Here is a 102776-nt window from a genome sequence, read left to right on the forward strand (position 1 = left end):
GGGCTGGCGCACCGCCACGCGAACGCGATGGCCCGCCTTGGCGAGCTGTCGCACGACCTGGCTGCCGACGAAGCCGGAGCCGCCGAACACCGTTACCAGACCTTGCATCGTCTACCCTCGTCGCCTGCGATGATCCGGGGGATAGACGACCGCGAGACGGTTCGCAACGAAATGCGCGATTTGTCGATTGACGCCGTCAAAAGCTTTCCCTAAACGTCCCGGCCTCGCGGCGATCCAACGATCGCTTCGCAGGCCCAGGTGGCGGAATTGGTAGACGCGCTGGCTTCAGGTGCCAGTGACTGAAAGGTCGTGGAGGTTCGAGTCCTCTCCTGGGCACCACCCCCTACCAACCTTCGAAAGAAGGTCGGGGTGGCGCCGCAAGCTGCTAGCGAATAGATATCCCTGACATCGTGATTAATAGTGTCGCGCGCGCCCGTTCGGGCGCCAGGCCCGGATGACGTCTTTCGTCCTGGCGTGACGCCGGAGAGTACTGAGACTTGGCCAATTTTGTTCATGTGGGCGACCTGCCCGACGACGCCTTCGCCGGCGCGACCATCGTCGCGATCGATTCGGAGACCATGGGCCTGCGCCTGGGCCGCGACCCGCTGTGCGTGGTGCAGCTGTCGTCGGGCGACGGCGACGCCCACCTGGTGCAGCTGGACCGCTCGACCTACGACGCGCCGAATCTCAAGCGCCTGCTCACCGATCCGACGGTGCTGAAGCTTTTCCACTTCGGCCGCTTCGATATCGCCATGTTCCTGCTGCACCTGGGCGTGATGACCGCGCCCGTCTACTGCACCAAGATCGCCTCGAAGATCGCCCGCACCTACACTGACCGCCACGGCCTCAAGGACGTGACCCGCGAGCTGCTGGCCGTGGAGCTGTCCAAGGCCCAGCAGAGCTCGGACTGGGGCGCGCCGACGCTGAGCCCCGAACAGGTGGCCTACGCCGCCTCCGACGTGCTGCACCTGCATGGCCTGCGCGAGCGCCTCAATGTCATGCTCGAGCGCGAGGGTCGCATGGCCCTGGCCCAGGCCTCGTTCGACTTCCTTCCCCACCGCGCCGCCCTCGACCTGGCCGGCTGGGAAGACGTCGACATCTTCGCGCATAGCTGAGGACGCCGATGGCGACAGCCGCGACCTTGCCGCAAGGACGGTCCATCGCCCGCGACCTGGGGCGGTGGCGCCGGCGCTCGCGCACGATCCGGCTGCTGCGCCTGGTGCTGCCGGCCGCCATCCTGGCGATCCTGGTGGCGGTCGCCGTCCAGGTCGGCTGGCGCTCGCTGCAGGTCGCGGCCCGGCCGCCGGCCGAGGCCAAGACCCAGATCCGCATGATCGCTCCGCGCTTCTACGGCCAGTCGGGCGACGGCCGCAGTTTCATGATCACCGCGCGTTCAGCTTTGAGGGACGACAACGATCTGATGAACGTTCGCCTGGATTCTCCGACCCTGACCCTGGGCTTCGACGAGCCCCAGCCCAGCCGGGTGACGGCCAAGTCGGGAATCTATCGCGAGGATACGATGAAGCTGGCCTTGTCCGGCGACGTCCGCATCGACGACGGGGGCGGCTATCGCTTCGCGTCGGAGCAGGCGGTGGTCGACACCAAGACCGGAAATATCAGCGGGGAAACACCGATGTTGGGCGAAGGTCCGACGGGACAGGTGCAATCCAACGCTTACACCGTATATGACAAGGGCGACCGTGTCGTGTTCAGGGGTGGGGTTCGCACCCGGCTCGAAACTAAGTAAGAAGACGCGAGCGGCCGGGCCGCGAGCGCCACAGATGAGGACTCTGACTTGATGCAGCGTTGGATGGCGGCGGCGGCGACCGCACTGATCCTGGCGAGCGGCGGCGCGGCCTTCGCTCAGGTCGCCAGCGACTCCAGCGCGCCCGTGGACATCTCCGCGGACGAGCAAGAGAACATCAACAGCCAGTGCCGCACGATCTTCCGCGGCAATGTCGAGATGCTGCAGGACAAGAGCCGCATGCGCGCGGCCGTGGTCAACGCCTACTCCAAGAAGAAGCCCGCCGCCTCCGGCGCGGCGGCCGGTTGCGGCGACGTCGATCACGTCGAGGCCGACGGCGACGTCTATTTCGTCAACCAGGACCAGACGGTCCGGGGCGACCACGCCGTCTACACCTACGCCAATGACATCATCGTCATCACCGGCAACGTCATCGTCATCCGCGGCCAGGATGTGGCCCGCGGCGACCGGATGACGGTCAACACCAAGACCAATGACGTGAAGCTCGAGTCCAACGCCAAGGGGCGGGGCAAGCAGCGCGTGCGGGCCGTGTTCTATCCGGAAGACTCCAAGACCCAACCCGCAGCGACCCCCAACCGCTAGGCCGTACGGATGAAGATGACGCCCCTCGGCGGTTCCGATCGCCCCGAAACCGACGGCCTGTTCGTCGACGCCGTCGGCAAGTCGTTCGGCGACCGTCCTGTGGTCAAGAGCGTCTCCCTGCGCCTGAAGCGCGGCGAGGTCGCCGGCCTGCTGGGCCCCAACGGCGCCGGCAAGACCACCTGCTTCTACATGATCACCGGTCTGATCGCCGCCGACTACGGCTCGATCTATCTGGACGGCGAGGACATCACCGCCCAGCCGATGTTCCAGCGGGCCCGCCTCGGCGTCGGCTACCTGCCGCAGGAAGCTTCGATCTTCCGGGGCATGACGGTCGAGCAGAACGTCATGGCCGTGGTCGAGATGCGCGAGAAGAACCAGCGCGCCGCCGCCGAGACGGTGACCGGCATCCTGGAAGAGCTGCGCATCACCCACATCCGCAAGTCGCCGGCCGTCGCCCTGTCGGGCGGTGAGCGCCGCCGCGTGGAAATCGCCCGGGCCCTGGCCAGCGAGCCGTCGTTCATGCTGCTGGACGAGCCCTTCGCCGGCATCGATCCGCTGGCCATCGCCGACATCCGCGACGTCATCGGCTATCTGAAGAAGCGTGGAATCGGCATCCTGATCACCGACCACAACGTGCGCGAGACGCTCGATATCATCGATCGCGCATCAATCATTCACGCTGGCGAAGTGCTGTTCGAAGGCTCGCCGAAGGAAATCATCGACGATCCGGAAGTTCGCCGCGTCTATCTGGGCGATTATTTCGCCGAGCGCGTCTGAATAAAAAGTCGTTCTGATGCAATGCCTTATCCCGCGCGGTGCGCCGACCGCGCGGGATTTTCGCGTTCTGGCGGCGGGGCGGAAGGTCGCACCGGCCCGGATATTGCAGGCGTTGGCGAGCCGTTAACCTAGTTGGCGCTTCAATGGCGATCGTAAGTTGTTCGATTTGCCGAGGAGGGCGCATTGGCGCTCAGCCATCGACTAGAGATCCGGCAAGGCCAGGGTCTGGTCATCACCCCGCAACTGCAGCAGGCGATCAAGCTGCTGCAGCTGTCCAACATCGAGCTCGACGCCTTCGTCGAGGCCGAGCTGGAACGCAATCCGCTGCTGCAGCGCGATGAGGGCGAGAGCGACTCCGCGCCCGAGGTCGAGCGCGAGCCGGTCGCCAGCGACCTGGGCGTGGACGTGGTGGCCGAGGGCTCGGCCAATTCCGAAATGGACGCGACGCCCGACGACGTCTCGCCCGGCGAGCGCGCCACCGGCGACGGCGCCGATGTCGACCATGGGGCCGAGCAGGCCGGCGGCCAGATCGACTGGTCGCGGGCGGGCGGCGGCGGCTCGTTCGATCATGACGGCGAATATGAAGGCGCCCTGACCGGCGTTCCGACCCTTTCCGAGTATCTGCAGCGCCAGCTGGTCCAGGCGGCCCTGCCGACGACCCAGCAACTGGTCGCCAACGTGCTGATCGACGCCGTCGACGAGGGCGGCTACCTGCGCCTGGACCTAGCCGACACCGCCGAGCGCCTGGGCTGCGGCCTGGAGCTGGTCGAGGGCGTCCTGACCATCCTGCAGGGCTTCGAGCCCGTCGGGATCTTCGCCCGCGATGTCCGCGAATGCCTGGCCCTGCAGCTGAAGGACCAGAACCGCTACGACCCGTGCATGGCGGCCCTGCTCGACAACCTCGAAATGCTGGCCCGTCGCGACATGAACGGCCTGCGCCGCGTCTGCGGGGTCGACGACGAGGACCTGCGCGAGATGGTCGCCGAGATCCGCGCCCTCAATCCGCGTCCCGGCGCCGGCTTCCACAGCGAACCGGCCGAGACCCTGGTGCCCGACGTCCATGTCCGCGAGGGTCTGGGCGGCATGTGGCACGTCGAGCTGAACACCGACACCCTGCCCCGGGTGCTGGTCGACCAGCGCTATCACGCCCGTGTTTCCAAGGGCGCGCGCACCGACCAGGAAAAGACCTTCGTCTCCGACTGCATGGCCACGGCCAACTGGCTGGTGAAGAGCCTGGACCAGCGCGCCAAGACCATCCTGAAGGTCTCCAGCGAGATCGTCCGCCAGCAGGACGGCTTCCTGGCCTTCGGCGTCGAGCACCTGCGCCCGCTGAACCTGAAGACCGTCGCCGACGCCATCGGCATGCACGAGAGCACGGTCAGCCGGGTGACCTCGAACAAGTACATCGCCACCCCGCGCGGGGTGTTCGAGCTGAAGTTCTTCTTCACCTCGGCTATCCAGTCGTCCGAGGGCGGAGAAGCCCACTCGGCCGCCAGCGTCCGTCACAAGATCAAGGGCCTGGTCGACGCCGAGAAGGTCGAGAAGGACGTCCATTCGGACGACGCCATCGTCGAGATCCTCAAGGCCGCCGGCGTCGACATCGCGCGACGCACCGTGGCCAAATATCGCGAAGCGATGCGAATTCCATCATCGGTTGAGCGCCGGCGCCTGATCAAGGAAGCCTGCTGACCAAATCGTGACGTGACGCGATCTTCATGACCGCAAGGCCCGCCCGGCGTTATAGGGTGTCGAGCAGGAGCGCGCATGACGACCGGAAGCCTAGCTGAAGTCATCGAGGGATTTGGCGAGGACGCGCGTCCCAGCCTGACGGTCGGCCAGATGCTGGAAGCCTTCGATAGCCGCGCCTTCGGGGCGATGCTGTTCGTGTTCGGCGCGCTCAACTGCCTGCCGCTGCCGCCGGGCTCCTCGACGATCCTCAGCCTGCCGATCCTGCTGCTGGCCCCGCAGATCGCCTTGGGGGCCGACGCGCCGTGGCTGCCGCGGCGGATGGTCGACCGCCCGCTCAAGCGCGACGACCTGCGCGGCCTGTTCCGCAAGCTGACCCCGGTGGTCAAGCGCATGGAGCTGATCACCAAGCCGCGCCTGTCGTGGGTGTTCACGCCGCTGGGCGAGCGGATGGTCGGGGTGGTCTGCACGCTGCTGGCCCTGGTGCTGGTCCTGCCCATCCCGCTGGGCAACCTGGCCCCCGGCGCGACCGTGGCGATCCTGTCCCTGGCCCTGCTGCAGCGGGACGGCCTGCTGGCCCTGCTGGGCTATGCGATGGCCGCCGTCAGCCTGGGCCTGCTGTTCGTCAGCGCCGGCATGGTGACGGCCGCCGTGCGCAAGGGCGTCGAGGTGATTTCCGGCTTTTTCTGATCGGGTTTCCGATCCCTGCGGCGCCGCTTGACACCGGCTCGGGACAGGCGCGTTGTTAGGGCATGCAAGTCCAAGTCTCCGGCAAGCATGTCGACGTTGGTGAGGCTCTGCGAGCGCGAGTCTCCGACGAAATCGCCCTGAGCATCGGTAAGTATTTCGACCGCGGCGGTGACGCCGATGTCGTGATCAGCAAGGAAGGCCACGCCTTCCGCGCCGATTGCTCGGTAAAGCTGGCTTCGGGTCAGCAACTCCTTAGCCATGGAGCGGGCGGCGACGCCCATGCGGCCTTCGACGCCGCCCTGGCCAAGATCGAGACGAGGATACGTCGCTACAAGCGACGACTTAAGAGCCACTCCATCGCGGCCACGGCCAAGCAAGCCGAGAACGCCGCGATGTACGTCCTGCGGGCTCCGGACGTCGATGATCACGAGGATGACGACTGGGGCGGCGACGACGCCCACCCGGCCGGCGCCCCCTCGGCCATGATCATCGCCGAGACCCAGGCCTCGCTGAAGATAATGACCGTTTCCATGGCTGTCATGGAACTGGACTTGACCGAGTCCCAGGCAATCGTGTTTAGGAACGCCGCCCACGACGGATTGTCAGTGGTTTATCGGCGACCAGACGGGAATATCGGCTGGATCGACCCTGAACGCACGAAGTCGCTGAACGGGAACGGATCGATCGCGAACTAAGGCATCCTGCCAGGCTGCCGAACGTTCTCGATGGGTCCTCCAACGACAGTGTTCGGCGGCCGGCAGCGAGTGAGCGGCATGACTATCGGCGATCTCTTGGACCCTGGAGCCGTGGCGCTCCGAGTCAGCGCCCCGGGCAAGCGCCAGGTGCTCGGCGTCATCGCCGATGTCGCCGCCCGAATCCTCAATGTCGACAGCGACGCCGTCCAGGACAGCCTGATGGAGCGCGAGGCGGCCGGTTCGACCGGCGTCGGCCAGGGCGTGGCCATTCCCCATGCCCGGATCGACGGCCTGGACCGCGTGCGGGCCATCTTCGTGCGGCTGGAGACGCCGGTGGCGTTCGACGCCGTCGACGACAAGCCCGTCGACCTGCTGGTGGCCCTGCTGGCCCCGCGGGACGCCAACGCCCAGCACTTGCGGGCCCTGGCCCGGGTGTCGCGGATGATGCGCCAGCCCGAACTGCGCGAACAGCTGCGCCAGGCCCGTTCGGCCGATGCGGTGCACATCCTGCTGGCCCACGAGCCAACCAGCTCGGCGGCCTGAAGGCGCGTTCGAAGTTTAATTAGAGAACTCGCCCCCACCTGGCCGTTGCGCGGCCGTCCGCCCCCATAGGGGGCGGATAGAACGCGCCATCTTCCCCCTATGGGGGAGGAGCGCGAAGCGCGGAGGGGGCGAGTCCTCCGCGCTCCTTCAACTCAGTGAACCGAGACCGGGGCCAGTTCGTGGGCCAGGGCGGCGGCGACGGCGGTGTCGCGGTCGATCATGACCGCCAGGCGCGCGCCGTCGGCGCGGCACACCGCATAGAGGGTCTGGTCGGGCTGCAGGTCGAAGTCCGTCACGCCGACGGGCGCGTCGGCCAGGATCTCGGCGGCCTTGATGGGCCGGACATAGACGAGGTCCGGGGCGCCGAGCGCCGCGAAGGCTTCCTTCGTAAAGACCGATGTTTGGGGGTTAGGCGTCATGATGACCACCTCCTTCGAAAAGGGAACGCGCCGTTGCCTGCCCGGTTCAGCGGGCTTTTCGCGGTGCGGAAATTTCACGAGCGTCGCCGGTTCAGGCGATCGAGCGGATCGGGATGCGCTTGACCAGTTTCTCGGGGCGCGGCCGGGCCAGATCGATGTGCAGCAGGCCGTGCTCCAGGGTGGCGGCGGTGACCTCGAGGCCCTCGGCGAGCACGAAGGTGCGCACGAAGCCCCGGGCGGCGATCCCACGGTGCAGGAAGGCCCTCTCGGCCTCCGTGCGGGCGTCGGCGTCGCGCTTGCCCGCCACGACCAGCTGGCCGGCCTCCACGGTCACCTGCAGCTGATCCGGCGAGAACCCGGCCACCGCCAGGGTGATGCGCACGCCGCCGTCCTCGTTCTGCTCGACATTGTACGGCGGATAGCTTTCGGACGCGGCCTTCGCCGCGCGCTCGATCAGGTCTCGGGTGTGTTCGAAGCCCAGCAGAAAGGGGCTGTCGAACAGGATCGTTCGGGTCATCGCGAAGTCCTTCGCTAAAGCGACTTCGTTCGCGCGGTCATGGCCCTGGATCGGCGCCGCAACCGCGCAACGTGATCCGTAGGTGGAGATTTGCCGCGGGCTGTTCAAGACGCCGACGGTTCAAGTTCATCGCCGGCCTGGCGTGGCGGAAAAGCGCGGGGCGTTTGTCAGGCCCCGGACATGGAAACGGCCGCTCCCTTTAGGGAAGCGGCCGTTTTGGTGGAGCTAAGCGGAGTCGAACCGCTGACCTCTTGAATGCCATTCAAGCGCTCTACCAGCTGAGCTATAGCCCCGAGGTCCTTGGAATTCCAAGAGAACCTTGGTGTTTCTCGTCGGCTCCGAACTGGCCGGCCCCGGCGAGGCGCGATACCTATGCCGGGAGGATTTTTGGATCAACCCTCCCGGCGCATTTTTTCGAAGTTTTTTTCGACGCGGCTTTCAGGCCTTAACGGTCGTCGTCGTCGGTGCCCGGGAGGCCCTCGATTTCGTCGTCCAGAACGTCCTCGTCCTCGTCTTCGAGGAAGGGCACGTCATCGGCTTCGTCCTCGGCGAGATCCTCGTCCTCGGCGAAGTCGACGCCCAGGTCGTCGCCGCCCGCGGGGGCCGGCGCGCCCGGATCGGCGTCCTCATCGTCGGTCTCGATGACGTCGGGTTCGACGACATCGATTTCCGGGGTTTCATCGACTTCGTCCTCGAAGCCGTCCTCGTCCTTCGGAGCGGGGGCGGGCTTCTCGTCGTCGGCGTCATAGTCCGGCGTGACGGCGCGAGCGCGGACGCGGCGCGATTTCAGCGCCTCTTCCGGATCGAACGTCTCGCCGCACTTGGGGCAGACAGCCGGACGACGACCAAGGTCGTAGAACTTCGATTGGCAGTTGGGGCAAATTTGCTTTGCGCCCAATTCGGGATTGGCCAAGGCAGGCGACCCTTTGATCCTGATGGGAAATGCGGCCGGTCACTTGCCATGACCAGGGGCCACTGTCAAAAGCAATCCCCTCGCGAAAACCACCATGACTAGGGAGCCGGTTTCGGCATGACGGCTGCTGGACTGAAGAGCGCACCGGGCGGAGCCCTTCGCGGGGTCATTCGCGCGCCGGGCGACAAGTCGATTTCGCACCGCTCGATGATCCTCGGCGCCCTGGCTTCGGGCACCACCACGGTCGAGGGTCTGCTGGAGGGCGACGACGTTCTGGCGACCGCCCGGGCCATGCAGGCCTTCGGCGCGCGGGTCGAGCAGGAGGGCGTCGGCCGCTGGCGGATCGAGGGCAACGGCGGCTTCGCCGAGCCCGTCGACGTCATCGACTGCGGCAACGCCGGCACCGGCGTGCGCCTGATCATGGGCGCGGCGGCGGGTTTTCCGATGTGCGCCACCTTCACCGGCGACAGCTCGCTGCGCGGCCGGCCGATGGGCCGGGTGCTGGATCCCCTGGCCCGCATGGGCGCCACCTGGCTGGGTCGCGACAGGGGCCGCCTGCCCCTGACCCTGAAGGGCGGGGCCCTGCGCGGCCTGAGCTACAAGCTGCCGATGGCCTCGGCCCAGGTGAAGTCGGCCGTGCTGCTGGCCGGCCTGCATGCCGAGGGCGGCGTCGAGGTGATCGAGCCGGAAGCCACTCGTGACCACACCGAGCGCATGCTGCGCGCCTTCGGGGCCGAGGTGATCGTCGAGGATCGTGACGGTGTCCGTCACATCCGCTTGCCCGAAGGCCAGAAGCTGACCGGGACCCACGTCTCGGTGCCGGGCGACCCGTCTTCGGCGGCCTTCCCGCTGGTGGCCGGCCTGCTGGTCCCGGGCTCGGAGGTGACGGTCGAGGGCGTGATGCTCAATGAACTGCGCACCGGGCTCTTCACCACGCTGCAGGAGATGGGCGCGGATCTGGTGATCTCGAACGTCCGCCTGTCCAGCGGCGAGGAGGTCGGCGACATCACCGCGCGATACTCCCAGCTCAAGGGCGTGGTCGTGCCGCCGGAACGCGCGCCGGCGATGATCGACGAATATCCGATCCTGGCCGTGGCGGCCGCTTTCGCCGAGGGCGAGACGGTGATGCGCGGCGTCGGCGAGATGCGCGTCAAGGAAAGCGACCGCATCAGCCTGACCGCCAACGGCCTGAAGGCCTGCGGCGTCCAGGTGGTCGAGGAGCCGGACGGCTTCATCGTCACCGGCACGGGCCAGGCGCCCAAGGGCGGCGGCACGGTCGTCACCCACGGCGATCACCGCATCGCCATGAGCCATCTGGTGCTGGGCATGGCGGCGCAAGCCGGCGTGGCCGTCGACGAGCCGGGCATGATCGCCACCAGCTTCCCCGGCTTCGCCGACCTGATGCGGGGTTTGGGCGCGGATCTGTCGGAAGCCTGAGGAGCCGAAACCCTCGTCCTTCGACAAGCTCAGGATGAGGGTTTCTACTGAACGCCTGATTTCGTCCTCACCCTGAGCCTGTCGAAGGGCGAGGACGCCGCACGGAGCCGCCCCATGGCCTTCATCATCGCCGTCGACGGTCCGGCCGCGTCGGGCAAGGGCACCGTCGCCAGCCGGCTGGCGGCGCTCTATGGCTATCCGATGCTGGACACCGGCCTGCTCTATCGCGCGGTCGGGGTTCGGCTGTTGGCCGCGTCGGGCGATCTCGACGATCCCATCGCCGCCGAGGCCGCGGCCAAGGGCCTGGACCTGGCCGAGCTGGAACGGGCCGAGGTCCGCACCCGCGTCGCCGGCGAGGCCGCCAGCCGGGTGGCGGTTCACCCCGGCGTCCGCGCGGCCCTGTTCGACCTGCAACGCCAGTTCACGCTGCGGGAGCCCGGCAGCGTCATCGACGGCCGCGACATCGGCACCGTCATCGCCCCCGAGGCTCCAGCCAAGCTCTATGTCACCGCCAGCCCCGAGGTGCGGGCGCAGCGGCGCTGGAAGCAGCTGACCGGGCAGGGCGAGGCCGTCGCCTTCGAGGACATCCTGGCCGACATCCACAAGCGCGACGCCCGCGACGGCGGCCGCGAAACCGCGCCCATGACGCAGGCCGCCGACGCCGTCTTGCTCGATACGTCGGAAATGACTATAGAGCAGGCCTTCGATGCGGCCCGCCGCATTGTCGAGACGGCGCGCGCCCGGTCGGGAAACCTCCCGGGCTAATCTAACGCCCGCCTCGCCGCCGCTTAGGAAGCGCCGGACCCGCATCAAAAATCACCCAACCCGGAATCCCCAGAACCGTCATCCGACGGCCTTCACCGATGGGGCGTCCCTCAACACGAGACTAAACATCAGCATGGCTGACGATATGAGCTTCAACCCGACGCGCGACGATTTCGAAGCGCTGCTGAACGATTCCATGGGCGGCCGCGACTTCGCGGAAGGCACCGTCGTCAAGGGCATCGTTGTCGGTATCGAAAAGGACTTCGCCATCATCGACGTCGGTCTGAAGACCGAAGGTCGCGTGCAGCTGAAGGAATTCGGCGTCGACGAAGCCGGCAAGGCGACCGTCAAGATCGGCGACACCGTCGAAGTGTTCCTGGAACGCCTCGAAAACGCCCTGGGCGAAGCGGTCATCAGCCGCGAAAAGGCCAAGCGCGAAGAAGCCTGGACCCGTCTGGAAGGCGTCTACGCCCAGAACGTCCCGGTGCTCGGCGCCATCGTCGGTCGCGTCAAGGGCGGCTTCACCGTCGACCTGGGCGGCGCCTCGGCGTTCCTGCCCGGCTCGCAGGTCGACATCCGCCCGGTGCGCGACGTCGGCCCGCTCATGGGCAAGGAACAGCCCTTCGCCATCCTCAAGATGGACCGTCCGCGCGGCAACATCGTCGTCTCGCGTCGCGCCATCCTGGAAGAAGCCCGCGCCGAGCAGCGCACCGAACTGGTGTCGCAGCTGCAAGAGGGTGAAATCCGCGAAGGCGTCGTCAAGAACATCACCGACTACGGTGCGTTCGTGGACCTGGGCGGCATCGACGGCCTGCTGCACGTCACCGACATGAGCTGGAAGCGCGTCAACCACCCGAGCCAAGTGCTCGCCGTGGGCGACACCGTGAAGGTCCAGATCGTCAAGATCAACCCGGACACCCAGCGCATCAGCCTCGGCATGAAGCAGCTGCAGTCGGATCCGTGGGATGGTGTCGAAGCCAAGTACCCGGTCGGCGCCAAGTTCACGGGCCGCATCACCAACATCACCGACTACGGCGCGTTCGTCGAGTTGGAAGCCGGCGTTGAAGGCCTGGTGCACGTCTCGGAAATGTCCTGGACCAAGAAGAACGTCCACCCCGGCAAGATCGTCTCGACCTCGCAGGAAGTCGACGTGGTCGTGCTGGACGTCGATCCGTCCAAGCGCCGCGTTTCGCTGGGCCTGAAGCAGGCTCTGGCCAACCCGTGGGATTCGTTCCTCGAAACCCACCCGGTCGGCTCGACCGTCGAAGGCGAAGTCAAGAACGCGACCGAATTCGGTCTGTTCATCGGCCTCGACAACGACATCGACGGCATGGTGCACCTGTCGGACATCGACTGGAGCGCGTCGGGCGAAGAAGCCATGGCTCGCTACAAGAAGGGCGACGTCGTCAAGGCGAAGGTCCTGGACGTCGACGTCGAAAAGGAACGCATCTCGCTGGGCATCAAGCAGCTGGGCGGCGATCCGATGTCGGGCGACACCTACCGCAAGGGCCAGACCGTCACCGTGACCGTCACGGAAGTGACCTCGGGCGGCATCGAAGTTCGCTTCGGTGAAGACGACGCGCTGATGACCTCGTTCATCCGCAAGTCGGACCTGTCGCGCGATCGTCAGGAACAGCGCCCCGAGCGCTTCGCCGTGGGTGACCGCGTCGACGCTCAGATCACCAACATCGACAAGGCGGCTCGCCGCGTTTCGATGTCGATCAAGTCGCTGGAAATGGCCGAAGAAAAGGAAGCCATCGAGCAGTTCGGCTCGTCGGACTCCGGCGCTTCGCTGGGCGACATCCTGGGCGCCGCCCTGCGCGAGCGGGCCACCCCGAAGGAATAGTCTTCCGCCCCTTCATCGGGACTGAAGTCAGCGGCGGCCGGAGCAATCCGGCCGCCGTTTTCTTTTTGGGTTGAACCCTGCGGCGACGCCCTTAGGTTGTGAGGCTTGAGTTCGGCGTTGGGGGTGCGTGGTGTTCAAGAGTCTGGCGGCGCTGGCCGCGATCCCGGTCATGGTGGTGGCCGTGGCGGCCTTTCCCCTCCAGGCCCGAGCCGACGAGAAACCGCGCTACGCGCCGCCCGCCAAGTGGGTGCAGGTGGCCGAGGTCCCGGCCGCGCCCGACGATCCCCAGCCGCCCGCTATCCAGGCCCTCCTAGACGACAACCAGTCGCTGCACGCGGCCGACGGCTCGGCCTATTACAACCGCCGCGTGGCCAAGGTGACCAAGACCGAGGGCCTGGCCAATTCCGGCTCGCGCACCCTGACCTGGGATCCGCTGCGCGAGAAGGTCACGATCCACGACCTGTCGATCCTCCGCGACGGCAAGCGCATCGACGTGCTGCAGGGCGGCAAGGACGTGCTGGTCCTGCGCCGCGAGAAGAACATGGAGCGGGCCATGCTGGACGGGCGCATGAGCGCCAGCATCCAGATCAAGGACCTGCAGGTCGGCGACATCGTCGACTGGTCCTACACGCAAGAGCGCCACGACCCGGTGGTGGGCGGTCGCACCAATGATTTCGAGCGCCTGGGCTGGACCGGCAAGATCGGCCGCTACCGCGCGCGCCTGCTGTGGGACGACGGCGTGCCGCTGGTCTGGAAGGCCTCCACCGGCTATCCCGAGCCGAAGATCGGCAAGAGCGGCAAGACCAACGAGCTGCTGGTCGACGTCTCGGGTCTGGCTGCGCCCAAGCCGCCCGTCGGCGCGCCGGCCCGCTTCCTGCGCCTGGGCGAGCTGCAGGCCACCACCTATCGCGGCTGGGAGGACGTCTCCGCCCGCATGGCGCCGCTGTACGCCAAGGCCGCGACCCTGGCGCCGGACTCGCCGATCCGCGCCGAGGCCGCCAGGATCGCCGCCGCCTCGACCGATCCCAAGGTTCGCGCCTTCGCCGCCCTTCAGCTGGTCGGGGACAAGACCCGCTACCTGTTCCTGGGCATGGGCGACGGCGGCTACAAGCCCGCCCCCGCCGACGAGACCTGGTCGCGGCGCTTCGGTGACTGCAAGGGCAAGACCGTGCTGCTGCTGGCCCTGCTGCGCGAGCTGGGGATCCAGGCCGAGCCGGTGCTGGTCACCACCGTCGGCGGCGACGGCATGGACCTGCGCGTGCCCGCAGCCGCCCAGTTCAACCACGTGCTGGTGCGCGCCAAGATCGCCGGCCAGGACTACTGGCTGGACGGCACCCGCAGCGGCGACAAGGGCGGGATCGACGACCTGCAGCCGCCGTCGTTCCGCTGGGGCCTGCCGGTCCGCGAGGCCGGCGCGACCCTGGAGCCGATCGTCCAGACGCCGCTGGCCGCCCCCGTCAACGCGCTGACCCTGCGCCTGGACGCCTCGGCCGGTCTCGACGCGCCCGCCCCGGCCACCCTGACCCTGATCGCCCGCAAGGAGCCCGCCCGGGCCCTGGCGCGGATGATCGAGAGCGCCCCCAAGGCCGACCTCGAGCGCAGCCTCAAGCAGAGCCTGTCCAGCTCGATGAGCTGGATCAATTTCGAGACCATCGACTGGAAGATCTCGCCCGACGGCGATGTCGAGATCACCTTCAAGGGCCAGGCCGACATGGACTGGCGGCTGAACGACGACCTGGGCGTGCGCGAGTTCCGCCTGCCGGGATCGGGGGATTTCAAGACCACCACCTTCCCCCGCCGCGAGCCCGGTCCCAACAGCGACGCGCCGTTCGTCGTCAATTTCCCGACCTTCACCCGCTCGGTCACCGAGGTCGTCCTGCCCGCCAAGGGCGCGGGTTACGCCGTGAAAGGACCGAATCTCGACACGGTCATCGCCGGATCGGAAGTTCACCATAAGAGCGGAATCGTCGACGGAGTTGCGCGTTTCGACCACAGCACGCGCAGTATGACGCGAGAAATTCCCTTTTCCGACGCGGAGGAGGCAAACAAGACCCTGAGACGGTTAGCCGGCGAGGCGCAGATTGTCCGCGCGCCCAAAGGGGCCTGAAATTGAATCGCAACCAGCCTCTTGAAGACTCAACCACCCTTGGGCAAAGGTCCGGTCGCGCCAGTTCCTCCCACGGCGCCGGGGATATCGATGATCAAGTCTGAACTCATCGCCAGGCTCGCGAATGAAAATCCGCACCTGACGCAGAAGGACGTCGAGCGCGTGGTCGGCGTGATCCTGGAGCGCATGATCGGCGCTCTGGAAGGCGGCGGCCGCGTCGAACTGCGGGGCTTCGGCGCCCTGTCGGTGCGATCGCGTCCCGCGCGCTCGGGCCGCAATCCGCGCACCGGCGAAACCGTCGACGTCCGCGCCAAGCACGTGCCGTTCTTCAAGAGCGGCAAGGAACTGCGGGCCCGTCTCAACGCCGACGAATAGGGTCTTCCGCCCCCGGTCTTGACCGCGGCGGGCGAACGCCGTCAGCCTCGCCGACGTCACAGTGTGCGGCGAGGAATGGCGTCATGAGCATCATCAAGGAATTTCGCGAGTTCATCTCGCGCGGCAACGTCGTCGACCTCGCCGTCGGGGTGATCATCGGCGCGGCCTTCAACGGCATCGTCAAGAGCCTGGTCGACCAGGTGATCATGCCGCCGATCGGTCTGCTGACCGGCGGCCTGGACTTCTCCAAGCTGGAATGGGTGCTCAAGGCCGAGGACCCCGCGACCGAGGCCGTCGAGAAGGTGGCCGTGCAGTACGGCGCCTTCATCAACACCCTGATCCAGTTCCTGATCGTCGCCGCCGTGGTGTTCCTGCTGGTCAAGCTGGTCAACACCATCCGCCGCGCCGACGCCGCCGACCCCACGCCGGAAGCCCCGCCCGCCCCGACCCCGGGCGAGGTGCTGCTGACGGAGATCCGGGATTTGCTGGCCAAGACGGCGGAACCGGTCGCGGCCCCGGCCAAACCCGCGCCCAAAGCGTCGGCCAAGCCGAAGACCTAGGGTCCGGCCCACGAAACCCCGCTCTCCATGAGAGAGGGATTCAGGTCAGCCTAGACCCAACGCCCCAATCGCCTCGCGCGCCGCCGCTTGCCCCGTCAGCCACGCGCCATGCACCGTCGAGAAGGCGTCGGCCGAGCAGGCTTCGCCGGCGAAGAACAGGCGCTCGCCGACCGGCGCCGCCAGCCGGGCCCGGTCGCCGGCGTGGCCGGGCAGGGCGTGGGAATAGGAGCCGAGGGCCCAGGGATCGGCCGCCCAGGCGCTGGTCGCCAGCACATGCACTTTCGAGCGGATTCCGGACCCGTAGATCGCCGCCAGCTCCTCGATGGCGAAGTCGGCCGCCGCGCCGGGGCCCTGGCCCTCCAGCGCCCGCGCATGGGCCCCGCCGAGGAAGACTTCGATCATCGGTCGATGGAACGGCCGCAGGTGATAGCTGCCCGTGGCGGTGCGCTGGGGCGCGCCATAGAGCATGGTCTCGGCCGGGAAGGCTTCGGGCTCGTCGACCCGCAGGAACACCTTGTCGGCCAGGCCCAGCGGCAGGCCCTGGGCGGCCTCGATCTTGTCGGGCAGTTCGGGCCAGAACCTCAGGGCGCCGGTCGCCAGGATCGCGGTGGGCACGCAGACAATCACCGCCCGCGCCGACAGCACGCCGCGCGGCGTCTCCAGTTCCAGGCGCGGCCCGTCGTGGCGGATCAGCGAGACCGGGCACTCGAGCGCCATCTGCACCCGAGGCGCCAGGGTCGCCAGGCCCGCGCCATAGCCCTGGGCGACCCGCCAGTTGACCTCGCTGTCGTCATAGGCGGCGTAGTCGTGGACCGAGACCTGGTCGAACTCCGCGCCGTTGTAGAACGCGCTGAAGGCGTTCAGCAGCGGGTTCCAGCGGTTGCCGGGCTCGAGGAACACCGAGGCCGGCGCGTCGTCCGGCTCGCGGGCCGCCTTGGCCAGCCGTTCTTCATAGGCCTCGAAGGCCCGGCCGAACTCGATCTGGTCGGCGGGCGGCAAGGTGGGACTGTCGGACAGGCGCTCCCACGGCGGCGGGGTGCGGTCGATGGTCAGGCCCGCCGCCTCCAGTCGCGCCACCAAAGGATTGCGGTCGGCGGAGTGCAGCCACTCGGCGCCCAGGTCCAGCGGACCGACGGGGGATTGGACAGTATGGGCTCGCCCGCCGATCCGGTCGCGCGCTTCCAGCAGGGCGCAAGAGAAGGGCGTCGCGGCGATCGCGTCGGCGGCGGCCAGGCCCGCCGCGCCGGCCCCGACGATGGCGATGTCGACTTCGGTCATGGGCCTTCAACCTCGCCAGGGCGCCGGGGTTCCGCGTCGTCCCGGGCGGAACGACGCGGCGGTTCGGCCTATTTGGCGCCGGTCAGCGTAGGGCTGTCGAGGTCCAGCTTGGCGGCCGGGATCACCGTGGCGTTGGGCACGGCCTTGGTCAGGTCGGCGCCCATCACCTTGGCGTCGCCGGCGACGATGACACTGGTCTGGGCCGGGTCCATCTTGGCCTTGGCGAAGGCCTGGACGTCGGCGGCGCTGACCGCCTCGACCTTGCTGGCGTAGACCTTGATCTCGTCCAGCGGCACGCCGTAGACGGCCAGGTTGCCCAGGATGTCGGCCAGGCCCTCGGAGGTGCCCAGGTCACGGCCGAAGCCGCCGACCAGCACCGATTTGCGGGCGGTCAGCTCGCTGGCCGAGGCCGGCTCGGCCGCCAGGCGGGTCAGTTCGGTGCGCAGCAGGCCCACGACCTCGCCGGCCGATTCGTTCTTGGTCTGCACACGGGTAGCGAAGCCGCCGAACTGGCCCTGCGGGGTCAGGCTGGAGCCGGCGCCGTACGACAGGCCGCGCTTGATGCGGATTTCCTGGTTCAGGCGCGAGGAGAAGCCCACGCCCAGTACGGTGTTGGCCACCAGGCCCGAATAGTAGCTGGGATCGGCGCGGGTGATGGCCGGCTTGGCCAGCACCACCGAGGCCTGGCCGGTGCCCGGCAGGTCGATGATCACGCTGCGCGGCGTGTAGCCGGTCGGGGCGGCCGGCTTGGCCGGGGGCGGCGTGGCGGGCTTCTTCCAGCCGCCGAAGGCCTGCTCGGCCAGGGCGAAGCCGGCCTCGGGCGTCAGGTTGCCGGTCAGCACCAGGATGGCGTTGTCGGGCCGCCAGGCGGCCGCGTGGGTCTTGACCAGGTCCTCGCGCTTGATCTTGGGCAGCGAACCGGGCGTGCCGCCCGCCACGTGGCCATAGGCCGAGCCGGCATAGAGGATGGTCGGGGTGGCGAAGCCGGTCAGGCCGCCGGGGCGCTGGAACGACACCGACAGACTGTCCAGGGTCTCGGCGCGAACGCGGTCCAGCTCGTCGGCCTTGAAGGTCGGGTTCTGGGCGACGTCGGCCATGATGGTCATGGCGGCCGGGGCCTTGTCGGCGATGACGCTGAGGGTCAGGGACGAGGCTTCCCAGCCGGAGGCGGCGGACAGGTTGGCGCCCAGGGCCTCGGTCTGGCGGGCGATGTCGACGGCGCTGCGGGCGCCGGCGCCTTCGGTCATCAGCTCGGCGGTCAGGCTGGACGTGCCGGCCAGGCCGGCGGGATCGGAGCTGGCCCCGCCCAGCACGGTGAGATCGGCGGTGATAAGCGGCAGGTCGCTGGACTTGGCCACGATGACGCGCAGGCCGTTGGCCAGGGTCTTTTCGGCCGGCGAGGGCAGGGCGGCCGGGACCGGCGCGGCGACGGCCGGCGGCTTCTGACGCTCGGCCTCGGGGGCCAGGGTGGTGACCACGCCGTCGAACTTCACCGAGGCGACCTTGGGGGCGACCGGGGTGACATCCTTCTCGCCCTTGGGGCGGGCGGTTTCGGGCAGGTAGCGGATCACCGTGCGGCGGTCATCGCGCAGATAGGTCTGGGCCACGCGCTGGACGTCGGCGGCGGTCACCGCCTGCAGGTCGGCCAGGTCGGTGTTGGCGCGGGCGGCGTCGCCCTCGGTCAGCAGGGCGTAGCCGATGGCGAAGGCGCGACCGTCGATCTCCTCGCGCTTGCGCACCGCGTCGGCCAGCAGGCCGGTCTTGGCCTCGGCCAGTTCGGCGGCCGAGGGCGGGGCGTCGCGCAGGCGGGCGACCTGGGCGCGCAGGGCCGTCTCGCCCTGCTCGGCCGTCTTGCCGCCGGCCATGATCGCACCGACGTAGAAGATGCCGGGCTGCAGATTGCCGTTGCCGGACGAGAACACGGACTGGGCGATCTTCTGCTCGTAGACCAGGCTGTCATAGAGCCGCGAGGACTTGCCGCCCGACAGGATGGCGTCCAGCACGGTCAGGGCCGCGGCGTCCTTGGCGGCGGCCGGCGGAGCCTGCCAGCTGATGGCGATGGCCGGCAGCGGCACGTTGGGACCGTAGGTGTTGACGGTCTTGGGGCCGGTGCGGGCCGGCTCGACCGTGGTCACCTTGGGCAGGGGCGTCGACGGCGTCTTCAAGGGCGCGAAATACTTGTCGATCATCGCCGACAGCTGCGCCTCGTCGAAATTGCCGGCCACGATCAGGGCGGCGTTGTCGGGGCGGTAGTAGGTGGCGTGGAAGGCCCGCACATCGTCGACCGTGGCCGCGTCCAGCTCCTCGATCGAGCCGATGCCCGGGCGCTTGTACGGGTGGTCGGTGAACGACTGCTGGGTGATGTAGAGCGAGAACAGGCGGCCGTACGGATTGGCCAGCACGCCCTGGCGCAGCTCCTCCTTCACGACATTGCGCTCGGACACGAAGGTCGGCTCGTCGATCACCAGGGTGCTGAGGCGGTCGGACTCGGCCCACAGCAGGCGCTCCAGGTGATTGGCCGGCACCACCTCGTAGTAGTTGGTGAAGTCGTCCCAGGTGGAGGCGTTGTTGAAGCCGCCGACGTCCTCGGTCAGGCGGTCGAGGTTCTCGCTGGGCATGTTGCGCGTCGACTTGAACATCAGGTGTTCGAAGAGGTGCGCGAAGCCCGAGCGGCCGTTGGGATCGTCCTTGGATCCGACGCCGTACCAGACCTGCACCGAGACGTTCGGGGTCGTCGTATCGCGGGCCGTGAACACCTTCATGCCGTTGGCCAGCACGCGCTCCTTGTAGACGATCGGCGGCACGCTGATGGCGGCTTCAGGAGCCGGCGCCGCGAAAGCCATCGGCGACAGGGCGGTGGTCGAAAGGGCCAGCGCCACGAGGGCGGCCTTGGCGGCGGGACGGATCATGCGGGGCGTCTCCAGGAACACGGGTCGTGGCGACCCTAGCACCGCCCTCGAACGGCGAAAGCTTACCGTCTTGTCATGAATTACGTGGATGACGGAACCCTGCCGCCGGCTCCGCGTTTCGAGGTTCGGCCGGGGACCGGGGATAGATTTGACCAGTAGCGTTTTAAGGGACCGCCTTCGCGCGGCCACGGCCGAAGACCATGCGGCGCTCGACAGCGCCGTAGGCGAGTGGCGTCTCGACGACGTCGCCGACTATCGCGCCTTCCTGCAAGCTTCGGCCGACGCCGTGGCGCCGCTGGAGTTGGCGCTGGAGGCGTCGGGCGTCCAGGCGTGGCTGCCCGACTGGTCGGCGCGCGCCCGCCGCCAGGCCCTGATCTCGGACCTGCAGGCCGTGGGCGGCGTCGCGCCGGGTCCCACGCCGCTGCCGATGATGCGCAAGGCCTTCGCCACCGGGCTGCTCTACGTGCTGGAAGGCTCGCGCCTGGGCGGCCAGGTGCTGTCGCGCCGCGTCGAGTCCGGCAAGCGCGACCTGCCCACCAGCTATCTGCGGCACGGCCAGGGCGACGGGCTGTGGCGCAGCTTCCTGTCGTGGATCGAGAGCGCCGACACCGTCGCCTTCAAGACAGACGAAGCCATCTCCGGCGCCCGATATGGGTTTCGGCGTTTCGCGGACGCCTTCGAATCCGCGCGCCGGTTGCGGAGCGTGGATGTCTGAGCTTGTCGCCCCCGAGACCTCACCCTCCGAGTCCTCCTTCCAAGTCGACCTGACGAACTGCGATCGCGAACCGATCCACGTCCTGGGTTCGGTGCAGCCGTTCGGCTTCCTGCTGGCGGTCAATTCCGATTGGGTCGTGGCCCACGCCTCGACCACCACCTTGCGGTTTCTGGGCCTGGGTCCTGACGACCTGGTCGGCAAGCCCCTGACCCAGGTCGCCAGCGGCCACGCCATCCACGCCCTGCGCGGCCGCCTGCAGGTGATGCGCGGCGACGACGCGGTCGAGCGGATGTTCGGTCAGCCCCTGGTCGAGGGCGGCGCGCCGTTCGACATCGCCATGCACTATTCCGGCCGCCTGCTGATCATCGAGGGCGAGCCCAGCGACAAGGACGTGCTGATCGAGGCCGCCTCGGCCGTGAAGTCGATGACCGCGCGCCTGGCCCAGCGGCCGGTGTTCGAGGACTTCTGCCACGAGGCCGCCCGCCAGGTGCGGGCCCTGACCGAGTTCGACCGGGTGATGGTCTACCGCTTCGCCCAGGACGGGGCCGGAGAGGTGATCGCCGAGTCTGTGCGGCCGGGCATCGGCTCGTTCCTGGGCCAGCGCTATCCGGCCTCGGACATCCCCGTGCAGGCCCGAGCCCTCTATGAGCGCAACTGGCTGCGGATCATCGCCGACGTCGACGCCGAGGTCTCGCCGATCCTGCCGCCGGTCAACGCGCGCAGCGAGCCCATCGACCTGTCGATGAGCATGCTGCGGGCCGTCTCGCCGATCCATATCGAGTATCTGCGCAACATGGGCGTGGCCGCCTCGCTGTCGATCTCGATCCTGCGCAACGGTAAGCTGTGGGGGCTGTTCGCCTGCCACCACTACCGGCCCCGCCAGGTCTCCTACGAGCGCCGCACGGCCGCCGAGCTGTTCGGCCAGCTGTTCTCGCTGATGCTGGAAAGCCGCGAACGCGACGCCGAGGCCCAGGTCCAGGTCCAGGCCCGCGCCCTGCACGACCGACTGATGACCGCCGTGGCCGCCGCCCTGCCGGGCGCCGACAGCCTCAGCCCTTTCCTCGACGAGTTGTGTCAGCTGGTGAAATGCGACGGCGTGGCCCTTTGGCTGGGCGGCCGCCTGACCCTGCGCGACGCCACGCCCGACGCGCGCCAGGTCCAGGCGCTGGTCTCGGCCCTGGGCGGCAAGACCACCCACGCGATCTTCGCCACCAGCGAGCTGTCGGCCGTCCTGCCCGAGGCCGCGACCTGGGGCGACAGCGTGGCCGGCATGCTGGCCATCCCCCTGTCGCGCACGCCCAAGGACTACCTGCTGTTCTTCCGCCTGGAGGAGGCCCAGACCGTGGTCTGGGGCGGCAAGCCGACCAAGCTGGCCCAGATCGGTCCGCTGGGCGACCGCCTGACCCCGCGCAAGAGTTTCGAGGCCTGGGTCGAGACGGTGCGCGGCCACAGCCGGCCGTGGACCGATGGCGAACAGGCCCTGGCCGAGAGCCTGCGGGTCACCCTGCTGGAAGTGGTGCTGCGCCTGACCGACCTGGCCGACGACGAACGCCGTCGGGCCGAGCAGCGCCAGGAACTGCTGATCGCCGAGCTCAACCACCGGGTCCGCAACATCCTGGGCCTGATCCGGGGGCTGATCAGCCAGAGCCGGTCGGGCGTCGCCACCGTCGAGGAATTCGCCGAGGTCATCGGCGGCCGCGTCCAGGCCCTGGCCCGGGCCCACGACCAGATCACCAAGCAGCAGTGGGGACCCGGCTCGCTGCGCGACCTGATCGTCGCCGAGGCCGAGGCCTATCTGTCGAACAAGGCCACCCGCGTGCAGCTGACCGGCCCGCCCGTGGCCGTCGCGCCCGACGCCTTCTCGATCCTGTCGCTGGTGATCCACGAGCTGATGACCAACTCGGCCAAGTACGGCGCCCTGTGCGACCAGCGCGGCCTCGTGACGGTGGAGTGGTCGGTCGGCGACGACGGCGCGCTGGTCATCGCCTGGCGCGAAAGCGACGGCCCTCCGGTCAAGACGCCGACCCGGCGCGGCTTCGGCTCGACGATCATCGAGCACTCCATCCCCCATGACCTGGGCGGCGAAGTCACTGTCGACTACCACCCCCAGGGCCTGCGGGCCCAGCTGACCATCCCGGCCCGCTATGTCGAGATGGCCGAGCCGGCCCGCGGCCTGAGCGACATCCAGCCGCGCGCCGCCGTCCCGGTGCGGGCGCCCGAGCGCATCCTGGTGCTCGAGGACAACATGATCATCGCCCTGGACCTGGAGGACATGCTGCTGCGCCTGGGCGTGCGCGAGGTGGTGGTGACCTCGGGCGTGCAGGCCGCGCTGGAAGCCTTGGCCGAGCATCAGCCGCCCTTCGCCATCCTCGACGTCAATCTCGGGGCCGACACCAGCTTCGCCGTCGCCGACGCCCTGATCGCGGCCGGCACGCCGTTCGCCTTCGGCACCGGTTTCGGCGACAGCGCGGCCTTCCCCGACCGCTTCCGGGGCGTGCCGGTGCTGCAGAAGCCCTACAACGCCGACAGCGTCGCGGCGTTGTTCTAGCCTGCGGCGACGGCCGTCTACTCCAGGATAAAGCGGGCCCGCTGGGCCGCGCTCGGAACCATGCAGACGTCCCTCTTGCCCATCAGCCGATAGCGATTGGCGGCGATCCAGTCATAGGCCGCGTCGGCGGGTCTCCGGGGCAGGCGGTCGATGAAGGCCAGCCAGCGCCAGGGCGGCCTCAGCCGGCGCAGCAGGGCGCCGATGGCGGCGGTCTTCTCCAGCGCCCGGCCGCCGTCCAGGAACAGGAAGCTGGCCGGATGGTCCGGATCGATCCCGTGCGCCTGGGCCAGCCGGCGGCCATAGGGCGACTGGATCGGCGTGAAGCGGATGACGCCCTCGCGATCCAGGGCCAGCACCAGGGCCACCGAGCCCGAGCAGATGTTGCAGACGCCGTCGAACAGCCACAGCCCGTCGGGCGGGTCGGACGCCTGGCTCATCCGGACGCCTCGCATTCGCGGCGCAGGGCCCGCAGCGCCTCGGGCACGTCGCGGCGCATCAGGCCGCTCAGTACCGGAACCGGCACGGCGAAGGGGGCGGCCGCCCACATCTCGTAGGTCACCCGCGTGCCGCCGGCCTTCAGCGGCTCCAGGGTCCAGGTCCCCTCGCAGGCGCGGATGTCGCCGCCGATGCAGGTGAAGCGGATCGTCCGATCGGTCTCGAAATCGACCCGCGAGGTCGAGCGCATGGTCGGCAGGAAGAAGCCCCATTTGACTAGGTGCTCGCGGACCTCCGAACGGCCGTCCGGCGCGCGCGAGATCACCTTGCAGCGCTTGACGCCCGGGGTCATGCGGGCGGCGCGGTCGCAATCGAGGATGGTGCGCCACACCACCTCGGGGGCGGCGGGGATGTCGATGGCCGCCTTGACCATGCCGCCCCGGCCTTGGGCGTCGGCGTGGGCCTCGATGGGAATGTCGCCGGCCCGCAGCCGCGCGGGCCAGTCGGCGTCGGCCAGGGCCGGTCCGGCCAGGCTCAGGAACGCAACGAGGATCAGCAGCCGGCGCATCATGCTGAAGCTAACGCGCCGGCCGCGAATCCGTCAGGCCCCCGCTCGATTTTTCACGAGATCGTCCACGACCGAAGGATCGGCGAGCGTCGAGGTGTCGCCCAGGCTCCCCAGTTCGTTCTCGGCGATCTTGCGAAGGATGCGGCGCATGATCTTGCCCGAGCGGGTCTTGGGCAGGCCGGGGGCCCACTGGATGACGTCCGGGGCGGCGAACGGGCCGATCTCGTGGCGAACCCACAGGATCAGCGCCTTGCGCAGCTCAACCGTGGGGGTCTCGCCGGCCTTGAGCGTGACATAGGCGTAGACGCCCTGGCCCTTGATGTCGTGGGGATAGCCGACCACGGCGGCCTCGGCGACGGTCTCGTGGGCGACCAGGGCGCTCTCGATCTCGGCGGTGCCCAGGCGGTGGCCCGAGACGTTGATCACGTCGTCGACCCGGCCGGTGATCCAGTAATAGCCGTCGGCGTCGCGCTTGCAGCCGTCGCCGGTGAAGTACTTGCCGGGATAGGTCGAGAAATAGGTGTCGAAGAAGCGCTGGTGGTCGCCATAGACCGTGCGCATCTGGCCCGGCCAGCTGTCGGTGATCACCAGGTTGCCCTCGGTCGCGCCGTCCAGAACCTTGCCTTCGGCGTCGACCAGCTGCGGCTTGACGCCGGGCAGGGGCTTGGAGGCCGAGCCGGGCTTTAGGTCGGTCGCGCCCGGCAGGGGCGTGATCAGCATGCCGCCGGTCTCGGTCTGCCACCAGGTGTCGACGATCGGCAGCTTCTCCTTGCCGACCACGCGGTGGTACCAGAGCCAGGCCTCGGGATTGATCGGTTCGCCGACGCTGCCCAGCACCCGCAGCGACGACAGGTCGTTCTTGGTGACGTGCTCGTCGCCCTCGCGCATCAGGGCCCGCAGCGCGGTGGGGGCGGTGTAGAAGATCTCGACCTTGTGCTTGTCGATCACCTCCCAGAACCGGCTGGGGGTGGGATAGTTGGGCACGCCCTCGAAGATCAGGCTGGTCCCGCCGTTCGAGAGCGGGCCGTAGACGACGTAGGAGTGGCCGGTGACCCAGCCCACGTCGGCGGTGCACCAGAACACTTCACCGGGCTTGTAGTCGAACACCGCCCAGAAGGTCCAAGACGCCCAGGCCAGATAGCCGCCGGTGGTGTGCAGGACGCCCTTGGGCTTCCCCGTCGAGCCGGAGGTGTAGAGGATGAACAGCGGATCCTCGGCGTTCATCGGCTCGGGCGGGCAGTCGGGCGAGGCGGCGTCGCGCACGTCGCCATAGACCACGTCGCGGCCCTCGACGACCGGGACGTCAGCGCCGGTCCAGCGGATCAGCAGCACCTTCTCGACCTCGGGGCACTGCAGCAGGGCCTCGTCGACATTGGCTTTCAGCGGCACGCGCTTGCCGCCGCGCCGGCCCTCGTCGGCGGTGATGACCAGGCGGCTTTCGCAATCCTGGATGCGGCCGGCGATGCTGTCGGGCGAGAAGCCGCCGAACACCACCGAGTGCACCGCCCCGATGCGGGCGCAGGCCAGCATGGCCACGGCGGCCAGCGGCACCATCGGCAGGTAGATGGTGATCCGGTCGCCCTTCCGGGCGCCCAGGTCCTTGAGCACATTGGCCATGCGACAGACTTCGTCGTGCAGCTGGCCGTAGGTCAGGGTGGAGGAGACGCCGGGATCGTCGCCCTCGAAAACAAGGGCGACGTCGTCCTTCTTGTGCGGCAGGTGACGGTCGATGCAGTTGGCCGACACGTTGAGAACGCCGTCCTCGTACCAGCGGATGCGGAAGTCGTCCTTGGCGTAGGAGACGTCCTTGATCTTCGTCGGAGCCTTGATCCAGTCGAGCCGGGCGGCGATGTCGCGCCAGTAGCCTTCCGGATCGGCTTCGACCCGCGCGACGGCGGCCTCGTAGGCGGCGGCGTCGATATGCGCTTCGCGCGCCAGGGCTTCTGGAACCGGGAAAACCTGTCCGTCGCTCACGCTGTCACTCCCTTGGTCTTGTTGCGGCGGGAGTATGCGAAGGCGACGCTTGGGCGCAAGGATACCATTGCGGTTTCTTGCGCGATCCGGTCGCGCTATGCCGAGTTACCTTTGTTCAGGAGTCCCTCGATGCTGCTCGCCCTCTCTACCTGGTCCGAGATCGAGACCTTCCTGAAGACGTCCAAGACCGTGGTGGTGCCGATCGGCTCCAACGAGCAGCACGGCCCCACGGGCCTTCTGGGCACCGACTGGCTGTGCCCGGAGATCATCTCGCACGAGGCCCAGAAGCTGTCCGACACCGTGCTGGTGGCCCCGACCTTCAACATCGGCATGGCCCAGCATCACCTGGCCTTTCCGGGCACCATCTTCCTACGGCCCTCGACCTTCATCGCCGCGATCGGCGACTGGGTGCGGTCGCTGGGCGCCCATGGCTTCGAGCGGATCTATTTCCTCAACGGCCACGGCGGCAATGTCGCCTCGATCGAGGCGGCGTTCTCGGAGATCTACGCCGACTACAGCTTCCGCGGCGCGCGGGCGCCGTTCGCTCTGAAGCTGAAGAACTGGTGGGACCTGGCCGGCGTCAACGCCCTGGCCAACCGCCAATTCCCCGTCGGCCACGGCAGCCACGCCACCCCGTCCGAGATCGCCGTGACCCAGTGGGCCTATCCCGAGACTATCAAGACCACGGCCTATGAGCCCAAGATCGCGCCCTCCGGCCCGATCCGCGAGGCGCTGGACTTCCGGGCCCGCTACCCCGACGGCCGGATGGGGTCGGACCCGGCGCTGGCGACGCCGGAAAAGGGCGGCGAGCTGGTGGCGATGGCCGCCAAGGCGCTGATCGAAGACCTGGCGGCGTTCTCGGCCGAGCGGGCGCCGACTTAAAAGCACAAAAGCTTGTCATCCCGGAAGCCTCGCAGAGGCTGTCCGGGACCCAGGGGCAACCGCACTGCGGCGGTCCTGGGTCCCGGCTCTCCGCTTGGCTGCGGGCGGGATGACAAGCTTTGTTTGAGTTGAAGGTTTGGCTCAGGCCGCCCGAAGGTGACCACCCGCCTGCCCGCCATCGATCCTCAGCTCGCTCATCCGCGCGGCCAGGCGCGTAGCTTCCTGCGCCAGGGCGTGGCTGGCGGCGGTGGTTTCCTCGACCATGGCGGCGTTCTGCTGAGTGACCTGGTCCATCTGGTTCATGGTCGTGTTGACCTCGGCTAGGCCGCGGGCCTGCTCGGCGGCCGAGGCGGCCATTTCGCCGACCAGCTGGTCGATCTGGTCGACCTCGCCGGCGATGGCGCGCAGCGCCTCGCCGGCCTTGCCGACATATTCTACGCCCTGGCCGACTTCGGCGGCGCTGGCGGCGATCAGGGTCTTGATCTCCTTGGCCGCGTCGGCCGAGCGCTGGGCGAGCGCCCGGACTTCCTGTGCGACGACGGCGAAGCCGCGACCGGCTTCACCGGCCCGGGCGGCCTCGACGCCGGCGTTCAGGGCCAGGAGATTGGTCTGGAAGGCGATCTCGTCGATGACGCCGATGATCTGGCCGATCTGCTGCGAGGACTGCTCGATGGCGCCCATCGCGCCCACGGCCTGGTCGACGATGGCGCCGCTGGCGCCGGCGGCGCTGCGGGCCCGCTCGACCACCTTGCGGGTGCGGCCCGCGCCCTCGGCGGTCTGGCGCACGGTGCTGGTGATCTCGTCCAGCGCCGCGGCGGCCTCTTCCAGGCTGGCGGCCTGGTGCTCGGTGCGGCGCGACAGGTCGTCGGCGGCCTCGGTGATCTCGGCCGTGCCGCCATGGATCATCGACACCCCTTCCAGCGAGGCGGCGATGACGCCCGACAGCTTGTCGACGGCGGCGTTGTAGTCGACGCGCAGACCTTCATAGCCGTCGGGGAAACGCTGGCCGATGCGGTGCGACAGGTCGCCTTCCGACAGGTGGCGCAGGGCCTCGCCCAGGTTGCCGACGACGGCCTTCTGAGCGGCTTCCTCGGCGTCGCGACGACGCTCGGCGGCTTTACGCTCGATCTCCAGGGCTTCGCGGACGTCGGAGGCTTCCAGTTCCTTCTGGCGGGCCTCGACGGCGTCGTGGAAGGCGTGCAGGGCGGTGGTCATCTCGCCGATCTCGTCCTTGCGGCCGTCCTTGGGCAGGACGACGTCGAGATCGCCGGCGGCCAGGCGGCGCAGGGCGTGGGTCACGGCGACCAGCGGCATGACCAGGCCGCGCTTGGCGGCGATCATCAGGCCCACGGCGAAGGCGGCGGCGGCCAGCAGCAGGGCGCCCATCACCGCCTGGCCCAGCAGGCTCATGGACTGGGCGGCGTGGGTGTCGCGGTTGGCGGCGGCCTCGATCTTCACCGAAGCGCCTTCCATCTTGTCTTCCAGGGCCGAGAACTGCGTCCCGAAGCCCTGCAGCTTGCCGCGCGCCGAGGCCGGATCGGTGTCGGCCAGGCCCACGATCTCTTCGGCCGAGGCGATATAGGTGGCCAGCGGGGCGCTCACCTCGCCGAGCGCGGCCTTGACCGCCGGGTCGCGGGCCAGGGCGTTGCTGGAGGCGATGTCTTCCTTGAAGGCCTTGGTGTGGTCGGCCAGATCGGCGCGCACGGCCTTCAGGTCGACGCCCAGGGCGGGGTCGCTGGACATGATGCCGCCCATGACGTCGGCGCGCAGGGCGTCGTGCATCATGTCGGCGTGCATGTGCAGCCGCAGGATCTTGGAGGAGGCCTCGGCCCGGGTCAGGGCCGAGTCCAGGCTGAGGGCGACCCACAGGCCGGTGCCGGCCGTGGCCGCGCACAACAGCGCCGCGCCGGCGCTCGCGCCCATGACTTTGCGGCTCAAAGACGCCATGTCGATCTCTCCCTCGGCCTATGGTTCGGCGGGAGCAGCATGGCGGGGACATGTCTAACGCGGCTTAACCATGCGAGCGGCAAAGTGTCGCGCGCCCGACGATGGCCGTCAGGCCGTCAGCACCGCGTCGCCCTCGAGGCGAACCGGCCATGGCGTCAGGCGCTCGCCCGAGCATGGACCGGCCACGCAGGCGCCGTCCTCGATCTTGAAGAGCGCCCCATGGCCGCCGCACAGGATCAGGTCGTTTTCGCGGGTCAGGAAGCGGCCGCTGGGTCCGGCCAGGGGCCAGCCGGCGTGCGGGCAGCTGTCGACATAGCCGAACAGCTGTCCGTCCTTGCGCACCACCACGCCCGCGAACACCGCGCTGTCGACGCGGAAGCGAAAGCCCATCGCGCCGGGCGAGGGGATCTCGTCCAGGGCGCACAGGCGCGCGCCCGGCGCGGGGCGGGCAGGATTGTCGGGGTCGGTGCGCATTCCGTTAAATCCTGTCATCCCGGCCAAGCGCGAAGCGCGTCGAGCCGGGACCGCCGGAAGCTCCGAGCCTGCCGTGGTCCCGGGTCTGCGCTGCGCTCCGCCCGGGATGACAGTTTGGTCGGATCACAGCGCGCCGATCGCCAGGCGCCAGGGGCGGACCTCGACGCTCTCGAACACGCCGGCGGCGGTGAAGGGGTCGTTGTCGGCCTGGGCCTGGGCGGCGGCCAGGTCGTCGGCCTCGACGATCAGCAGCGAGCCGATCGGATTGCCGTCCTCGCCCAGCAGGGCGCCGGCCAGCTTCAGGCCGGTCGACTGGTTCAGATAGTCCAGGTGCGTCGGGCGGGTGGCCAGGCGGGTGTCCAGCGCGCCGGGCTTGTCCTTGCAGGTGATGGCGAAGAGGGGCATCGGGCGGGTCCTTGGTTACGTGTGTCCGGTCAGGTGGGTGCGTCCTTCGAGGCCCGCTGCGCGGGCGCCTCAGGATGAGGAAATCAATAAACGATCCTCATCCTGAGGTGCGTAGCGCAGCGCAGCCTCGAAGGACGCAAGGTCTCTAAACTTCAGCCTTCAGCGGCCGCGACAGCAGGCCGGCGATGGCGGCGTCGACCTCGGCTTCGCCGGCCAGGATGGCGGCGACGGCCTGGCAGATCGGCATGTCGACGCCCAGCTTGGCCGACAGCTCGCGCACGGCCGGGGCCGAGGCGACGCCTTCGGCCACCGACAGCTTGCCGGCCAAGGCTTCTTGCAGGGTCATGCCTCCGCCCAGGGCCAGGCCGACGCTCATGTTGCGCGACTGCGGGCTGGAGCAGGTGAGCACCAGGTCGCCCAGGCCGCAGAGGCCGGCGACGGTCTCGGCCTTGCCGCCCAGCGCCACGGCCAGGCGGGTCAGTTCGGCGAAGCCCCGGGTGATCAGGGCGGCGTGGGCGCTGCGGCCCAGGCCCTTGCCCTCGACGACGCCGCAGGCGATGGCCAGCACGTTCTTGACCGCCCCGCCGGCCTCGGCCCCGATCATGTCCGCGGCGATATAGGGGCGGAAGGTCGGGGTGGCGATGGCCTTGGCGATGGCCCGGCCCAGCGCCTCGTCCTCGCAGGCCAGGGTCACGGCGGTGGGCAGGTTGCGCGCCACCTCGCCGGCGAAGCTGGGCCCCGACAGCACGGCCAGAGGCGCGTCCGGCAGGGTCTCGACCGCGACCTCGGTCATCAGTTTCAGCGTGCCCTGCTCGACGCCCTTGGCGCACAGCACCACCGGCACGCCCGGCCGCAGGTGCGGGGCCAGGGCCTTCAGGGCCGAGCGCAGGTGCTGGGCCGGCGCGACGGCCAGGATCAGGTCGCAGGAGGCCAGGCCCGCCATGTCGGCGACGGCGGCGATCTCCGGCTCCAGGGCCACGCCCGGCAGGAACAGAGTGTTCTCGCGCTGGGCCTCGATGCTGGCGACCACCTCGGTCTCACGCGCCTGCAGGGTGACCTGAAGACCGGCCCTCGCGCAGACCTGGGCCAGGGCCGTGCCCCAGGCTCCGGCGCCGATGACGCCAGCGTGCTTGAAGGCCCCGTGCTGAAAGGTCATGCCTTGGCTCCCTTGCGGCCGAAACTGTTGCTCGGATTGGATAACGCGGCGGCCTCGTCCAGCGGCCAGCGCGGCCGGGCGACGGCGTCCAGATCGTCGGAGATGCCCAGGGCCAGCCGCTCGGCGCCGGCCAAGGCGATCATCGCGGCGTTGTCGGTGCAATAGGCCAGCGGCGGGGCGTCGAAGGAAAAGCCGTTGTCGTCGCAGTTTGTCTTCAGCGCCGCCTTGACCGCGCCATTGGCCGCGACGCCGCCGGCCACCACGAAGCGCAGCGGCTGGCCGGGATGGCTTTCCTTGTAGAGCTTCATCGCCCGGTCGGTGCGCTCCGACAGCTGGCGGGCGATGGCGGTCTGGACGGCGGCGGCCAGATCGGCGCGCGACTGTTCGTCGGTGATCTTCTCGGCCTGGCGGGCGGCGGCGGTCTTCAGGCCCGAGAACGAGAAGTCGCAGTCCTTGCGGCCCAGCAGGGCGCGCGGCAGCTCGAACTTGGACGGATCGCCCGTCGCCGCCAGCTTCTCCAGGGCCGGACCGCCCGGATAGGGCAGGCCCAGGGACTTGGCGATCTTGTCGAAGGCCTCGCCGGCCGCGTCGTCGATGGTGGTGCCCAGGCGGGTGCAGGCGCCCACGCCGGCCACTTCCAGCAGCTGGCAGTGGCCGCCCGAAACCAGCAGCAGCAGGAAGGGATAGGGAATGTCGGCGCCCAGGCGGGCCGAGACCGCATGGCCTTCCAGGTGATTGACCGCCACCAGCGGGACGTCGCGGGCCAGGGCCACGGCCTTGCCGAACGCCAGCCCGACCATCACCCCGCCCACCAGGCCTGGGCCGGCGGTGGCGGCCACGCCGTCCAGGTCCTCGAACGCCAGGCCCGAGGCGCGCATGGCCTCGGCGGCGATGGCGTCTATGGCCTCCACATGGGCGCGGGCGGCGATCTCGGGCACCACCCCGCCGAACGGGGCGTGCTGCTCGAACTGGGTGCCGATGATCGAGGACAGCACCGCGACCGTCCCGTCGTCCGCGCGGCGCACGACCGAGGCCGCGGTCTCGTCGCAGCTGGTCTCCAGGCCAAGAATGGTCAAATCGGGCATTCTGTTGCGGGCTTTCCGCCGCTCCTGTAGCAGCAGGGCTTCTAATCTTGTCCCCGCAGGTAACGTTCCGACCGTGTCCCGGCAACCTCCCATCCGCATCGGCGCCCGTGGCTCCAAGCTGTCCCTGGCCCAGTCGGGCCTCATGCAGGCCCGCATCGCCTCTGCGCTTGGGGCGAAGCCCGGCGAGGAGCAGGACTTCGCGCCGCTGATCCCGATCGTCACCAGCGGCGACCGCATCCAGGACCGGCGGCTGATGGAGATCGGCGGCAAGGGCCTCTTCACCAAGGAAATCGAGGAAGCCCTGCTGGACGGCCGCATCGACTGCGCCATCCATTCGCTGAAGGACATGCCGGCCGAGCTGCCGCCGGGCCTGATCCTGGCCGCGACTCCCGAGCGCGAGGATCCGCGCGACGCCTTCATCAGCAACATCTGCGAACGGCTGGAAGACCTGCCCCGGGGCGCGCGCCTGGGCACGGCGTCCTTGCGTCGTCAGGCCCAGGCGCTGCACGTACGGCCCGACCTCGACGTGGTGATGCTGCGCGGCAATGTCGACACGCGCCTGGCCAAGCTGGAGCGCGGCGAGGCCGACGCCATCCTGCTGGCTCAGTCGGGCCTGAACCGCCTGGGCCTGGGCCACATCCCCAAAAGTTGGCTGGACCCGATCGCCTGCCCGCCGGCCCCGGGCCAGGGCGCTCTGGTGATCGAGACGCGCCTCGAGGATGTCGGCGCCGACTGGCTGGAGGCCGTGCGCTGCCGGCCGACCACGATCTGCGTGGCGGCCGAGCGCGGGGCGCTCTACGCCCTGGAAGGCTCGTGCCGCACGGCCATCGGCGCCTATGCCCTGCTGGACGGCCAGACGCTTTCGATGATCGTCGAGGCCCTGACCCCCGACGGCGTCCAGCGCTTCCGCCGCGAGGGCGAGGTGACGCTGGACGGCGCCGACGACGTGGCCGCCGCCCGGGCCTTGGGCCTGGAGCTGGGCGGCGCGGTGCGGGTCGAGGGCGGCGACGCCCTGGTCCTGCACGACTAGGCCATGAGCGCGCCCTCGCCACATGAAGGCGGCGGGACGGTCTGGATCACTCGCGCCCAGCCCGGCGCCGAAGCCACCGCGCGCCGCGTCGAGGCCCTGGGCTTCACGCCGCTGATCGATTCGCTGCTGGAAATCCGCGACCTGTCGCCGGCCGTCGACCTGACGGGCGTCGCGGCCCTGGCCTTCACCAGCGCCAACGGCGTCGAGGCCTTCGCCAAGCTGATCGCCGCCCGCGATCTGCCGGTGTTCGCCGTGGGCGAGGCGACCGCCCAGGCCGCGCGTTCTGCGAGCTTCGGCGAGCCGTCCAGCGCCGACGGCGATGTCGAGGCCCTGGCCCGGTTGATCGCCGACCGTCGGCCCGGCCTGGTGCTGGCCGTGGGCGCGCGCGAGCCCGCCGCCGACCTGCCGGCCCTGCTGGCCGCCGATGGCGTCGCTGCCCGGTCGCTGGCCGTCTACGCCGCCGAGGATCGCGCGCCCAGCGCCGAGACCCTGGCCCGGCTGCCGACTCTGGATGCGGTTCTGTTGCATTCGCCGCGCGCCGCGCGAGGGCTTGCCGCGATCCTCCAGGTCCGCCCGGCGCCAGGTTTGCGGGCGCTGTGCCTGTCGGCCGCCGTGGCCGAGCCGCTGGCGAGCGCAGGAGAAAGCGGCCTGCTGGCGTCTGTGGCCTTTGCGCCGCGGCCTCGTGAATCCGCCCTGCTGGATCTCCTTACGCGATAGCTTGAACATTGCGCGCAGGGGCCGCGTCGGGCACGAATGGGGGCATGAACGCCGCTCCAGATCCCGCTGAAATCATCGCCCCCAGCGATCCTGCGATCTATGCCCGCCGACGCCCGCTGCTGGGTCCCGGCTTCTGGGCGATGGTGGCGTTGTGCGTGTTCTGCGTGGTCCTGGGCGCGCTGGTCACCCGCTTCGGTCCCGAATGGTTCCCGCTGACCCCCAAGGCCAGCCAGGGTGACGTTCGCGCCACGCCGGCCGCCGCGCCGCCCAGCGCCCGCACGCCGGTCGGCTCGCCCGCGCCGCTCGACGCCAACCCGCCGGTGGCCGTCACGCCGTCGGCCGAGATCGATCGGCTGGAGACGCGAATCGCCACCTTGGAAGCCGGCCAGAAGGGCGTGGTCGACGCCGCCTCGGCGGCCCTGGCCGCCGCCGCCCTGGCCGAGGCGGCCCAGACCTCGCGGCCGTTCGGCGAGGAGCTGGCCAGCCTGGAGCGCGTGCTGCCGCTGTCGCCCGACCTGCGGGCCCTGTCGCGCCTGGCCCAGACCGGCGCGCCGACCCGCACCGGGCTCGCGGCCGAGTTCGAGAGCCTGGCCGGCCGCGCCGCCACCGCCGCTCGTGATCCCGGCGAGGAGGCCGACCTCTTCGCCCGCCTGCGTTACGCCCTGTCCAGCATCGTCTCGATCCGCCAGGTCAGCTCGACGCGCGGAACCACGCCCGACGCCAAGCTGGCCCGCGCCCAGCGCCTGCTGGACGAGGGCGACGTCGAGGGCGCCATCCGGGCGCTGGACGCCATTCCCGACGCCGCCCGCGTTGTGCTGGCTCCGTGGCTGGCCTCGGCCGAGCGCCGGGTCGAGATCGACCGCCACGTCTCGGCCATCCGCGCCGACGCCCTGGCCGGCCTGGCCCAGGTCTCGCGGGGTGGCGCGTCATGATCCGCGCGGCCTTCATCCTCTTCCTGGTCGCCGCCGTCGCGGTCGCGGCCGTGGCCCTGACCGGCGAGCCGGGCCGCGCCCATCTGGACTGGATGGGCTGGCGGGTCGAGATGACCGCCGCCGCCGCGGCGCTGCTGACCCTGTTCTCGGCCCTGATGGCCACCATCCTGTGGAGCGGCCTGATCTGGGTGATCGGCGCGCCGCGCCGCGCCGCCAGGGCCCGAGCCGAAAGCAAGCGCCAGCAGGGCGTCGAGGCCCTGTCGCGCGGCTTCCTGGCCGTGGCCGCCGGCGACGGGTCCGAGGCCCGTCGCTTGGCCCAGAAGGCCTCCGACCTCGCCGAGGACGCGCCGGCCCTGGTCCGCGTGCTGGCCGCCCAGGCCGCCGAGACGGCCGGCGACCACGCCGCCGCCAAGGCCGCCTACAACGCCATGCTGGGCTTCCCGGAGATGCGGCTGGCCGGTCTGCGCGGCCTGATGCAGACGGCCCTGGCCGAGGGCGACAGGCTGACCGCCGTCCGTCACGCCGAGACCGCCTTCGGCCTGGCCCGCACCGCCCGCTGGGCCTGGCGGGCCCTGCTGGAATCGCGGCTGGAGGCCGGCGACTGGGCTTCGGCCCTGGATCTCGCCCAGGGCGCTCTGGACCGCAAGATCGTGCCGCCGGTGGTGGCCGAGCGAGCGCGCGCCGCCCTGCTGGCCGCCTCGGCCGCCAGCCTGCAGGACGCCCAGGAGCCCAAGAAGCGCGCCCAGGCCCTCGATTTCGCCGCCCAGGCCGTGAAGCTGAAGCCCGACTTCGCGCCGGGCGTGGTGATGGCCGCCCGCCTGCTGGCCGCCGACGGCAAGGTCGCCAAGGCCGGCCAGTTGATCGAGGCCGCCTGGAAAAGCGCCCCGCACCCAGCCCTGTGGCTGGCCTATCGCGACCTGAAGACCAACGAGACCCCCAAGGCCCGCGCCGCGCGCCTGGCTGCCCTGGCGGCGATGAAGCCCGACGCCCGCGAGAGCCGCATCCTGCGCGTCGAGAGCGGCTTGATCGGCGGCGATCCCGTCGCCGCCCGCGCCGCCGCCCGCCTGATCGACGAAGAGGCCCCCACGGCCCGCTTCGCCGGCCTGATGGCCCGGGTGGCCTTCGCCAATGGCGAGGGCGACGAGGCCCGCGCCTGGATCGCCCGGGGCGCGGCCGCGCCGCAGGAGCCCGACTGGTCGGACCTGGATCCCGAAGGCCGCGCCTTCGCCTATGGCCGCGAGGACTGGGCCCGTCTGGCCGTCAGCTTCGCCGAGACCGGTGAGCTGATCCATCCGCGCCACGAGCGTCGCGAGCGGACCATGAACGACCTGCCCGAGCTGCCGTCGGCCTATGTGGAATCCACGCCCTTCGTCCGCGCGGCCGAGGTCGGCGGGCCGCTGATGCCGATCCCGGACGACCCCGGCGTGTTCGACGTCGCGCCGCTTCCGGAGCCGCTCGGCGAGGGCCCCGCGCCCCGTCGCAATTCAGGCGCACGTAGGCGCTTGGCAAGCGGCCCTCGCGCCGCTAAATAGGCGCCTCCTCGCGCTCGGACCTGCTTCGACGCGTCGTGGGCCGCTTTAGCTCAGCTGGTAGAGCACATCATTCGTAATGATGGGGTCAGGTGTTCGAGTCACCTAAGCGGCACCATTTCCACTTCCATTCTCCGACCCCGCAACACCCGCGACCGTTTGGCGCGGGCGCCTTACGTTCGGGCGCGACGACCCCATCTTAGGAGGGTCGGCGAGTAAGGCCGGCGCGTACCCTTCCGGTCGGCGCGGCGATCCCCCTTGGCGCGTCGACCGGTCCCCGCGCGCGCTGGGCGGCCAATGCGGCTTTGCCCATTGCTGGCGCGCATGACCTCTGCTAATTGCCTCCGCTCTCTTCGCCGACGCTTTGCGTTGACCCGGATGGCCCGGTGGCGGAGTGGTGACGCAGCGGATTGCAAATCCGTGCACCCCGGTTCGATTCCGGGCCGGGCCTCCACCTTCCCAGACATCGCCAGGTTTCAGGGTCAGCCCTCGGTCGAGGTCCGCCGCCGACGCGGCGCGCCGCCGGCGGTCTCGCGGCGACGACGGCTCTCGCGCTTGTAGCGGGCGCGGTCCATGCGGGCGAACACCCAGCGGGTGAAGCTGGGCACGCAGTAGAAGAGATAGGCCAGGGTCAGGGCGATCGTCCCGGCCCCCACGATCAGCACGAACAGGAACGTCACCATCTCGGCCCCCACCGAATGAGTCGTCGATCCGTCGCGGTCGACGACGCTAGCTTACATCCGCCCCGACGGCCGGCACCGGCTGGGGCCTGGGCCGCATCAGCTTGCGGCGCAGGAGATCCAGCAACGGCTTTTCATAGACCAGGTGGATGACAATCGAAGCGGCGACGACGGCGATCGCCGCCAGCACGAAGATGACCTCGAACGACAGCGGCGTGACCTTGCGGGCCATCCGGATCAGCACGAAGCCGATCATGCCGTGGACGAGATAGAGCACGTACGAGCAACCGCCCAGGACGCCCAGCCAGGCCGGCAGGCGCGGCTGGGCCGCCCGCTCCCAGCTGGCCAGGGCGAACACCGTCAGGGTCGCGGCCAGGGCGTAGAGCAGGGGGCTGGAGACCTCGCCCAGCGGCGGCGCGGGCGAGGGCACGTTCCGGCCCACGATCGCCTCGACCGTCAGCAGGGCCAGGAAGGCGGCCAGACCGCACAGCACCATGAGGCCGGCGTGGCGCGGGCGATAGCGCTCTGACGCCCAGGCGGCCAGGGCGCCCAGGCCAAAGCCCAGGTTGTCGAGATAGGCAAAGGGGCGGAGCGCGACATCCAGGCGGGGATATAGCGCCCCAAGGATCAGCGAGGCCGCCATCCACAGCACCAGCAGGCCAAGGCCCAGCCGGCGCTTCCAGATGGCCAGGGCGAACAGGGCGTAGAACACGATCTCGTGGCGCAGCGACCAGGCCACCTCGCTGACCTGGTCCCCGGAATAGGGCAGCAGGGCCGCGTCCAGCAGCAGACCGCCGGGCGTGAAGTGGTGATCGCCGGCCACGCCGGGCATCACCGCCATGATCGCCAGCTTCAGCACGAAGAAGGTCAGGAAGATCGGATAGATCCGGACGATCCGCTTGAGGAGGAAGTCGCCGACGCGCTCGGGCCGGCCCAGATCGTCCCGGTGGCGGGTGAAGATGATGAAGCCGCTCAGCACGAAGAAATATTCGACGCCGGCGTGGCCGCCGCGAAACGCCGCGCCGAACACCGTGTAGCCGAAGGTCAGGCGCATCTCGTCGGTGAAGTGGAAGAGGGCGACCATCAGGGCGGCGACGAAACGGCCGACCTCCAGGGTCATCAGCTTGTCTTTCGACGCGTCCGCCATGACTTCCCCCGCCCGTCCCGACGTGTCCTACGCGGCGCGGCCGCTCGCAAGGGCTTTTGGCCGGTTTCGATCGATTTCGCGTTCTCGTTGATCGCGGAACGTCCGTTTTCCCGCACGGCAGAGCATTTCAAAATCCGAAACCGGAACATTTTAAGTGACAAAACGCACAGACCGCCAATAGCCGGTCGGCGTAAACCAGTTTTTGTCCAGCTCAATTAGCTGGCGCCGGGGTTATATTTATTGCGCAATCTGGGATTGATGCTCCCCAAGGCGTGTACTAATTCTCCTCGGTGCGAGCTTGGGGCGTGAGAAGCGTCTATACCGTAATCGGCGCGTTAATCACGGCGCTGGATTGGTTTCGAGGTCGTAACATGCGATCTACCTTTCGATCTCCCGATCTGCCGGCCGTCAGGCGCATCAGAAGCCGTGGTATGGAACGACAAGCCTATATGGAGCCCGCGCTGTATCCGGTCGCCGCCAGCCCCACGAAGCGGGTGATCGACATCCTGGCCGCGGCGGCGCTTCTGGTGTTCTTCGCGCCGGTGCTGCTGATCTCCGTCATCCTGATCAAGCTGGAGTCGCCGGGCCCCGCCCTGTTCCGCCAGACCCGGGGCGGACTGAACGGCCGCACCTTCACCATCCTGAAGCTGCGCTCGATGCGCTGCGAGGAGAACGGCGACACCGTCGTCCAGGCCAAGCGCGACGACGACCGCGTCACCCGCGTCGGCAAGATCATCCGTATGACGAGCGTCGACGAACTGCCGCAGCTGTTCAACGTGCTCAAGGGCGACATGTCGCTGATCGGCCCGCGTCCTCACGCCCAGGCTCACGACGCCCACTACAGCCAGCTGATCCCGACCTACAACCAGCGCTTCCTGGCCCGTCCGGGCCTGACCGGCCTGGCCCAGATCCGCGGCCTGCGCGGCGCCACCGCCACGGTCGACGACATGGCCCAGCGCATCGAGGCCGACCTGGCCTATATCGAGAACTGGACCATCCTGACGGACGTCCGCATCCTGGTGATGACCGTCCCGCACCTGCTGCTGGCCAAGAACGCCTACTGAGCTCCCATAATACCTCGGCGGATTTCCGGCTCTCGCGCCTCCCGCGCAGACGCCTTTCGGCTCGCGCCAAGATCGTCCGACGTCCGCATTTTGGGTATTGATCTCGCACCTGCGACAATCTGACCGCGACTAGGTTTCGCGGTGCGGAAAAGTGGTCTTCGCCGCCGGTGCGACCGGTCCAGATCTTGGCCATACCGGCTTTGACGGCCCGAACTTCCGCCTTTTCCAAGGTGGCGTCAGAGACCAGTCGGTCCCTTTTTCGATCTACTAAAGTCTATCATTTTTATAAAATGACAGATTTGATCCGTCATATCTCAAGTATGTCCGGGTATTACCGCAAAATTTACTATACAAAGCTCAAGTTCAGCTAAGGCATAACCTCGTTACGCGAAGCGTGGTTACTTTCTGTTTACTGCCGTCCCGCCATGTCCCCGAGCACGAAAGCTCGGCAGAAACCGGGCAGGGGATGAACAGAATGTCGAACACGAAAAAGCCCGGCGCGCTTGCGCTGTGCGCCCTGGCCTTGGTCGCCGCGCCACTGAGCGCTCACGCCGACGCCGCCAAGGATCTGCAGATCGCGGGTCGCGCGCTGACCTTCCTCGAGAACGGCCCGACGGGCAAAGCCACGCTGGGCGTGGTCTTCGATCCGTCGAAGCCCGCGTCCGTGGCCGAGAAGAACGCCGTCATGGCGGCCCTCGGCGGCGGCATGAGCGCCGGCGCCCTGACCATCACCGGCAAGCCGGTCGAAGCCGGCGACGTCGGCGGCGTGTCGGGCGTCGCGGCCCTCTACATCACCACCGGCGTCAACGCCGGCCCGGTCGGCGCCGCCGCCCGCGGCAAGAAGATCATCACCATCGGTTCGGACGTCTCCTGCGCCACCAGCGGCGCCTGCGTGATGAGCGTCTCGGCCGACCCCAAGGTGGAGATCGTGGTCAGCCGCACGGCCGCCGCCGCCGTCGGCGCGGTCTTCAAGGCCGCCTTCCGCATGATGATCCGCGAAGTCTGATCCGAGCCATCGAAAGAGACATGAACATGAAAACGACTCTCTTCGCCGGCGCTTCGGTCGGCCTCTGCATCCTGGCCTCGGCCACCGCCGCCTCGGCCCAGTCGATTGACTACGCGTCGATGGAGCAGCTCTTCAACGAGCCGGTCACCACCAGCGCCACCGGCTCGCCGCAGCGCTCGACCGAAGTTCCGGCCGCGATGGAGATCATCTCCGCCGCCGACATCAAGCGCTCGGGCGCCACCGACCTGCCGACCATCCTGGGCCGCGTCGCCGGCCTGGACGTGATGAACTGGGGCGCCGCCGGCGCCGACGTCAGCGTCCGCGGCTATGACCAGGCGATGTCGCCGCGCCTGCTGGTGCTGATCAACGGCCGTCAGGTCTATCTGGACCACTATGGCTACACCGCCTGGGCGACCCTGCCGGTGCAGCTGGAAGAGATCCGCCAGATCGAAGTGGTCAAGGGCCCCAACAGCGCCCTGTTCGGCTTCAACGCCGTGGGCGGCGTGGTCAACATCATCACCTACAACCCGAAGTTCGACAGCGAGAGCTCGGTGACGGCGCGCGCCGGCCTGCACGGCCTGGGCGAGGTGTCGCTGGTCCATTCGTTCAAGGCGGGCGAGCGCTTCTCGGGCCGCTTCTCGGCCGGTGCCAGCCAGGAAGACGAGTGGAAGAACCACAGCGCGACGATCAACAATCGTCTGCTGCATGATCCGGCCCGCGTCTCGGCCAACCTCGACACCATCACCCAGCTCACCGACAAGACCGAGCTGCGCGTGGAGGGTTCGTGGTCGAACAGCCAGATCAGCGAGCTGATCTCCAACAACAGCTATTCGCCGACCAAGTACGTCACCGACTCGATCAAGGCGACCCTGGCGTCGGAAACCCGCATCGGCTCGGTGCAGGTCTCGGCCTACCAGAACGACCTGACGGCCAAGCACATCGTGGTCGGCGCGCCGGCCCGCTTCAAGAACAAGGTCCAGGTCGTCGCCGTCCAGGACCTGTTCAAGATCGGCGCCCAGCACACCTTCCGCATCGGCGGCGAATACCGCCACAACGAGGTCAACACCGCCCCGATCGTCGGCGGCGAAGTGTCCTACGACGTCTGGTCGGCCTCGGGCATGTGGAACTGGGCGGTGACCGACAAGCTGTCGACCACCCTGGCCGTCCGCTACGACGCGCTGTCGCTGGAGCGTTCGGGCGTGTTCCCCACCGGCTATCCGCCGGTGACCAACGCCTACTGGGACCGCTCGATCAAGGAAACCAGCTACAACGCCGGCGTCGTCTATCGTCCGACCGGCGTGGACAGCCTGCGCCTGACCGCCGCGCGCGGCGTGCAGGTTCCGACCCTGGTCGACATGGGCGCCATCCAGGCCAAGGTCATGGCCGGCCCGATCACCATCGGCGTCATCGGCAACCCGACCCTGCAGCCCACGATCGTCACCAACTACGAGCTCGGCTACGACCGCGCCCTGCCGGCCCTGAACGCCAAGCTCGGCGTCTCGGTGTTCACGCAGAAGTCGGAAGACGTGAAGGGCATCCCCAGCACGTCGCAACTCGACATCGCCCCGACCGCGATCAGCCTGCCCCTGCTGAGCTATCGCAACATCGGCGACTCGAAGATGACCGGCGTCGAGGTCAAGGCCTCGGGCAAGATCGAGGGCGGCTTCCACTGGAGCGGCGACTACACCTACACCGACGTGAAGGATAAGCCCTTCGCCGGCTTCGTGCCCGCCAACCGCGGCGCCGCCTTCGCCCGCACCACCCCGACCTACCGCGCCAACGCGGCCCTGGGCTGGGAACAGGGTCCGTGGTCGGTCGACGGCTTCGCCCACTTCGTCGGCAAGGCCGCCTACTACAACACCGCCTCGGTGCTGACCCCGATCGACGCCTACGCCACCGTCGGCGGCCGCATCGGCCGTGAGTTCGGCCAAGGCTTCACCATCGCCGTCAGCGGCCAGAACCTCCTGAAGGACAAGCAAGTCCAGACGACGGGCCTGGAAGCCGAGCGCCGCGTGCTGATCAGCGTCACCAAGGCCTGGTAGGCTTCACGCCTAGCTGAAGACGATGAGGGCTCCGCCGAAAGGCGGGGCCCTTTTTCTTGGATCCTCCCCCTCTGGGGTAGGTGGCCCGGAGGGCCGGAGGGGGTCCTCCACGATAGAGGCCGGAGAGGACCCCCTCAGTCGCTTCGCGACAGCTCCCCCGAAGAGGGAGCATCTCCCTAGTCGTCCCAGCCCTTGATCTTCTTTTTCTTCCCCAGCGCGAAGATCCCCGGATAGGGGCCCTTGCCGGTGCGGTAGAGGCACCAGTCATCGTCTTTCTTGCAGGCGCCGTCGAAGGCGGCCTTCTTGTCGGGGTCGATCACCGCGAACATCGCCGGACCGTTCTTGTACTTGGCGCCCAGCTTCTCGGCGCAGGCGGCGCGTTCGGCCTTGGTCAGGGCCAGCTCGTCGGCGTTGGCGCAGCCGATGCCGTCACGGGCCGCCTGACGCAGCGTATCGCCGCCGCCGGTCAGTTCGCGGGCCTTGAAGCCGGGCGGGGCGATGGCCTGGGTCGGTGGCGCAGGTCGGGTGATCGGCGCGGGGGCGACGGGCGTGACGGCGCGAGCGATCGGCGGGGCGGCCGCGCGAGGAGACGTGGCGGCGGGCGTCGCCGGCTTGGGCTGGGCGGGGCGGGCGATCGTCTCGGGTGGACGCGACGGGGCCAGCAGCTCGACGCTCAGCGCCGGCGGCTCGACCATCTGCGGCATGACGTGGGCGCCGGCAATCAGGCCGGCCAGCACCAGCAGGTGAGCCGCCGTCGAGGCCAGCAGGATCCACGGACCGCCGCCCTTGCGGCGTCGGCGCGGCGCCGTTCCGCCAGTCGTGAGGGCGAGAACCGCCTGCATTCCGTCGTCCATCCTGTCCAGGACTTCAGATAGGGACGCGGTGCGGCTGAACCATGACCCCAACGTCACCGTCTAGAAATATGGGTCGAAATGAAAAGGGCCCGGCGTCGCCGCCGGGCCCTTCAAGCTCTCCAGCTTAGGTCGTCACCGCTTAGGCGGCGGCCTTCGTCTTGACGCCGAAGCGGCTGTAGAAGGTCTCGCCGTTGGCGGCCATGTCGCGCAGCAGTTGCGGCGGCGCGAAGCGGCTGCCGAACTTCTGGGCCAGGGCGTCGCAGCCCTCGACGAAGGCCTTCAGGCCGATGCCGTCGATCATGCTGACGGGACCGCCGGTCCAGGGCGCGAAGCCCCAGCCCAGGATCGCGCCGACATCGGCTTCGCGCGGATCGACGATGACGCCTTCCTCGAAGCAGCGGGCGGCTTCCACGGCCTGGCGATAGAGGAGACGCGTGCGGATCTCCTCGATCAAGGCCTTGTCGGCGTCCTTGGTGGTGACCGGCATCAGCTCGGCCAAGCCCGGCCAGATCTTCTTCTGACCACCCTCGGGATAGTCATAGAAGCCCTTGCCGTTCTTGCGGCCCAGACGGCCCAGCTCGACGACCATCTTGGCCAGCACGGGGGCGAACGGACGCTCTTCGTACTTGTCGCCGAGGTCCTTCTTGGTCTGCTCGCCGATCTTGTAGGAAAGGTCGAGCGCGACGTCGTCGTTCATCTCCAGCGGACCCCGCGGCATGCCGGTGGCGCGGCCGACATTGTCGATGATCGCCGGGGCGATGCCCTCGGCCATCATTTCCAGGCCTTCCTGCACGAAGGTGCCGAAGCAGCGCGACGTGTAGAAGCCGCGGCTGTCGTTGACGACGATCGGGGTCTTCTTGATCTTCAGGACGTAGTCGATCGACTTGGCCAAGGCCTCCTGCGACGTCTGCTCGCCCATGATGATCTCGACCAGGCCCATCTTGTCGACCGGCGAGAAGAAGTGGATGCCGATGAACGAGGCCGGGCGCACCGAGGCCTTCGACAGGCCGGTGATCGGCAGGGTCGAGGTGTTGGAGCCGAAGATGGCGGTGTCGGCCAGCTGGGCTTCGGCCTTCTTGGTGACTTCGGCTTTGACTTCGCGGTTTTCGAAGACGGCTTCCACCACTAGGTCCGAACCCTTGACCAGCGCGTAGTCGGTGGTCGGGGTGATGAGGGCCAGGATGGCTTCGCCCTTCTCTGCGGTCATCTTACCGCGCGAGACGGCCTTCTTGACCAGGCCTTCGGCGTAGGACTTGCCCTTGTCGGCGGCTTCCTGCGTCTGGTCGATCAGCACGCTCTCGATGCCGGCCATGGCTTGGACATAGGCGATGCCCGCGCCCATCATGCCGGCGCCCAGGACGGCGACCTTCTTGACGTCGTAGTGCGGCACGCCGGCCGGACGGCCCGAACCCTTGCCCAGCTCCTGCAGGCTGAGGAACAGGGTGCGGATCATGCCCTTGGCCTGGGGCGTCATCATGGTCTTCAGGAAATAGCGGGTCTCGATCCGCAGGGCGGCGTCGAACGGCACCTGCGTGCCTTCATAGACCGCCTTCATGATGTTCAGCTGGGCCGGATAGTTGCCATAGGTCTGCTTGCGCAGCATGGCGTTGCCCATCACGAACACCTGGCTGCCGCCGGCGGTATAGGGGCCGCCGCCGGGCAGCTTGAAGTCCTTCTTGTCCCACGGCGCGACCGGGTCGCCCTTGGTCTTGACCCAGGTCTTGGCGGCCTCGACCACCTGGTCGGCGGGCACGACTTCATGCACGACCTTCAGGGCCAGAGCCTCGGCCGGCTTCATCGACTTGCCTTCCAGCAGGTAAGGCGCGGCGGCCATCACGCCGATCAGGCGCGGCAGGCGCTGGGTGCCGCCGGCGCCCGGCAGCAGGCCGACCTTGGCTTCCGGCAGGGCCAGCTGGATCTTGGGATTGTCGGCCACGACGCGATAGTGGCAGGCCAGGGTGATTTCCAGGCCGCCGCCCATGGCCAGGCCATTGATGGCCGCAGCCACCGGCTTGCCGCAGGTTTCCAGGGCGCGGAACGCCTTGTTGAGCGCGAAGCCCGCTTCGAAGGCGGCCTTCAGGCCCTCTTCGCCGCCAGCACCGCCGCCGATGCCGCCCGAACCACCCAGTTCACCGAGGTCTGCGCCGGCGCAGAAGCCGGTCGTCTTGCCCGAGGTGATGACGGCGCCCTTGATGGCTTCGTCGGACTTGATGCGCTCGACGACCTCGCCGACTTCCTTGATGACCGAAGCGGTCAGGGTGTTCATCGTCCGGCCGGGCACGTCGAAGGTGACCAGGGCCACGCCGTCGGAATCGACCTCGATCTTGAAGTTTTCCATGTTCGTTCTCCAAATCCTCCCCTTCGGGGGAGGGGGACCGCGAAGCGGTGGAGGGGGGCCTCTCCGGCCTAGACCGTTGAGGACCCCCTCAGTCGCTCCGCGACAGCTCCCCCAGAGGGGGAGCATCGGGTTTGATCAGACGCGTTCGATGACGGTGGCGGTGCCCATGCCGGCGCCGACGCACAGGGTGATCAGGGCGGTTTCCTTGTCCGAGCGCTCCAGCTCGTCGACCATGGTGCCCAGGATCATCGCGCCGGTGGCACCCAGGGGGTGACCCATGGCGATGGCGCCGCCGTTCACGTTCATCTTGTCGTGCGGGATGTTCAGCGCCTGCATCATGCGCAGGACGACGGCGGCGAAGGCTTCGTTCAGCTCGTAGAGGTCGATGTCGGAGACCTCCATCTTCAGCTTCTTCAGCAGCTTCTCGGTGACCAGCGACGGACCCGTGAGCATGATCGAGGGCTCCGAGCCGATCGAGGCGGCGCCCTTGATGCGAGCGCGGGCCTTGAGACCCAGGGCCTCGCCCATTTCCTTGGTGCCGATCAGCACGCCGGCGGCGCCGTCGACGATGCCCGAGCTGTTGCCGGCGTGGTGGACGTGGTTGACCTTTTCCACCTGCGGATAGCGCTGGGTGACCACCGCGTCGAAGGCCATGTCGCCCATGCCCTGGAACGAGGGGTTCAGCGAGGCCAGGGTCTGCATGGTGGTGGCGCCGCGCACGGTCTCGTCATGGGCCAGGATGGTCAGGCCCAGCTGGTCCTTCACCGGCACGACCGACTTGCTGAAACGACCATCGGCCCACGCCGCGGCGGCGCGCTTCTGGCTCTCGACGGCATAGGCGTCGACGTCGTCGCGGGAAAAGCCGTACAGCGAGGCGATCAGGTCGGCCGAGACGCCTTGCGGGGCGAAATAGGTCTTGAAGGCCGAGGACGGGTCGGTCGGCCAGGCGCCGCCGTCGCTGCCCATGGGCACGCGGCTCATGCTCTCGACGCCGCCGCCGATGGCCAGGCCCGCTTCGCCCGAGGCGACCTTGGCGGCCGCCATGTTCACGGCTTCCAGGCCCGAGGCGCAGAAGCGGTTGATCTGCACGCCGGCGACGCTCTCGGCGTAGTCGGCGGTCAGCACGGCGGTGCGGGCGATGTCCGAACCCTGCTCGCCGACGGGGGCGACGCAGCCCAGCACCACGTCGTCGACGTACGCGGTGTCGAGGTTGTTGCGGTCGCGGATGGCTTCCAGGACCTGGGTGGCCAGGGACAGGGCGGTGATCTCGTGCAGAGACCCGTCCTTCTTGCCCTTGCCGCGCGGGGTGCGCACGGCGTCGAAGATGTAAGCGTCAGCCATTTGATGGCTCCTTCCTGCGTAGTTCTAAGCGGGTTGTTTGGTGGTCGCCGGCTCGACCCGCACATCCGTGCGGACTGAATTGGCGATGAAACAGGCGTGGTGTGCGGCGTCGTGCAGGGCCGCTTCGGCGGCCTCGTCGGGCGCGGCGCCCTGCCAGGTGATCCTGGGTCGCAGCGTGACGGTGCTGACCCAGTGCGCGCCATGCTCGTTCTTGGTCATCACGCCTTCGGCCGTGTCGGCATAGGCGATGATGTAGAAGCCGGCCCGGCGGGCCAGGTCCAGGAAGGTCAGCATGTGGCAGGACGACAGCGCCGCCACGAACATTTCCTCGGGGTCCACGCCCGCCGGATCCGACCACGGCAGCGGCACCACCGACGGCGAGGCCGAGCCGAGCGCCGTCACCCCGCCGTCGAACGACAGCGTATGGGCGCGGCTGTAGCGGCCCTTGGGGAAGTCGGCCCCAGGCTCCAGCGTCCAGGAAACGGTGGCGGTGTGAACCGACACTATTTCCACGCCCCGATCGGGCTCTTGCCCAGCGGCTTGCAGATCAACCCACGCGCCGAGACCTTGGCGCTGTAGGTGACGCGCTGGCCGAATTCCGGCGCTGGCAGAGCGCAGGCCGTGAAGCCCGAGGTGGTGACCTCGAGGTTCCAGGTCGCGATCTTGGAGCGCAGCAGGTTCTGGCAGACGTCGGCGCCGGGCGTCAGCGGCAGCTTGAAGTCGCCCGGCTGCGGGCGCTTGCCCACCAGCTTGCCGGCGAAGGTCAGGGGGCGGCGGCCGCCCTTTTCGGCGCGCACGCAGACCACGGCGGCGCGGGCGTCGGCGGCCGGCGCGGCCTGGGCCATCATCAAGGCGATTTCGATCACAGCGTCCTCGCGATCAGCAGCTTCATGATCTCGTTGGTGCCGCCATAGATGCGCTGGATGCGGCTGTCCTTGTACATCCGGGCGATCGGGTACTCGTTCATGAAGCCGTAGCCACCGAACAGCTGCAGGCAGCGGTCGACGATCTTCCCCTCCAGGTCCGAGACCCAGTACTTGGCCATCGAGGCGGTCGAGGCGTCCAGCTTGCCCGCCAGATGCTGCTCGATGCAGTGGTTGACGAAGACCCGGGCGATGGTCGCCTCGGTCTTGCATTCGGCCAGCACGAACTGGGTGTTCTGGAAGTCGATGATCGCCTTGCCGAACGCCTGGCGCTCCTTGACGTAGGCGATGGTCAGCTCCAGCGCCCGCTCGATGGTGGCCATGCCCTGCACGGCGATGTTCAGCCGCTCCTGTGGCAGCTGGCCCATCAGCTGGAAGAAGCCACGGCCCTCGTCGACGCCCAGCAGGTTCTCGGTCGGAATCTTGACGTCGTTGAAGAACAGCTCGGAGGTGTCCTGGGCTTCCTGGCCCAGCTTGTCGAGGTTGCGGCCGCGCTCGAAGCCTTCGAGAAGGCCATCTGGGCCGTCGGTCTCGACGATCAGCAGCGAGGTGCCGCGCGCCCCGGCGGTCGGGTCGGTCTTGGCCACCACGATGATCAGGTTGGCGGTCTGGCCGTTGGTGATGAAGGTCTTTGAGCCGTTCAGGACGTACTGGTTGCCGACCTTCTTGGCGGTGGTCTTGACGCCCTGCAGGTCTGACCCGGCGCCGGGCTCGGTCATGGCGATCGCGCCGACCAGCTCGCCAGTGGCCAGACGCGGCAGCCAGCGCTGCTTCTGCTCCTCTGTGCCGTATTCCAGGATGTACGGCATGATGATGGCGTTGTGCAGGCTGATGCCGAAGCCATCGACGCCCTTCTTGCCCAGCTGCTCCATCAGCACGACCTCGTGGCGATAGTCGCCGCCGGCCCCGCCGTACGCCTCGGGCATGGAGAGGCCGAGCAGCCCGGCCTCTCCCGCCTTGTTCCACATCGAGCGGTCGACGCAGTGGTTCTTGCGCCAGATCGCCACGACGGATTCAGGGGCGTGCTCGTCGAAGAATTTCCCGATCGCGTCCTCGAAGATCACGATGTCTTCTTCGGCCATGAAGGCGGGTTTTGCGACGTCGAGCACGCTCATGATCAGAAAGCCTCCGCGGGCAGCGCCATCAGGGTCGCCGAGCCGGTCTTCAGCTTGGCCAGATGCGCCCCTGCGTCAGGCAAGATGCGTTCGATGAAATATTGCGCCGTGGTGACCTTGGTCGAATAGAACGGGTCGGATGAGCCGGCCGCGATCTTCGCCTGGGCTGCCTTCACCTGCAGGGCCCACATGTAGGCCAGGCCCGTCAGGCCGAAGAGGTGCATGTAGTCGGTCGAGGCCGCGCCGGCGTTGTCGGGGTTCTGCAAGCCGTTCTGCATCAGCCACATGGTGCCGTCCTGCAGTTGCGCCTTCACGCCGGCCAGGGCGTCGATGAAGGGCTTCAGGCCCGTGTCGGTGTCGTTCTCCCCGATGAACTGGTCGATTTCCTGGAAGAAGGTCATCACCGCACGGCCGCCCTTGGAGGCCAGCTTGCGGCCGACCAGGTCCAGGGCCTGGACGCCATTGGTGCCCTCGTAGATCAGGGCGATGCGGCAATCGCGCATGAGCTGGCTGACCGGGAAGTGCTCGGTGAAGCCGCTGCCGCCGTGCACCTGCACCGCGTCCGAACAGACCTTGAAGCCCTTGTCGGTCAGGTAGCCTTTCAGCACCGGCGTCATCAGGCCCATATAGTCCTCGGCCTTTTCACGGACCTTCTCGTCCGGGTGGCCGTGGGCCAGGTCGCCGTGCAGGGCGGTCCAGAACAGGAAGGCGCGGCCGCCTTCGATCAGGGCCTTGCTCTCCAGCAGCATGCGACGCACGTCCGGGTGGACGATGATCGGATCGGCCGGGCCGTCGGCGTTCTTCGGGCCGGTCAGCGAGCGGCCTTGCAGGCGGTCCTTGGCGAAGGCGACGGCGGCCTGGTAGGCGGCCTCGCCCTGGGCCACGCCCTGCATGCCGACGCCCAGGCGGGCTTCGTTCATCATCACGAACATGATCTTCAGGCCGGCGTTCTCCTCGCCGATCAGCCATCCCTTGGCGTCCTCGTACTGCATCACGCAGGTGGCGTTGCCGTGGATGCCCATCTTCTCTTCGAGGCCCACGCACTTGGCGCCGACATTGCGCTCGCCGACAGAGCCGTCTTCCTTGGGCAGGAACTTGGGCACGATGAACAGGCTGATGCCCTTCACGCCGGCCGGGGCGCCTTCGATGCGGGCCAGCACCAGGTGGACGATGTTGTCGGCCATGTCGTGCTCGCCGGCCGAGATCCAGATCTTCTGGCCGGTGATGCGGTAGGTGCCGTCTGCTTGCGGAACCGCCTTGGTGCGCAGCAGGCCCAGGTCCGTGCCGCAGTGCGGCTCGGTCAGGTTCATGGTGCCGGTCCATTCGCCGGTCACCATCTTGGGCAGATAGAGCTCTTTCTGCTCATCGGTGCCGCCGGTGTGGATGGCCGAATAGGCGCCGTGGGCCAGGCCCGGATACATCGAGAACGCCATGTTGGCCGAGCTCGACATTTCGCTGAACGCCAGGTTGACGACGTGCGGCAGGCCCTGACCGCCATAGGCCGGGTCCGAGCCGAGGCCCGTCCAGCCGCCTTCGCACAGTTGCTTGTAGGCGTCCTTGAAGCCGGGCGGGGTGGTGACCTCGTTGGTGTCCTTGTTCAGCACGCAGCCGGTCTTGTCGCCCACGCTGTTGAGCGGGGCCAGGACCTCGCCGGTGAACTGGGCGGCGGCTTCCAGGATCTGCTCGACCGTGTCGAACGACGCGTCGGCGAAGGCCGGCAGCTGGCCGTGCTGGTCGATGTTCAGCATGTCGCGAAGGATGAAGACGTGATCGCGAACGGGCGGCTGATAGGTCATGGAACGTCCTGGAAGTAGGGGTGTGTTGAACGGCGGATAGGGTCGCGACCCGCCGCGCGACGCGGGGCGGGGCCGGCCCTGGCAGAAGTCTTACTTGCCGAGCGCGGCGTCCGCGTGACCGTCCAGCCGGGCGCGCAGCACCTGGTCGTAGTCGGCGGCGCGGGGCAGGAGGTCGGGGCGGATCTCGGTCAGGCGCTGTTCCAGGCGGGCGCAGGCCTGGTGCAGTTCGATCAGGGCGCCGTCGATGTCTTCGCGCTGCTGCTCCAGCGCCTGGGCGCGTTCGCGGAACTTCTTCAGCGACCGGGCCATCTGGGCCGCGCCGTCGTCGTTCTCGTCATACAGGTCCAGCAGTTCGCGGATTTCCGACAGCGACAGGCCCACGCGCTTGCCGCGCAGGATCAGCTGCAGCCGCACGCGGTCCTTGTGGGAATAGACGCGGTTGAGGCCTTCGCGGGCCGGCGACAGCAGGCCCTTGTCCTCATAGAAGCGCAGCGCGCGGGGCGTGGCTTTGAATTCGTTGCAGAGATTGCGGATCGTGAAGGTGCGCTCGGGGCGCCGCAGATCAGCCAACATATGAAACCTCCCAGGAGGAAAGGCCCAGCTACGCGGCGGGGCCGCTTTGTTATCGGTGATCACCCTATTCTGGGTTTCCGTTGACGTCAACGTTTACGTAAACGTCAACTTGCGAGGATTTCGATAGGTTTACATTCCTAACGGCGAGGCTTATTTTCCTGCCGCCCCACCGCTGGATCCGACCCATGACGGCGCTCTCGCACCACGAAATCTGGACCGCCATCGACGCGCTGGCCAAGCGTTTCGACATGAGCCCGTCGGCGATGGCCAAGATGGCGGGGCTGGATCCCACCAGCTTCAACCGCTCCAAGCGGATGTCGGCCGACGCCGAGGCGCGCCCGCGCTGGCCCTCGACCGAGAGCCTGGCCAAGGTGCTGGAAGCCACGGGCGTGGGATTTTCGGAATTCGCGGCGCTGACGGAAAGCGCAAAGCGCCCGCCGGCGCGGGGCGTGCCGCTGCTGGGCTTCGCCCAGGCGGGGTCGGACGGCTTCTTTGACGACGCGGGTTTCCCCGCAGGGCAAGGCTGGGACGAGATCGCCTTTCCCGGCCTGCACGAAGACGGCGTCTATGCGCTGGAGATCTCGGGGGATTCGATGGCCCCGGTGTTTCGCGACGGCGACCGGATCCTGGTCTCGCCGTCGATCGAGCCGCGACGCGGCGACCGGGTGGTGGTCAAGACCAACGCCGGCGAAGTGATGGCCAAGGAGCTGGCGCGGGTCACGGCCAAGACGATCGAGCTGTCGTCCCTGAACCGTGACTATGCCGATCGCGTGCTGGAGCGCGGCGACGTGGCCTGGATCGCGCGGATCCTCTGGGCCAGCCAATAGGCGCTAGAGGCGCCTAAGTGCGCGGGCAGGCCGCGTGGCCCTGGATCCAGGCGATCAGATCGCCTTCCCAGGGAGCGGCGTCGCACGACACGTCGAGGCGATACGACTTCCAAGTGTCGTTGTGCGCGGCTTCCACATGGGCGCCGGGGAATTTCTTGGTCAGGTCACCGAGCAGAGAATCGAATTCCGAGCGCTCGGTAGGACGAAGCGTGAACGAAGCCATTGGACTAAACCTTGGTTCTGATGATGGAACCTTACGCTCGCAATTGCGGACATTCCCTTAACCGGGAATTCAGTCTTCGTTCATCTAACGAGGCATGGTGTCGCAGCGCACGGTGACTCACCGAGGGCGTGCTGAACAGGAAAGATCCTCTCCCTTTGGGGGAGGTGGCCCGGACGGCCGGAGGGGGTCCTCTCCGGTCCATGCCGTTGAGGACCCCCTCAGTCGCTCCGCGACAGCTCCCCCAAAGGGGAGCATCTCGACATCAGCTCAGCTTCTCGTCGATCAGCGCGATGGTCCGGTCCAGGCCGAAGATCGCCGCGAACGAGCCGAAGCGCGGACCCTGGCTCTGGCCCAGCAGCACTTCGTACAGGGCCTGGAACCAGGCGCGCAGGGGCTCGAATTCGTGATCCTTGCCGACCGCGAACACCTCGTTCTGGATCAGCTCGGCGTCCTGGCAATCGGCCGGCAGCGCGGCCAGGCGCCCACGCAGGTCGGCGATCGCCGCGCGCTCCTGGTCGTTCGGAGCGCGGAAGGCCTTCGTGGGCTTCACGAAGTCCTCGTAGTAGTTCATCGCGTAGTCGGCCAGGCGGTCCAGCAGCGGCTGGCTCTCCGGCGTCGCGCCCGGGATGTAGCGCGACAGGAAGCCCCACAGGATCGCCTTGTCCGAGGCGTTGGCGGCCGAGACCAGGTTCAGCATCAGGCTGAACGACACCGGCGAGCCATGTTGCGGCGGACGGCCCGAATGGACGTGCCAGACGGGGTTGTCGATCGCCTTGGCCGGCTCCTGCTTGGCGTGGGCGTCCAGCTGCTGGAGGTATTCGTCCGTCGCCTTGGGGATGACGTCGAAATAGAGCTTCTTGGCCGACTTGGGGCTCTGGAACATGTAGTAGGCCAGGCTCTCGGGCGCGCCATAGCGCAGCCACTCGTCCATGGTCAGGCCGTTGCCCTTGGTCTTGGAGATCTTCAGGTTGTTCTCGTCCATGAAGAGTTCGTAGTGGAACCCTTCCGGCGGCGAGCCGCCCAAGACCTTGCAGACCTGGTTGGACAGGCGGACGCTGTCGATCAGGTCCTTGCCGCTCATCTCGTAGTCGACGCCCAACGCGGTCCAGCGCATCGCCCAGTCGGGACGCCACTGCATCTTGACGCCGCCGCCGGTCACCGGAACCTCGGTCAGCTCGCCGTCCTCGTCGCGGAACACGATCGTGCCCTTGGCGACGTCGCGCTCCAGGGTCGGGACCTGCAGCACCTTGCCGGTCTTGGGGCTGATCGGCAGGAACGGCGAGTAGGTCGCCCGACGCTCCTCGCCCAGCGAGGGCAGCATGATCTTCTGGATGGCGTCGAAACGCTCCAGGGCGATCAGCAGGGTCTCGTCGAACCGGCCGCCGCGATAGCAGTCGGTCGACGACACGAACTCGTAGTCGAAGCCGAAACCGTCGAGGAACGCGCGCAGGCGGGCGTTGTTGTGATGGCCGAAGCTGTCGAACTCGCCATAGGGGTCGCGGACCACGGTCAGCGGCTTGTCGAGGTCGGGGATCATCACCTCGCCATTGGGCACGTTCGGCGGGATCTTGCGCAGGCCGTCCATGTCGTCGCTGAACGAGATCAGGCGCGTGGGGATCGCATCGTCGGTCAGGGCGCGGAACGCCGCGCGGACCATGGTCGTGCGCGCCACCTCGCCGAAGGTGCCCATGTGCGGCAGGCCCGACGGGCCATAGCCGGTCTCCAGCACCACCGGTTTGCGCAACGCCTCGAACGTGGCGACCGCTTCGTCGGTCTTGCCGGCGGCGATCAGGGTCGAGGCGAGATCGCGCTCGGCGTCGGACAGGCGCAGGCGCAGCGTGCGGGCGAGCAAGGCGCGAGCCTGCTCGAACGGCCAGGCGCGTGCGTCGCGGGCGAGGGGGGAGAGGCCTTCAAACATGCGGGCGGTATAGGGGGAAGTGGCGGTGGTGGCTAGGTTTTGGGTGAGGGGTGGGTCTTGTTTCGGAATCAACGTTGGATTCCGCTTTCGATGCTGAGCAGACGTTCGTTCTGCCCAAACTCAAATGGCCGGCGCCCGACGCCCCCTCCGTCACGATGCGTATTCGCATCGCGCCACCTCCCCCGTTTGGCTTCGCCACCCTTCGGGACACGGGGCAGGAGGGTGAAGCTGCTCTCTTCCTGCCCCGTAGCGAAGCGTACGGGGGAGGTGGCGCGGCGCCGATAGGCGACGTGACGGAGGGGCGCTGCTGAGCTAGCCATCCGACTTCCACCCATCAGAGACCTCCAATACGTCTGCTTTGCGAGTCTGACGGAGGTTTTTGAGTGAGCATGGGAACTGAGTGCGCTCCATCCCCGTGCTTTCGAGACCAAAATTCAACCCAATCAACGCTCTAAAATTAAAAGCAGCGCGCCAATCCTCCGCGTTCAAACCGCCTGCATACTGATCTCACCCAGAAGCAAGGGAAGGGACGTCGGCCGGCGACCTGATGGGCTTTTGGAGGTGGTCGAGCGGGAAGCGCTCGTCGGGGGTCTTGGATGACCGCCCACGCGACAGATCTGGACGGGCTCCCTGAAACATCGGGACGAAAGCCAGACGGCGAGGGTTCGGCGAACGCGGCAGGCATGGGCTGAAATCGCCCATACGGTCCGGAGGGGAGCCAACCTCTCCGCCCGCCGGAGGCTTCAAGTCGAGAGCGGGTTAAAACCCCGCGCCTCGAAGGCTTCTGGAAGACGATCACGCGGAGCGGACGGCTTCGTCGAAACGGTATTTTCTACTCAACATTCCGGACGTGGTCCGGACGCTCCGCAGCCCTTCCCACCACCATCGCAGCGAAAGCGCGAGGCGGCGAAGGCGTGCGTCCTTCGAGGCCCGCTGCGCGGGCGCCTCAGGATGAGGAGCTTTGTTCCGATTTCCTCATCCTGAGGTGCGCGGCGAAGCCGGGCCTCGAAGGACGCAAGGCCGATCAGCCCTTCAGCGCGCCCGCCACGACCTCACGCGCTTCGTCCTGAACCTGCTTGAGGTGCTCATCCCCCAGGAACGACTCCGCATAGATCTTGTAGACGTCTTCGGTCCCCGAAGGCCGCGCGGCGAACCAGGCGTTCTGGGTCACCACCTTCAGCCCGCCGATCGCCTCGCGATTGCCGGGCGCGGACGTCAGCGTGGCGACGATCGGCTCGCCGGCCAGCGACGTGGCGCTAACGTCGGACGGACTCAATGCCCCCAGCCGCGCCTTCTCGGCCCGGTTGGCCGGAGCGTCGATGCGAGCATAGGACGGACGGCCGTATTGCTCGGCCAGGCCGTCATAGAGCTGGCTGGCGCTCTGGCCCGTGCGGCCCTGGATCTCGGCGGCCAGCAGGGCCAGCAGCAGGCCGTCCTTGTCGGTGGTCCACACCGTGCCGTCGCGGCGCAGGAACGAGGCCCCGGCGGACTCCTCGCCGCCGAACCCGACGCTGCCGTCCAGCAGGCCCGGCACGAAGTGCTTGAAGCCGACCGGCACTTCCAGGAGCTTGCGACCCAGACCGGCCACCACGCGGTCGATCATCGAGGACGACACCAGCGTCTTGCCGACGGCGACGTCCGGACCCCAGCCCTCGCGGTGGCTGAACAGGTACGAGATCGCGGCGGCCAGGAAGTGGTTGGGGTTCATCAGCCCGCCGTCGGGGGTGACGATGCCATGGCGGTCGGCGTCGGCGTCGTTGCCGGTGGCGACGTCATATCCGGCCCCGCCGGCCATCGCCTGGATCAGGTTGGCCATGGCGGCGGGCGACGAGCAGTCCATGCGGATCTTGCCGTCGGTGTCGAGCGGCATGAACGCCCAGCGCGGATCAACGGCGGCGTTGACCACGGTGAGGTCCAGCCTGTGCCGGTCGGCGATCTCGCCCCAATAGCCGACGCTGGCCCCGCCCAGCGGATCGGCGCCGATCTTCACGCCGGCTTGGCGGATGATGTCGAGATCCAGCACGCTGGGCAGGTCGTCGACATAGCGGCCCAGGAAGTCGAAACGACCCGCCTGGGTGATCGCCCGCTCGAACGGGATGCGGCGAACCTCGGTCAGGCCGCCTTCGATCAGCTGGTTGGCGCGGGCGGCGATCGCCGAGGTGGCCGCGCCGTCGGCCGGTCCGCCCGAGGGCGGGTTGTACTTGATGCCGCCGTCGCGGGGCGGGTTGTGCGAGGGGGTCAGCAGCAGGCCGTCGGCCAGGCCCGAGGTCCTGCCGCGGTTGAACTGCAGGATGGCGTGCGACACCGCTGGCGTCGGGGTGAAGCCATCGCGGTCGTCGATCAGGGTCTCGACGCCGTTGGCGACCAGCACCTCGATGACGGTCCGCCACGAGGGTTCCGACAGGCCGTGGGTGTCGCGGCCGACGAAGACCGGACCAGTGATTCCTTGGGCTGCCCGATACTCCACGATCGACTGGGTGATCGCCAGGATGTGGCGCTCGTTATAGGCCCCATCGAGGCTGGAGCCCCGGTGTCCGGACGTGCCGAACGCCACCCGCTGGGCGGGATTGGCCATGTCGGGCTGGAGATCAAAGTAGGCGCTCGTCAGCGCGGCCAGATCGATGAGGTCTTCGGGTCGGGCCAGCTGGCCAGCGCGTGCATGCATGGAGGAAAGCCTATCGACGGGGCGTTACGGATTCAATTCAGCGGACAGGCTTTAGAACGCCGCGCTGAAGATTGTTCCATCGGGCAGCAGGGCGGCGCGTTTGACGCCGTCCGAGGCGAAGGGCATGGCGACATTGCCGTCCTTGTCGACGCTGATCAGCCCGCCGTCGCCGCCCAGGGCCGCGACCCCGGCGATGGCGGCGGCCGCCGCTTGCTCCAGGCTCTCGCCGCCGAACTTCATGCGGTGGGCGATCTGCACGGCCACGGCGGTGCGGATGAAGAACTCGCCCTGGCCGGTGCACGAGACGGCGGCGGTGTCGTCGGCCCAGGCGCCGGCGCCGATGATCGGGCTGTCGCCCACGCGTCCCGGCATCTTGCCGAACACGCCGGCGGTCGAAGTCGCGGCGGCCAAACGGCCCTCGGCGTCGCGCACCACGCAGCCGACGGTGCCGGTGGGATGGTCCGGCGGATGATTGCTCTCGAAAGCGCCGGCATGGGTGAACCAGCTCTCCGGATCGACGATCTCCTCCAGACCCTGAGCGCGGGCGAAAGCCATGGCGCCCTCGCCGGCCAGCATCACATGCGGGGTGCGCTCCATCACCGCCCGCGCCGCCAGGATCGGACTGACGAACCCTTGCAGGGCGGCGATCGAACCGGCCCGGCCGCTGGCGCCGTCCATCAGGCAGGCGTCCAGCTCATAGGCCCCGGCCGCGTTGGGCGAGGCGCCCTTGCCGGCGATGTAGAGGCCGCTGGCCTCCAGGGCGACAACGGTCTCGACCGCGACGTCCAGGGCGCTGGCGCCGGCGGCCAAGCGGTCGCGCCCGGCCTCGACCAGGCCGCGCATGTGGGCGATCTCCTGGCCGTAGTCATGGCCCGGGGCCGAGCCCGCGCCGCCGTGCAGGGCGAGAGTAAAACGTTTGTTTGACATTCTGCTTCCTTGGCCGCGCGCCCTGCGTTAGCGTCCCGGCTCTTAAAGAAAAACCTCGGGAGAAGACAGATGAAGGCGGTTCTCAGCACGGCGGTCGGCGGACCCGAAACCCTGGAGCTGTCCGAGCTGCCCGATCCTGTGGCCGGTCCCGGCCAGGTGCTGATCGACGTCAAGGCCTGCGGCGTCAACTATCCCGACGTGCTGATCATCGAGGACAAGTACCAGTTCAAGCCGACCCGTCCGTTCGCTCCGGGCGGTGAGGTCTCGGGCCTGATCGCCGCCGTCGGCGAGGGCGTGACGAAGTTCAAGGTCGGCGACCGCGTGCTGGCCTCGACCGGCTGGGGCGGCATGGCCGAGAAGCTGGCCCTGGAAGAGGCGCGCTGCACGGCCATCCCCGACACCATGCCGTTCGATGAAGCGGCGGCCTTCATCCTGACCTACGGCACCTCCTATTACGCCCTGAAGGATCGCGGCTCACTGAAGGCCGGCGAGACCCTGCTGGTGCTGGGCGCGGCCGGTGGCGTCGGCCTCGCGGCCGTCGAGCTGGGCAAGGCGGCCGGAGCGCGCGTCATCGCGGCGGCCTCCAGCCAGGAGAAGGTTGATCTGGCCATCAAGCACGGCGCCGACAGCGGCGTGGTCTATCCGCGCGGTCCGTTCGACAAGGACGGGCAGAAGGCCCTGGCCAATCTGATCAAGGACGCCTGCGGACCGAATGGCTGGGACGTGGCCTATGACGCGGTCGGCGGCGACTATTCGGAAGCCACCATCCGCGCCGCCGGCTGGAACGGCCGCTTCCTGGTGATCGGTTTCCCGTCGGGCATCCCGAAGATCCCGCTGAACCTGACCCTTCTGAAGTCCTGCGACATCGTCGGGGTGTTCTGGGGCGCGGCGGTGGCCCGCGATCCCAAGGGTCACGCCCAGAACGTCAAGGAACTGATGGCGCTCTACGCCGAGGGCAAGATCAAGCCGCACGTCTCCGAGCGCTTCCCGCTGGCCAAGGCCGGCGACGCCATCGCCCACCTCGCCAGCCGCAAGGCCATGGGCAAGGTGGTGGTCACGAACGACTAGGTGTTGGACTTCCGCCGCAGCTTGCTCAGGAAGTAGCGGACGTATTGGCGGACCTCGAAAGAGCGGTGGGTCAGGCGCAGCATCCTGTCCCGCCGCTTGGCGGTCATTGGCTCGAAGCTGGCCTTCGGTCCCAGGCTGAAGGTCTTGCCGGGCACGCCAAGGACGATGTTGGCCTCCAGCGGGGTGCGCTCCAGGCCAAAGGTCCGCACCGGCGTGCGGCAGGAGCGGCCGGACAGCAGGTAGGGCGCCTCGACCTCGACGCCGTCTCCGAACAGGTCGACCGCGAAGTCGTACGCGGCCAGATCCGGGACCAGGCGGCTCAGCACCGTCGGAAGGATCTCCAGTCGGCGGTCGTAGCGGGCCAGGCTGTCGGCCATTGGCAGGAAGGTCCAGTCGCGGGGCGCGCGCTGGATCACCCGGTCGAACCGGGCCTCATTGGTCGAGGCGACGCTGGCCCGAGGGAAAAGGCAGGGCTGGTTCGCCAGGCCCGTGGCCAGCAGGCTGGCGGCCTGGTCGGGCGTCACGACGACCCCGGGACCGGGATCGACGGCCGCGAAGACCGCGTCGCCGACGTCATCCAGCGGCATGAACGGCGGCCGGCCGGCGGGCGAGCGAAGCGCGAACAGCGACGCTGCCGCTGCGCCGTGATCGGCCGCCGCCGCGGCGCGGGCATAGGCCAGGGTGACGGCGGTGAGGCGCACGTCCGACTCGACCACGAGAGCCGGCGCGCCGCCTTCCACGATCCGGGCCAGGACGGCGGGCGACAGCAGCGGCGCGGTGGAGTCCGTCGCCAAGGAGGCGTGTCGAGAGGCCAGGGCCGTCGTCAGCGACGGCGGACCGACGAGGATCACATCGCCGGCCTCGATCGGGGGCAGGCCGGCGAGATCGGCCTTCAGCGCGTCGATCGAGCGATCGGCCTTGAAGCGAACGTAGAGCGACAGCCGCATCCTAGCGCGCCGCCATCGCGGCGACCCGCTGAGCCCTGCCGATCGCCAGTTCGGTCTGGATAGGCTTGAGCGCCTGGAAGACGAAACGGCTCAGCACGCCGTGATCGTGCGTCGCCCGGATCAGGTCCAGGCGGCGCAGGGGCGTCATGGGACCGAAAGCCGCCTTCGGTCCCAGGCTAAAGAACTTGCCCGGCGCGCCGTCCAGCACGTCGTTGGCCGGGGTCGACCCGGTGCGCAGGCCGAAGCGCCGCAGCGGTCGCCGACAGGGTCGGGACGACAGCAGAAGCGGCTTGTTCAGCACCTCGTCAGGCTTGGAGCCCATCAGGTCGACGTCGAAGTCGAAGGCGCGCAGGTCGGGGCTGAGGCGCTGCAGCATCTCGAGCCGAGGCTCGTAAAAGACGTCATAGAACGCCAGGGAGTCGTCGAGCGACTGCAAGCGCCAGCGCCGGCGGGCCGCCATGTCGATCGGCGTCTCGTAGATGCTGACCTGCCGCTTCATGTGCTCGCCCGGCTTGGCGGTGTTCGTGGTCAGGCCGATGCGGGGATAGACGAAGTAGCGTCCCGTCTGGGTCAGGTACTTGATGTAGTACTTTTTCCAGGAGCTGCGTCTCCAGGCCTCCAGTTGGCGCGGCAACTGGTCGGAGGTCCTGATCGGCGCGTCCTTGGCGTCGGCGTACCAGGCCCGGAAGGCGCTCCATTGCGCCGCGGTCCAGGCTTGTCCCCACGACGCGGCGACCTGCAGGAAATAGATGTCGGAACCGTCCGCGATCGGACGGAAGTCGAGATTGTCGAACTCGTTGATGAGGTAGTTGTAGAGCGCGATGCCGCCCACGCGGTCGTCGCCCGCGAAGAAGTTCATGGTCTGCAGCACGTAGTCGTAGGCCCCGGGGGCCGCCAGCAAGTCGTCTTCGAAGAGGATGACGCTGCCGTATTCCAGGGCCAGGTCGCCGCAGGACAGCACGTGTTCGCGCAGGCCCAGTCTGGCTGGGTGACGAATGATTCGCTTGGGACCGTGCGGCCAGACGAAGCCGTCGGCGGCTTCGGCGACCGCCGCGAGCCCGGAATAGTCGAGGCTGATGACCAGAGGCGTGCCGGGCGGATAGGCGCCGGCCCGCAACGAGCACAGCAGGCGCAGGAGGGGCTCGGCCCGATCATAGCCGATGGCCACGACAGCGGGTTGGAAGGCCGCGCTCACCTCTGCCCGGCCTCGGTCAGGATGCTGTTCATGATCGCGCCGACCTCAAGCCCTTTGTAGAAGAGCGGCTGCCGCTCAAGCCCGCAGCCGCGCTGCAATAGTGGTCCGCCAGAGCGTGCAATTCTCATCATCATTACGCCACAACAAAGCACGAGGTCGAACGGCCGGAAAACGAAATCGGGTCAGATTTCCCTTTTGTCCATTATTTCAACGAGACGCTTCGGGAGTGTTTCGACGCCGACGAGTGCTTTGAAATGACGCGGACATCCACGAGGGCATGACGCCGTCGTTTGCAGGCCTTGCTTCTCTTAAAGGTGCTTCGGCGCTACAAGTCAAGCGCAAGTTTTGTAGTGTAATTTGAAATCAAAGATGTACCCATTCAATTGAGCGCGAATTGATCAGGTAAATGGAGAGGATTTATGCTCAATATTGTGAGTTAATTATCGTAAACTATCTGTCGTTACGTCTGGATAAGCATTCTTCTTAGCGAAGAAATTAGGGCTTCCAGCGCATCTTGCTCCCTTGACGCCAGGGGTGGCCAAGATGAACACTGTCGGGAGGAATGCGAGCTTGGCTCCGGAACCGCGCCGGTTCCGGTTGAATCGCAGGCCCGAGGAACGTGTCCGTCTGCTGGGCGGCGACATGGATTTCGTCCGCCCCGAAGAGGTCTTCCACTTCGTGGCCGGCAAGCTGGCGGCGCGCCAGAGCGCGATCATCGCCAACCACAATCTTCACAGCCTTTACCTGATCCGCAAGGACCCGAGGATCGCGGCCTTCTACAAGGCGTCCGCTCTGGTCGAGGTGGATTCCGCGCCGCTGATCCTCTGGGCCCGGGTGATGGGCAAGGCCAGCCGCCGGTTTCACCGCTGCACCTATCTCGACTGGCGCGACCAGTTCTGGGCGCTGGCGATCGAGAAGAACTGGAAGGTCTTCTTCGTCGGCGGCGCGCCCGGCGTGGCCGAGACGGCGGTCGAAGCCATCCATCGCGACTTTCCCCAGGCCCGGATCGCCACCCATCACGGCTATTTCGACGCCGCGCCCGGCAGCGCGGAGAACCAAGCGGTGGTCGAGGCGATCCAGGCCTATGGGCCCGACATCGTGCTGGTCGGCATGGGCATGCCGCGCCAGGAGATCTGGACGCTCGACAACCACGCCGCCTTCGGTACGGCGGTGACCTTCACGGTCGGCGGCGCGTTCGACTACGAGGCCGGCGTGCAGCAGGCTGCTCCGCGCTGGATGGGCCAGATGGGCGTCGAGTGGCTGTTTCGTCTGCTGGCCAATCCCCGCCGATTGTTCTCGCGCTACTGCGTGGAGCCCTGGTCGTTGATCGCGCCGGCTCTGGACGACGTCGTTCGCGCTTCCCGGCGCAAGGCGACGCCGCCGCCCGCGCGACCGGCGATGATCGAACCCCGGCAAGCGCCCGAGGCGGCCCCCGCTCAGGTGGTCTGGCGTCGATCGGCCTAAACCGCCTCTAGCCAAGGTCGTCCCGCTCCGCGAATATGAACGTTGATCACCGACCCGTCAGAGGTCGGGCAACGGGAAGGGACACCAGCATGGTCGGACGTCTGGACGGCAAGGTCGCCGTCATCACCGGAGGTTGCTCGGGCATCGGCCTGGGCGCGGTCGAGCTCTTCGTCGCCGAGGGGGCCAGCGTCATCGCCGCCGACCTTCAGGCCGAAAAGGGCGAGATGCTGGAGAAGCGCTTTCCGGATCGGGTCCGCTTCGCCAAGTGCGACGTCACGATCGAAGCCGAGATCGCCGCCGCCGTGGGCCTGGCCAAGAGCGCGTTCGGCGGCCTCGACATTCTCTTCAACAACGCCGGCCATGGCGGTACGCCGCTGGGCGTGCCCGACATGAGCGCCGAGAGCTGGGACCAGACCTTCGCCCTACTGCTGCGCGGACCTGTCCTGGGCATGAAGCACGCGACACCGCTGATGCTGGAGCGCGGCGGCGGCTCGATCATCAACACCGCCTCGATCGCCGGCCTGCAGGCGGGCTTCGGGCCGCTGGCCTATTCGACGGCCAAGGCGGCGGTGATCCATATGAGCCGCTGCGCCGCGGCCGAGCTGTCGACCCAGAAGATCCGCGTCAACGCCATCTGTCCGGGCCTGATCGCCACCTCGATCTTCGGCGCCTCGATGGGTCTGCCGCGCGAGGTCGCCGACCAGATGGCCGCCCGCATCGCCGAAGTGGGTCCCAAGATCCAGCCGGTGCCCAAGGCCGGCCTGCCCGAGGACATCGCCCGTGCGGCGCTGTACCTGGCCAGCGACGACTCCGAGTTCGTCACCGGAACGCACATCGTGGTCGACGGCGGCATCACCGTGGGCGGGCGCAGCAGCTGGGACCGGAACGCGCCGTCGCCGATCCTGTCGGCCATGGGCATCACGCCGGAGCAGGCCGAGCAGATGCGGGCGATGATGGCCTCGGGCGGCGCGGCCGGGTGAGCGCCGTCGCGCTTACGCCCAACCTGCGCGGCGCGCTGTGGATGCTGGCCTCGGCCATCGGCTTCACGGCCATGACCACGCTGATCAAGTATCTTGGACCGGGCTATCCGGCCGCCCTGCAGACCTTCTATCGACAGTTGGCCGGCGTGATCGTGCTGCTGCCGATGATGGCCCGCGACTGGCGAGGAACATTTTATACGACGCGGCCCGGCATCCTGATCTTCCGCTCCAGCGCCGGGGTGCTGGCGATGATCCTGGGTTTCTACGCCTATCAGGCCCTGCCCCTGGCCGACGCCAACGCGCTGTCGTTCACCCGCACCCTGTGGCTGGTGCCGCTGGCCGGCCTGGTGCTGCGCGAACCGATCGGTCCGTTGCGGATCGGCGCGGCGCTGGTCGGGTTCGTGGGCGTGCTGATCATGTTGCGCCCCGGATCTGCGGGCGGCGCGAGTTGGCTGGGTTGGCCGCAGGCGGCGGCCTTGGCCTCGGCCTTGCTGTTCGCCCTGACCATCACCGGCATGAAGGTGATGACCCGCGACCACAGCCCCTTCACCCTGTTGGTCTATGCGGCGGTGCTGGGCCTGGTGTTCGCGATTCCGCCGGCCCTGTTCGTCTGGCGCTGGCCCAGCCTGCCCGATCTTGGCCTGCTGGCGGCGATGGGTGTGATCGGCACCCTGACCCAGGGGGCGTACATCAAGGGAATGCAGTCGGGCGAAGCGGCCGTGATGGCGCCGATCGACTACATCCGCCTGGTGTTCGCCGTGGCGGCCGGCTTCCTGCTGTTCCACGAGGTTCCGAGGGTGGCGACCCTGATCGGCGCCGGCGTCGTGGTGGCCTCGACCCTGTTCATCTCGCTGCGCGAGCATCAGCTGTCGCAGCGGGCGTTGCTGGAGAAGGCCGACCCTGCAGTCGGCGCCTGACTGTCTTTTGACTAAACCGGGGGTTTGGCCTTCACGCGGGTGCTTTTATGATGCGAGTTGTCGGACCGTGTTATAGGCCAGACCGTGGGTTGGGGTGCGCCAGAGCACGAGAGTGGAGTTCGCATGCCCCTTGAGAGTCCAGTGGTCGGCGAGTCGGGCGTTGTTGTCGCTCGAAGGTGCGTGTCGCCGCCGACGATCGATTTTCCCTCGGTGTCCCGCAGTCTTATCTCATTCCGTCTGAAGCGGGACCGCTTCTAGTGGCCGGCGGCAAGTCGGAAGGAGTGTCCCTCACCCGGCGCACCCTGGCCGCGCTGTTCGCGCCGGCCGCCGGCGGCGGCCTCTTGGCGGCCCAGGCCAGCGCCGAGGCCGCGGAGCCGGGCGGGCTGCAGCGGGCCCTGGCCGATCTGGGCGGCGCCCGGATCGAAAGTCTCGAGACCTATGCCCGGATCGCCGGGATCACCCTGGGGCGCGGCGACGACCAGCCGGCCTTCGACGCGGCGATCGCGGCGATGAAGACGGCGGGGCCGGCGGGTCTCTATGTCAGCGTGCCGCAAGGCCGCTATCGCCTGCGCCGTATCCGGCTGGGCAACCGTTCGGGGTTCTTCTGCGACCCCAAGACCGTGATCCTGGAACAGCTGCCGCCCCTCGATCCCGCCAAGCCGGAAGTCTTCGTTTCGCTGTCGGACCCGCTGGCGACCTTCTGGCTGTTCTATGGCTTCACGCTGAAGGGCGGCTGGACCTACGGACGGGCCGGCTACAGCGGCCGCAATGGCGAGCCTGGGCCGGAGTCCGATCCGTGGCTGTTCCGTCCCGTGGCTCAGGGCGCGCTCGGCGGCGAGCCGGAAGCCAGCGCCTATGTCGGCCAGACCGCGCTGCGGCTGCACTGCGCCTTCTCCGGCGACGCCGACCGTAAATATCGGGCCAACAGCCCCATTGGCTCGCAGAACCCGCGCGGCCGGGTCGGCGAGCTGGAGATAGAGGGTTTCGGCGGCGACGGCGCCAATTTCCAGGGCGCGGGCGTGCAGCTGTATGGTCCCATCCAGGTCTACCGGGTGGGTGGTCGCGGCCTCTATGTGAACGGCTACGACAGCAAGCTGTCCTTCATCGACGTCGGCGAGACGGGGCTGGAAGGCATCGTGCTGGGCCCCAACGGCTCGTCCAACACCATGGTCGCGTTCAAGGCCTGGTATTCGGGCGGGCGGCGGGTGGCGGGCCACACCTCGGCCCTGCGGATGGACCGCTGTTCCAGCGTCCAGCTGTTCGGCCAACTGCAGGACGCGTCGGGCACGATGATCTCGGCCTTCGCCTGCCGGGGCTGCGTGGCCATCATCAACATGGGCTATCAGGGCCGCATCGACAGCATGGACGACGACATCGCCGCCCTGGCGCTGGAAGGCGACGTCCGCAGCAACACCTTCATCATCAACGCCGCCATCGGGCCCTGGCCGGCCCATCCGTATCCGACGATCCGCAAGCTGCTGAAGTGCAAGGCCGACAGCGCCAAGCGCCGGCCGCGCCGCAACATCCTGATCTTCAACCACGAGGGTTGGCCGGACGACCGCGACGCCTGGAACCCCGCCTGGTTCGACGGGCCGATGGACGGCAACCTCGTCATCGCCAACGACCAGATGCGCCAGCCCGGCGAGTGGGTTCCCCGCGACGACGGCCGGATCGCCTTCGGGCTGTCCGAACCTGGCGGCCTGGGCATGACGGTCAGCGGCAAGGGCAGCGCCCAGCCGGGCCAGGTGGCCCTGGTCCATCACGACGTCGCCCGGATCGATCACTATGCCGACGGCGTCTACGTCAACGCCCTGACCGCGTCGCGCGCAGCCGTGTCGCTGGGCGTGCCGTTGCGACTGAAGAGCTATACCGTCGACACCGTGCCCAGCGCCTCGGCCGCCGGGGCGGGGGCGGCGATCTATGTGGTCGACGAGATCGGCGGCGCCCAGGGCGCGAAGTCGGACGGACAGGTCTGGCGCCGGGACACCGACCGGGCGGTCATCCAGAAGAGCAAGGGCGGGGCCGGCAATGGCGCTTGAGGAACGCGTGCGCCTCTATGAGGTGCTGATCCGTTTCGCGCCCGACGGCTCGCCGTCGGCGCTGCAGCGACGGATCGAGGAGGTGGTGCGCGACGGCGAGGTCCTGCACGCCACCGAACAGCTGGCCGAACCGCTCGATCCCCAGGCGATCAACGGCCTGATCGAGACGGGCCTGGCCCAGCTTCTGGCCGAGAACCTGCGACTGCGCGCCCTGCTGTCGCCGCAGCAGCGACGGGATTATGGTTTCGATGTCTGACGCGCCCGCGACGATCGTTTCCCGCGTATGGTCCGGATTGCGGCTGGGCGGCTGGCCGCTGCTGCTGGCGGTCGCGGCGTTCATCCTGTTCATGGCCGACGTCATCGGCCTGGCCACGCACGGCGGCCTCTTCGCCGAGGACGACGCCTATTATTACATCGTCACCGCGCGGAACATCGCCGCCACCGGCGCCAGCACCTTCGACGGTCAGTCGCTGACCAACGGCTATCATCCGCTGTGGATGATCGTGCTGGTGCTGCAGCAGCTGACCGTCGGCGGCTCGCTGTTCGTGACCTTCCTGATCGAGGCCGCGCTGCTGGCGGGCGCGCTCTATCTGATCCTGCGCCGCGCGCCGCGCGGTTCCGGCCTGGCCTGCGCGATCTATGCCGTGCCCTTCCTGCTGGTGGCCACCACCCTGGGCATGCGCGGCATGGAGTTCTCGCTGTTCGTCTTCGCCTTCGCGGCCCTTGTCTATCTGCTGGAGAAGGTTCGCGTCGAAGACGGCGCCGGCTGGATCGTCGGCCTGGCGGCGGCGGCGGCCATCGGGGCGCGGATCGACGCGGCGGTCTTCGTCGGGCCCCTGGTGTTGCTGGCGCCGATCCCCTGGAAGACCCGCATCCAGGCCCTGGCGGTGATGGCGGGCCTCGGCCTGGTCTACGGCGTCTTCAGCCTGGCCGTGTTCGGCGGCGTGACCCCGATCTCCAGCGCGGTCAAGTCGATGGGCGGCCTGCAGGTCAATCACGTCCTGCTGCAACAGATGGCGCACGTCTTCGCCGGACGCAGCATGAGCTCGCTCTACATCGTCACCATCCTGGCGCTCGCGGGATCACCGATCCTGTGGATCTTCTCGCGGCCGGGCTCGATGGGACGGGCGTTGGCCGCCGCCTCGACCCTGGGCGGCGCGGCCTTCGTCGCCAAGCTGGTCTTCGCGTCCTCGTGGGTGATCTGGCCCTGGTACAATTTCGCGGTCTTTCCGCCGCTTGCGGCCGGATTGTTCGTGGTCTGCGATCCGCTCGGACCGTGGGCCAGGCTATGGCCGGCCTATGAGCGCCTCGAGCAGGTCGCGGCCTTGGCGCTGGCGGCGGTGATCGTGGTCTTCGCGGGGCTTGGCCTGACGCGGCCGTTCCGCGTCGACGCCGGCTACAGCATCCTCAACGCCCGGGCGGCCGAGAAATTCGAGCCCATTCTGAAGGGCCAGAGGATTGGCATGGGCGATCGGGCGGGGTCGTTCGCCATGGCCTATCGCGGACCGGTCGTTCAGCTGGAAGGGCTGATGAACGACAAGGCCTATTTCAAGGCGTTGACGGCGGGCGGCGACGTGACCGGCCTGCTGTGCCGGCGTGGGGTCAAGTTCCTCGTCGACTACGAGCCCGAGATGGGGTCCTACGAGACCCTGCACATCGCGCTGCTGGGCGCGGCCGTCACTCAGGCCCCGGGTGCGACTGTGACGGTCCATCATCGCGACGAGGTGGCGCGACTGTCGGACGACGCGGTCCTCAACGCCAGCTTCACGGCCGGGGCGCCGGACACCACGCTCTATGTGTGGCGCCTGGCCTGCCCCAGGCCCTGAACGCCTACGACTTGGCGAACGTCAGGTAGCGGTGCCCGAACCAACTGGTGATCGTCGGCGCGACGATGGCCAGAGCGTGGCCGACCGCCTCGGGATAGAAGCGGAAGCCGATGGCCGGGAAGAAATGCTCGACCAGCCAGATCGACAGCAGCCAGGTCAGGGTCGCGCCGACCATGTTCACCAGGATGAAGTTGCGGATCTGGCGACCCAGCGGTGTCGGCGAGCCAGGAAAGACGAAGGCGCGAAACAGCACGAACGCCGTGACCATGCCGGTGACATAGGCGACGGCCACCGCCGCCGCGAACGGCATGATCAGGTTCCAGCCGAAGCGCGAACCCCAGTTCACAGCCGCCGCGACGCCCCCCAGCGCTAGGTAGCGCAGCACCTTCAGCAAGCCCGCCAGACGGGTGCTCTCGACGGCTTCGGTCACAGCTTGGTCTTGTGGAAGACGAAGGCCGGGACCAGTCGAATGATCAGCAGGATGAAGCGCCAGAACCACGGGGCGTAGACGACGGGTCCGCTCTTGACGCTGGCCTTCTCGATCACCGCCGCGATGGCGTCGGGCTTGGCCCACAACGGACCGCCCTTGGCGAGGTGGGCGGTCATCGGCGTGTCGATGAAGCCCGGCTTGACGATGACGGCGCGCGCGCCGCCGGCCGCCAGGCGGTGGGCCAGGCCCTGGGTCAAAACGGCCAGGCCGGCCTTGGCCGCGCCGTAGATGTAGTTCGACGCCCGTCCCCGGTCGCCGGCCACCGAGCCGATGGCGATCAGCACGCCGCTGTTCCGCTGTTCAAGATATTGCGCGGCGGCCAGCGCCCACAGGCCCGCCGAGGTGAAGTTGGTGTTCAGCTGGTCGCGGGCATAGGCGAGGTCGGTCGTCGCCCGGTCCTGGTCGGTCAGGGCGCCATAGGCGATCAGGACGATGTCCGCACCGCCGATCGCTTCGACCATTCTGGCCAGGTCTGCCGCCGGGTCGACGGCCGCGGCCAGGTCGGCGGGAAAGGCGGCCACGGCCGTCGCGCCGCGGGCCCGCAGGTCGTCGGCCAGGATGTTCAGCTCGTCCGCGCGCCTCGCGGCCAGGGCCAGCGACGCGCCTTGCGCGGCGAACCGCCGGGCCGTGGCGATGGCGACGGCGGACAGCGCGCCCAGGATGATGATCTTCTTGGTCATGCGCTGCGCTCCATGCGCGTCAGGAAATCGGATCCGCAGGCGGGATCACGGAAGGTGAGGAACCGTTCGAAGGCCGGAAAGCCCAGGTCGAGCATGTCGCGGGGCAAGCGGCCGTCCTTGGCCGGATAGAGCGCGCCGCCCACGGATCGCACCACAGCGTCCAGTCGAGACAGCAGATCCAGGGTCGGCTGGCCGCGATTGCGGAAGTCCAGCGCCAGGGTGTAGCCGGCGCGCGGGAACGACAGCAGTCCGGGCGAGACAAGGTCGCCGAAGGTCTTCAAGACCACCAGGGCCGAGCCGTCGCCGGACCGTCCGATGATCTCCAGCAGTTCGCGCATCGCTTCGGCGCCGCCCGCCTTCGGCACGACGCACTGATATTGGTAGAAGCCCGCCGAGCCATAGAGTCGGTTCCATTCCTCCAGCGCATCCAACTGGTGGAAGAAGCCGGAATAGTGGGTGGTGGTCACGCGCGGCTTCAACAGCTGAGCGGTCCGATAGAGCCGGTTGAACACGGCCAGGGACAGCGGATTGATCGCGAAATTGGGCGCCTCGAACGGAATGGTCCTGGCCTTGTCGCCGTGCGGTTTCAGCTCACCCGACGCGGCCCAGTCGGCGCGGGTGTAGACGCCCAGCCCCACCTTGGCGCCGCGTCGCGTGCAGTCGATCCAGGCCACCGTCTGCTCGCAGCGCTGCAGGCTGTCGGCGTTGAGTGCGAAGAAGTCGTCCAGCGAGCCCATCAGGAAGGTCTCGACGGTCAGGGACGACGAGGCGATCGGCGTCAGCCGCAGGGTGATGTCGAGGATCACGCCGGTCAGGCCAAGACCGCCGACGGTCGCGGCGAACAGCTCCGGCTCGCGGTCTGGGCCGATCTCTATCACGCCGCGATCGGAGCGCAGCAGGGTCAGGCCCTCGACCCAGCGGCCGAAGGTTCCGGCCCGGGTGTGGTTCTTGCCGTGCACGTCGTTGGCGACCGCGCCGCCCAGGGTCACGCGGCGCGTGCCCGGCGTCACCGGAACGAACCAGCCATGGGGTACGATCAGCTTCAGCAGGTCGGCCAGCGAAAGGCCGGCCTGAGCGCGGACCAGGCCCTTCGCGGGATCGAAGGCGATCACCCGGTCCAGCTGCGGCATGGCCAGCAAGCGGCCGTCCGACCAAAGGCCTGTGTCGCCATAGGAGCGCGCCAGACCGACCGCCAATCGAGGGCCGACGTCGTCCTTCGCCCAGGCCAGCACATCGCTCGCGAAGGCCGGACGGGCGACGGTCTGCGGACGCCGGAACACCCGGCCCCACGACCGGAAGCCGGCTTCCTCGTGGAAGGTCAGGCTCACAGGAAGATCGCCGCCATCAGGTTGAGGGCCAGGAAGCCGCCCAGCGCCAGGCTGACCTTGTCGCGCACCGCGAACACCACCGGATCGTCGTCCAGCACGCCCCGACCGCACAGCAGCCAGATGCGCCCCAGCCACAGCGCCAGCACGACCGGGAAGGTCCACATGAACTGCGGGGCGCGATAGAAGCCGGCGCGGAACGCCTCCTCGATCAGATACATGACCATCACGAAAACGGCCGCCGAGGCCAGGGAGACGCCAAGGGCCAGGACCAGGGGCTCGTCGGCCGCCAGATAGCCGCGGCCCGAAAGCTTGTCGCCGCCGCGCGCCTTCATCCGCTCGATCTCGGTCGAGCGCTTGGCGAACGACAGCGAGCTGAAGATGAACATCGAGAAGACCAGCAGCCACGCCGACCAGGCCACCTGGGCGCAGATCACGCCGATCGCCAGGCGCAGTGTGAAGAGGCTGGCCAGGATCACGACGTCGAGGATCGGCGTGCGCTTGAGGCCGAACGAATAGGCCAGGGTGGTGATCAGATAGATGCCGAGCATGCCGACGCCGGCCAGTCCGGCGGCGGCGTAGCCCAGAGCCAGACCGCCGATCAGTCCGACGGGAATGACGGCCAGTCCGGCGGCGATCGAGATCCTGCCGCTGGCGAACGCCCGCTCGCGCTTGGTCCAGTGCCGGCGATCCTCATTGAGATCCAGCAGGTCGTTGAGCACATAGGTCGCCGACGCCAGCACGCCCATGCCCAGGAAGCCGAGCAGGCACGCCGTCCAGGCGGCCATGTCCCCGCCGCGGCCGCCCAGCAGGATCGGCACGAAGATCAGGCTGTTCTTGGCCCATTGATGGAGACGAAGCGCCTTGATCCAGACGCGCGCGCTGGCCCCGCGATGCGGCAGCTCGGCGCTGGGCGTCTTCAGACGCGTCAGGCGCTTGCGCAGGCCAGGCGAGCCGCCGGCGAAGACGGCCTCGTCGGCGGCGGCCCAGACCGACAGGTCGGCGGCCGCGTCTCCGGCATAGGCGAAGCCATCGGGAAAGCGGTCGCGCAGCGCTTGGGCCTTGTTGCGGCCTTTCAGATTGACGGTTCCATCAGAGCCGATGATCTCGGTGACGAAGTCGAAGCGCGCCTTCAGGCCGCTCGCCAAGGCGCCGTCCGCGGCGGTGGCGATATGGACCGGACGGCCCAGGGCGGCCTGCTCGCGGGCATAGGCGACAACGTCCTCGCGCACCGGCAGCACCTCTATGTCGAGCGCCGTGGCCTCGGCCAGCTTGCGCTTGAGCACGGCGCGTCCCTTGAGCAGCCAGAAGATCAACGCGAAGACCCGCAAGGGGTGGTTCTTGATGAAGAGCAGCAGGGTCTCGGCCAGCAGATCGGTGGCGATCAGCGTTCCGTCGAGATCAAGGACGAGTGGTCGAGGCGTCGTGGAAGCCCGCCCGGCGAGCGACGCGGCGCCGCTCGGCTTGGTGCGATCCTCTGTTTCACTCACGCCGTCGCTCCCCGCTTCCGTCGAACTCGCCGACATCCTGTCCGCGATTACCCGCAATCCCTGCAAAAACTTATAAGATCGTCACGTCATAGATGAAATTGTACCGTCACGGGTCGCTTTCGGACGTAAGTGGTCGAGGTCGCTCCAACAGCGTTAAGCGCTCACGACGACATCCCGTCAGGACGCGAAGCCTGTCGGCGTTGGTTGTAAGCCTCCGCTCTCCATGTAAAACCATTGAAACTGGACGCAGGCGGGCGGGCTGACGTTTTATGAATTATGATCGGGCAGTCGTTCTCGGCGCCAGCGGGTTTATTGGAACTCGCCTGGTCGGCGCGCTGGTGGCGCGTGGAGCCCGGGACGTGCGCGCGGTCGACATCCTGCCGCCTCGACGCCGGCTCGATGGCGTGAGCTATCACACGCTGGATGTGCGCGAGCCGCTCTCCGCCGAGATCGGTCGGGACGCTTCGATCCTCTACAATTTCGCGGCCGTGCACCGCACGCCGGGCTACCCCGCCGACGAGTATTACGAGACCAACGTCGCCGGCGCGCTGAACGCCGCGCGTCTGGCGGACGAGTGCGGGATCAAGACCATCGTCTTCACCAGCTCCATCTCCGTTTACGGCCCTTCGGAGGCGGCGGTCGACGAAGCCTCGCCGCTGCGGCCGGTTTCGGCCTATGGCCGGTCGAAGCGACTCGCTGAAGGGGTCCACGAACAATGGCTGGCCCAGGGCGAGGGGCGGCGTTTGGTGATCACCCGCCCAGGCGTGGTCTTCGGTCCGGGCGAGGGCGGCAATTATACGCAGTTGGCCAAGGCGCTGGGGCGCGGCTACTTCCTCTATCCAGGACGCCGCGACGCCATCAAGAGCGGCGGCTATGTCGACGAGCTCCTGGCCACCTTCGATTTCGCGCTGGAGCGGGCCGATCCGCTGGCGCGCTACAACTTCGCCTATCCGCAGTTCAGCACCACCGAGGACATCGTCGCGGCTTTCGGCCGCGTGACCGGCAAGCGCTTCGCGCCGCCGACCATGCCCCTGACGCCGCTGCTGATGGCCGCGGGCGTTTTCGAAATCGCCGATGTTTTGGGCTTCAAGAACTGGATTCATCGCGACCGCGTGCGCAAACTGGTGCAGTCCACCAAGGTCGAGCCAGGGTGGTTGAAGGCGCACGCGTATGCGTTCTCGACCGACTTGGATCAGGCGCTGGCGCTCTGGCGCGACGAAACCCACGGTCGGTTTGTCTGAGTACGAAGTGAGGATTGAGCCGATGGCGAGCGACATGGAAGCGGCCCGAAAATCACGCTGGCTTGGCCTGCAATCGGCTCAACGGGTCACGGAGCAGTTCTCGGAGGTGCTCCGTCGCCATGGCCTGATGGCGTTCTTCACGCTGCAGGTGATCGGTCTGACCTTCCTGCAGAAGTTCGCCCTGCAGTTCGACGTCTCGATCTTCGGCATATACCTGTCGGTCGGCGCGGTTCAGGTCACGTTGTTTACGTTCTATCTCGGCATCCTCGGGCTCTTCGCCTTCGCGCGGCCCAGGGTCGACCTGACGCGACTCGTGCTGTTTTCCATCCTGCTGCTGACGGTCGTGATCAGTCTGTCTGTGCAGAGAGACATCTATTCGCCGTCCAGCGTGCTGCTGATGGTGGCCTGCTATCTGCCGTTCATCCTGGTGGTGGACGTCAACGTCGTGACCTATCGGCGGATGCTGAATGTCTATCTGAACGTGATGATTATCTTCGGATTTATCGTCTTGGTTCAGCAAGCGTCACAAATGATCTGGACGTGGCGGGTTTGGCCCAATCTCGACCTCCTGGTTCATCCTGATTTTCTGCTGCCAAGTTTCAACTATATCCAACCAATTACGCGTACATCACTGCTGATGAAGCCGAGTGGAATTTTCTTTCTAGAGGTTTCCACCATCTCACAGTTTATCGGCGTAGCCTTTGCGCTTGAGATGATCTATTTTCGACGCGTTTTCCGCTTGGCTTTTTACGTGGTTGCTCTGCTCGCTACGTTCGCCGGAACTGGGCCCATGCTTCTGGCCATGTGTGCTCCAGTTCTCTTGCTGAAGTTAAATCTCCGATCTTTTTTCGTTGTCCTTGTGATCTTTTTCGCAGGTTACATCGCGGCTAACCAATTGCATTGGTATCAACAAGTGCAGGGCCGATTGGGGGAATACGAGCAGTCCGGATCGAGCGCCTATTTGCGTTTCGTAGATCCCTTCATCGACATGCAAGATGCTTTATCAAAGCCCAGCGGGGTCTTTACGGGCATCGGACCCGGAAATACCAAAAAGACCGATGGCACCGTGTCGTGGGCTGCGACGAAAGTTCTGGTCGAGTACGGACTTCTCACCCTCATCGCCTTTTCGGCGCTCGTTGTTTTCACGCTCTTTAAGGGCACGCCAAGCAAGCGCATGGCCTTTACGTTGCTTGTCTTTTTCAATTTCATGGGTGGTGGAATTGTCATTCCCATCTACCCGGTGATGATCTTTATTTTTGGCGGATTGTTTCGAGTGACGGGGCCGAGCGCTGCTCAGGCGGCGCGAGGATTGGGCAATCTCGAGGCTGATGCGTGGGTCATTGGAAAGAGGAAGATTCCAGGACCGCGCATGCCTTGGGATGGCGCCAAGCCGGATCAGGCCTCGGCCTGATCGGGCCTCGAAACATGAGGCGCCGCAGAATCCGGAGCGATCGACGGTCGGGATTTCAGAAGGTGATTGTCTAATCAGAAGACCGGACAAACTGTTGACTGAGTTAGCCACGATGGACGGGCCCAAGTAAGCATCAAGGATGCTCGCGCCTAACGCCAAACAGCGTCGCCGATCTTGAGGTGTTCGACGACGTCGTGGCTACGTTCCATCAATCAATCGCGACCGAAAGTGGAACGCTCAGGGCCGTTCAACGCGCCCATACAATCCGCGATTCAAGACGGTTGCCTTAAGAGATATAGATCATTGGGCTTGCCAATTCATTTGGCCCGCGAGTGTAGCGATAAAGAAAAAAGGGCCGTGCTGTGGAGCACGGCCCTTTTGGTTTTCGACTCGATAGAACCTCTATTCGAGGTAGTACTTCTTGAAGTCCTTGTTGTAGTAGGCCTGATAGCCGTAGGCGTACGATCGGGCGGCCATGTTGACCTGGGTCAGCGCCACGCCGTTGATCGGCGCGTTGACGGCTTCCAGTTCGTGGATCGCGGCGCGAACGGCGCGCAGCGGCGTCGAGCGCCAGCGGACCAGCAGCGCCAGGGCGTCGACCTTCTGGGCCAAGACGCGCGTATCGACCACCGGCAGAATGGGCGGCGTATCCAGGATGATCAGGTCGAAGCGGGCCTTCAGGTCTTCCAGGAACTTGTCCATGGCAGGCGACGCGAAAGGCGACTGCGCCAAGTGGGCGTTCCTGGCGAGCGGGATTACGAACGCGCCGCTCTTCTCGTCCAGGATCAGGGCCTGTTCGATCGTCGCCTTGCCTTCGAGGATCTCGATCAGGCCGAACTGGGGCTCTTCATTGAACAGCACGTTCAGCGACCGGCGACGCAGGTCGCAGTCGACCAGAACGACCTTGGTGCCGCCCATGGCCAGGACCCGGGTCAGACAGATCGAGGTCGTCGTCTTGCCTTCTTCCGGAACCGGCGAGGTCAGAGCCAGCGTACGAACGGTCGCGCCGCCGCTGCCATAGACCAATGCGGTGCCCAGACCCCGGAAGGCCTCGGCGAAGCTGGAGAGCGGGTGGGCCAGGATGGCTTCTTGCGGGTTGCGGGTCGTCGGCTTGGTGATCGACGACACCACGGTTGGGATGGCGCCCAGGAAGGGCAGGCCCAGCTTGCCCTCGATTTCGTCCATCGAGGTCAGCTTGGCGTTCCATTGCTCGGCGATGAACGCCGCCACGACGCCCAGACCCAGGCCTGCCAGTACGCCCAGCAGCAGGTTCAGCATCTTGTTGGGCGAGCTAGGCTTAGCCGGCGGGGTCGCCGCCGAATCCACGCGCGAGTCGGCCTGGGTAACGGCCTGCTGCGCGGCGGTTTCCTTAACCCGGGTCAGCACGGTCTGATACAGCGAGCGGGCGGCTTCGGCGTTGCGCTCGAGTTCGCCGAGCTTGACCGAAGCGGCGTTACCGCTGGCCAGGGTGCCGCGCGCGTTGGACAGGCTGCCTTCGATCGACGCCGTGGCGCCGCGCGCGACTTCCGTCTGGGCCGACAGGTTCGACATGATCCGGTTGATTTCAGCCTGAATCTGACGGTCGATGTCAGTCAACTGCAGTTGGGCGTTCTTCAGGTCCGGGTGCATCGGGCCGTAGCGGCCCTGCAGGTCGGCCACGCGACGGCTGACCTCGGCGCGCTGGCGGCGCAGCTCGGTGATGGTCTGCGAACCCAGGGCCTCGCCAACGTCTTCACCGTTCGACCCGCTGCGCAGCTGACGCTGGGCGGCGCGATAGCGGGCGACCTTTTCGGCTTCGGCCGCGCGGGCCGTCGCCAGTTGCTGGTTGAGAGCGGAAATTTCCTGCTGGGTCAGCATGCCACCGCCGGCGTCCGAACCGAGCAGGTTGTTGGCCGCCTTGTATTGTTGGACGGCGATCTCGGCCGCTTCCAGCTTCTGGCGCATGTCGTCGATCTGGGCGTTCAGCAGGACGTTGGAGTCGCGCGACGAGCCCAGCTTCACGTCGACCTGGCGGGCGATATAGGCTTCGGCAAAGGCGTTGGCGATGCGCGCGGCCTTGCTCGGGCTGGCGTTGGTGTAGCTGACGCTGAGCAGCAGAGTGAGGCCGACGCGGCGCACCTTGAGGTTGCTGACGACCCTGTCGACCAGGGCGTCATGCGCCAGGGCCGGGTCGCTTATCTTCTTGCTAGGTGCGAATTCCGGATCCTGGTCGAGCTTGAGGTTCTTGATCACGGCGTCTGCCGTGGCCGGCGAGCGCAGCACTTCGACCTGTGTGTCGACCGCCTGGTTGCGGGCGACATCGTCATTGCCCGCCGTGTTGTTATCTCGCCCCACTTCAGACTTGCGCGGCGCATAGAAGACGGTCGCGGTGGAGGTGTATTGAGGGGTCTGGCTCCAGGTGAACGCGATATCCGCGATCAGGACGACCGCCGCGACGCCAAGCACGAGCGGAATATGTCTGACATAGCGCGCCGCCAAGCCCGACAGGTCGAGTCCCCTACTGGAAGCGCCGACCGTTTGTCCGCCTACATTCGTGTCAACCATTGACGCTCCAACCGCTTGATTTTCCGAAGCCCGGCGATAAGTGCGCCCGGCTTTAGCCGCCCAACGTAATCTGCTGCAACGTCCTCTACATTAGCCGTACGACCTAATGAAGACTTTTCGCCCCCTGAGAGGCGCGTCAACCATAATGAATAGCAAAGTGACGGCATTTGTCCCCAAGTGGGACGCACGGGCGCCTTGTGATCGAGGATTCTGCTTGGAAGGCGGGGTCCTTGCCGCGCCAAGGTCGGGTGATATTCTATAGAACTGCTCGCGGCATGCGGGTTGTCGCGGGCATCGCGACGGGGATGGATCGGGGAAGGGCGCTTTTAGTGTTTGGGATTGGAAAGCGCCGGCCACAGCCTCCATCGCGTCCGGTGGCGCGCGTCAGGCAGACGGCGGCGCGCCAGCCCAGCATTTCCGGTGTGGTCTACGCAGTCGGCGACGTGCACGGACGGCGCGATCTCTTCGACGGCCTGTTGCGGACGATCCGTCGGGACGTCGAGGCGAACGGATCGGACGCCCGGCCGACAGTGGTGCTGTTGGGCGATCTGGTCGATCGGGGCCCAGAGTCGGCGGGCTGCGTCGAGCGGGCGATCAGCCTTGAGGCCGAGGGCTGGTGCGACGTGGTCGCCTTGAAGGGCAACCATGAGGAAGCGCTGTTGCTCTTCCTGGACGATGTCGAGATCGGCCCGCAATGGATGCAGCACGGCGGCGGGACGACGTTGCAATCCTACGGCCTGGACTTGGCCGGATCGGGTCTGGCCAAGGGATGGTCGGGCGTGCAGTCGGCGTTCCGGACCGCCTTGCCGGCGTCGCACCACGCCTTCCTGAGCGCGATGCGGTTGAGTTATGCCCGCGACGACTACGTCTTCGTGCATGCGGGCGTCAGGCCTGGCGTGAAGCTCGAAGACCAGACTGAAGAAGACCTTTTGTGGATCCGGGAAGCGTTCCTCAACGCCAGTGAGCCCTATCCCGGCAAGGTCGTGGTCCATGGCCACACGCCCACCGCCGGACCGGAGCTGAAGCGTTCGCGCATCGGCGTCGACACCGGGGCCTATGCCTCGGGAATATTGACGGCGGTCCGACTTAGGGGTTCCGAAAGAATGATCCTGCAGGCTCGGACCTGAATTCGCCCGTTTCGAGTGCGCCATGAGGTGTTTCGGGCGGCACTTGCCGAGATCCGGATATCTGCCGGACATCTTTGCATGTATCTAGCTCGCGCCAGACAACCCTCGTAACCGGAACGTTTCGATGAATGCCAGCACGTCGGTCGTGGATCGCGAACGCGAATACCACAATCAACGCTTCGCCGAGGAAACCCGGGTCGCGCAGGAAAAGTACTATTTCGCGCTGCGCGCCTGTGACGACCGTTACGAGAAGCTGGTCGTCGAACATTCACGGGACGCCGTCGTGCTCGACTACGGTTGCGCCAAGGGCGACTGGGCGCTGCGCATCGCGCCGTTCGCCAAGAAAGTGCACGGCATCGACATCTCGGACGTGGCCATCGACGCGGCGCGGGCCGACGCAGCCGCCCAAGGGCTGGACAACGCCCTGTTCGACACGATGGACGCCCACAACATGACCTTCGAGGACGGCGCGTTCGACTTCGTCTTCGGTCATGGCATCATTCACCACCTCGACACCCGCAAGTCGCTGGAAGAAGTGTCGCGCGTGCTGAAGCCGGGCGGCGTCGCCGTCTTCGCCGAGCCTCTCGGCTATAATCCGATCATCAATCTTTATCGCGCCGCCACGCCGGGCGCGCGAACCATCGACGAGCACCCGCTGGTGAGCGCCGACTACAAGATCGCCGACGAGCTGTTCCAGAAGAACGACTGGGAGTTCCACGCCCTGACGTCGCTGGCCTCCGTGCCCTTCCGCAACTCCGGTTTCGGCGAGCGGCTGTACGACTGGACGACGAAGCTCGATCGGGCCCTGTTCAGAATTCCGGGCATGCGCTGGCAGGCCTGGTCGACGCTGATGGTGCTGACGAAGTAGGCGCCGCGCGGGCTATTGGTCTGGGAACAGCCGGGCCCAGACCTTGCGCAACGCCGGCAGGATCAAACTCGGGCCCGCGAAAACCCCGATCGCCGATCCGACGATCGCGCCGAGCAGCAGGGCCAGTTCGGGAGTCATGTCGGACTCAGTATGAGCCGGAGCGCATGAGAACCGCCGGGATCGTGCGCATCATGATCCACAGGTTCAGGATCACGGAGCGCTTGCTGACATAGAGAATGTCGAGCGCGACGCGGCGGCGGTACGAGATGTCGCTGCGCCCGCTCACCTGCCACAGCCCCGATATGCCCGGCTTCACCGAAATATAGTGCCGGAACCAGCGGTCATAACGCGGGATCTCAGCGTCAACGATCGGCCTCGGGCCGATCAGGCTCATCTCGCCGCGCAGCACGTTCAGCAACTGCGGCAGCTCGTCGATGCTGGATACGCGCAGGAAGCGGCCCAGGGGTGTCGTGCGCGGATCGTCTCTCAGCTTGTGATCGCGTTGCCACTCTTGGTAGGCGGCCGGATCGGCGTCGAGAACGGCCTGCAGCCGACGTTCTGAATCGACCAGCATGCTGCGGAACTTGAGGCACTTGAACGCGTGGCCGCCGAAGCCGACACGCGTCTGGCCGAACAGGACGGGGCCCCCGTCCTGGAGCTTCACCGCGATCGCCGTGGCGACCAGGACGGGCAGGAAGAACACCAGGGCGGCCAGCGCGCCGACGATGTCCAGCACCCGACAGGCGTCCAGCGGCGCGCGAGAGGAAGATTTGGTGACAGCCGCCGAGGTGCTGGCGAACATGGGCGCCGTCCGAGTTGTCTCGCTTTGGTACACGAACGCTCCTAGGCGATAAGCATTCCATTTACTATGCGAAATTCGCGCCCACAAATTTTCGTTGCCAGGAAGAGTCATGTTTTGATTCAGGCGAGGCGAAATGAGTCCTCCGAATCTTGTGGTTAATATTTTGAGACTCTGGGAAACCCCAGCTTCACCATTCCCGATGACGATTTATTAGGGCGTTATATGACAATGCTTCCCTGCACGTTGGTGCGGGGCAGAATGATGCTGAAGGCGAACATCGTCGCGAAGAGCGACCAACTCCAGGACGAGCCGCGCGTGACCGTCGTCACCCTGCGCGCCGCGACCGCGCGTGACGTCGCGACGCCCAGCCCCGCCCGCCTGATGCAAGGCGCGCTGGACGCCGCCCTGGCGGTTCAACCCCGTTGGTCGGCCCGTCGTCGTCTGGCCTGCATGGTCGGCGCCTCGCTGGCCTGCTGGACGGTCATTGCGATGATTGTCGGCGCGCTGCTCTAGCAAAACCGTTTCAGTTGCCGGAAAGTTTGCCAAGCGCTTCGTCTCGACCTATGCGGGGCGAGCGGTCCTTCGCCCTTCGTGGCGGGACGGTTGGTGAGATCGAGGCATACACATGACAGCTGGCAGTGTCGCCATGGGCGGAACCAGCGCGCGCGCTGCGTCGACCAAGGCCGTCAGCACCCTGACGGGCGCCATCATGGGCGTCTGGATCGGGATCATCCCCTTTCTTGACCTGGCGAACCGACCCAAGATCGGCATCGGCATCAAGGCCTTCAGCATGTCGCGCGAAGTCTCGCCGGCGCTGGCGGCCGCCCTGCTGATGGTGGTTCTGGCGGGCATCATCGCGCCGCTCGTCGCGGCGTTCGGCAGCAGCCTGGATTTCCGTCGCGCCAAGTATTTCGTCCTCGGCATTGTGGGTGTGTGCCTGTCGATCCCGCTGAGCTATCTGGCGCTCTACGACCTGCGAGACGCGGCCTATGTGGCCATCGTCTTCTACGTCTTCCTCTGCATGATCCTGCTGATCTCGACGGACGTCGACAGCAACGTTCTTCTGCGGTCGTTCTTCACCTCGCTGGTCATCGTCAACTGCGTGTCGATGATCACCGTACTGATAGACCACGACTTCGCGTGGGGGCGCCTGATGGGGAGAACCGCGCCCAACTACTGGGGTGCCATCGCCCAGACGACCTTGATCATCGTCATTGGCTTGCGCGGCTGGCTGCTGCGCGCCTTCGCGGTCGGTCTCAGCCTTTATGTCCTGAGCTGCACGCAGTCCCGGGGTTCGATGCTGGCCCTGGTGGTCGCCTATTCCGCAGTCGCCGGCGTCCTGTTCGTCGCGATCCGCGGCAAGGCCTGGCTCTGGCTGGCCATCGGCCTGGCCGTTCTGGTGGTGGCGATCCTCAGCGGCGATTATGTCGCCAATGACCTGATGATGTTGTCGGACCCCCTGCGCGGCGTCGGCTCGGGCGCGACGGGCCGCGCCCACGCCTGGATCGAAACCTGGAACTTGTTCGTCGCCCATCCTTGGGTCGGAGTCGGCTATCGCCAGCACGAACAGTACCTGCTGTCGGACTCCTCGGCGCACAACGGCTATCTGGCGACCCTGGCCGAGACCGGCATCATCGGCTTCATCGGCTATGTCATCTTCATCTTCGGGGCGCTGGGCATGGCCTGCGCCAAGGCGCTGCGGACGCCGACAGGTCCGAAGATCGCCTGCATGGCCTTCATCCTGGCCTACATCTTCACCGGCCTGGTCGAGCGCGTGGGCCTCAACACCGGCAACGTCTATTCCCTGGTGCTGATCGTGACCGCCGCCTTGGCCTGGCGCATCGACGGCGAGGCCGCGCCTGCCGCCGCCCGCATAGCGCCGGTGAACACCCGCCGGGCGATCGCCGGCTAGTTCGGCGACGCAGCACGGCGCCAGCGCTGCACGATGATCCGCTCGTAGTCGCGCCGGTCGACCAGGGTGCGTCCCGCGATCGCCTGGGGCGGCGGCGGCGAGGCGGGCATCGCGCCCGACACCACGAACAGGTCGCCCTGGGGATCGGGCCAGGCCTCGCCCTCATCCAGCAGAACGGCCTTGGCGCCCTTCACGTCGTGGGGTTGGCGAGCCGGGGTCATGATGGCGCTGACGCCGCTCGGCAGGCGCGTGAGCACGGGCTGCCAGCGCGCGCTTTCCGTCTGCTCGCGCAGCGGATCGCCCCAGTCGGGACCGTTCAGGTCGCGCATCATCGTCCAGAACACCAGGGCTTCGTTCATGGCGATCGCCTGCCCGGGCCTGGCCTGGGCCAGCAGCTGGTCCGCCGCCGGACGGAAGCCGTCGCCCTTCGGACGCCAGCCGGGATCGGCGACCGCGAAGACCAGCCACGCGGCGGCCACGCCCGCGACCGCCATTCGCATGGTTCGGCCGCGCCGATCCGGGTCGAGGTGCGCGGCCAGGGCCAGGCCCAGCATCATCAGCGGCAGCATCGGAACGAAGATGCGCTCCAGCCAGACAGGTCTGACGGTGTAGCTGACCAGGGCCGCGACCAGCAGCGGCGTGAAGACCAGACAGGCGATCTGCAGGCGAGATCTGGGCGCCGACAGACCGATCAGCAGCAGGACCAGGAAGGCCAGCCCGAATAGTGCGTGCGCGCCGTCGGGTCTTGGCGATCCTGTCGACAGGAAGGTCCAGGTCGCCGCCAGCTCCGCCGGCGTCGGCATGCCGACGTGCGGGACCTTGTGAATGGCCCCCACCGCCAGGGCCGGAACCGAAAGGACGAGGACCGCGGCCTCAAGTCCGATCCAGTGGGCGATCCGACGGAAATCCCGCTCCAGCAGGAGCCGGACGCCGCCATAGACGACGCAGCCCGACAGCATCAGCAGGCCGACGGCGTGCGAATAGGTGACCAGGATCTGGGTCGCGACCAGCCAGGCCGCGCTTTTGATCGACGGCGACTTCAGCCATTGCTCCACCGCGTCCCAGGTCAGGATCATCAGGAAGGCGATGAAGGAATACATCCGCACCTGGTCGGCATAGGCCAGCACGGCGGGTGACACGGCCAGCAGCATCGCGGCCCACAGGCCCACCGAAAAACCGTACCAGCGCGTGGCTGTCGCTAGCAGCAGGGCCACCGCCGCCACACTCCAGAAGATCGAGTTCGCCGCCAGCCAGGCGTCGCTGTGTCCGAGCGCGCCCCAGACGCTCAGCTGGAGGTAATAGAGCGGCGGGTGAACATCGAAGCGCAGGATCGTCAGCAGCGTCTTGAACGGTCCGTGAGTGGTGAACTCGGCCGACAGCAATTCGTCCAGCCACAGGGCGCGGTGGGGCAGGGCGACCAGTCGCAGGACCAGGGCGAACACGACGACCCCGGCGGCGCCGATCAGGCGTGGCTGGGTCCAACGCATTTCCTGCGATGACTGCATCTCGAGGCTCCCGACTGCGGCTATCCGCGAGCGGCGCCATGGCGGACTCTAGTCTTTCCTCGAAGGCAAATGCTAGCACAGCCTTGGCGCTCGCCCGCGTCTGCCTGGACGGAAACCACCTCATGCGCATGTCGTCGATCATCGATCCGATTTCGGGCGAGCCGTGCGCCGTCTCGCGCCTGGCCCTGGGCCTCAGCCGTGTCGGTTCGTTCGGCAATTCCGCTACGCCCGCGCAATCGCGGGCCCTGATCGGAGCGGCGCTCGACCTGGGGGTCAATGTCTTCGACACGGCCGACATCTATGGCCAGGGCGACAGCGAGCGTGAACTGGGCCGGGCGCTGAAGTCGCGGCGAGACCAGGCGTTCGTGGTCACGAAGTTCGGCAAGACCTTTTCATGGAAGATGCGGGTGGCGCGCCCGCTGAAGCCGATCCTCAAGCCCTTGCTCGCCCTGCGCGGCGGGGGCGGCGCCGTGACGGCCCAGCGCGAAGGCGTCATGCGCGAGGACTTCTCGGCCGCCCACCTTCGGACGGCGATGGAGGCTTCGCTGCGCCGGCTCGGCCTGGACCATGTCGACGCGGTCCTTTTACACGGCCCGGCGGTCGGTGTTTACGCCGATCCCGCCGTCCGCGATCTGCTGCCGACATTAAGAGCTGAAGGAAAGGCGCGACATTTTGGCGCTTCCTGCGACCATTGGGACGAGATCGAAGCCGCACTGACACTGTCGGAACTGACGATCCTGCAGCTGCCCTACGACCTGATCGAGCGGCTTTCGGCCGATCCCCTCGCCGAGGCGGTCGCTCGACGGAACATCGCGATCATGGCTCGAGAGGTTATCCGGCTCCAGCCGGCGCTGCCGCCGGTGGCCGCCGTCGCGGCCGCCAACGCCCGTCCCGAGGTCGCCACGGTGATCGCCGGAACGGGCCGTCTCGATCACCTGGCCGAACTGGCCAAGGTCTGCGGCTGACGCCCGCGATCGGGGCAAGTTTCTGAAAGATATGAACTAAAATCACTTGGTCGCCGATCTCGCCGCGCTGGCGTTCGGTGAGCGACCGATTTCCGCGTGGCTATTTGGCCTGCAGAGCCTTGGCTCGGATGGCCGTTTGCGAGGCCGCGCTCCAGCCCAGCGAGCGATGAGGCGGCGTCGCATTCCGCGGTTCGACGAAACTGCACCACAGAAACTCTTATCAGCACAATTTTGTAGTTAAACGAATCCTAATTCAATGTTCATTCCGTGTTAACGGCAAGCAGACGCTTTGTTTACCATTAACGCTAAGTGTACTTAGGATGTTGTTTACTCAGTAATTTCAGGGGCATTTAAAAGCTAAATTGTAATTCTCCTCTCAAGGACAGAGAGGACAAGCTTATGCGTATGTCAGTATTTGCCGGCCTGGTCGCCACCGTGTTGTTTGGCGCTTGCGCCACGACGCAGGCCGCGCCGCGGATCGCGACCGCGCCGTTCATGCCTCTGGGGCAATCGGTCGACGCGCCGCGCGGCTACACCGACATGTGCAACATCCGTCCGCAGATCTGCCACGATGAAGCGCCCGCCCGGTATGTCGAGGCGCGCGTCGCTGTCGCCGCGCCGACCGGCCTGCTGCAAACCGCGTCCTGGGCGCCGACCGCGTCGGTCTCGGGCCCCGAGCCGCTGGACGCGACGATGCTGCGTCCGGCCCTGTCCTACGGTTCCTTGACCGCCTCGACCCCGCCGGCTCCGGCGACCGACGTCGCTGTGCGCGACGGCGACAGCGAAGCCGCGACGGGCTCGATGGGCGCCGACGACCGCATGAAGATGCTCAACAAGGTCAACCGCTTCGTGAACAGCCGGGTCCGCGCCATCAGCGACCAGGCGCTGTACGGTGTCGACGAGCTGTGGAACCGTCCGGGCGTGAGCGGCAAGGCGTCGGGCGACTGCGAGGATTTCGCGATCGAAAAGCGCGCCCAGCTGATCGAGCGCGGCTATCCGCCGGAAGACCTGTTCTTCGCCGTGGCCTTCCGCGCCGACATCGGCATGCACGCCGTGCTGATCGCCCACACCCAGGATGGCGACTTCGTCCTGGACAACCGCACCCCGTATGTCACCGCCTGGACCAATGCGCCCTATGTCTGGGTCAAGCGCCAGTCGCGCGAAAATCCGCAAGTCTGGGGCCTGGTCGACGCGTCGACCGCCCCGGTTCGCAACGTGCAGGTCGCTTCTCTGTCGCCCGCGCTCTAAGCGCAGAGGCCGGCGCTCCCGCCGAGCGCCGCATTATTCGCCGCCGTTAATATTGTGCGGCGCAGCAGTCGCTTGCGCGGGTAACCCGGTCGACCTATAAAACCGTGTTACTTTTTGGAGGCGTAAGCCCATGAACCGCCGCTCTTTGCTGGCCGTAGTGTTTTCCACGAGCTGCGTTGCTGCGCTTTCGACTGTAGAGGCGTTTGGTCAGACGACCACCGATACGACGGCCCCGGCACCCGCGCCCGCGGCTGTTCTGCCGCCTCCGCAGATCGATGACTACAAGCTCGGATCGGGCGACAAGGTCCGCATCCTTGTCTATAACGAACCTAACCTGTCGGGCGAGTTCCTGGTCAACGCCAGCGGCCAGCTCGCCGTGCCGCTGATCGGCGACGTCACCGCCCTGGACCGCACCACCACCGAGATCCGCAAGGAGATCGAGACGAAGCTGGCGGCCGGCTATCTCCGCTCGCCGCAGGTCAGCATCGACGTGCTGATCTTCCGTCCGTTCTACATTCTGGGCGAAGTGAACAAGCCGGGCGACTATCCTTACTCGACCGGTCTGAATGTTCTGCGCGCCGTGGCGACCGCCAATGGCTACACCTACCGCGCCGACAAGCGTCACGTGTATCTGAAGCGCGCTGGCGAGGCGGCCGAAACCAAGTATTCGATCAACGACAATCCGCCTTTGCATCCGGGTGACACCATCCGCATCGGCGAGCGCTATTTCTGAGTCTCGGCGCCAGGGAATAGGCGCCTGGCGCGAAATTCCGGCAGAATCTTACTTTAGCGTTTATTAATTGGCCCGTTTGTTGTACGGGAAACCTAAGTTATGTCTAACTTTGGCACGTATACGGAGCCGACAATGGTTACCAAGACCGTGAAGAATTCTCTTACGAAGCGAGTCGCTTCCGTGGCGGCCGTTGCTCTGCTCGCCATGGCCGGCGCTCCGGTCGTGGCTAGCGCCGCGACCGCGGCCACCACGCTCACCGCCGAACAGCAATCGCAGGTCAGCGCGCTGACCGCCAAGCTGCTGGCCATCGCCAAGTCTCAATCCGAGACGGCTTCGGAAGGCGCCTATACGGGCCTCTTCGTCGACGCCATGTCGGGTTACGACGCTCAGGTGATCGCGGCGGCTCTGACGAACGTCGCTGGCACGCCGGGGATCAGCCCCGCCGCAGCCAAGGCGGCCGCCAATCTGAGCAAGGCCTACGCCTCGAACGGCACTGGCGGCGCCACCGGCGCGACGGGCGGCTTCGGCGGTGTTCCGTCGGCCGGTTCGCCCGGCTTCTCGGGCGGCGGCGGCGGCTCGAACTACGGACAGTAAAACTTGCGCGCGCCGGAACCCGGCGCGCGCTTAAGCTTTGCTCTCTCTATCGATGGGTTAAGGGGATCGACCCAATGTGTATCAGGTTATCTATGGCTGCGACGTTGGCCGTGTGGGTCGTCGCGGGAAGCGCAGCGGCGCAGAGCCTCGTGCCGAGCACGGACTATGAAGTTCCGGAATTCTATGGTCGCGGCAAGAACACCAGTGTGCTCGAGCGCGAACGCCCCGAGTATCAAGCCTTGGGGATCAAGTCCGGCGGCTTCACGATCCTGCCGAAGCTGAACCTGGGCGCAAACCACACCGACAACGTCTACGTGACGAAGTCGAACAAGGTTTCGGACACCTATTTCAACATCGACCCGTCGGTCTCGATTCAGAGCGACTGGGGCCGTCACGCCCTGCGCGCCTCGGCCGCGGTCAATTCGCGTCGCTATGTCGACCGCAGTTCGGAAAACACCACCGGCTGGACGGTTCGCGGCGACGGTCGCGTCGACGTGTACGGCGACTCCTTCCTGGTCGGCGGCGCGGACGCCCAGCGCGTCTATGAAGAGCGCGGCAGCATCAGCGGCAGCCAGAACAACGCCAAGCCGGTTCCCGTCGAGATCCAGGGCGTCTATGGCCGTGGCACCTACGGCCAGGATCGCGTCCGCGCTTCGGTGGACATGTCCTACCGGAACTACGACTATAAGAACGTCACCGGCAACGTGAACCAGGACAACCGCGACTATGACGGTTGGCAACTGGGCGGCCGCACGGACGTCGCGCTGAGCCCGGACACCGCGGTGTTCCTGAAGGCGACCTACGGCGAAAACAGCTACAAGACCGGCACGTTCGCGCAAAAGCGCGACAACGACAACACCCGCGTCCTGGTCGGCGCCAACTTCGACCTGACCTCGGTGGCGCGGGGCGAGTTCGGCATCGGTTACGTCAAGCGCGACTACGCCCAGCCGGCGTTCAAGGATCTGAGCGGCGTCGGCCTCTCGTCCAAGATCGAATATTTCCCCAGCCAGTTGCTGACCCTGACCCTGGTCGCCCAACGGGCCGTCCAGGACGCCGCCTTCACCAACTCGGGCGGTTACTTCCAGAACACGGCTTCGCTCGGCGCGGACTATGAACTGCACCGCAACTTCATCGTCAGCGCTGCCGCCGGCTACGAATACGACAAGTTCGAAGGCATCTCGCGCACCGACAAGGTCGTGAACCTGGCCCTGGCCGGCCGTTACTTCGTCAACAACTCGATCGGCCTGGGCGCGACCGTGTCTCACGCCGACCGCCAATCGTCCGGTATCCCCACGGAAATCGGTCCGGAATACAAAGTTACGAAGTTTGCACTGTCTGTGGTGTTCCAGCGTTAATCATTCCTGCGTCATAAAGTAGCGAACGCAGGTCCGTTGCTGGGATAAAAGATGTCGATGGTTGGTGCTCTTCGCGAGCCAGAAGTTGGACAGGGCGCTCTTCCAGGGCGCCCTGTCGATTTGAAAGAGTTGTTCGGCGCGTTTCTTCGCCGTTGGAAGCTCTTCGTCGCGGTCGTGGTCGGCGTCCTCGCCCTGACCATCATCGCCTCTCTGATCCTCAAGCCGATGTATGACGCGACGGCGACCATCCGGGTCGACCCGACCCAGAAGGCGGCTATCGATATCGAGGCGCTCGCCCGCGGCGCTCCGCCCGACCAGGCCATGGTCGACAGCGAAGTGCGGGTCATGCAGTCGCGCGACCTGGCCCGCAACGTCGTCCGCACCCTGGGCCTGGCCTCGGATCCCGAATTCGCTCCGCCGCCCGGCCTGCGCGCGCGCCTGATGGGCAAGGCGTCCTCGCCCGCCGAGGACGTGGCCACCGACAACGTGATGCGCCACCTGGACGTCAATCGTCAGGGCACCACCTATCTCGTCGCGCTGCGCTTCCGGTCCTCGAACCCCGGCAAGGCGACCAAGATCGCCAACGCCTTCGCCCGCGAATACATCCTGTCCAGCGTGCGTTCGCGCATTCAGGCGGCGACCGAGCAATCCGACTGGCTGTCCGAGCGCCTCAACAGCGCCAGCGGCGAGGCGCAGCGCGCCGACGCCCAGCTGGCGGAATACAAGGCCTCCAAGGGCATCGTCACCGGCGCCAACGGCGGCACGATCACCGAACAGCAGATCAGCACCCTGACCCTGCAGCTGGCGACGGCCGAATCCGAAGCCGCCGCCGCGCGCTCCAACTACGAAGCCGCCCGCAGCCAGATGGCCTCCGGCGGCGTCGACTCCGTGTCGACGGTGCTCAACTCGGCGACCATCACCGAGCTGCGCCGCCAGCGCGCCGAACTGCAGCGCAATCGCGCCGAGATCGACGCCCGCTATGGTCCGCGCCACCCCGAAACCGTCAAGATCGAGCAGCAGGTCATCGGCATCGACCGCCAGCTGCACGACGAAGCCCAGCGCATCGTCGGCGGCCTCGAGAGCGACTCCCGCGCCGCCGCGGCGCGTGCGAGCAGCCTGCGACGCGACCTGGCCGGCCTGACGGGCCAACTGGCGACCAACAACCAGGCCTCGGTGCAAGCCGACAGCCTGCAACGCGAAGCCGAAGCCAAGCGCACGATCTTCAGCCAGATCGCCGCCTCGATGCAGCAGATGAAGCAGGAGGAGCACAGCAGCTCCGCCCAGGCGCGCATCCTGCAGCTGGCCAGCGTCGCCACCAAGCCGTACTTCCCCAACACCTCGTTGTTCGCGGCCTTGGGCCTGGCCTTCGGCCTGATCTTCGGCTCGGCCGCGGTGTTCATCGCCGAGCTGTTCGACAACGGCGTGCGCACCGTCGAGGACGTCGAGCGCGACCTGGGGCTCAGCTTCATCTCGTCGGCCCCGCTGCTGACCGGCAAGACGCTACAGTTCGAAGGCCGCACGCTGGCGCCCTGGGACTATGTCGTGGCCCGGCCGATGTCGGGCTTCGCCGAGGCCATGCGCAGCGTCCGCAGCGCCATCCGGCTGTCGGAGATCGACAACAAGCGCAAGGTAATCGCGCTGACCTCGACCCTGCCCAGCGAAGGCAAGACCGTCAGCTCAGTGTCCCTGGCCCGCGTCATGGCCATGAGCGGCGAGAGCGTCATCCTGGTCGACTGCGACCTGCGCCGCAACGCGCTGGAAGGCCTGATGGCCGAGCCGCCGGCCATCGGTCTGGTCGAGGTGCTGACCGGCGCCGCGACCCTGGAAGCCGCGATCGTCAAGGACTCGGTCAAGGGCCTGGACATCCTGCCCCTTCACAAGGCCTCGTTCACGCCGCGCGACCTGTTCGGCACCAAGGCTATGCTCGATCTGCTCAACGTGCTGCGCGAGCGCTATGACCACGTGATCCTTGACTGCCCGCCGGTGCTGGCCGTCAACGACGCCCGCGTCCTGGCCAGCATGTCCGACGCCGTGCTGTTCATCGCGCGCTGGGGCAAGACCCCGCGCCGCGCGATCCGCACCGCCCTGGATCGCCTGGCCCAGGACAATTCGCCGGTGTCCGGCGTCATGCTGTCGATGGTGGATACGCGCGCGAGGCTCTCGGTCGGCGCGGGCGACCCGTCCTACTACTACGGCCACTACCAGGGCTATTATCAGGACTAAGGGGCGAAAACGCCTCTGCGAAAGGCCCGTCGCCCGATCAGGCGGCGGGCCTTTTTCGTTAGCGCCAGGTCGCGCCGCCGCACGCGCGGATATAGTCTAGCGCCTGCTTGTCCATCGGATCGCGCCTGGCGTGATCAGGACGTTTAAGCCAGGCGAAGAACCGGCGGATCGCGTCGGGCACATCGATCTGACCCCGCTCCTTGACGACCAGCAGGGTGGTGAACAGCGTGACGTCGATCAGGGCGCTCAGCCAGGCCTTGTGCAGGTAGGCGATGACATAGGTGTTGAGCAACACCTCGGTGAACAGCTGCGCCCGAGGCTTGCGGCCGCCCGTGTCGTTTGTCTCGATGGCGCCGATGTCGGGGCTGAAGTAGATCTTCCAGCCGGCCTTGATGATCCGATAGGAGTATTCCCGCTCCTCGGCGCCGTAGAAGAAGTCGGGGCTGAAACCGCCCAGCTGTTCGAACACCACGCGCCGCAGGCCCACCAGCCCGCCGATGAAGCGGAAGGTCAGGAACGGCTTCGTGGTGTCGATGGACTTGCGGGTGTGCGGCACGCATTCGGCCAGCAGGGTCATGGTCTTGCCGTCGAGCTTGCGCACATTGACGACGCCGACCTCGGGATGGCTGTCGAAGATCTCGGCGAACCGATCCAGGAAGTCGGGCGTCTCCAGCAGGACGTCGTCGTCCAGCAGGGCCAGGATCTCGCCCCGGGCCACCGCCATGCCGTCGTTGCGCGCCGACACGCCCTTGTTCTCGCCGGTCTTGACCACACGGCCGGCCGCGAAGGGCGCCAGGAAATGGGTGCGATCGACGTCGTCGACATTGTTGTCGACCAGGATGACTTCCACGTCGGTGCGGCCGCTGACCGCCTGCTCCAGGCGATCCAGCGTGGTCTTCAGCGCGACGTCCCGCGCATAGGTCAAGATCACGACCGAAAAGCGCACGCCGTCCGGCGGACGCGGGTCCGGGTTCGGAGCCTTCATCACACTCAATCTCGTGCCCCCCCGGGCGGTCTTTCTACGCGCTCGCACGCCGCTCGGCAAAACCGAGCGCAGTCATATTTATCAGGTTCGTGGTGAGAAACACTGCGGCACAACCGACAAAGCCAAAACGTTCGCCGACTGCCCACAGGCCGGCCACGGTCAGGACGGCGGTCATGGTGCGGATGGCGAGCATCGGTCGCGAGACGCGCAGGACGATCAGCGCCGTCTCGCAAGGCTGGGTCAGGCCGCTGAAGAAGAAGCCGACCGCCATCAGCGACACGCCGACGGCATAGACGACGTAGTCCTGGCCGAAGGCGAGGTTCAGCAGCAGCGGCGACAATATGCCGACGATCAGCAGATAGGGCGTGGTCAGCAGCCACACCGTCCGGCGGGTCGCCGCGATGGAGGTCCGAAGGCCTTGCTTGCCGTGGGTGGCCAGGGCGCGGGCGGCGCGGGGCTTGTCCAGCGTGTCCACGGCCGCGACGGCCGCCATCGCGGGATTGGTCAGGGTCCGTGCGGCGGTGAAGCCCGCCGCCGCCGAGGCGCCGCCGAAGACGCCGACCAGCAGGATGACGGCGGTCGTATAGATCGCGAATGGAATGGAGGTCAGGGCCATCCAGACGGCGAAGCGCCAGTGGCCGGTCCAGACGTCGATGATCCGGGGCAGGGACACCAGCTTCGGCGTCACCAGGATCAGTCCGCCGATGATGCCGGCGACCGCGCCGATCGGCCAGGCCATGGCGCCGAACGTCAGGCTGCCCTTGAAGATCAGCACGCCGGCGGCGGTGCAGGTCAGCAGGGTCGCGTAAAGCGCCGAGCAGCAGGCCGCCGCGATCGGTCGTTCGGCCTGGTACAGGCGACGGCGGATGAATTCCAGGGTGCAGATGGCCGGCGAGACGATCGCCGCATAGCGCAGGGCCTTGGGGATCCAGTCGGAGGCCGTGATCAGGCCGCCCATGGCCGCGATCAGATAGAGCCCGCCTCCCAGCGCCACGCACACTGCGATATTGATCCACCACCAGGCGTCCATGACGTCGTGCTGGGATTTCTTGTCGCTGGCGTCGAGGATGAAGGGCAACACGACGAGCGAGCGGTGCAGGCCCCATCCGAAATAGTGCGCGCCGATCATCATGCCGATGATGGCGAAGTCGGCATGGACGAAGGCGCGGGCCAGCAAAGCGCTGGCCAGCATGTTGGCGACGCCCTGGAATCCCTGATCGGCGAAGGAGGCGATCCTGGGGATCCGCTGCTCCATCATGCGCAAGACGGATTTGAAGCGCGCGAGCCCAAGGTCCATAACTGGGTTGCTTATCAACCGATTATCCTCGCCGCCAGTCAAAGCTATAGTCGGGCTCGTAATTGGCGGGAAACTCGCCAACAAACTGTTTCGATCGGCGGCGACAAACTCTTTTTATGTCTATTCATGGTTGGACCACTAGGAAGAGACAGGATAAACGCAAATAGATGGCTTTATGTCTCCGCGACGGATGCGTCGTGATAAAGCGGCATATCGGAGCTTAGATGAAGTCTGGCGGCGTGGCGTTGAAAGCGAGGCGGGGCGTGAGCCTTTCACCGCTCCGCATTGGCGTCGGACTTCTATGCATACTCTCCTTTCTAGGCGTCCTGGCGCTTGGCGGCGCGTTCAGCCGTACTCTCGATCTTTTGACGCATGGTACGCCGCTGTTTGGTCTGGCGGGCGTGATCTTGTGCGCGCTGTCGCTGCGCCGTGCGCCCCGCGCCTGGGGCAAGGCGGCGCTGGGCGGCTTGGGCGCGGTGGCCAGCCTGTGGCTGGTCGGGCCCGAGTTCGCGGCCGGGATCGGGGCGCCAAAGCCGGCGCCGGGCGCGCCGACCGTGACCCTGCTCACCCAGAATCTGTGGACCAGCAACGCCAGGCCCAGCCAGACCGTGGCGGCCATCCTCAAGGCCGACGCCGACATCGTCGTGCTGCAGGAAGTGCGGGGCAATTCCATCGACATCGCCGCCAAGCTGGCGAGCGCCTATCCCTATCGGGCCAACTGCGCCGAGAAGTCGGAGTGGTGCTACATGGCCATCCTGTCACGCCGCCCGATCAAGGCTTGGGACTATCACGTCGCCGATTGGCTGCCGCCCGACTATGACCGCCTGGCCCTGATCCGCGCCACGATCGATGGCGGCCCGACGGGCTCCTTCGAGGTGATCGGAACACACCTGGTCCATCCGGACATCAAGGGCGTGGGCGAGGCCCAGGCGCGCCAGACGGTGGAAGCGATCGCGGGCGCCGATCCCCGGCGCGCGATCTTCGTCGGCGATTTCAACCGCGTGCCCTGGTCCTTCGCCATGCGCCGGATCGACCATGGCGTCGTGCTGGCGCGCCGTACGCACGGCCTGGCGACCTGGCCTCAGCGCATGCCGCTGTCCGACGGCAGTTTCGCCTTCCCGGTCCCGTTCCTGCCGATCGACCAGGTGTTCGCCGGCAGCAGCTGGAAGGTCGCCAAGATGCGGCGTGTCGCTTCCGGCGGGTCCGACCACTACGGCGTCCTCACCACCCTGGCGTTCGAGCCATGAGCCGCGGCGCCCTCCTGTCGCCTGGACGCGTCGACGACGCCAAGAGCCACGTCCTCTGCGGCCTGGTCGTGGTTCCCCTGTTCCTGGCGCTGATCGCCCTGGCCGCCAACGAGGACGCCCTGGCGGCGATCTTCGCCATGGTCCAGATCGCGGCGACCCTGGCGATCATCGCGTTGCTGTGGCGTCAGACCTCGTCGCGCTTCTGGCTGCGCGCCGCGCCCTGTGCGGCTCTGGTGGCGCTGATGATCGGATGGATCCTGATCGCCGATCGCATCGCGCCGCTGCGGCTGGCGCGCGACGCCGCTCCGCTGGAGCTGCTCAAACTGATCGGATTGGTGGCCGGCGCCCTGGGCGCGAGCCTCGTTGCACAATCGCGCCGACGTTTCCTACGATTGACGCTCTGGATGGTGGCGATCGGCCTTTTCTACACCTTGTTTTCACTTTGGGCGGCACAGGTTCATCCCTTGACGGTTTGGGGGCAGTCGAAGGGCGCCCACACCTATCGCTTTTCGGGCACCTTGCTAAACGCCAACGCTGCCGGTTGTGTCTTTGGAATGATCGGACTGGTTTCCCTGGGGCTCATGCACAAGCAGTTGGAGCACATGGATCTTAGAACGTCGGCGCTGCGCGATTACATCGCCCTGGCGCTGTCGGCGTGCGGCCTGATCGCGGCGCTGGGCGCCTGCGCCCTGACCGTCTCGCGCACCAGCCTGGGCGTCACCGTCGTGCTGGCCCTGGTCGTCACGGCCATCGCGGCCCATCGCTCGCGCAACAAGATCATACTGGGCGTCTCGCTGCTGCTGCTGGCGGGCGGGGCGATCTTCGCCGGAGGGCAGGTGACCTCGCGCTGGGACACGGTGTCGGCCGACGCCGTCGCCCGGGCCGAAAGCTATCGCCACTACGCCCAGGGCCTGACGGAGGCGCCGCTGTTCGGCGCCGGCCTCGGCACGTTCAAGCTTTGGAACATGGCGCATCTGACCGTCGGCAACGCCTTCGCCTTCTCGCCCAACGGCGCCGCGCACGCCGCCATCCTGCAGTCGGCCATGGAAGGCGGCGCGCCCTACGCCGTTCTCATCCTGGCGGGGCTGGCGGCCTGCCTGATCCAGATCGGCGTCAAGCGCCCCGGCGCCCGGAGCCTGGACGCCACCGCGATCGGCATGCTGGCTGCCTGGGTGCTGGCTGTCGCCTGTTCGTTTCTTGACATCGCGCTCAACGTACCCGCCTTAGCAGGCCTTGCCTTCGTCCTGCTCGGGGCGGTGTGGGGCCTGAGAGCTCCGGTTCGGAAAACCACCCTGTCGGCCCCGGAGCCTGCCCATGTTTGAGGTTCTGTTGGGCCTGGCGGCGATCTTCTTCGTCCTCTCCATCCACCCCTACACGATCTATCCGCTGACCCTGTCGCTGCTGCGCCCGCGCGAGCCATGGGTGTTGTCGGACGACTGGACCCGTCCGTCCGTGGCGATCTGCATGTCGGCCTACAACGAAGAGCGCGTGATCGTCGCCAAGGTCGAGCAGCTTCTGGCCATGGCGGCCGACTATGGGCCCGCCACCATCCATATCTATGTCGACGGCTCCGCCGATGCGACGGCGGCGCTGCTGCAGCCCTATGCCGACCGCGTGCGCCTCGTGGTCTCGGAAGAACGGCGCGGCAAGACGGCGGGGTTGAAGGACCTGGTCTCGACGACGCAGAGCGACCTGCTCGCCTTCACCGACGCCAACGTTCAGGTGCCGGCCGACAGCCTGACCAGTCTGGCGGCCGCGCTGCAGGACCCGACAGTGTGCTGCGCGTCCGCGCGCCTGCTCTACACCAATCCCGATGAGACCGGCGTCAGCGCCTCGGGCGCGATCTACTGGAGCATCGAGGAGTTCATCAAATCCCTCGAAAGTCGCACCGTCGGCCTGATGGGCGTCGACGGCGCGATGTTCGTGATCGAGCGCGACGCCTATTCGCCGCCGCCGAACGACCTGATCGATGACTTCTATGTTTCGGTATCGGCCCTGCTGACCGGCAAGCGCGTGGTTTCGACCCAGTCGGTGATGGTGGCCGAGCGCAGCGCGACGCGCTGGGACGAGGAATTCAAGCGCAAGGCGCGGATCTCTTGCCAGGCCACCCGCGTGCACATGGCGTTGTGGCCCAAGCTGCGGCGCGCCGAGCCGATCGTGCTCTATGCCTATCTCTCGCACCGGGTCGTGAAGTGGATGACGCCGGTGAACATCGCGATCACCGGGATCCTGTTCCTGAGCGCGCTATGCGTGTTCTTCGGCTCGCTCCTGCCCCTGGCCGGCGCGGCGCTGCTGGGCGTGCTGCTGCTGCTCGGCGCGGTCGTGAACCTGCCCTACACCCGCATGGTGCTGACCGCCGGCATCGCGCTGGCGGGCGTGGCCTGGGGTCAGTGCGAAGCGCTATTTACGAAGCGCACCTACGCCACCTGGACCCCGGCTCCCACCGTTCGCAACTGACAGAGGAGCCTTGGCGAGGGCGGCCTGGATGGCGCCGATCGCCGCCGGATCCGAATCGGGCTCCAAGGCCGGCGCGACGCCGTTCAGGTCGATCGCTCGCAGCCACACCGCCTCTTCGGTCACGCGACGACGGGTGTCGGCGCTCAGTCGCGACCAGTTGAGTCCGGCAAAGCGAATGCGCCAGGCCCCTTCGACGGGCAGGAACGGCGAGGCCCGATAGCCGGTCTCGAACGCCTTCAGCACGTCCGGGGTGACGCCGGCGCGCACGGCGCGGGCATAGGCGAGCCAGGTCCACCAGTTGCCGGCCGTGGGGCGGGTCTCCAGCGCCTGGGTGAGCCGTTGCTCGGCCAGGGTCAGGCGGGCGTTCTGAGGGCGCCGATCGGGCGGCCCAAGGATCAGGATCACGGCGCTGGCGGCCAGGGCGCGCGGCGGGCAGCGCTTGGCGCAAGGGTCCGCCGTCGGCGCGGCATAGCCGCCGCCCACGCCCTTGATGATGTCGGAGGCGCGGGATTCCAGTTCCGCCGTGATGATCGCGTCGCGCGTGATCGACACGCCGAACGCGGCGCCGGCCACGAGACCGGCCACGATCGCCAGCCGGACAGCGTTCGACCCGGGGCTCTGGGCGGGCTTGGAGCGTCGCGAGGCCTTGCCGACGTGACCGCCCTCGGCGTTGGTCGTCCTGGCCGTGCGCGGGCGTTTGGAGGAAGCCAAGTCTTGCCTTTTCGGGACGCGGGCGACGACGCCTAGCCGCGCCGCATTATGGTCCAGCTTGTTTGACGGCGTCTAGGCGTCGGCGGTCATGATGGCGCGCCAGCGGGCGCCGAAGACGTCGAGGCTGTGAACCCGCTTGATGTAGTCGGAGCCGGCCTTGGCCGCGGCCTCGAAGCGCTGGATCTGGTCGTCGGGCGCGGTCAGGAGCTTGACCAGCTCCTCCTCGTCGTCGACCCGCAGCGGATAGTCGCCGGTGTCCATCGACTCGAAGGTGATCGAGCTGCCGATCACCGCGACGCCGTGGGCGAAGGCTTCCAGAACCTTGGTCTTGACGCCGCCGGCGATCAGCGAGGGCGTCAGCAGGACGCTGGAGCTGTCATAGACGTCGGCGAGGTCGTCCACATAGCCGTTGGAGGTGATGTGGGACGGCAGCTGGATGTCGCGCATCCAAAGGCCGTAGAAGGCCAGGGGCGCGGTCAGGTTTCGCCGTTTCCAGAGGTCGACCAGATAGTCGATGGTCAGTCGGTTCTGGGTCTGGGTGTCGGAGCCGATGAACACGAACCGCAGCGGCGCGCGCAGCTTGGTCGGCTCGGAGACGTTGAAGCTGGGCGGCGGTATGACCTCGACCACCGAGCGGGCGCGCTCGCCGCCCTGGTTGACCAGGACCTTGGCGTCTTCATACGACAGCAGCACCATGGCGTTGGCCAGATGGGCCAGCTTCACCTCGGTGGCGCGCAGGGTTCGGCGCTCGTAGCGAACGATCAGCTGGCCGATCCAGGGCGACATGGCCAAGGCGCGCAGCGGCTTGGGCAGGCGCTGCATCAGATAGCCGGGCGACAGCGGTTGGCTGGCCTTGAGAAGCAGCGACATCCGCCGCGACATCAGGTCGTCGAGGTCGACCACCACGCGCAGGTCGGGCCGGGTGAGCCGCAGGCGCTTGATCAGGGAATAGGTCCGGACGCCGTCGGCATAGACCGCCACGCAGTCGTCGGGGATCTGGGCGATGATGGCCTTGTGGTCGCTGGACGCGGCGAACAGCGCGCACTGCAGCGGCAAGGGTTCGCCTCGCAGCAGGCTGGCGATCCAGGTGGTCAGGGATTCCCAGATCCGGCGCACGGACATGTCAGTCAGCACCGACGGCAGGCGCACCACGCTCAGGTCGGTGTCGTGGGCGAGGCTGGCGCGGATGGCGTGGGCGATCCGAAGACGACCATCCATACGCTTGCCATCGAGCTCTCGGGTCGAGACCATCACCACGCGGGGGCGGGTCATATGCGGGCGCGCGTGGAGTGTCATTGTCCTTCGAGATCTAGCCTTAAATGTTCGGCTAATCTCAGCGATAGGGCCAAGATGGTTAAGGTAGGATTTGCCTGACTGGAAGTTGGAAAAATAGCCCCGCTGGCGACGAAAATATTTTCGACGCCATGAACGCGACAATTTTCATCGACCACGCCCTGGCTTGGATCGAGAGACATTCTGGCCGCGCCGAGATGATGGCCGCCATAGGCGCCTTCGGTCCTGGCCTTCTGCACGAGCTCTTCGGGATCGTAACTCAGACGACCGACGCCTGTACGCTCCAGTTCGCGTCCCAATACGGCATAGGCCTTGAGCAGGCTGTCGGTGTCCTGCTGGCTCATCCGCCAGTCGGCGCGCAGTCTCGGCATGCCCAGGCTGTCGCGGTCCTCTGACAGCGTGAGGCGGCTGTCGGGATTGGGGACCTGCTCGGCGTGGAATTCCATGGTGTAGCGGCCCGTTCGGGACTTCAGCACGACGGACGGCAGTTTGCGGTCGGCCAGGATACGCTTGCGCACCCAGGTGTCGGCGAACACCGCGAGGCGGCCGGGATTGCGCAGGACGTTGCCGACATGGCGCAGGTGGGCGAACGGCGGACGCGAGCCCTCGCGGAATTTCCGGCTGTATTCGTAGAGCACCAAATCCTTGACCAAGAACATCGCCGACAGGATCGGATCGCCGTGCGCCGGATCGCTGGGATCGGGCAACTGGGTGCGGAAGATCACGTTCAGGCAGCGCAGCTCGCGCTGGGCCTCCGCCGTCAGCGCCAGCCTCCGCCGCACATAGACGCCGCCGGCGTCCAGGGCGTAGTCGAAGGCGACCTTTTCCGGCTCGGCGAATTCGATCTCGCCGGCGGTGGCGGCCAGGTGGCTCATATAGTGGCGGCCGAGATGGTCGCTGTCGTTGCCGATCCCGGCGGGCTTGACGTCGTTCGAGGCCAGCATCAACCGGACCGTCTCGAGGCCGCCCAGCGCCAGCACGTAGCGCCGCGCCTTGACGGCGACGACCTTGCCGTCGGGATCGCGCGCCTCAAGATGATCGACTTGGCGTCCGTCCGAGGTCAGGCGGATCGCGGTGACCGGCGCGTCCATCAGCACCCGGACATTGGCCGCCTTGGCCAGCGCCTCTTCGTGCCGTCGCCAGAAGTCCGTCGGCCGGCTGAAGCGCTCGAGGCGTGTGCGCAGGACGTCACCGTCCAGGCCCGGCGCGAATTCGGTCTGCTCGCCCGGCAGGCTGGTGGCCGGATCGTAGTCGAACGGGCCGGCCTCGGCCGCGTCCTGGGCCGCACGATAATAGGGCGTCAGCGTATTCAGGGCGAAGGGCCAGCCGGGGCCGGCGACCCAGTCGCGTTGCTCGAAATCGATCGGGTCGAACGGCATGCAGCGGCCGCCCCAGATGCGGCTGGCTCCGCCGATGGCCCGCACACGGAAGTTATGCAGCCAGGGATGGCTGCGCGGATCGACCAGTTCGCCGCGATAGACGTCCTGCGAGGCCTTAGTCTCGCGTCGACCGCCGGCCTCCAGGACCAGCACCGACAAACCCGAGGCGATGAGGCTGTTGGCGAGGGTCAGGCCCGCCGCGCCGCCGCCCACGACACAGATATCCGCCATCGGCTCTAGCGGTAGATCGGCCCAGCCGATGATCATGGGGCGGGTGCTCCGAGCCGTTTCGAGATGCGCCCTCGTATAACAGCGATCCTAAAACGATGTTGATGCGCCCTTGATTCAGGAACCATGAAGCGCAAGAAGGTTTGACGGTCCAGTCGTGGCATATCCTACGCGGCGCCGGATGTCCGTTGGCGGGCGCCGGAGCCGGCCGCCAAAGACACTAAGGAGCGCATTTGTTCGGCTTTCGCAAAGCGAAGGCTCAACCGCGAGCGGTTAGGCCCCCACCCGTCATTCCATCCGGGAAGTTGATCTACGCTATCGGCGATGTTCATGGGCGCGTGGATCTGCTGCGGCAATTGCTGGACATCATCAGGCAGGACCATCAGCAGCATGTGACGCCGTACCCGCCGGCCCTCGTCTTCCTGGGCGACTATATCGACCGGGGCGGCGCCAGCAATCAAGTCATCGAAACCCTGATGGAGCTGCAGCAGGACGATTCCATTGAATTGATGGCGCTGCGCGGAAATCACGATCAGTTCCTGCTCGATTTCCTGACCCAGCCGCTGCTCGGCAAAGCTTGGATCAATTTCGGCGGGTCGGCGACGCTGGCCTCGTACGGCGTGCCCGTGCCCAAGACGATTTCCGATGACGGCGCCTGGCTGGCCACCTGCGAACAGCTGACCGAGGCCATTCCGCCCGAACACATCGCCTTCCTGGAAAGCACGCACTACTGCGCCACCTTCGGCGACTATGTGTTCGTGCACGCCGGGGTGCGGCCCGGCGTGCAACTGCAGGATCAGAGGCCCGCCGACCTGATGTCGATCCGGGAGACCTTCCTGGCCACGGACGACGCCCTGCCAGGACGTGTGGTGGTGTTCGGCCATACGCCGTTCGAGGCGCCGTTGGTCGAGGGCGACAAGATCGGATTGGACACGGGGGCCTGCGCCACCGGCGTGCTGACGGCGCTGGCGCTGTTCAACGACACGCGCCGCTTCCTGCAGACCGTCGACAAGCGGACCGCGTGGGACGTGCCGCCGCCGATCCTGTCGGAGAAGGACCGTCCGCGCCGTTTGTAGCCGGCGTCAGCCGTAAGCTCTGCGCCATTCGACGAAGCGCTGCAGGCCCTCGGCGAGCTTGATCCTGGGCTTGTAGCCGGTGAGGGCGTTGAGCTTGTCGATATTGGCGAAGGTGGCGGTGACGTCGCCGGGCTGCATCGGGCGCATGATCTTCCTGGCCTCGACGCCGAGCGCGGCTTCGAGGGTGGAGATCATCTCCATCAGGCCGACCGGATCGTTGTCGCCGATGTTGTAGACCTCGTGGCCGCCCTGGGCGGGCGGGTTGTCGAGCACCCCAATGATCCCGTCGACGATGTCGTCGATATAGGTGAAGTCGCGGGCCATCTTGCCCTCGCCATAGACCTCGATCGGCTCGCCCGCGAGGATCTTCTGGGTGAAGCCGTAATAGGCCATGTCCGGCCGGCCCCAGGGACCGTAGACGGTGAAGAACCGCAGGCCCGATTGCGGGAAGCCGTACAGCGCCGCATAGCTCTGGCTGATCAGCTCGCAGGAGCGCTTGGTGGCGGCGTAGAGCGACACCGGCTGTTCGGCCGGATCGCTTTCCTTGAAGCCCGAACCATTGAGCGGTCGGTCGCCATAGACGCTGCTGGACGAGGCGTAGACCAGATGCTCGACGCCGGAATGGCGGCAGGCCTCCAGCACTGCCAGATGGCCGGCCAGGTTGCTGCGCTCGTAGGCGAAGGGGTTGTCGATCGAGTAGCGCACGCCGGCTTGGGCGGCCAGGTGGACAACCCGCTTGGCCCCCGAGCCCTTGACCAGGTCCAGCAGGGCCTCGTGGTCGGCGATGTCCATGCGGACCATCGTGAAGCCTTCGCGGCCGTCCAGCCGGGCGGCGCGGGCGGCCTTCAGGGCGGGATCGTAATAGGCGTTGAAGACGTCGACGCCGATCACCGTCTCGCCGCGATCGAGAAGGCGTTCGGCGACGTGCATGCCGATGAAGCCGGCCGCACCGGTGATGATGACGGGATCGGCCATGCTCAGCCCCGCCCGATGCTGGCGTAGGTGAAGCCGTGGCGGACCATTTCGCTGGGCTTGTAGACGTTGCGCAGGTCGACCACGACGGGCGTGGCCATCAGTGACTTCAGGCGGTCCAGATCGAGCGCCCGGAACTGATCCCACTCGGTCAGGATGACCAAGGCGTCCGCGCCTTCGGCGGCCTCGTAGGAGCCGGCCTTGAAGTCGACGCCCGGCAGCATCTTCTCGGCTTCGTGGCGGCCTTCCGGGTCATAGGCCTGGACCTTGGCGCCCAGGGCCTGCAGGGCCGGCAGGATGTCGAGGCTGGGCGCGTCGCGCATGTCGTCGGTATTGGGCTTGAAGGTCACGCCCAGGACGCCGATGGTCTTGCCGGACAGATCGTCGGAGCCGATGGCGTTGGCGACCTTGTCAGCCATCGCCTTCTTGCGCGCGTCGTTGACCGCGACCGTGGTCTCGATCAGCCGCACGGGCGCGCCGTA

At 67.4% G+C, this 102776-nt stretch carries 93 protein-coding genes and 4 tRNA genes (1 of these 97 running past the window's edge); 51 read left to right on the top strand and 46 right to left on the bottom strand.

Annotated elements, in window-relative coordinates; all coding sequences use genetic code 11:
• Nucleotides 1–108, bottom strand: the 5' end (the start) of a protein-coding gene (locus AC1RUS_RS13570; RefSeq protein ID WP_492916925.1) for a complex I NDUFA9 subunit family protein. 858 nt of this gene lie to the left of the window's left edge; 108 of the gene's 966 nt are visible here — the first part of the coding sequence; it begins with the start codon at nt 106–108; its stop codon lies beyond the left edge, outside the window.
• Between the two features lie 144 nt (nt 109–252).
• Between AC1RUS_RS13570 and AC1RUS_RS13575 the strand changes: the two genes are divergently transcribed.
• The 9 genes from AC1RUS_RS13575 to ptsN all read left to right on the top strand — a co-directional run bounded on the left by AC1RUS_RS13575 (nt 253) and on the right by ptsN (nt 6738).
• Nucleotides 253–339 (top strand) — tRNA-Leu (locus AC1RUS_RS13575).
• A 158-nt stretch (nt 340–497) separates the two neighbouring features.
• Nucleotides 498–1115, top strand: coding sequence for a ribonuclease D (locus AC1RUS_RS13580; protein WP_492916927.1), 618 nt, complete (start codon nt 498–500; stop codon nt 1113–1115).
• Between the two features lie 8 nt (nt 1116–1123).
• The gene (gene lptC / locus AC1RUS_RS13585; protein WP_492916929.1) at nt 1124–1747 is read left to right on the top strand and encodes an LPS export ABC transporter periplasmic protein LptC; all 624 of its coding nucleotides are present in this window, start codon (nt 1124–1126) and stop codon (nt 1745–1747) included.
• Between the two features lie 51 nt (nt 1748–1798).
• On the top strand, nt 1799–2347 hold the full coding sequence (locus AC1RUS_RS13590; RefSeq protein WP_492916931.1) for an LptA/OstA family protein: 549 nt from the start codon (nt 1799–1801) through the stop codon (nt 2345–2347).
• Between the two features lie 15 nt (nt 2348–2362).
• A complete protein-coding gene (gene lptB, locus AC1RUS_RS13595) occupies nt 2363–3124 on the top strand; it encodes an LPS export ABC transporter ATP-binding protein (RefSeq protein ID WP_492917122.1) in 762 nt (253 codons plus the stop codon).
• A gap of 183 nt (nt 3125–3307) precedes the next feature.
• A complete protein-coding gene (rpoN, locus tag AC1RUS_RS13600; RefSeq protein ID WP_492916933.1) occupies nt 3308–4813 on the top strand; it encodes an RNA polymerase factor sigma-54 in 1506 nt (501 codons plus the stop codon).
• A 75-nt stretch (nt 4814–4888) separates the two neighbouring features.
• Nucleotides 4889–5500 carry an exopolysaccharide biosynthesis protein gene (locus AC1RUS_RS13605; RefSeq protein WP_492916935.1) on the top strand — a complete coding sequence of 204 codons (612 nt, stop codon included), beginning with the start codon at nt 4889–4891 and terminating at the stop codon, nt 5498–5500.
• A gap of 62 nt (nt 5501–5562) precedes the next feature.
• On the top strand, nt 5563–6195 hold the full coding sequence (hpf, locus tag AC1RUS_RS13610; RefSeq protein WP_492916938.1) for a ribosome hibernation-promoting factor, HPF/YfiA family: 633 nt from the start codon (nt 5563–5565) through the stop codon (nt 6193–6195).
• A gap of 78 nt (nt 6196–6273) precedes the next feature.
• Nucleotides 6274–6738, top strand: a complete 465-nt coding sequence (gene ptsN / locus AC1RUS_RS13615) for a PTS IIA-like nitrogen regulatory protein PtsN (RefSeq protein ID WP_492916940.1) — start codon at nt 6274–6276, stop codon at nt 6736–6738.
• Between the two features lie 152 nt (nt 6739–6890).
• Here ptsN and AC1RUS_RS13620 read toward each other — a convergent pair whose 3' ends face one another.
• The 4 genes from AC1RUS_RS13620 to AC1RUS_RS13635 form a co-directional block, all read right to left on the bottom strand.
• A complete protein-coding gene (locus tag AC1RUS_RS13620) occupies nt 6891–7157 on the bottom strand; it encodes a DUF1150 family protein (RefSeq protein ID WP_492916942.1) in 267 nt (88 codons plus the stop codon).
• 91 nt (nt 7158–7248) lie between these two features.
• A complete protein-coding gene (locus AC1RUS_RS13625; protein WP_492916944.1) occupies nt 7249–7674 on the bottom strand; it encodes an Hsp20 family protein in 426 nt (141 codons plus the stop codon).
• Between the two features lie 217 nt (nt 7675–7891).
• Nucleotides 7892–7967, bottom strand: a tRNA-Ala gene (locus AC1RUS_RS13630).
• Nucleotides 7968–8119: 152 nt separating this feature from the next.
• Nucleotides 8120–8587: a TIGR02300 family protein gene (locus tag AC1RUS_RS13635; protein ID WP_492916946.1), complete on the bottom strand. Its 468-nt coding sequence runs from the start codon at nt 8585–8587 to the stop codon at nt 8120–8122.
• Between the two features lie 117 nt (nt 8588–8704).
• On the opposite strand from AC1RUS_RS13635, the gene aroA reads away from it, so the two are divergent.
• From aroA to mscL, 6 genes are all read left to right on the top strand, one after another.
• Nucleotides 8705–10024, top strand: coding sequence for a 3-phosphoshikimate 1-carboxyvinyltransferase (aroA, locus tag AC1RUS_RS13640; protein WP_492916948.1), 1320 nt, complete (start codon nt 8705–8707; stop codon nt 10022–10024).
• A 114-nt stretch (nt 10025–10138) separates the two neighbouring features.
• Nucleotides 10139–10789, top strand: coding sequence for a (d)CMP kinase (gene cmk / locus AC1RUS_RS13645; RefSeq protein WP_492916950.1), 651 nt, complete (start codon nt 10139–10141; stop codon nt 10787–10789).
• 133 nt (nt 10790–10922) lie between these two features.
• A complete protein-coding gene (gene rpsA / locus AC1RUS_RS13650; RefSeq protein ID WP_492916952.1) occupies nt 10923–12635 on the top strand; it encodes a 30S ribosomal protein S1 in 1713 nt (570 codons plus the stop codon).
• A 130-nt stretch (nt 12636–12765) separates the two neighbouring features.
• On the top strand, nt 12766–14742 hold the full coding sequence (locus tag AC1RUS_RS13655; protein ID WP_492916954.1) for a DUF3857 domain-containing protein: 1977 nt from the start codon (nt 12766–12768) through the stop codon (nt 14740–14742).
• 90 nt (nt 14743–14832) lie between these two features.
• Nucleotides 14833–15117, top strand: a complete 285-nt coding sequence (locus tag AC1RUS_RS13660) for an integration host factor subunit beta (protein ID WP_035048510.1) — start codon at nt 14833–14835, stop codon at nt 15115–15117.
• An 83-nt stretch (nt 15118–15200) separates the two neighbouring features.
• Nucleotides 15201–15677 (top strand): large-conductance mechanosensitive channel protein MscL, encoded by a 477-nt coding sequence (gene mscL / locus AC1RUS_RS13665; protein WP_492916956.1) that lies wholly within the window; start codon nt 15201–15203, stop codon nt 15675–15677.
• Between the two features lie 45 nt (nt 15678–15722).
• Here the strand turns inward: mscL and AC1RUS_RS13670 are convergent, their stop codons facing one another.
• Nucleotides 15723–16955, bottom strand: a complete 1233-nt coding sequence (locus AC1RUS_RS13670) for a flavin monoamine oxidase family protein (RefSeq protein ID WP_492916958.1) — start codon at nt 16953–16955, stop codon at nt 15723–15725.
• 68 nt (nt 16956–17023) lie between these two features.
• A complete protein-coding gene (locus tag AC1RUS_RS13675) occupies nt 17024–19864 on the bottom strand; it encodes a M16 family metallopeptidase (protein WP_492916960.1) in 2841 nt (946 codons plus the stop codon).
• A gap of 148 nt (nt 19865–20012) precedes the next feature.
• Here AC1RUS_RS13675 and AC1RUS_RS13680 point away from each other — a divergent pair, with 148 nt between their 5' ends.
• Nucleotides 20013–20579: a biliverdin-producing heme oxygenase gene (locus AC1RUS_RS13680; RefSeq protein WP_492916962.1), complete on the top strand. Its 567-nt coding sequence runs from the start codon at nt 20013–20015 to the stop codon at nt 20577–20579.
• Complete coding sequence (locus AC1RUS_RS13685; RefSeq protein ID WP_492916964.1) at nt 20572–23127, top strand: HWE histidine kinase domain-containing protein; 2556 nt, start codon at nt 20572–20574, stop codon at nt 23125–23127. Before AC1RUS_RS13680 ends, AC1RUS_RS13685 begins: the two co-directional genes overlap by 8 nt.
• A 17-nt stretch (nt 23128–23144) precedes the next feature.
• Here AC1RUS_RS13685 and AC1RUS_RS13690 read toward each other — a convergent pair whose 3' ends face one another.
• Genes AC1RUS_RS13690 through acs form a run of 3 tightly spaced genes read right to left on the bottom strand, consistent with a single transcriptional unit; the run spans nt 23145 to nt 26104 of the window.
• Nucleotides 23145–23564: a thiol-disulfide oxidoreductase DCC family protein gene (locus tag AC1RUS_RS13690; protein ID WP_492916966.1), complete on the bottom strand. Its 420-nt coding sequence runs from the start codon at nt 23562–23564 to the stop codon at nt 23145–23147.
• A complete protein-coding gene (locus tag AC1RUS_RS13695; RefSeq protein WP_492916968.1) occupies nt 23561–24133 on the bottom strand; it encodes an SRPBCC family protein in 573 nt (190 codons plus the stop codon). The genes AC1RUS_RS13690 and AC1RUS_RS13695 overlap by 4 nt, the downstream gene beginning before the upstream one ends.
• Nucleotides 24134–24163: 30 nt before the next feature.
• Entirely contained in the window at nt 24164–26104 is a 1941-nt protein-coding gene (gene acs, locus AC1RUS_RS13700) for an acetate--CoA ligase (protein ID WP_492916970.1), read from the bottom strand.
• A 129-nt stretch (nt 26105–26233) separates the two neighbouring features.
• Between acs and AC1RUS_RS13705 the strand changes: the two genes are divergently transcribed.
• Nucleotides 26234–26986, top strand: a complete 753-nt coding sequence (locus tag AC1RUS_RS13705) for a creatininase family protein (protein WP_492916972.1) — start codon at nt 26234–26236, stop codon at nt 26984–26986.
• 141 nt (nt 26987–27127) lie between these two features.
• Here AC1RUS_RS13705 and AC1RUS_RS13710 read toward each other — a convergent pair whose 3' ends face one another.
• From AC1RUS_RS13710 to tsaD, 5 genes are all read right to left on the bottom strand, one after another.
• Nucleotides 27128–28933, bottom strand: a complete 1806-nt coding sequence (locus tag AC1RUS_RS13710; protein ID WP_492916974.1) for a methyl-accepting chemotaxis protein — start codon at nt 28931–28933, stop codon at nt 27128–27130.
• A 108-nt stretch (nt 28934–29041) separates the two neighbouring features.
• Nucleotides 29042–29407: a Rieske (2Fe-2S) protein gene (locus tag AC1RUS_RS13715; RefSeq protein WP_492916976.1), complete on the bottom strand. Its 366-nt coding sequence runs from the start codon at nt 29405–29407 to the stop codon at nt 29042–29044.
• Between the two features lie 123 nt (nt 29408–29530).
• A complete protein-coding gene (locus AC1RUS_RS13720) occupies nt 29531–29812 on the bottom strand; it encodes a YciI family protein (protein ID WP_492916978.1) in 282 nt (93 codons plus the stop codon).
• 145 nt (nt 29813–29957) lie between these two features.
• A complete protein-coding gene (locus tag AC1RUS_RS13725) occupies nt 29958–30968 on the bottom strand; it encodes an NAD(P)H-dependent glycerol-3-phosphate dehydrogenase (RefSeq protein ID WP_492916979.1) in 1011 nt (336 codons plus the stop codon).
• Nucleotides 30965–32053 carry a tRNA (adenosine(37)-N6)-threonylcarbamoyltransferase complex transferase subunit TsaD gene (gene tsaD / locus AC1RUS_RS13730; protein ID WP_492916980.1) on the bottom strand — a complete coding sequence of 363 codons (1089 nt, stop codon included), beginning with the start codon at nt 32051–32053 and terminating at the stop codon, nt 30965–30967. Before tsaD ends, AC1RUS_RS13725 begins: the two co-directional genes overlap by 4 nt.
• A 73-nt stretch (nt 32054–32126) precedes the next feature.
• Here tsaD and hemC point away from each other — a divergent pair, with 73 nt between their 5' ends.
• From hemC to AC1RUS_RS13760, 6 genes are all read left to right on the top strand, one after another.
• Nucleotides 32127–33083, top strand: coding sequence for a hydroxymethylbilane synthase (hemC, locus tag AC1RUS_RS13735; RefSeq protein WP_492916981.1), 957 nt, complete (start codon nt 32127–32129; stop codon nt 33081–33083).
• A gap of 3 nt (nt 33084–33086) precedes the next feature.
• Nucleotides 33087–33800, top strand: a complete 714-nt coding sequence (locus tag AC1RUS_RS13740) for a uroporphyrinogen-III synthase (protein WP_492916983.1) — start codon at nt 33087–33089, stop codon at nt 33798–33800.
• A gap of 44 nt (nt 33801–33844) precedes the next feature.
• Entirely contained in the window at nt 33845–34732 is an 888-nt protein-coding gene (locus tag AC1RUS_RS13745) for a COG4223 family protein (RefSeq protein WP_492916985.1), read from the top strand.
• Entirely contained in the window at nt 34729–36264 is a 1536-nt protein-coding gene (locus AC1RUS_RS13750; protein ID WP_492916987.1) for a heme biosynthesis protein HemY, read from the top strand. The genes AC1RUS_RS13745 and AC1RUS_RS13750 overlap by 4 nt, the downstream gene beginning before the upstream one ends.
• 39 nt (nt 36265–36303) lie before the next feature.
• Nucleotides 36304–36379: transfer RNA gene (locus tag AC1RUS_RS13755), tRNA-Thr, on the top strand.
• Nucleotides 36380–36641: 262 nt separating this feature from the next.
• Nucleotides 36642–36715 (top strand) — tRNA-Cys (locus tag AC1RUS_RS13760).
• Between the two features lie 28 nt (nt 36716–36743).
• Here AC1RUS_RS13760 and AC1RUS_RS13765 read toward each other — a convergent pair.
• Both AC1RUS_RS13765 and AC1RUS_RS13770 read right to left on the bottom strand, forming a co-directional pair.
• The gene (locus AC1RUS_RS13765; RefSeq protein ID WP_492916989.1) at nt 36744–36944 is read right to left on the bottom strand and encodes a hypothetical protein; all 201 of its coding nucleotides are present in this window, start codon (nt 36942–36944) and stop codon (nt 36744–36746) included.
• Between the two features lie 46 nt (nt 36945–36990).
• Nucleotides 36991–38088 carry an acyltransferase family protein gene (locus tag AC1RUS_RS13770; protein WP_492916991.1) on the bottom strand — a complete coding sequence of 366 codons (1098 nt, stop codon included), beginning with the start codon at nt 38086–38088 and terminating at the stop codon, nt 36991–36993.
• 431 nt (nt 38089–38519) lie between these two features.
• Between AC1RUS_RS13770 and AC1RUS_RS13775 the strand changes: the two genes are divergently transcribed.
• The 3 genes from AC1RUS_RS13775 (at nt 38520) to AC1RUS_RS13785 (ending at nt 42200) form a co-directional block, all read left to right on the top strand.
• Nucleotides 38520–39152, top strand: a complete 633-nt coding sequence (locus AC1RUS_RS13775; RefSeq protein ID WP_492916993.1) for an exopolysaccharide biosynthesis polyprenyl glycosylphosphotransferase — start codon at nt 38520–38522, stop codon at nt 39150–39152.
• 475 nt (nt 39153–39627) lie between these two features.
• Nucleotides 39628–40158, top strand: a complete 531-nt coding sequence (locus AC1RUS_RS13780) for a hypothetical protein (RefSeq protein ID WP_492916995.1) — start codon at nt 39628–39630, stop codon at nt 40156–40158.
• A 26-nt stretch (nt 40159–40184) separates the two neighbouring features.
• Complete coding sequence (locus AC1RUS_RS13785) at nt 40185–42200, top strand: TonB-dependent receptor plug domain-containing protein (RefSeq protein WP_492916997.1); 2016 nt, start codon at nt 40185–40187, stop codon at nt 42198–42200.
• 176 nt (nt 42201–42376) lie between these two features.
• Here AC1RUS_RS13785 and AC1RUS_RS13790 read toward each other — a convergent pair whose 3' ends face one another.
• From AC1RUS_RS13790 to AC1RUS_RS13825, 8 genes are all read right to left on the bottom strand, one after another.
• A complete protein-coding gene (locus tag AC1RUS_RS13790) occupies nt 42377–43042 on the bottom strand; it encodes a hypothetical protein (protein ID WP_492916999.1) in 666 nt (221 codons plus the stop codon).
• A gap of 151 nt (nt 43043–43193) precedes the next feature.
• Nucleotides 43194–45392, bottom strand: a complete 2199-nt coding sequence (locus AC1RUS_RS13795; RefSeq protein ID WP_492917001.1) for a 3-hydroxyacyl-CoA dehydrogenase NAD-binding domain-containing protein — start codon at nt 45390–45392, stop codon at nt 43194–43196.
• A gap of 135 nt (nt 45393–45527) precedes the next feature.
• Nucleotides 45528–46733 carry an acetyl-CoA C-acetyltransferase gene (locus tag AC1RUS_RS13800; protein WP_492917003.1) on the bottom strand — a complete coding sequence of 402 codons (1206 nt, stop codon included), beginning with the start codon at nt 46731–46733 and terminating at the stop codon, nt 45528–45530.
• A gap of 24 nt (nt 46734–46757) precedes the next feature.
• Entirely contained in the window at nt 46758–47237 is a 480-nt protein-coding gene (locus AC1RUS_RS13805) for an OsmC family protein (protein ID WP_492917005.1), read from the bottom strand.
• Nucleotides 47237–47581, bottom strand: a complete 345-nt coding sequence (locus AC1RUS_RS13810; protein WP_492917124.1) for a hypothetical protein — start codon at nt 47579–47581, stop codon at nt 47237–47239. The genes AC1RUS_RS13805 and AC1RUS_RS13810 overlap by 1 nt, the downstream gene beginning before the upstream one ends.
• Nucleotides 47582–47595: 14 nt before the next feature.
• Complete coding sequence (locus AC1RUS_RS13815) at nt 47596–48771, bottom strand: acyl-CoA dehydrogenase family protein (protein WP_492917007.1); 1176 nt, start codon at nt 48769–48771, stop codon at nt 47596–47598.
• Nucleotides 48772–48773: 2 nt separating this feature from the next.
• A complete protein-coding gene (locus AC1RUS_RS13820; protein WP_492917009.1) occupies nt 48774–50567 on the bottom strand; it encodes an acyl-CoA dehydrogenase C-terminal domain-containing protein in 1794 nt (597 codons plus the stop codon).
• Nucleotides 50568–50657: 90 nt separating this feature from the next.
• Nucleotides 50658–51137: a MerR family transcriptional regulator gene (locus AC1RUS_RS13825; protein ID WP_492917126.1), complete on the bottom strand. Its 480-nt coding sequence runs from the start codon at nt 51135–51137 to the stop codon at nt 50658–50660.
• Between the two features lie 188 nt (nt 51138–51325).
• Between AC1RUS_RS13825 and AC1RUS_RS13830 the strand changes: the two genes are divergently transcribed.
• Complete coding sequence (locus AC1RUS_RS13830; protein WP_492917011.1) at nt 51326–51967, top strand: S24 family peptidase; 642 nt, start codon at nt 51326–51328, stop codon at nt 51965–51967.
• A gap of 13 nt (nt 51968–51980) precedes the next feature.
• On the opposite strand, the gene AC1RUS_RS13835 is transcribed toward AC1RUS_RS13830, so the two are convergent.
• The 4 genes from AC1RUS_RS13835 to AC1RUS_RS13850 form a co-directional block, all read right to left on the bottom strand.
• Nucleotides 51981–52190, bottom strand: a complete 210-nt coding sequence (locus AC1RUS_RS13835; protein WP_492917013.1) for a hypothetical protein — start codon at nt 52188–52190, stop codon at nt 51981–51983.
• Between the two features lie 262 nt (nt 52191–52452).
• Nucleotides 52453–54108: a lysine--tRNA ligase gene (locus tag AC1RUS_RS13840; RefSeq protein ID WP_492917015.1), complete on the bottom strand. Its 1656-nt coding sequence runs from the start codon at nt 54106–54108 to the stop codon at nt 52453–52455.
• Between the two features lie 1024 nt (nt 54109–55132).
• Nucleotides 55133–56773, bottom strand: a complete 1641-nt coding sequence (pgm, locus tag AC1RUS_RS13845) for a phosphoglucomutase (alpha-D-glucose-1,6-bisphosphate-dependent) (protein ID WP_492917017.1) — start codon at nt 56771–56773, stop codon at nt 55133–55135.
• 51 nt (nt 56774–56824) lie between these two features.
• The gene (locus tag AC1RUS_RS13850; protein WP_492917019.1) at nt 56825–57700 is read right to left on the bottom strand and encodes an isoaspartyl peptidase/L-asparaginase family protein; all 876 of its coding nucleotides are present in this window, start codon (nt 57698–57700) and stop codon (nt 56825–56827) included.
• A 69-nt stretch (nt 57701–57769) separates the two neighbouring features.
• Here AC1RUS_RS13850 and AC1RUS_RS13855 point away from each other — a divergent pair, with 69 nt between their 5' ends.
• The gene (locus AC1RUS_RS13855; RefSeq protein WP_492917021.1) at nt 57770–58768 is read left to right on the top strand and encodes an NADPH:quinone oxidoreductase family protein; all 999 of its coding nucleotides are present in this window, start codon (nt 57770–57772) and stop codon (nt 58766–58768) included.
• On the opposite strand, the gene AC1RUS_RS13860 is transcribed toward AC1RUS_RS13855, so the two are convergent.
• Together AC1RUS_RS13860 and AC1RUS_RS13865 are read right to left on the bottom strand one after the other, a co-directional pair.
• Nucleotides 58765–59715, bottom strand: coding sequence for a hypothetical protein (locus AC1RUS_RS13860; RefSeq protein WP_492917023.1), 951 nt, complete (start codon nt 59713–59715; stop codon nt 58765–58767). The two genes, AC1RUS_RS13855 and AC1RUS_RS13860, sit on opposite strands and share 4 nt — an antisense overlap.
• A 1-nt stretch (nt 59716) precedes the next feature.
• Nucleotides 59717–60910: a hypothetical protein gene (locus tag AC1RUS_RS13865; protein WP_492917025.1), complete on the bottom strand. Its 1194-nt coding sequence runs from the start codon at nt 60908–60910 to the stop codon at nt 59717–59719.
• Between the two features lie 543 nt (nt 60911–61453).
• Here AC1RUS_RS13865 and AC1RUS_RS13870 point away from each other — a divergent pair.
• The 6 genes from AC1RUS_RS13870 (at nt 61454) to AC1RUS_RS13895 (ending at nt 68136) form a co-directional block, all read left to right on the top strand.
• Nucleotides 61454–62374 carry a WecB/TagA/CpsF family glycosyltransferase gene (locus tag AC1RUS_RS13870; protein WP_492917027.1) on the top strand — a complete coding sequence of 307 codons (921 nt, stop codon included), beginning with the start codon at nt 61454–61456 and terminating at the stop codon, nt 62372–62374.
• 89 nt (nt 62375–62463) lie between these two features.
• The gene (locus tag AC1RUS_RS13875) at nt 62464–63354 is read left to right on the top strand and encodes an SDR family NAD(P)-dependent oxidoreductase (RefSeq protein WP_492917029.1); all 891 of its coding nucleotides are present in this window, start codon (nt 62464–62466) and stop codon (nt 63352–63354) included.
• Nucleotides 63351–64271, top strand: coding sequence for a DMT family transporter (locus tag AC1RUS_RS13880; RefSeq protein ID WP_492917031.1), 921 nt, complete (start codon nt 63351–63353; stop codon nt 64269–64271). The genes AC1RUS_RS13875 and AC1RUS_RS13880 overlap by 4 nt, the downstream gene beginning before the upstream one ends.
• A gap of 281 nt (nt 64272–64552) precedes the next feature.
• Entirely contained in the window at nt 64553–66310 is a 1758-nt protein-coding gene (locus AC1RUS_RS13885; RefSeq protein ID WP_492917033.1) for a hypothetical protein, read from the top strand.
• On the top strand, nt 66300–66566 hold the full coding sequence (locus AC1RUS_RS13890) for a hypothetical protein (RefSeq protein WP_492917035.1): 267 nt from the start codon (nt 66300–66302) through the stop codon (nt 66564–66566). Before AC1RUS_RS13885 ends, AC1RUS_RS13890 begins: the two co-directional genes overlap by 11 nt.
• Entirely contained in the window at nt 66559–68136 is a 1578-nt protein-coding gene (locus AC1RUS_RS13895) for a hypothetical protein (protein WP_492917037.1), read from the top strand. The genes AC1RUS_RS13890 and AC1RUS_RS13895 overlap by 8 nt, the downstream gene beginning before the upstream one ends.
• A 4-nt stretch (nt 68137–68140) precedes the next feature.
• On the opposite strand, the gene AC1RUS_RS13900 is transcribed toward AC1RUS_RS13895, so the two are convergent.
• From AC1RUS_RS13900 to AC1RUS_RS13915, 4 genes are read right to left on the bottom strand one after another with little or no spacing between them, the layout of a single operon-like run.
• Nucleotides 68141–68566: a GtrA family protein gene (locus AC1RUS_RS13900; protein ID WP_492917039.1), complete on the bottom strand. Its 426-nt coding sequence runs from the start codon at nt 68564–68566 to the stop codon at nt 68141–68143.
• Nucleotides 68563–69306, bottom strand: a complete 744-nt coding sequence (locus tag AC1RUS_RS13905) for an SDR family NAD(P)-dependent oxidoreductase (RefSeq protein WP_492917041.1) — start codon at nt 69304–69306, stop codon at nt 68563–68565. The genes AC1RUS_RS13900 and AC1RUS_RS13905 overlap by 4 nt, the downstream gene beginning before the upstream one ends.
• Nucleotides 69303–70634 carry an FAD-binding oxidoreductase gene (locus AC1RUS_RS13910; RefSeq protein WP_492917043.1) on the bottom strand — a complete coding sequence of 444 codons (1332 nt, stop codon included), beginning with the start codon at nt 70632–70634 and terminating at the stop codon, nt 69303–69305. Before AC1RUS_RS13910 ends, AC1RUS_RS13905 begins: the two co-directional genes overlap by 4 nt.
• On the bottom strand, nt 70631–72121 hold the full coding sequence (locus AC1RUS_RS13915; RefSeq protein ID WP_492917045.1) for a UbiA family prenyltransferase: 1491 nt from the start codon (nt 72119–72121) through the stop codon (nt 70631–70633). The genes AC1RUS_RS13910 and AC1RUS_RS13915 overlap by 4 nt, the downstream gene beginning before the upstream one ends.
• A gap of 269 nt (nt 72122–72390) precedes the next feature.
• Between AC1RUS_RS13915 and AC1RUS_RS13920 the strand changes: the two genes are divergently transcribed.
• Both AC1RUS_RS13920 and AC1RUS_RS13925 read left to right on the top strand, forming a co-directional pair.
• Nucleotides 72391–73362: an NAD-dependent epimerase/dehydratase family protein gene (locus AC1RUS_RS13920; protein WP_492917047.1), complete on the top strand. Its 972-nt coding sequence runs from the start codon at nt 72391–72393 to the stop codon at nt 73360–73362.
• A 22-nt stretch (nt 73363–73384) separates the two neighbouring features.
• Nucleotides 73385–74773 (top strand): hypothetical protein, encoded by a 1389-nt coding sequence (locus AC1RUS_RS13925; RefSeq protein ID WP_492917049.1) that lies wholly within the window; start codon nt 73385–73387, stop codon nt 74771–74773.
• A gap of 402 nt (nt 74774–75175) precedes the next feature.
• Here AC1RUS_RS13925 and AC1RUS_RS13930 read toward each other — a convergent pair whose 3' ends face one another.
• Nucleotides 75176–77317 (bottom strand): GumC family protein, encoded by a 2142-nt coding sequence (locus AC1RUS_RS13930; protein ID WP_492917051.1) that lies wholly within the window; start codon nt 77315–77317, stop codon nt 75176–75178.
• Nucleotides 77318–77592: 275 nt separating this feature from the next.
• On the opposite strand from AC1RUS_RS13930, the gene AC1RUS_RS13935 reads away from it, so the two are divergent.
• Both AC1RUS_RS13935 and AC1RUS_RS13940 read left to right on the top strand, forming a co-directional pair.
• Nucleotides 77593–78444 (top strand): metallophosphoesterase family protein, encoded by an 852-nt coding sequence (locus AC1RUS_RS13935; RefSeq protein ID WP_492917053.1) that lies wholly within the window; start codon nt 77593–77595, stop codon nt 78442–78444.
• Nucleotides 78445–78568: 124 nt separating this feature from the next.
• A complete protein-coding gene (locus tag AC1RUS_RS13940) occupies nt 78569–79312 on the top strand; it encodes a class I SAM-dependent methyltransferase (protein ID WP_492917055.1) in 744 nt (247 codons plus the stop codon).
• Between the two features lie 12 nt (nt 79313–79324).
• Here the strand turns inward: AC1RUS_RS13940 and AC1RUS_RS13945 are convergent, their stop codons facing one another.
• Both AC1RUS_RS13945 and AC1RUS_RS13950 read right to left on the bottom strand, forming a co-directional pair.
• On the bottom strand, nt 79325–79450 hold the full coding sequence (locus AC1RUS_RS13945) for a hypothetical protein (protein ID WP_492917057.1): 126 nt from the start codon (nt 79448–79450) through the stop codon (nt 79325–79327).
• Between the two features lie 7 nt (nt 79451–79457).
• Nucleotides 79458–80114 (bottom strand): sugar transferase, encoded by a 657-nt coding sequence (locus AC1RUS_RS13950; RefSeq protein WP_492917058.1) that lies wholly within the window; start codon nt 80112–80114, stop codon nt 79458–79460.
• A gap of 261 nt (nt 80115–80375) precedes the next feature.
• Between AC1RUS_RS13950 and AC1RUS_RS13955 the strand changes: the two genes are divergently transcribed.
• Entirely contained in the window at nt 80376–80627 is a 252-nt protein-coding gene (locus AC1RUS_RS13955) for a hypothetical protein (protein ID WP_492917060.1), read from the top strand.
• A 112-nt stretch (nt 80628–80739) separates the two neighbouring features.
• The gene (locus AC1RUS_RS13960) at nt 80740–82026 is read left to right on the top strand and encodes an O-antigen ligase family protein (protein ID WP_492917062.1); all 1287 of its coding nucleotides are present in this window, start codon (nt 80740–80742) and stop codon (nt 82024–82026) included.
• Here AC1RUS_RS13960 and AC1RUS_RS13965 read toward each other — a convergent pair.
• A complete protein-coding gene (locus tag AC1RUS_RS13965) occupies nt 82023–83531 on the bottom strand; it encodes a glycosyltransferase family 39 protein (RefSeq protein WP_492917064.1) in 1509 nt (502 codons plus the stop codon). The two genes, AC1RUS_RS13960 and AC1RUS_RS13965, sit on opposite strands and share 4 nt — an antisense overlap.
• 122 nt (nt 83532–83653) lie before the next feature.
• Here AC1RUS_RS13965 and AC1RUS_RS13970 point away from each other — a divergent pair, with 122 nt between their 5' ends.
• The 6 genes from AC1RUS_RS13970 to AC1RUS_RS13995 all read left to right on the top strand — a co-directional run bounded on the left by AC1RUS_RS13970 (nt 83654) and on the right by AC1RUS_RS13995 (nt 90649).
• Complete coding sequence (locus AC1RUS_RS13970) at nt 83654–84496, top strand: aldo/keto reductase (RefSeq protein WP_492917066.1); 843 nt, start codon at nt 83654–83656, stop codon at nt 84494–84496.
• Nucleotides 84497–84895: 399 nt separating this feature from the next.
• Entirely contained in the window at nt 84896–85744 is an 849-nt protein-coding gene (locus tag AC1RUS_RS13975) for a transglutaminase-like cysteine peptidase (RefSeq protein ID WP_492917068.1), read from the top strand.
• A gap of 130 nt (nt 85745–85874) precedes the next feature.
• Complete coding sequence (locus tag AC1RUS_RS13980) at nt 85875–86477, top strand: polysaccharide biosynthesis/export family protein (protein ID WP_492917070.1); 603 nt, start codon at nt 85875–85877, stop codon at nt 86475–86477.
• A gap of 180 nt (nt 86478–86657) precedes the next feature.
• Nucleotides 86658–87071 (top strand): hypothetical protein, encoded by a 414-nt coding sequence (locus AC1RUS_RS13985; RefSeq protein WP_492917072.1) that lies wholly within the window; start codon nt 86658–86660, stop codon nt 87069–87071.
• 149 nt (nt 87072–87220) lie between these two features.
• Nucleotides 87221–88426, top strand: coding sequence for an outer membrane beta-barrel protein (locus AC1RUS_RS13990; protein ID WP_492917074.1), 1206 nt, complete (start codon nt 87221–87223; stop codon nt 88424–88426).
• A 120-nt stretch (nt 88427–88546) separates the two neighbouring features.
• A complete protein-coding gene (locus AC1RUS_RS13995; RefSeq protein WP_492917076.1) occupies nt 88547–90649 on the top strand; it encodes a GumC family protein in 2103 nt (700 codons plus the stop codon).
• 58 nt (nt 90650–90707) lie between these two features.
• Here AC1RUS_RS13995 and AC1RUS_RS14000 read toward each other — a convergent pair whose 3' ends face one another.
• Together AC1RUS_RS14000 and AC1RUS_RS14005 are read right to left on the bottom strand one after the other, a co-directional pair.
• Nucleotides 90708–91634, bottom strand: a complete 927-nt coding sequence (locus AC1RUS_RS14000; protein WP_492917078.1) for a glycosyltransferase family 2 protein — start codon at nt 91632–91634, stop codon at nt 90708–90710.
• Between the two features lie 34 nt (nt 91635–91668).
• Complete coding sequence (locus AC1RUS_RS14005; protein WP_492917080.1) at nt 91669–92898, bottom strand: lipopolysaccharide biosynthesis protein; 1230 nt, start codon at nt 92896–92898, stop codon at nt 91669–91671.
• Between the two features lie 440 nt (nt 92899–93338).
• On the opposite strand from AC1RUS_RS14005, the gene AC1RUS_RS14010 reads away from it, so the two are divergent.
• From AC1RUS_RS14010 to AC1RUS_RS14020, 3 genes are read left to right on the top strand one after another with little or no spacing between them, the layout of a single operon-like run.
• Nucleotides 93339–94178, top strand: a complete 840-nt coding sequence (locus tag AC1RUS_RS14010; RefSeq protein ID WP_492917082.1) for an endonuclease/exonuclease/phosphatase family protein — start codon at nt 93339–93341, stop codon at nt 94176–94178.
• Nucleotides 94175–95500, top strand: coding sequence for an O-antigen ligase family protein (locus AC1RUS_RS14015; protein WP_492917084.1), 1326 nt, complete (start codon nt 94175–94177; stop codon nt 95498–95500). The genes AC1RUS_RS14010 and AC1RUS_RS14015 overlap by 4 nt, the downstream gene beginning before the upstream one ends.
• Entirely contained in the window at nt 95493–96635 is a 1143-nt protein-coding gene (locus tag AC1RUS_RS14020) for a glycosyltransferase (RefSeq protein ID WP_492917086.1), read from the top strand. Before AC1RUS_RS14015 ends, AC1RUS_RS14020 begins: the two co-directional genes overlap by 8 nt.
• On the opposite strand, the gene AC1RUS_RS14025 is transcribed toward AC1RUS_RS14020, so the two are convergent.
• From AC1RUS_RS14025 to AC1RUS_RS14035, 3 genes are all read right to left on the bottom strand, one after another.
• Nucleotides 96579–97346 carry a hypothetical protein gene (locus tag AC1RUS_RS14025; protein ID WP_492917088.1) on the bottom strand — a complete coding sequence of 256 codons (768 nt, stop codon included), beginning with the start codon at nt 97344–97346 and terminating at the stop codon, nt 96579–96581. The genes AC1RUS_RS14020 and AC1RUS_RS14025 overlap by 57 nt on opposite strands.
• 72 nt (nt 97347–97418) lie before the next feature.
• The gene (locus tag AC1RUS_RS14030; protein ID WP_492917090.1) at nt 97419–98618 is read right to left on the bottom strand and encodes a glycosyltransferase; all 1200 of its coding nucleotides are present in this window, start codon (nt 98616–98618) and stop codon (nt 97419–97421) included.
• Nucleotides 98619–98638: 20 nt separating this feature from the next.
• Complete coding sequence (locus tag AC1RUS_RS14035) at nt 98639–100285, bottom strand: FAD-dependent oxidoreductase (protein WP_492917092.1); 1647 nt, start codon at nt 100283–100285, stop codon at nt 98639–98641.
• A gap of 266 nt (nt 100286–100551) precedes the next feature.
• On the opposite strand from AC1RUS_RS14035, the gene AC1RUS_RS14040 reads away from it, so the two are divergent.
• The gene (locus AC1RUS_RS14040; protein ID WP_492917094.1) at nt 100552–101322 is read left to right on the top strand and encodes a metallophosphoesterase; all 771 of its coding nucleotides are present in this window, start codon (nt 100552–100554) and stop codon (nt 101320–101322) included.
• Nucleotides 101323–101328: 6 nt separating this feature from the next.
• On the opposite strand, the gene AC1RUS_RS14045 is transcribed toward AC1RUS_RS14040, so the two are convergent.
• Together AC1RUS_RS14045 and AC1RUS_RS14050 are read right to left on the bottom strand one after the other, a co-directional pair.
• Nucleotides 101329–102303 (bottom strand): NAD-dependent epimerase/dehydratase family protein, encoded by a 975-nt coding sequence (locus AC1RUS_RS14045; RefSeq protein WP_492917128.1) that lies wholly within the window; start codon nt 102301–102303, stop codon nt 101329–101331.
• Nucleotides 102300–102776, bottom strand: a 477-nt coding sequence (locus AC1RUS_RS14050; protein ID WP_492917096.1) for a UDP binding domain-containing protein, incomplete at its 5' end; no start/stop codon positions are given. The genes AC1RUS_RS14045 and AC1RUS_RS14050, both read right to left, overlap by 4 nt.

It is taken from the genome of Caulobacter sp. GW821-FHT10F06 (assembly GCF_058809215.1).

Coding starts and splice junctions, on each gene's coding strand:
- AC1RUS_RS14015 (WP_492917084.1), top strand. CDS start 94,175: ATGAGCCGCGGCGCCCTCCTGTCGCCTGGACGCGTCGACGACGCCAAG.
- AC1RUS_RS13800 (WP_492917003.1), bottom strand. CDS start 46,733: ATGGCTGACGCTTACATCTTCGACGCCGTGCGCACCCCGCGCGGCAAG.
- AC1RUS_RS13860 (WP_492917023.1), bottom strand. CDS start 59,715: ATGCGGCTGTCGCTCTACGTTCGCTTCAAGGCCGATCGCTCGATCGAC.
- AC1RUS_RS13890 (WP_492917035.1), top strand. CDS start 66,300: ATGGCGCTTGAGGAACGCGTGCGCCTCTATGAGGTGCTGATCCGTTTC.
- AC1RUS_RS13725 (WP_492916979.1), bottom strand. CDS start 30,968: ATGACCTTTCAGCACGGGGCCTTCAAGCACGCTGGCGTCATCGGCGCC.
- AC1RUS_RS13765 (WP_492916989.1), bottom strand. CDS start 36,944: ATGGTGACGTTCCTGTTCGTGCTGATCGTGGGGGCCGGGACGATCGCC.
- hpf (WP_492916938.1), top strand. CDS start 5,563: ATGCAAGTCCAAGTCTCCGGCAAGCATGTCGACGTTGGTGAGGCTCTG.
- AC1RUS_RS13980 (WP_492917070.1), top strand. CDS start 85,875: ATGAACCGCCGCTCTTTGCTGGCCGTAGTGTTTTCCACGAGCTGCGTT.
- AC1RUS_RS13705 (WP_492916972.1), top strand. CDS start 26,234: ATGCTGCTCGCCCTCTCTACCTGGTCCGAGATCGAGACCTTCCTGAAG.
- lptC (WP_492916929.1), top strand. CDS start 1,124: ATGGCGACAGCCGCGACCTTGCCGCAAGGACGGTCCATCGCCCGCGAC.
- cmk (WP_492916950.1), top strand. CDS start 10,139: ATGGCCTTCATCATCGCCGTCGACGGTCCGGCCGCGTCGGGCAAGGGC.
- ptsN (WP_492916940.1), top strand. CDS start 6,274: ATGACTATCGGCGATCTCTTGGACCCTGGAGCCGTGGCGCTCCGAGTC.
- AC1RUS_RS13975 (WP_492917068.1), top strand. CDS start 84,896: ATGCGTATGTCAGTATTTGCCGGCCTGGTCGCCACCGTGTTGTTTGGC.
- AC1RUS_RS13605 (WP_492916935.1), top strand. CDS start 4,889: ATGACGACCGGAAGCCTAGCTGAAGTCATCGAGGGATTTGGCGAGGAC.
- AC1RUS_RS13770 (WP_492916991.1), bottom strand. CDS start 38,088: ATGGCGGACGCGTCGAAAGACAAGCTGATGACCCTGGAGGTCGGCCGT.
- AC1RUS_RS13930 (WP_492917051.1), bottom strand. CDS start 77,317: ATGGTTGACACGAATGTAGGCGGACAAACGGTCGGCGCTTCCAGTAGG.
- AC1RUS_RS13810 (WP_492917124.1), bottom strand. CDS start 47,581: ATGATGGCCCAGGCCGCGCCGGCCGCCGACGCCCGCGCCGCCGTGGTC.
- AC1RUS_RS13950 (WP_492917058.1), bottom strand. CDS start 80,114: ATGTTCGCCAGCACCTCGGCGGCTGTCACCAAATCTTCCTCTCGCGCG.
- lptB (WP_492917122.1), top strand. CDS start 2,363: ATGACGCCCCTCGGCGGTTCCGATCGCCCCGAAACCGACGGCCTGTTC.
- AC1RUS_RS13935 (WP_492917053.1), top strand. CDS start 77,593: ATGCGGGTTGTCGCGGGCATCGCGACGGGGATGGATCGGGGAAGGGCG.
- AC1RUS_RS14030 (WP_492917090.1), bottom strand. CDS start 98,618: ATGACCCGCCCCCGCGTGGTGATGGTCTCGACCCGAGAGCTCGATGGC.
- AC1RUS_RS13850 (WP_492917019.1), bottom strand. CDS start 57,700: ATGTCAAACAAACGTTTTACTCTCGCCCTGCACGGCGGCGCGGGCTCG.
- AC1RUS_RS13695 (WP_492916968.1), bottom strand. CDS start 24,133: ATGATGCGCCGGCTGCTGATCCTCGTTGCGTTCCTGAGCCTGGCCGGA.
- AC1RUS_RS13970 (WP_492917066.1), top strand. CDS start 83,654: ATGCGCATGTCGTCGATCATCGATCCGATTTCGGGCGAGCCGTGCGCC.
- AC1RUS_RS13905 (WP_492917041.1), bottom strand. CDS start 69,306: ATGACCAAGAAGATCATCATCCTGGGCGCGCTGTCCGCCGTCGCCATC.
- AC1RUS_RS14020 (WP_492917086.1), top strand. CDS start 95,493: ATGTTTGAGGTTCTGTTGGGCCTGGCGGCGATCTTCTTCGTCCTCTCC.
- AC1RUS_RS14035 (WP_492917092.1), bottom strand. CDS start 100,285: ATGATCATCGGCTGGGCCGATCTACCGCTAGAGCCGATGGCGGATATC.
- mscL (WP_492916956.1), top strand. CDS start 15,201: ATGAGCATCATCAAGGAATTTCGCGAGTTCATCTCGCGCGGCAACGTC.
- AC1RUS_RS13745 (WP_492916985.1), top strand. CDS start 33,845: ATGAACGCCGCTCCAGATCCCGCTGAAATCATCGCCCCCAGCGATCCT.
- AC1RUS_RS13675 (WP_492916960.1), bottom strand. CDS start 19,864: ATGATCCGTCCCGCCGCCAAGGCCGCCCTCGTGGCGCTGGCCCTTTCG.
- AC1RUS_RS13775 (WP_492916993.1), top strand. CDS start 38,520: ATGGAACGACAAGCCTATATGGAGCCCGCGCTGTATCCGGTCGCCGCC.
- AC1RUS_RS13875 (WP_492917029.1), top strand. CDS start 62,464: ATGGTCGGACGTCTGGACGGCAAGGTCGCCGTCATCACCGGAGGTTGC.
- AC1RUS_RS13750 (WP_492916987.1), top strand. CDS start 34,729: ATGATCCGCGCGGCCTTCATCCTCTTCCTGGTCGCCGCCGTCGCGGTC.
- pgm (WP_492917017.1), bottom strand. CDS start 56,773: ATGCATGCACGCGCTGGCCAGCTGGCCCGACCCGAAGACCTCATCGAT.
- AC1RUS_RS13670 (WP_492916958.1), bottom strand. CDS start 16,955: ATGACCGAAGTCGACATCGCCATCGTCGGGGCCGGCGCGGCGGGCCTG.
- AC1RUS_RS13830 (WP_492917011.1), top strand. CDS start 51,326: ATGACGGCGCTCTCGCACCACGAAATCTGGACCGCCATCGACGCGCTG.
- AC1RUS_RS13815 (WP_492917007.1), bottom strand. CDS start 48,771: ATGAGCGTGCTCGACGTCGCAAAACCCGCCTTCATGGCCGAAGAAGAC.
- rpsA (WP_492916952.1), top strand. CDS start 10,923: ATGGCTGACGATATGAGCTTCAACCCGACGCGCGACGATTTCGAAGCG.
- AC1RUS_RS13870 (WP_492917027.1), top strand. CDS start 61,454: ATGAACACTGTCGGGAGGAATGCGAGCTTGGCTCCGGAACCGCGCCGG.
- AC1RUS_RS13715 (WP_492916976.1), bottom strand. CDS start 29,407: ATGCGCACCGACCCCGACAATCCTGCCCGCCCCGCGCCGGGCGCGCGC.
- AC1RUS_RS13940 (WP_492917055.1), top strand. CDS start 78,569: ATGAATGCCAGCACGTCGGTCGTGGATCGCGAACGCGAATACCACAAT.
- AC1RUS_RS13920 (WP_492917047.1), top strand. CDS start 72,391: ATGAATTATGATCGGGCAGTCGTTCTCGGCGCCAGCGGGTTTATTGGA.
- AC1RUS_RS13625 (WP_492916944.1), bottom strand. CDS start 7,674: ATGACCCGAACGATCCTGTTCGACAGCCCCTTTCTGCTGGGCTTCGAA.
- AC1RUS_RS13960 (WP_492917062.1), top strand. CDS start 80,740: ATGACAGCTGGCAGTGTCGCCATGGGCGGAACCAGCGCGCGCGCTGCG.
- AC1RUS_RS13820 (WP_492917009.1), bottom strand. CDS start 50,567: ATGACCTATCAGCCGCCCGTTCGCGATCACGTCTTCATCCTTCGCGAC.
- AC1RUS_RS13925 (WP_492917049.1), top strand. CDS start 73,385: ATGGCGAGCGACATGGAAGCGGCCCGAAAATCACGCTGGCTTGGCCTG.
- AC1RUS_RS13685 (WP_492916964.1), top strand. CDS start 20,572: ATGTCTGAGCTTGTCGCCCCCGAGACCTCACCCTCCGAGTCCTCCTTC.
- aroA (WP_492916948.1), top strand. CDS start 8,705: ATGACGGCTGCTGGACTGAAGAGCGCACCGGGCGGAGCCCTTCGCGGG.
- AC1RUS_RS13955 (WP_492917060.1), top strand. CDS start 80,376: ATGCTGAAGGCGAACATCGTCGCGAAGAGCGACCAACTCCAGGACGAG.
- AC1RUS_RS13660 (WP_035048510.1), top strand. CDS start 14,833: ATGATCAAGTCTGAACTCATCGCCAGGCTCGCGAATGAAAATCCGCAC.
- AC1RUS_RS13895 (WP_492917037.1), top strand. CDS start 66,559: ATGTCTGACGCGCCCGCGACGATCGTTTCCCGCGTATGGTCCGGATTG.
- AC1RUS_RS13620 (WP_492916942.1), bottom strand. CDS start 7,157: ATGACGCCTAACCCCCAAACATCGGTCTTTACGAAGGAAGCCTTCGCG.
- AC1RUS_RS13795 (WP_492917001.1), bottom strand. CDS start 45,392: ATGGAAAACTTCAAGATCGAGGTCGATTCCGACGGCGTGGCCCTGGTC.
- AC1RUS_RS13720 (WP_492916978.1), bottom strand. CDS start 29,812: ATGCCCCTCTTCGCCATCACCTGCAAGGACAAGCCCGGCGCGCTGGAC.
- AC1RUS_RS13740 (WP_492916983.1), top strand. CDS start 33,087: ATGAGCGCGCCCTCGCCACATGAAGGCGGCGGGACGGTCTGGATCACT.
- AC1RUS_RS13945 (WP_492917057.1), bottom strand. CDS start 79,450: ATGACTCCCGAACTGGCCCTGCTGCTCGGCGCGATCGTCGGATCGGCG.
- AC1RUS_RS13590 (WP_492916931.1), top strand. CDS start 1,799: ATGCAGCGTTGGATGGCGGCGGCGGCGACCGCACTGATCCTGGCGAGC.
- AC1RUS_RS13855 (WP_492917021.1), top strand. CDS start 57,770: ATGAAGGCGGTTCTCAGCACGGCGGTCGGCGGACCCGAAACCCTGGAG.
- AC1RUS_RS13840 (WP_492917015.1), bottom strand. CDS start 54,108: ATGTTTGAAGGCCTCTCCCCCCTCGCCCGCGACGCACGCGCCTGGCCG.
- AC1RUS_RS13790 (WP_492916999.1), bottom strand. CDS start 43,042: ATGCAGGCGGTTCTCGCCCTCACGACTGGCGGAACGGCGCCGCGCCGA.
- AC1RUS_RS13965 (WP_492917064.1), bottom strand. CDS start 83,531: ATGCAGTCATCGCAGGAAATGCGTTGGACCCAGCCACGCCTGATCGGC.
- AC1RUS_RS13780 (WP_492916995.1), top strand. CDS start 39,628: ATGTCGAACACGAAAAAGCCCGGCGCGCTTGCGCTGTGCGCCCTGGCC.
- AC1RUS_RS13690 (WP_492916966.1), bottom strand. CDS start 23,564: ATGAGCCAGGCGTCCGACCCGCCCGACGGGCTGTGGCTGTTCGACGGC.
- AC1RUS_RS13835 (WP_492917013.1), bottom strand. CDS start 52,190: ATGGCTTCGTTCACGCTTCGTCCTACCGAGCGCTCGGAATTCGATTCT.
- tsaD (WP_492916980.1), bottom strand. CDS start 32,053: ATGCCCGATTTGACCATTCTTGGCCTGGAGACCAGCTGCGACGAGACC.
- AC1RUS_RS14000 (WP_492917078.1), bottom strand. CDS start 91,634: ATGAAGGCTCCGAACCCGGACCCGCGTCCGCCGGACGGCGTGCGCTTT.
- AC1RUS_RS13785 (WP_492916997.1), top strand. CDS start 40,185: ATGAAAACGACTCTCTTCGCCGGCGCTTCGGTCGGCCTCTGCATCCTG.
- AC1RUS_RS13710 (WP_492916974.1), bottom strand. CDS start 28,933: ATGGCGTCTTTGAGCCGCAAAGTCATGGGCGCGAGCGCCGGCGCGGCG.